The sequence below is a fragment of the Gymnodinialimonas ceratoperidinii genome, assembly GCF_019297855.1.
GTDB lineage: Bacteria > Pseudomonadota > Alphaproteobacteria > Rhodobacterales > Rhodobacteraceae > Gymnodinialimonas > Gymnodinialimonas ceratoperidinii.
In genome coordinates this window covers 1,668,983-1,780,942 of the sequence record NZ_CP079194.1, presented here as the reverse complement: position 1 = coordinate 1,780,942, position 111,960 = coordinate 1,668,983, and the positions used below count along the sequence as shown (strand labels likewise).

At 64.9% G+C, this 111,960-nt stretch carries 107 protein-coding genes, 2 tRNA genes and 1 pseudogene (2 of these 110 only partly in view); 46 read left to right on the top strand and 64 right to left on the bottom strand.

The genetic code is table 11. The features are described from left to right. The 28 genes and pseudogenes from KYE46_RS08700 to KYE46_RS08570 form a co-directional block, all read right to left on the bottom strand. Positions 1-88 carry the start of a chloride channel protein gene (locus KYE46_RS08700; protein ID WP_219005068.1) on the bottom strand. Its footprint begins 1,544 nt before the window's first position, so 88 of the gene's 1,632 nt are visible here — the first part of the coding sequence; its start codon is at positions 86-88; the stop codon falls past the left edge of the window. Between the two features lie 231 nt (positions 89-319). Further along, complete coding sequence (gene recN, locus KYE46_RS08695; protein ID WP_219004929.1) at positions 320-1,969, bottom strand: DNA repair protein RecN; 1,650 nt, start codon at positions 1,967-1,969, stop codon at positions 320-322. Between the two features lie 80 nt (positions 1,970-2,049). Beyond that, entirely contained in the window at positions 2,050-2,958 is a 909-nt protein-coding gene (locus tag KYE46_RS08690; RefSeq protein WP_219004928.1) for an outer membrane protein assembly factor BamD, read from the bottom strand. 137 nt (positions 2,959-3,095) lie between these two features. Beyond that, a complete protein-coding gene (lpxC, locus tag KYE46_RS08685; RefSeq protein WP_219004927.1) occupies positions 3,096-4,013 on the bottom strand; it encodes a UDP-3-O-acyl-N-acetylglucosamine deacetylase in 918 nt (305 codons plus the stop codon). Positions 4,014-4,300: 287 nt separating this feature from the next. Next, positions 4,301-5,956: a cell division protein FtsZ gene (gene ftsZ / locus KYE46_RS08680; RefSeq protein ID WP_219004926.1), complete on the bottom strand. Its 1,656-nt coding sequence runs from the start codon at positions 5,954-5,956 to the stop codon at positions 4,301-4,303. Between the two features lie 192 nt (positions 5,957-6,148). After that, positions 6,149-7,477, bottom strand: coding sequence for a cell division protein FtsA (ftsA, locus tag KYE46_RS08675; protein WP_219004925.1), 1,329 nt, complete (start codon positions 7,475-7,477; stop codon positions 6,149-6,151). Beyond that, complete coding sequence (locus KYE46_RS08670; protein ID WP_219004924.1) at positions 7,474-8,442, bottom strand: cell division protein FtsQ/DivIB; 969 nt, start codon at positions 8,440-8,442, stop codon at positions 7,474-7,476. Before KYE46_RS08670 ends, ftsA begins: the two co-directional genes overlap by 4 nt. Next, positions 8,430-9,380 carry a D-alanine--D-alanine ligase gene (locus KYE46_RS08665; RefSeq protein WP_219004923.1) on the bottom strand — a complete coding sequence of 317 codons (951 nt, stop codon included), beginning with the start codon at positions 9,378-9,380 and terminating at the stop codon, positions 8,430-8,432. Before KYE46_RS08665 ends, KYE46_RS08670 begins: the two co-directional genes overlap by 13 nt. A gap of 109 nt (positions 9,381-9,489) precedes the next feature. Next, positions 9,490-10,419, bottom strand: coding sequence for a UDP-N-acetylmuramate dehydrogenase (gene murB, locus KYE46_RS08660; RefSeq protein ID WP_219004922.1), 930 nt, complete (start codon positions 10,417-10,419; stop codon positions 9,490-9,492). Then, positions 10,416-10,700: a hypothetical protein gene (locus KYE46_RS08655; protein ID WP_219004921.1), complete on the bottom strand. Its 285-nt coding sequence runs from the start codon at positions 10,698-10,700 to the stop codon at positions 10,416-10,418. The genes murB and KYE46_RS08655 overlap by 4 nt, the downstream gene beginning before the upstream one ends. Next, on the bottom strand, positions 10,697-10,966 hold the full coding sequence (locus KYE46_RS08650) for a DUF2484 family protein (protein ID WP_219004920.1): 270 nt from the start codon (positions 10,964-10,966) through the stop codon (positions 10,697-10,699). Before KYE46_RS08650 ends, KYE46_RS08655 begins: the two co-directional genes overlap by 4 nt. After that, entirely contained in the window at positions 10,966-11,208 is a 243-nt protein-coding gene (locus KYE46_RS08645) for a DUF2484 family protein (protein ID WP_219004919.1), read from the bottom strand. Before KYE46_RS08645 ends, KYE46_RS08650 begins: the two co-directional genes overlap by 1 nt. After that, entirely contained in the window at positions 11,205-11,510 is a 306-nt protein-coding gene (locus KYE46_RS08640; RefSeq protein WP_219004918.1) for a hypothetical protein, read from the bottom strand. Before KYE46_RS08640 ends, KYE46_RS08645 begins: the two co-directional genes overlap by 4 nt. After that, positions 11,507-11,845, bottom strand: a complete 339-nt coding sequence (locus tag KYE46_RS08635; protein ID WP_219004917.1) for a hypothetical protein — start codon at positions 11,843-11,845, stop codon at positions 11,507-11,509. Before KYE46_RS08635 ends, KYE46_RS08640 begins: the two co-directional genes overlap by 4 nt. A gap of 31 nt (positions 11,846-11,876) precedes the next feature. Continuing rightward, the gene (gene murC / locus KYE46_RS08630) at positions 11,877-13,301 is read right to left on the bottom strand and encodes a UDP-N-acetylmuramate--L-alanine ligase (protein ID WP_219004916.1); all 1,425 of its coding nucleotides are present in this window, start codon (positions 13,299-13,301) and stop codon (positions 11,877-11,879) included. 3 nt (positions 13,302-13,304) lie between these two features. Continuing rightward, a complete protein-coding gene (locus KYE46_RS08625) occupies positions 13,305-14,408 on the bottom strand; it encodes a UDP-N-acetylglucosamine--N-acetylmuramyl-(pentapeptide) pyrophosphoryl-undecaprenol N-acetylglucosamine transferase (protein ID WP_219004915.1) in 1,104 nt (367 codons plus the stop codon). Between the two features lie 5 nt (positions 14,409-14,413). Next, on the bottom strand, positions 14,414-15,580 hold the full coding sequence (locus KYE46_RS08620; RefSeq protein WP_219004914.1) for a peptidoglycan glycosyltransferase FtsW: 1,167 nt from the start codon (positions 15,578-15,580) through the stop codon (positions 14,414-14,416). Between the two features lie 205 nt (positions 15,581-15,785). After that, positions 15,786-17,180, bottom strand: a complete 1,395-nt coding sequence (gene murD, locus KYE46_RS08615) for a UDP-N-acetylmuramoyl-L-alanine--D-glutamate ligase (protein WP_219004913.1) — start codon at positions 17,178-17,180, stop codon at positions 15,786-15,788. Between the two features lie 156 nt (positions 17,181-17,336). After that, positions 17,337-18,422 (bottom strand): phospho-N-acetylmuramoyl-pentapeptide-transferase, encoded by a 1,086-nt coding sequence (mraY, locus tag KYE46_RS08610; RefSeq protein ID WP_219004912.1) that lies wholly within the window; start codon positions 18,420-18,422, stop codon positions 17,337-17,339. A 12-nt stretch (positions 18,423-18,434) separates the two neighbouring features. After that, complete coding sequence (locus KYE46_RS08605; RefSeq protein WP_219004911.1) at positions 18,435-19,847, bottom strand: UDP-N-acetylmuramoyl-tripeptide--D-alanyl-D-alanine ligase; 1,413 nt, start codon at positions 19,845-19,847, stop codon at positions 18,435-18,437. Between the two features lie 13 nt (positions 19,848-19,860). Continuing rightward, a complete protein-coding gene (locus KYE46_RS08600; RefSeq protein WP_219004910.1) occupies positions 19,861-21,336 on the bottom strand; it encodes a UDP-N-acetylmuramoyl-L-alanyl-D-glutamate--2,6-diaminopimelate ligase in 1,476 nt (491 codons plus the stop codon). Positions 21,337-21,347: 11 nt separating this feature from the next. After that, the gene (locus KYE46_RS08595) at positions 21,348-23,129 is read right to left on the bottom strand and encodes a peptidoglycan D,D-transpeptidase FtsI family protein (protein WP_219004909.1); all 1,782 of its coding nucleotides are present in this window, start codon (positions 23,127-23,129) and stop codon (positions 21,348-21,350) included. Next, positions 23,126-23,485: a cell division protein FtsL gene (ftsL, locus tag KYE46_RS08590; RefSeq protein WP_219004908.1), complete on the bottom strand. Its 360-nt coding sequence runs from the start codon at positions 23,483-23,485 to the stop codon at positions 23,126-23,128. The genes KYE46_RS08595 and ftsL overlap by 4 nt, the downstream gene beginning before the upstream one ends. Before the next feature lie 2 nt (positions 23,486-23,487). Then, entirely contained in the window at positions 23,488-24,468 is a 981-nt protein-coding gene (gene rsmH / locus KYE46_RS08585; RefSeq protein ID WP_219004907.1) for a 16S rRNA (cytosine(1402)-N(4))-methyltransferase RsmH, read from the bottom strand. Then, positions 24,465-24,842 carry a hypothetical protein gene (locus KYE46_RS08580; protein WP_247716960.1) on the bottom strand — a complete coding sequence of 126 codons (378 nt, stop codon included), beginning with the start codon at positions 24,840-24,842 and terminating at the stop codon, positions 24,465-24,467. Before KYE46_RS08580 ends, rsmH begins: the two co-directional genes overlap by 4 nt. 54 nt (positions 24,843-24,896) lie before the next feature. Then, a pseudogene (locus tag KYE46_RS17595) lies at positions 24,897-25,130 on the bottom strand (hypothetical protein); the annotation flags it as partial. Positions 25,131-25,641: 511 nt separating this feature from the next. Next, positions 25,642-26,742 (bottom strand): Mrp/NBP35 family ATP-binding protein, encoded by a 1,101-nt coding sequence (locus KYE46_RS08575; RefSeq protein ID WP_219004905.1) that lies wholly within the window; start codon positions 26,740-26,742, stop codon positions 25,642-25,644. A 57-nt stretch (positions 26,743-26,799) separates the two neighbouring features. Further along, the gene (locus tag KYE46_RS08570) at positions 26,800-28,002 is read right to left on the bottom strand and encodes an MFS transporter (RefSeq protein WP_219004904.1); all 1,203 of its coding nucleotides are present in this window, start codon (positions 28,000-28,002) and stop codon (positions 26,800-26,802) included. Between the two features lie 189 nt (positions 28,003-28,191). Between KYE46_RS08570 and KYE46_RS08565 the strand changes: the two genes are divergently transcribed. Next, positions 28,192-28,413: a DUF1127 domain-containing protein gene (locus KYE46_RS08565; protein ID WP_219004903.1), complete on the top strand. Its 222-nt coding sequence runs from the start codon at positions 28,192-28,194 to the stop codon at positions 28,411-28,413. A gap of 402 nt (positions 28,414-28,815) precedes the next feature. Here KYE46_RS08565 and KYE46_RS08560 read toward each other — a convergent pair whose 3' ends face one another. Next, entirely contained in the window at positions 28,816-29,268 is a 453-nt protein-coding gene (locus KYE46_RS08560; protein ID WP_219004902.1) for an Lrp/AsnC family transcriptional regulator, read from the bottom strand. Positions 29,269-29,340: 72 nt separating this feature from the next. Here KYE46_RS08560 and KYE46_RS08555 point away from each other — a divergent pair, with 72 nt between their 5' ends. Next, the gene (locus KYE46_RS08555) at positions 29,341-29,943 is read left to right on the top strand and encodes a LysE family translocator (RefSeq protein ID WP_219004901.1); all 603 of its coding nucleotides are present in this window, start codon (positions 29,341-29,343) and stop codon (positions 29,941-29,943) included. On the opposite strand, the gene KYE46_RS08550 is transcribed toward KYE46_RS08555, so the two are convergent. Then, entirely contained in the window at positions 29,940-30,521 is a 582-nt protein-coding gene (locus KYE46_RS08550; RefSeq protein ID WP_219004900.1) for a hypothetical protein, read from the bottom strand. The two genes, KYE46_RS08555 and KYE46_RS08550, sit on opposite strands and share 4 nt — an antisense overlap. 138 nt (positions 30,522-30,659) lie before the next feature. After that, entirely contained in the window at positions 30,660-33,158 is a 2,499-nt protein-coding gene (locus KYE46_RS08545) for an ATP-dependent helicase (RefSeq protein ID WP_219004899.1), read from the bottom strand. Between the two features lie 187 nt (positions 33,159-33,345). On the opposite strand from KYE46_RS08545, the gene KYE46_RS08540 reads away from it, so the two are divergent. Together KYE46_RS08540 and KYE46_RS08535 are read left to right on the top strand one after the other, a co-directional pair. Further along, the gene (locus tag KYE46_RS08540) at positions 33,346-34,500 is read left to right on the top strand and encodes an alpha-hydroxy acid oxidase (protein ID WP_219004898.1); all 1,155 of its coding nucleotides are present in this window, start codon (positions 33,346-33,348) and stop codon (positions 34,498-34,500) included. Positions 34,501-34,543: 43 nt separating this feature from the next. Next, positions 34,544-34,924, top strand: a complete 381-nt coding sequence (locus KYE46_RS08535) for a hypothetical protein (protein ID WP_219004897.1) — start codon at positions 34,544-34,546, stop codon at positions 34,922-34,924. A 25-nt stretch (positions 34,925-34,949) separates the two neighbouring features. On the opposite strand, the gene KYE46_RS08530 is transcribed toward KYE46_RS08535, so the two are convergent. Next, positions 34,950-35,390, bottom strand: a complete 441-nt coding sequence (locus tag KYE46_RS08530; RefSeq protein WP_219004896.1) for a BLUF domain-containing protein — start codon at positions 35,388-35,390, stop codon at positions 34,950-34,952. Positions 35,391-35,551: 161 nt separating this feature from the next. Here KYE46_RS08530 and KYE46_RS08525 point away from each other — a divergent pair, with 161 nt between their 5' ends. The 7 genes from KYE46_RS08525 (at position 35,552) to KYE46_RS08495 (ending at position 43,068) form a co-directional block, all read left to right on the top strand. Then, entirely contained in the window at positions 35,552-38,992 is a 3,441-nt protein-coding gene (locus KYE46_RS08525; RefSeq protein ID WP_219004895.1) for a pyruvate carboxylase, read from the top strand. 263 nt (positions 38,993-39,255) lie between these two features. Then, a complete protein-coding gene (locus KYE46_RS08520; protein ID WP_219004894.1) occupies positions 39,256-40,089 on the top strand; it encodes a metallophosphoesterase in 834 nt (277 codons plus the stop codon). 326 nt (positions 40,090-40,415) lie between these two features. Continuing rightward, positions 40,416-40,490, top strand: a tRNA-Gly gene (locus tag KYE46_RS08515). A gap of 170 nt (positions 40,491-40,660) precedes the next feature. After that, on the top strand, positions 40,661-41,077 hold the full coding sequence (locus KYE46_RS08510; RefSeq protein ID WP_219004893.1) for a VOC family protein: 417 nt from the start codon (positions 40,661-40,663) through the stop codon (positions 41,075-41,077). Between the two features lie 120 nt (positions 41,078-41,197). After that, positions 41,198-41,785: an imidazoleglycerol-phosphate dehydratase HisB gene (gene hisB / locus KYE46_RS08505; protein WP_219004892.1), complete on the top strand. Its 588-nt coding sequence runs from the start codon at positions 41,198-41,200 to the stop codon at positions 41,783-41,785. A gap of 53 nt (positions 41,786-41,838) precedes the next feature. Further along, positions 41,839-42,477: an imidazole glycerol phosphate synthase subunit HisH gene (gene hisH, locus KYE46_RS08500; RefSeq protein WP_219004891.1), complete on the top strand. Its 639-nt coding sequence runs from the start codon at positions 41,839-41,841 to the stop codon at positions 42,475-42,477. Between the two features lie 150 nt (positions 42,478-42,627). After that, a complete protein-coding gene (locus KYE46_RS08495; protein WP_219004890.1) occupies positions 42,628-43,068 on the top strand; it encodes a hypothetical protein in 441 nt (146 codons plus the stop codon). A gap of 82 nt (positions 43,069-43,150) precedes the next feature. Here the strand turns inward: KYE46_RS08495 and KYE46_RS08490 are convergent, their stop codons facing one another. Beyond that, positions 43,151-43,540 carry a DUF2147 domain-containing protein gene (locus KYE46_RS08490; protein WP_219004889.1) on the bottom strand — a complete coding sequence of 130 codons (390 nt, stop codon included), beginning with the start codon at positions 43,538-43,540 and terminating at the stop codon, positions 43,151-43,153. Between the two features lie 166 nt (positions 43,541-43,706). Here KYE46_RS08490 and hisA point away from each other — a divergent pair, with 166 nt between their 5' ends. After that, complete coding sequence (hisA, locus tag KYE46_RS08485) at positions 43,707-44,423, top strand: 1-(5-phosphoribosyl)-5-[(5-phosphoribosylamino)methylideneamino]imidazole-4-carboxamide isomerase (RefSeq protein ID WP_219004888.1); 717 nt, start codon at positions 43,707-43,709, stop codon at positions 44,421-44,423. Next, positions 44,420-44,782 (top strand): hypothetical protein, encoded by a 363-nt coding sequence (locus KYE46_RS08480; RefSeq protein WP_219004887.1) that lies wholly within the window; start codon positions 44,420-44,422, stop codon positions 44,780-44,782. The genes hisA and KYE46_RS08480 overlap by 4 nt, the downstream gene beginning before the upstream one ends. A gap of 162 nt (positions 44,783-44,944) precedes the next feature. On the opposite strand, the gene KYE46_RS08475 is transcribed toward KYE46_RS08480, so the two are convergent. After that, a complete protein-coding gene (locus KYE46_RS08475) occupies positions 44,945-45,700 on the bottom strand; it encodes a hypothetical protein (protein ID WP_219004886.1) in 756 nt (251 codons plus the stop codon). 132 nt (positions 45,701-45,832) lie between these two features. Between KYE46_RS08475 and hisF the strand changes: the two genes are divergently transcribed. Then, positions 45,833-46,594, top strand: coding sequence for an imidazole glycerol phosphate synthase subunit HisF (gene hisF / locus KYE46_RS08470; protein WP_219004885.1), 762 nt, complete (start codon positions 45,833-45,835; stop codon positions 46,592-46,594). Then, positions 46,591-46,899, top strand: coding sequence for a phosphoribosyl-ATP diphosphatase (locus KYE46_RS08465; protein ID WP_219004884.1), 309 nt, complete (start codon positions 46,591-46,593; stop codon positions 46,897-46,899). The genes hisF and KYE46_RS08465 overlap by 4 nt, the downstream gene beginning before the upstream one ends. Positions 46,900-46,938: 39 nt before the next feature. Here the strand turns inward: KYE46_RS08465 and KYE46_RS08460 are convergent, their stop codons facing one another. The 3 genes from KYE46_RS08460 to rlmB all read right to left on the bottom strand — a co-directional run bounded on the left by KYE46_RS08460 (position 46,939) and on the right by rlmB (position 48,763). Continuing rightward, positions 46,939-47,409, bottom strand: coding sequence for a CoA-binding protein (locus KYE46_RS08460; protein ID WP_219004883.1), 471 nt, complete (start codon positions 47,407-47,409; stop codon positions 46,939-46,941). Between the two features lie 236 nt (positions 47,410-47,645). Next, a complete protein-coding gene (locus KYE46_RS08455; RefSeq protein WP_219004882.1) occupies positions 47,646-47,969 on the bottom strand; it encodes a hypothetical protein in 324 nt (107 codons plus the stop codon). 11 nt (positions 47,970-47,980) lie between these two features. After that, positions 47,981-48,763, bottom strand: coding sequence for a 23S rRNA (guanosine(2251)-2'-O)-methyltransferase RlmB (rlmB, locus tag KYE46_RS08450; RefSeq protein WP_219004881.1), 783 nt, complete (start codon positions 48,761-48,763; stop codon positions 47,981-47,983). A 131-nt stretch (positions 48,764-48,894) separates the two neighbouring features. Between rlmB and KYE46_RS08445 the strand changes: the two genes are divergently transcribed. Then, positions 48,895-48,978 (top strand) — tRNA-Tyr (locus KYE46_RS08445). A gap of 273 nt (positions 48,979-49,251) precedes the next feature. Here the strand turns inward: KYE46_RS08445 and KYE46_RS08440 are convergent. The 8 genes from KYE46_RS08440 to puuE form a co-directional block, all read right to left on the bottom strand. Then, positions 49,252-52,398 (bottom strand): efflux RND transporter permease subunit, encoded by a 3,147-nt coding sequence (locus KYE46_RS08440; RefSeq protein ID WP_219004880.1) that lies wholly within the window; start codon positions 52,396-52,398, stop codon positions 49,252-49,254. Continuing rightward, positions 52,398-53,636, bottom strand: a complete 1,239-nt coding sequence (locus KYE46_RS08435; RefSeq protein WP_219004879.1) for an efflux RND transporter periplasmic adaptor subunit — start codon at positions 53,634-53,636, stop codon at positions 52,398-52,400. Before KYE46_RS08435 ends, KYE46_RS08440 begins: the two co-directional genes overlap by 1 nt. Positions 53,637-53,640: 4 nt before the next feature. Continuing rightward, the gene (locus KYE46_RS08430; RefSeq protein WP_219004878.1) at positions 53,641-54,135 is read right to left on the bottom strand and encodes a GbsR/MarR family transcriptional regulator; all 495 of its coding nucleotides are present in this window, start codon (positions 54,133-54,135) and stop codon (positions 53,641-53,643) included. A 162-nt stretch (positions 54,136-54,297) separates the two neighbouring features. Next, positions 54,298-55,053 carry a sulfite exporter TauE/SafE family protein gene (locus KYE46_RS08425; protein ID WP_219004877.1) on the bottom strand — a complete coding sequence of 252 codons (756 nt, stop codon included), beginning with the start codon at positions 55,051-55,053 and terminating at the stop codon, positions 54,298-54,300. A gap of 75 nt (positions 55,054-55,128) precedes the next feature. Next, a complete protein-coding gene (locus KYE46_RS08420; RefSeq protein WP_219004876.1) occupies positions 55,129-56,562 on the bottom strand; it encodes a uracil-xanthine permease family protein in 1,434 nt (477 codons plus the stop codon). 34 nt (positions 56,563-56,596) lie between these two features. After that, the gene (locus KYE46_RS08415; protein WP_219004875.1) at positions 56,597-57,091 is read right to left on the bottom strand and encodes an ureidoglycolate lyase; all 495 of its coding nucleotides are present in this window, start codon (positions 57,089-57,091) and stop codon (positions 56,597-56,599) included. Next, complete coding sequence (locus tag KYE46_RS08410; RefSeq protein WP_219004874.1) at positions 57,088-57,912, bottom strand: bifunctional allantoicase/(S)-ureidoglycine aminohydrolase; 825 nt, start codon at positions 57,910-57,912, stop codon at positions 57,088-57,090. The genes KYE46_RS08415 and KYE46_RS08410 overlap by 4 nt, the downstream gene beginning before the upstream one ends. Continuing rightward, positions 57,909-59,327, bottom strand: coding sequence for an allantoinase PuuE (gene puuE, locus KYE46_RS08405; protein WP_219004873.1), 1,419 nt, complete (start codon positions 59,325-59,327; stop codon positions 57,909-57,911). Before puuE ends, KYE46_RS08410 begins: the two co-directional genes overlap by 4 nt. 144 nt (positions 59,328-59,471) lie before the next feature. Here puuE and uraH point away from each other — a divergent pair, with 144 nt between their 5' ends. Continuing rightward, a complete protein-coding gene (gene uraH / locus KYE46_RS08400; protein WP_219004872.1) occupies positions 59,472-59,828 on the top strand; it encodes a hydroxyisourate hydrolase in 357 nt (118 codons plus the stop codon). Between the two features lie 27 nt (positions 59,829-59,855). On the opposite strand, the gene KYE46_RS08395 is transcribed toward uraH, so the two are convergent. Beyond that, positions 59,856-60,758: a LysR family transcriptional regulator gene (locus KYE46_RS08395; RefSeq protein ID WP_219004871.1), complete on the bottom strand. Its 903-nt coding sequence runs from the start codon at positions 60,756-60,758 to the stop codon at positions 59,856-59,858. Positions 60,759-60,882: 124 nt separating this feature from the next. On the opposite strand from KYE46_RS08395, the gene KYE46_RS08390 reads away from it, so the two are divergent. The 3 genes from KYE46_RS08390 (at position 60,883) to KYE46_RS08380 (ending at position 65,803) form a co-directional block, all read left to right on the top strand. Continuing rightward, entirely contained in the window at positions 60,883-62,130 is a 1,248-nt protein-coding gene (locus tag KYE46_RS08390) for a urate hydroxylase PuuD (RefSeq protein WP_219004870.1), read from the top strand. Positions 62,131-62,309: 179 nt separating this feature from the next. Then, positions 62,310-64,718, top strand: coding sequence for a GcvT family protein (locus KYE46_RS08385; protein ID WP_219004869.1), 2,409 nt, complete (start codon positions 62,310-62,312; stop codon positions 64,716-64,718). A gap of 89 nt (positions 64,719-64,807) precedes the next feature. Continuing rightward, positions 64,808-65,803: a hypothetical protein gene (locus KYE46_RS08380; RefSeq protein WP_219004868.1), complete on the top strand. Its 996-nt coding sequence runs from the start codon at positions 64,808-64,810 to the stop codon at positions 65,801-65,803. Positions 65,804-65,897: 94 nt separating this feature from the next. On the opposite strand, the gene clpX is transcribed toward KYE46_RS08380, so the two are convergent. The 3 genes from clpX to KYE46_RS08365 all read right to left on the bottom strand — a co-directional run bounded on the left by clpX (position 65,898) and on the right by KYE46_RS08365 (position 69,218). Then, entirely contained in the window at positions 65,898-67,163 is a 1,266-nt protein-coding gene (gene clpX / locus KYE46_RS08375; protein WP_219004867.1) for an ATP-dependent Clp protease ATP-binding subunit ClpX, read from the bottom strand. Between the two features lie 166 nt (positions 67,164-67,329). Continuing rightward, positions 67,330-67,953 (bottom strand): ATP-dependent Clp protease proteolytic subunit, encoded by a 624-nt coding sequence (locus tag KYE46_RS08370; protein ID WP_219004866.1) that lies wholly within the window; start codon positions 67,951-67,953, stop codon positions 67,330-67,332. Between the two features lie 284 nt (positions 67,954-68,237). Beyond that, positions 68,238-69,218 (bottom strand): NAD(P)H-dependent flavin oxidoreductase, encoded by a 981-nt coding sequence (locus KYE46_RS08365; RefSeq protein WP_219004865.1) that lies wholly within the window; start codon positions 69,216-69,218, stop codon positions 68,238-68,240. A 145-nt stretch (positions 69,219-69,363) separates the two neighbouring features. Here KYE46_RS08365 and KYE46_RS08360 point away from each other — a divergent pair, with 145 nt between their 5' ends. From KYE46_RS08360 to KYE46_RS08315, 10 genes are all read left to right on the top strand, one after another. After that, positions 69,364-69,750, top strand: coding sequence for a SpoIIAA family protein (locus KYE46_RS08360; protein ID WP_219004864.1), 387 nt, complete (start codon positions 69,364-69,366; stop codon positions 69,748-69,750). Between the two features lie 94 nt (positions 69,751-69,844). Continuing rightward, a complete protein-coding gene (xth, locus tag KYE46_RS08355; protein ID WP_219004863.1) occupies positions 69,845-70,627 on the top strand; it encodes an exodeoxyribonuclease III in 783 nt (260 codons plus the stop codon). Between the two features lie 163 nt (positions 70,628-70,790). Beyond that, complete coding sequence (locus KYE46_RS08350; protein WP_219004862.1) at positions 70,791-72,380, top strand: ABC transporter substrate-binding protein; 1,590 nt, start codon at positions 70,791-70,793, stop codon at positions 72,378-72,380. 176 nt (positions 72,381-72,556) lie between these two features. Then, a complete protein-coding gene (locus tag KYE46_RS08345; RefSeq protein WP_219004861.1) occupies positions 72,557-72,994 on the top strand; it encodes a universal stress protein in 438 nt (145 codons plus the stop codon). A gap of 226 nt (positions 72,995-73,220) precedes the next feature. After that, a complete protein-coding gene (locus KYE46_RS08340) occupies positions 73,221-74,771 on the top strand; it encodes an ABC transporter substrate-binding protein (RefSeq protein ID WP_219004860.1) in 1,551 nt (516 codons plus the stop codon). 203 nt (positions 74,772-74,974) lie between these two features. Beyond that, on the top strand, positions 74,975-76,003 hold the full coding sequence (locus KYE46_RS08335; RefSeq protein WP_219004859.1) for an ABC transporter permease: 1,029 nt from the start codon (positions 74,975-74,977) through the stop codon (positions 76,001-76,003). Next, a complete protein-coding gene (locus tag KYE46_RS08330; RefSeq protein WP_219004858.1) occupies positions 76,000-76,965 on the top strand; it encodes an ABC transporter permease in 966 nt (321 codons plus the stop codon). The genes KYE46_RS08335 and KYE46_RS08330 overlap by 4 nt, the downstream gene beginning before the upstream one ends. Next, complete coding sequence (locus KYE46_RS08325; protein WP_219004857.1) at positions 76,965-77,819, top strand: FkbM family methyltransferase; 855 nt, start codon at positions 76,965-76,967, stop codon at positions 77,817-77,819. Before KYE46_RS08330 ends, KYE46_RS08325 begins: the two co-directional genes overlap by 1 nt. Further along, positions 77,819-79,522 carry a dipeptide ABC transporter ATP-binding protein gene (locus tag KYE46_RS08320; RefSeq protein WP_219004856.1) on the top strand — a complete coding sequence of 568 codons (1,704 nt, stop codon included), beginning with the start codon at positions 77,819-77,821 and terminating at the stop codon, positions 79,520-79,522. Before KYE46_RS08325 ends, KYE46_RS08320 begins: the two co-directional genes overlap by 1 nt. A 60-nt stretch (positions 79,523-79,582) precedes the next feature. Beyond that, positions 79,583-80,158 (top strand): peroxidase-related enzyme, encoded by a 576-nt coding sequence (locus KYE46_RS08315; RefSeq protein ID WP_219004855.1) that lies wholly within the window; start codon positions 79,583-79,585, stop codon positions 80,156-80,158. A 10-nt stretch (positions 80,159-80,168) separates the two neighbouring features. Here the strand turns inward: KYE46_RS08315 and KYE46_RS08310 are convergent, their stop codons facing one another. Further along, entirely contained in the window at positions 80,169-81,839 is a 1,671-nt protein-coding gene (locus tag KYE46_RS08310) for a tetratricopeptide repeat protein (RefSeq protein WP_219004854.1), read from the bottom strand. 131 nt (positions 81,840-81,970) lie between these two features. Here KYE46_RS08310 and KYE46_RS08305 point away from each other — a divergent pair, with 131 nt between their 5' ends. The 5 genes from KYE46_RS08305 to KYE46_RS08285 all read left to right on the top strand — a co-directional run bounded on the left by KYE46_RS08305 (position 81,971) and on the right by KYE46_RS08285 (position 87,583). Continuing rightward, complete coding sequence (locus KYE46_RS08305; protein WP_247716958.1) at positions 81,971-83,461, top strand: UbiA family prenyltransferase; 1,491 nt, start codon at positions 81,971-81,973, stop codon at positions 83,459-83,461. Continuing rightward, positions 83,458-83,868 carry a GtrA family protein gene (locus tag KYE46_RS08300; RefSeq protein WP_219004853.1) on the top strand — a complete coding sequence of 137 codons (411 nt, stop codon included), beginning with the start codon at positions 83,458-83,460 and terminating at the stop codon, positions 83,866-83,868. Before KYE46_RS08305 ends, KYE46_RS08300 begins: the two co-directional genes overlap by 4 nt. Continuing rightward, the gene (locus KYE46_RS08295; RefSeq protein ID WP_219004852.1) at positions 83,865-85,163 is read left to right on the top strand and encodes an FAD-binding oxidoreductase; all 1,299 of its coding nucleotides are present in this window, start codon (positions 83,865-83,867) and stop codon (positions 85,161-85,163) included. The genes KYE46_RS08300 and KYE46_RS08295 overlap by 4 nt, the downstream gene beginning before the upstream one ends. Next, entirely contained in the window at positions 85,160-85,894 is a 735-nt protein-coding gene (locus KYE46_RS08290; RefSeq protein ID WP_219004851.1) for an SDR family oxidoreductase, read from the top strand. The genes KYE46_RS08295 and KYE46_RS08290 overlap by 4 nt, the downstream gene beginning before the upstream one ends. Before the next feature lie 228 nt (positions 85,895-86,122). Beyond that, positions 86,123-87,583, top strand: coding sequence for a hypothetical protein (locus KYE46_RS08285; RefSeq protein ID WP_219004850.1), 1,461 nt, complete (start codon positions 86,123-86,125; stop codon positions 87,581-87,583). Positions 87,584-87,645: 62 nt separating this feature from the next. Here the strand turns inward: KYE46_RS08285 and KYE46_RS08280 are convergent, their stop codons facing one another. Next, positions 87,646-88,668 carry a formylglycine-generating enzyme family protein gene (locus KYE46_RS08280; RefSeq protein WP_219004849.1) on the bottom strand — a complete coding sequence of 341 codons (1,023 nt, stop codon included), beginning with the start codon at positions 88,666-88,668 and terminating at the stop codon, positions 87,646-87,648. Positions 88,669-88,671: 3 nt separating this feature from the next. Beyond that, positions 88,672-90,312: a hypothetical protein gene (locus tag KYE46_RS08275; protein ID WP_247716957.1), complete on the bottom strand. Its 1,641-nt coding sequence runs from the start codon at positions 90,310-90,312 to the stop codon at positions 88,672-88,674. A gap of 43 nt (positions 90,313-90,355) precedes the next feature. On the opposite strand from KYE46_RS08275, the gene KYE46_RS17545 reads away from it, so the two are divergent. After that, the gene (locus KYE46_RS17545; RefSeq protein WP_283095218.1) at positions 90,356-90,481 is read left to right on the top strand and encodes a hypothetical protein; all 126 of its coding nucleotides are present in this window, start codon (positions 90,356-90,358) and stop codon (positions 90,479-90,481) included. Between the two features lie 252 nt (positions 90,482-90,733). Beyond that, on the top strand, positions 90,734-91,219 hold the full coding sequence (locus KYE46_RS08270) for a hypothetical protein (protein WP_219004847.1): 486 nt from the start codon (positions 90,734-90,736) through the stop codon (positions 91,217-91,219). Positions 91,220-91,277: 58 nt separating this feature from the next. Here KYE46_RS08270 and KYE46_RS08265 read toward each other — a convergent pair whose 3' ends face one another. Genes KYE46_RS08265 through KYE46_RS08235 form a run of 7 tightly spaced genes read right to left on the bottom strand, consistent with a single transcriptional unit; the run spans position 91,278 to position 96,214 of the window. Continuing rightward, positions 91,278-91,673, bottom strand: a complete 396-nt coding sequence (locus tag KYE46_RS08265) for a hypothetical protein (protein WP_219004846.1) — start codon at positions 91,671-91,673, stop codon at positions 91,278-91,280. Next, on the bottom strand, positions 91,670-92,056 hold the full coding sequence (locus tag KYE46_RS08260) for a response regulator (RefSeq protein WP_219004845.1): 387 nt from the start codon (positions 92,054-92,056) through the stop codon (positions 91,670-91,672). The genes KYE46_RS08265 and KYE46_RS08260 overlap by 4 nt, the downstream gene beginning before the upstream one ends. Further along, entirely contained in the window at positions 92,053-92,919 is an 867-nt protein-coding gene (locus tag KYE46_RS08255; RefSeq protein ID WP_219004844.1) for a CheR family methyltransferase, read from the bottom strand. The genes KYE46_RS08260 and KYE46_RS08255 overlap by 4 nt, the downstream gene beginning before the upstream one ends. After that, on the bottom strand, positions 92,916-93,401 hold the full coding sequence (locus KYE46_RS08250) for a chemotaxis protein CheW (RefSeq protein WP_219004843.1): 486 nt from the start codon (positions 93,399-93,401) through the stop codon (positions 92,916-92,918). Before KYE46_RS08250 ends, KYE46_RS08255 begins: the two co-directional genes overlap by 4 nt. Beyond that, on the bottom strand, positions 93,388-95,550 hold the full coding sequence (locus KYE46_RS08245) for a chemotaxis protein CheA (protein WP_219004842.1): 2,163 nt from the start codon (positions 95,548-95,550) through the stop codon (positions 93,388-93,390). The genes KYE46_RS08250 and KYE46_RS08245 overlap by 14 nt, the downstream gene beginning before the upstream one ends. Further along, entirely contained in the window at positions 95,547-95,927 is a 381-nt protein-coding gene (locus tag KYE46_RS08240) for a response regulator (RefSeq protein WP_219004841.1), read from the bottom strand. Before KYE46_RS08240 ends, KYE46_RS08245 begins: the two co-directional genes overlap by 4 nt. Next, positions 95,924-96,214, bottom strand: a complete 291-nt coding sequence (locus KYE46_RS08235) for an STAS domain-containing protein (protein ID WP_219004840.1) — start codon at positions 96,212-96,214, stop codon at positions 95,924-95,926. Before KYE46_RS08235 ends, KYE46_RS08240 begins: the two co-directional genes overlap by 4 nt. A 502-nt stretch (positions 96,215-96,716) precedes the next feature. Between KYE46_RS08235 and KYE46_RS08230 the strand changes: the two genes are divergently transcribed. The 5 genes from KYE46_RS08230 (at position 96,717) to KYE46_RS08210 (ending at position 104,256) form a co-directional block, all read left to right on the top strand. Next, positions 96,717-97,238 carry a chemotaxis protein CheD gene (locus tag KYE46_RS08230; protein WP_219004839.1) on the top strand — a complete coding sequence of 174 codons (522 nt, stop codon included), beginning with the start codon at positions 96,717-96,719 and terminating at the stop codon, positions 97,236-97,238. Between the two features lie 219 nt (positions 97,239-97,457). Further along, a complete protein-coding gene (gene xsc, locus KYE46_RS08225; protein ID WP_219004838.1) occupies positions 97,458-99,239 on the top strand; it encodes a sulfoacetaldehyde acetyltransferase in 1,782 nt (593 codons plus the stop codon). A 10-nt stretch (positions 99,240-99,249) separates the two neighbouring features. Then, positions 99,250-100,236, top strand: a complete 987-nt coding sequence (gene pta, locus KYE46_RS08220; RefSeq protein WP_247716956.1) for a phosphate acetyltransferase — start codon at positions 99,250-99,252, stop codon at positions 100,234-100,236. Positions 100,237-100,425: 189 nt separating this feature from the next. Continuing rightward, positions 100,426-101,757 carry an omega-aminotransferase AptA gene (gene aptA / locus KYE46_RS08215; RefSeq protein ID WP_219004836.1) on the top strand — a complete coding sequence of 444 codons (1,332 nt, stop codon included), beginning with the start codon at positions 100,426-100,428 and terminating at the stop codon, positions 101,755-101,757. Positions 101,758-101,817: 60 nt separating this feature from the next. Then, the gene (locus tag KYE46_RS08210) at positions 101,818-104,256 is read left to right on the top strand and encodes a GcvT family protein (protein ID WP_219004835.1); all 2,439 of its coding nucleotides are present in this window, start codon (positions 101,818-101,820) and stop codon (positions 104,254-104,256) included. Between the two features lie 113 nt (positions 104,257-104,369). Here the strand turns inward: KYE46_RS08210 and pdxR are convergent, their stop codons facing one another. Continuing rightward, the gene (pdxR, locus tag KYE46_RS08205; RefSeq protein WP_219004834.1) at positions 104,370-105,845 is read right to left on the bottom strand and encodes a MocR-like pyridoxine biosynthesis transcription factor PdxR; all 1,476 of its coding nucleotides are present in this window, start codon (positions 105,843-105,845) and stop codon (positions 104,370-104,372) included. Between the two features lie 128 nt (positions 105,846-105,973). Here pdxR and ltaE point away from each other — a divergent pair, with 128 nt between their 5' ends. Continuing rightward, positions 105,974-107,005: a low-specificity L-threonine aldolase gene (ltaE, locus tag KYE46_RS08200; RefSeq protein WP_219004833.1), complete on the top strand. Its 1,032-nt coding sequence runs from the start codon at positions 105,974-105,976 to the stop codon at positions 107,003-107,005. Here the strand turns inward: ltaE and KYE46_RS08195 are convergent. Beyond that, positions 107,002-107,253: a hypothetical protein gene (locus tag KYE46_RS08195; RefSeq protein WP_219004832.1), complete on the bottom strand. Its 252-nt coding sequence runs from the start codon at positions 107,251-107,253 to the stop codon at positions 107,002-107,004. The two genes, ltaE and KYE46_RS08195, sit on opposite strands and share 4 nt — an antisense overlap. 123 nt (positions 107,254-107,376) lie before the next feature. On the opposite strand from KYE46_RS08195, the gene KYE46_RS08190 reads away from it, so the two are divergent. Beyond that, positions 107,377-108,303, top strand: a complete 927-nt coding sequence (locus tag KYE46_RS08190; RefSeq protein WP_219004831.1) for an aminotransferase class IV — start codon at positions 107,377-107,379, stop codon at positions 108,301-108,303. Here KYE46_RS08190 and KYE46_RS08185 read toward each other — a convergent pair. Then, positions 108,300-109,445, bottom strand: coding sequence for an alpha-D-ribose 1-methylphosphonate 5-triphosphate diphosphatase (locus tag KYE46_RS08185; RefSeq protein WP_219005066.1), 1,146 nt, complete (start codon positions 109,443-109,445; stop codon positions 108,300-108,302). The two genes, KYE46_RS08190 and KYE46_RS08185, sit on opposite strands and share 4 nt — an antisense overlap. 40 nt (positions 109,446-109,485) lie before the next feature. On the opposite strand from KYE46_RS08185, the gene KYE46_RS08180 reads away from it, so the two are divergent. Beyond that, positions 109,486-110,166 (top strand): DUF1045 domain-containing protein, encoded by a 681-nt coding sequence (locus KYE46_RS08180; RefSeq protein WP_219004830.1) that lies wholly within the window; start codon positions 109,486-109,488, stop codon positions 110,164-110,166. On the opposite strand, the gene phnN is transcribed toward KYE46_RS08180, so the two are convergent. Beyond that, positions 110,148-110,723, bottom strand: coding sequence for a phosphonate metabolism protein/1,5-bisphosphokinase (PRPP-forming) PhnN (gene phnN, locus KYE46_RS08175; RefSeq protein ID WP_219004829.1), 576 nt, complete (start codon positions 110,721-110,723; stop codon positions 110,148-110,150). The two genes, KYE46_RS08180 and phnN, sit on opposite strands and share 19 nt — an antisense overlap. 94 nt (positions 110,724-110,817) lie before the next feature. Between phnN and phnF the strand changes: the two genes are divergently transcribed. Further along, positions 110,818-111,537, top strand: coding sequence for a phosphonate metabolism transcriptional regulator PhnF (gene phnF, locus KYE46_RS08170; protein ID WP_219004828.1), 720 nt, complete (start codon positions 110,818-110,820; stop codon positions 111,535-111,537). 26 nt (positions 111,538-111,563) lie between these two features. Here the strand turns inward: phnF and KYE46_RS08165 are convergent, their stop codons facing one another. Further along, positions 111,564-111,960: the 3' portion of a hybrid sensor histidine kinase/response regulator gene (locus KYE46_RS08165; protein WP_219004827.1), read on the bottom strand. It continues 2,015 nt past the right edge of the window; 397 of the gene's 2,412 nt are visible here — the last part of the coding sequence; its start codon lies beyond the right edge, outside the window; the stop codon is at positions 111,564-111,566.

Below are 111,960 nucleotides of genomic sequence, written 5' to 3'. Positions count from 1 at the left end.
CCGCCGCCACGCCGATGAAAAGCGCGATCAGCCAGAATTGGAACTGGCTCGGACCCTTTTCCAACAGCAGCGACCAGATTCCACGCAGCGCGGTGGCCGATTTCTGGGCTTGCTCTTGGATAAAACCGCGCGGGTCAGTAGCCACGGAAACGGCTCGCTTTCTGGCGCGGTCAAAGAAGTTCTGCGGGCAAGGAACGCCGCCGCGCGACCGTGTTCCCTGTAGTCAGGCTCAACGGTAGACGTTGCCCAAAGCTTTGAAAAGCCTGACACCTTGCAATTCAGTGTTTCCCTGTGGGGCCGATGCCACGGGCGGCGCGGCTCAGCCTTTCAGCAAGGCGCGCGCCGCGTCCTTCGCGGCGTCGGTGATCGTGTCACCCGCCACCATGCGCGCCACTTCGTCCACGCGCTCGTCCTGCGACAAGGGGAGAACGCGGCTGTAGGTGATGCCCTCTTCCACCGACTTGGCAACGCGCCAGTGGTGCGCGCCCAAGGCGGCGACCTGCGGCGAATGGGTCACGACAAGCACCTGCCCGCCGGACGCCAGATCGGCAAGGCGTCGGCCCACCGCGTCCGCCGTGGCACCGCCAACGCCGCGGTCGATCTCGTCGAAGATCATCGTCAGCCCGGCCTGATCCGAGGTCAGGCAGACCTTCAAGGCCAGAAGAAAGCGTGAGAGCTCCCCGCCCGAGGCGATCCGGTTCAACGGCCCCGAGGGCGCGCCGGGGTTGGTCGCCACGGTGAAGGTGATCGCGTCGACGCCGTCGGGGCCTGCCGGGGCCTCGGTGCGGCGGGTCTCGAAAACGGCGCGGTCCATCTTCAGGGGTGCGAGTTCTGCCCCCATGGCGCGGTCGAGCGCGCGCGCCGCCTTCTCCCGCGCAGCGGTCAATTCTGCCGCCGCCTCGGCATAGGCTTCGTCCTCCCGGTCGCGGGCGGCCTGCAACTGCTTCAGCTCCGCCTCGCCGCCATCCAATGCCGCCAATCGTGTGCTCAGCGTTTCCGCCAGTCCGGCCAGATCGTCCGCCAGAACGTTGTGCTTCCGGGCCAGACCGCGCAGGGCAAAGAGCCTCTCCTCGGTCATTTCCAGCTCGGCGGGGTCAAATTCCAACCGTTCGGCAAAGCTGGCGACCCCGGCCTGAGCCTCGCCCAATTCCACCAGCGCCCGCTCCAGTGCCGCCATCGGCATCTCGAGCCTTCCTTCCGCGTGTTCCACGACACCGTCGAGCCACCGGCCCGCATCGCTCAGCGCGCCCTCCGCGCCGTTCAGCCCAAGCGCCGAGATCGCCTGCGCCACGTCCGCGCGCATTTTCTCGGCGGCCTGCATGAGGCGGCGCTTTGCGTCCAGCTCGGCCTCCTCCCCCGCTTCCGGCGCCAGCTTGTCCAGCTCGGCCACCGAATGGCGCAGGAACTCTTCCTCGTCGCGCATCTCGGCCAACCGCTTCTCCGCCGCGGCCAGGGCTTTCGCCGCCGCAGACTTCGCGCGCCATGCCGCCGCGACCTTGCCGCGCTGCCCGAGGAGGTCGCCGTATTCGTCCAGCATCGCGCGATGGTTCTTCGGATCGAGCAGCCCCTTGTCGTCCTGCTGGCCGTGCAATTCCACCAGCACGTCCGACAGCGCCCGCAACACCTCTCCGCTCACCCGCCGGTCATTGACCCAGGCGGTCTTGCGGCCCTCGGGCGTATTGATGCGGCGCAGGATCAACTCGTCGGACGCCGGCAACCCGGCATCTTCCAGCACGGCGAAAGCGGGATGCCCCGCCGGCAGATCGAACTCCGCCACCACCTCGCCCTGAGCCGCACCGGCCCGAACCAGATCGGCACGCCCGCGCCAGCCGAGCACGAACCCGAGGCTATCAAGCAGGATCGACTTGCCCGCCCCCGTCTCTCCGGTCAGCACGTTGAGACCGGGCTGAAACGCGAGTTCCAACCGGTCGATAATCAACATGTCGCGGATATCGAGGTGACGCAGCATAGATTGTGTGTTGCTCAAGCAGAGGAAGCGGTCAAGGGGCTACAGTCCGCAGGCGCCGCAGATTGCAGCCCGCCGATGGCTTACAGCCAATCACCCCGGACCGTCTGCTGCCAGACCTCACGCAGCCAGTTCTCTCCGGCGGCTTCCAGAGACAGGCCCTGCCCGGTTAGCTGCCGGTAGGCGTCGTCATAGAAAGGCGAGGACTGGAAGTTGTAGCCGAGGATCGCGCCCGCAGTCTGCGCCTCGTCGGTCAGACCGAGGGCGAGGTAGGCCTCCACCAATCGCAGCAGCGCCTCGGGGGTGTGGGTCGTGGTCTGGAACTCCTCGACCACCACGCGGAAGCGGTTGATCGCCGAGGTATAATGCTCGCGGCGCAGGTAGTAGCGGCCGACCTCCATCTCCTTGCCCGCCAGATGGTCGTAGGCGAGGTCGAAGCGCAGGATCGCATCCTGCGTGTATTCACTGTCGGGATAGCGCTCGATCACCGTGCGCAGGGCCTGCAGGGCCTGATAGGTCACACCCTGATCGCGGCCGACCTGGTCGATCTGGTCGTAGTAGGAGAGCGCGAGAAGATACTGCGCGTAGGCCGCATCTTCGTTGCCCGGATAGAAATCAAGGTAGCGCTGCGCGGCGACGCGGGCCGCCTCGTAATCGCCATCCTCGTGATAGGCGAAGGCCGCCATGATCAGCGCGCGCTCGGCCCATGTCGAATAGGGGTGCAGGCGCTCGACCTCGATGAACAGTTCCGCCGCGTTGTCGGCGCGCCCGTTCTCAAGCTGGAATTCCGCTTGCTGGTAGATCGTCTCTGCGTCGAGTTCTTCCAGCGGCAGGTTCGCGTTGCGTCCGGCGAAGAAGCCGCCGCCGCCGCCACTGAACAACCCGGTACCGAGGAAGCCGTTTCCGCCCCCCAGACCACCGCCGCCGCAGCCCGCCAATACAAGCGTAAGCCCGAGGGCAGCACCGGAAAGTCGAAAGCGGTTGGTTGTCATGCGATTAGCCTCAAACCCAGAGCGTCAGGCCCCATCCCGGACCTCTTCGGCACTGCTCTAGCACATTCCTTTTGCGGGCAAAATCCCTCAACCGACTTGAAGATGATCCGATGCGGGAACGTGATCATGGGGCCACGTCAGGCGACGTAGGCAAGATCTGCCGTCTTCACGCCGACACCCGGAAGAGAAGCCGCCTGATCGAGGCTGCATTCCACCAGACGCACCGCGCCTTCGGTGGCGAAAAGTTTGCGCAGAAGCTGGTTTGTGACCATGTGACCGGCCCGGAAACCGGTGTAGCAGCCGAGGATCGGCGCGCCGGCGAGGGCCAAATCACCCAATGCATCCAGCATCTTGTGGCGCACGGCCTCATCCGCGTGGCGGAAGCCACCGGGGCTGAGCACCGTCTCACCGTCGACGACGACGGCGTTGTCATAGGTGCCGCCAAGCGCGAGACCGGCCTCGTGCATCATCTCGACGTCGGCGCGGCGGCAGAAGGTGCGGCTGTCACACAAATCGCGCACGAAACGGCCGTTCGCGAGATTGGCGATCCGCCGCTGATAGCCGATCGCCTTGTCGGCGAAATCGATCGTGTAATCCATCTCGAGGCCGGCGGAGGGCGAAAGCTCGGCCCATGCCTCCCCGTCCTGCGCGCGGACCGGCTTGAGGATTTCGAGCGCGTGGATCGGCGCGGACTGGCGCTGGATACCGGCATCGAGGATCGCGCGCACGAAAGGCGCGGCAGAACCGTCGAGGATCGGCAGCTCGGGGCCATCAACCTCGATCAGCGCGTTGTGGATGCCAGAGCCGATCAGCGCGGCCATGATGTGTTCGACGGTGGAGATTTCCGTGCCATCCTCGGCGACCAGCTTGGTGCAGAGGCGGCTTTGCGGGACGAGGTCATAGCGGGCGGGGATCATCGCGGCATCGTCGAGGTCGGTGCGGCGGAACCAGATGCCCACGTTCGCGGCCTGCGGCAGGATGCTGACGCGGGTCAGACGGCCGGTGTGCAAACCAATGCCACTGAACGTCGCTTTCTTTCGGAGTGTTGCCTGCATCAGTTCGCCTGCTTTTCTGTCCCGTTTTTTCTCTGCGGCACCCTTGGATTGGACGCTCTGCCAGAACGCGGCCCTTACGCTACAAAGGTTAACGTAAAGTTTCGCTGCATAGGGAAGTAACGGGGGCCGGGGTGCGGAGCAACTCAACCTTTATGACCACCTGCAACAAAGCCTCCAGACGTGGGCGAAAATCTGCCGACGCCCTGTGGAGAACCGTGTAACCCCCTCCGCTGAAACGAAAAAAGACCGGCGCGGGGCCGGTCTTTTCTGTCACAACGTGACCTTGATCAGTTTGCCTGACGGCGCAGGAAGGCGGGAATTTCGATCCGCTCCTGGTCGGGATCGACGACACCGTCGTCTGCCGCGTGGTGCTGCGGCATCGGCGTCGGGGCCGAGGCGCCCATGTTCGGCTGCCGACGCTCGGCCGGAGCCGCGCCTTCTTCCGGGGCGCCTGTCATGCGGTTGATCAGGGAATTGATGCCGAAGCCGCGCTTCTGTCCGTGCTCGTTGGACTGCGGCTGTTGCTGTGCCACCGGAGCGGCCTGCGGCGCACGGGGCGCATCGCGCTGGATGGCCGCGCGAAGGCGGGCCAGGGCCTCAGGGGTGGGCGAGCCGCCAGCGGCGGGTTTCGGCGCGACGTAGCCTTGCTGATCCTCGGCCGCGGTTGCAACCGGCGTAGGCCGTTGCTGCGGGGCGGGCGCAGGTTTGGACGCGGCAGGAGCCGGTGCGGGCTGGTAGGCCGGGGCCGGCACGTCATCCTCAGAAGACACTTCGGGCTCGGCGTTGAACTCGGCGCCCGCATCAAAGCTTTCGAAAAGCGACGGCTCGGGCGCTGCGTCCTCGGCAGGCTCTTCCGCCTGAACAGGCTCGGGCGCAGGCGCCGCTTCCGGTGCAGGCGCCGGCTTGGACGCGGCAACGGCAGAGCCCGTGGCGTAGAACTGACGCGCGGGCATCGGGGCATCTTCCTGACGCTCGGCGGCGTCGATGCCGGTGGCCACGACGCTGACGCGCATCTGGCCTTCCATGTCGGTGTCCAGCGTGGAGCCCACGATGATGTTCGCCTCGGGGTCGACCTCTTCGCGGATGCGGTTGGCCGCTTCGTCCAGCTCGAACAGGGTCAGGTCGTAGCCGCCGGTCACGTTGATCAGCACGCCGCGCGCGCCGCGCAGGCTAATCTCGTCCAGCAGCGGGTTGGCGATCGCCTTCTCGGCGGCTTCCATGGCGCGGTTCTCGCCATCGCTCTCGCCGGTGCCCATCATCGCCTTGCCCATCTCGTTCATCACGGCGCGCACGTCCGCGAAGTCGAGGTTGATCAGGCCCGGACGCACCATCAGGTCGGTGACGCCCTTCACGCCCTGATACAGGACGTCGTCGGCCATGGCGAAGGCCTCGGTGAAGGTGGTCTTCTCGTTGGCGAGGCGGAACAGGTTCTGGTTCGGAATGATGATCAGCGTGTCGACGACCTTCTGCAGCGCCTCGATGCCTTCATCGGCCTGGCGCATGCGCTTGGTGCCTTCGAACTGGAACGGCTTGGTCACGACGCCGACGGTCAGGACGCCCAACTCCCGCGCGGCCTGCGCGATGATCGGGGCCGCGCCGGTGCCGGTGCCGCCGCCCATGCCTGCGGTGATGAAGGCCATGTGGGCGCCGGCGAGGTGATCGACGATCTCCTCGATGCTTTCCTCGGCTGCCGAAGCGCCGACCTGCGGGCGTGCACCTGCGCCGAGGCCTTCGGTCACGCGCTGACCCATCTGGATGCGCGCGTGGGCGGTGGATTGCTGCAGCGCCTGCGCGTCGGTATTCGCGACCACGAATTCGCAGCCATCGAGCTGCTGTTCGATCATGTTGTTAACGGCGTTGCCGCCGGCCCCACCGACACCAAAGACAGTGATACGGGGTTTCAGCTCGGGTTGAGCGTCGGTCATGGTAAGATTCAGAGTCATGGATCTGTCCGCCTGTTCTTGTCCTGGCCCCCGATCTTGTGGTCGGAATTGCCGAAAATGCCTCGTTTATTGGAGGCCAGCGTACCGCCGTTCCCCTGCGTCGTCACGCAGAAAATACGCACTATGCGCGAAATATGGCCCATTTGTGACGAAAAACTCGGCGATTTAGCGTGCATCCCCCATATGCGGGGGTCACCAGTTGTCGCGGAACCATTTGACCGCGCGCCTCACCGACCGCGCAGGAAGCCTGTCGGCGGGCAGATCGAAGTCCCACCACTCGTCCTGCGGGCTGGCCGCAAAGAGCGCGAGCCCCACGCAGGCGGAGAAGGCCGAGCCGTAGGCCGACTGCGGCAACCCCGCGACACGCATCGGTCGCCCAAGCCGCACCTGGTTGCCCAGAATGCGCGAGGCGAGCCCGTCGAGACCGGGGATCTGGCTGCCACCTCCCGTCAGCACGATGCGCTGTGACGGCAGATGCTCGAAGCCTGCCGCGTCCAGCCGGGCGCGCACATCTTCGAGGATTTCTTCCACCCGCGGACGCATGACGCCGATCAGCTCGGCGCGCGAGACCGTACGGCGGTCGTGGTGCCAATCGCCGGTGTCGCTGTCGAGCTCGATGATCTCGCGGTCGTCGAGGCCGGTGGCGATCAGCCCGCCGAACTTGGTCTTGATCCGCTCCGCCATGTCGACGGGGATATGCAGGCCCTGGCTGATGTCGCGGGTAATATGGGCCCCGCCCATCCGCACCGTATCGGCGAAGATCATGTGCTTTTTCATGAAGATCGAAAGGCTCGTCGCCCCGGCACCCAGATCGATGCATGCGGCGCCAAGCTCCTGCTCGTCCTCCACCAGCGAGGACATGGCCGCCACGTAGGGGGCCGATGCCACGCCCGCGAGCTCCAGGTCGCAGCGTTTGACGCAATGCAGCAGGGTCTCGATCGCGTGGCTTTCCACCGTCAGCAGGTGCATGTCGCACGAGAGCCGGTTGCCGACGTGGCCACGCGGATCCGAGAGGCCGGTGCGGTTGTCGAGGGAGAAATTCACCGGCTGCGCGTGGAGCACCTCGCGGTTGCTGCCGATGTCAGGCATGTCGCACATCGCCAGAACGCGGCCGATGTCGTGATCCTCCACCGCGCCGGTTTGCAGATCGACCTCGCCGGTCAGCCCGTAGCTGCGCGGCCGCGCCCCCGAGAGCGAGACGATCACGTGATCGACGCGGGCATTGGCCATCTTCTGGGCCGCCTGCACCGCCGTGCGGATCGCGCGCTCGGTCTCCTGCACCGTGTCGATCTCGCCGAACTTCACCCCGCGCGAGCGCGTCGTGGCCGCGCCAATGACCCGGAACGAGGACTGCCCCGCCATGGCGCCGATGCCGTCGTCCTCGGGCTCGGTGCCGTCGAATTTCAGAACCAGACAGGCCACCTTGAAGGTGCCGATGTCCAGAACGGCAATGACGCCGCGCCGCATGGCTTCGGTTCGTTTGGCCCGCATGGCCCGTTGCGTTTGATAGAGATTTGTCATCCGCGCGTTTCCCCATCGGATCTTTCAGCCGCCAGCGTGCGCATACGCCGGAGCTCGTCCATTGCCTCACCAGTCAACCGCACGGTCAGACGACCGGGGTTGCGTAAATCAACCGCTGTCACGTCGCGCGACAGGATTTCGCCCATGTCATGGAGCGCCAGAACCCGGTCCAGCGCCTCGCGGGCGCCCGCCTCGGGCAGCATGATCCGCGTCTCGTTCGTCAGCACCACGTCCCACCGCCGCTCGCCCATGCGCACAAGGCCATGGACCCGGTCGCCGAGGATCTCGGTGGCGGCCATCAGGTCGAGTGCTTCGGTCACGGCGAGGTTGGCCCCCTCCCCGCCCAGAAGCGGCAGCGGCGTCTCCAGCTCGCGGTTGCCGAAGCCGGCGACGAAATGGCCTTCCTCGTCGATGATGCTCAGCCCCTCGTGGGTCAGCCAGAGCGCGGCGGGCACCCGTTCGTCGATGCGCACCGAGAGGTAGCCGCCGGATTGGATCCGCAGATCGGCGGTGCGGACGGGCGGCAGCGCTTCAAGGCGGCCGCGCAGCTCGTCGAGGTCCAGATCGAAGGAGGAGATCGGCAGGTCCAGCGCCAGCGCCGCGCGGACCTCTTCGGTCACGTCGTCTGAGGCGCCGTCGATGCCAAGCACGTTGACGCGGAACTCGGGGCGGTTCTCGATCTCGCGGCGGATCTCGTAGGCGGCTTCGAACAGACCCGCGATCCGGGCGTCGTCCGACAGGTACCACGCCACGGCCGCGAAGAGCGCGAACAGCGGGATGCCGAGGTGCAGCGCCTTGCGGAAGATCGGCGTCAACCACAGCCGCGTGACACGGTAGCTGAGCTTGGAGGGCGCCGGATCATGGGCCGCTGCGGGCGCGCCCGGCAGGTTGCGACGAGGAATGATCGTGCGCACCGAAGTGCGGCGCAACTGCCGTTCGGGACCGTCTGCCGTTACCTGTCGCATGACGCATCCTCCACCAGCCAGCGGCACAGGGCGCCGAAGCTCATCCCCGTCGCCTGCGCCTGCTCCGGCGTCAGCGACGTGGGCGTCATCCCCGGCTGCGTGTTGACTTCGAGGATGATCAGCCCGTCGAGGCCGCGCGCCTCGTCCCACCGGAAATCGGTGCGGCTGACGCCTCGGCATCCAAGCGCGGTATGGGCGCGCAGGGCCATCTCCATGCAGGCATCCCAGATCTCGGAAGGAATCTCGGCGGGCACCACGTGGCGCGAGCCGCCGGGCTTGTACTTGGCGTCGTAATCGTACCAGCCGTCGGTCAGGATATCGGTCACCGTCAGCGCGCCGGGATCACCGGGACGGTTGCCCAGAACCGACACGGTCAATTCACGACCCGGTGCGAAGGTCTCGACCATCACCTCGTCGGGCATCTCGTCGGAGAGCTGTGGCGGACCGTTTGCGGCCTCGTTCACAAGGTAGACCCCGACCGAGGAGCCCTCGTTGTTGGGCTTCACCACGTAGGGCGCTGCCATCACGTGGGCCGCGCAGACGTCTTCCTTCTTCGCGATCACGCTGTCGACAACCGGCAGACCATGGGCCTTCAACGCCACCTTGGCGCGGGTCTTGTCCATGGCGAGGCTGGAGGCCAGCACGCCGGAATGGGTGTAGGGAAGACGGAGCCATTCGAGCAGGCCCTGAACGCAACCATCCTCACCCCACCGACCGTGGAGCGCGTTGAAGACGACGTCGGGAGCGATCTCGGAGAGCTGCGCGCAAAGCTCCGCCCCGGCGTGGGTCACGCCCGGGTCCACTTCGATCACGTCAAATCCCTCTTCGCGTAACGCCTCGGCGCACCCTTTGCCGGTGCTCAGCGACACCTCGCGTTCCGCAGAGGGGCCACCCATCAAGACGACGACACGAGATGGAAGGCTGCTCAACCCTGCCACCGTTACTGTCCTCACATTGTCCGGCTGATACGTTGCCTGCCGGATCGATTTCCCCCGCACGTTGGCGGAGCCTTGCTTTGTTTTCTAGCGCTACTGGTGCGTGCTGCGCTTATTTATCAACGGGTTCTCCGACCCGCATGATTTCCCACACTAGTTCTATGCCTTGGGTTTGGAAAACCCTTTTTCGCACTTCCTCACCCAATCCTTCGAGATCTGCGGCAGTTGCGCCACCTTTGTTGACCAGAAAGTTGGAATGCATCTCGCTCATTTGCGCGCCGCCGCGGGTCGCGCCGCGCATGCCGGCCTCGTCGATGACCTTCCACGCCTTGAGGTCATGGGTGTCGTCGGCCCGCCCGGTGGAGCTGAAACCCGCCGGGTTGCGGAAGGTCGATCCGGCGGTGAGCGCCTTGGTAGGCTGCGTCGCGTCGCGCTTGGCGAGCTGTTCCTCCATCCGCGCGTGCAGTGCGGCGCTGTCGCCCGACCCGCCGCGCAGGGTGACGGAGAGGATCGTGGCGCCTTCGGGGATGTCGGTCTGGCGGTAGGCGAATTGGATGTCGTCGCGGGTCAGCGTCGTGGCAGTGCCGTCGCGCAGGATCACCTCGGCGCTGACGAAATGATCGGCCACGTAGGAGCCGTAGCAGCCCGCGTTCATCCTCAGCGCGCCGCCGAGCGAGCCCGGAATGGTGCGCAGGAAGGTGAGGTCGATCCCCGCGTCCGCTGCCGCTCGCGCCACGCGGGCATCGAGTGCCGCGGCGCCGGCGGTGACGAGATCGCCATCGACGGTGATGTCCATGAACGGCCGGCCCAGTTTCACCACCACGCCGCGCATGCCGCCGTCGCGCACGATGAGGTTGGAGCCGACGCCCATGGGGAAGACCGGCATGGCGGGATCGAGGGCGGCGAGGAAATCCGCGAGGTCCTCGGCGTCTGCGGGCTGGAACAGCCACTCCGCCGGGCCACCGACACGCAGCCAGGTGAGGCCCGAGAGCTCCTTGCCGGCGGTGAGGCGGCCACGGGGCGTGGGGAGTTGGTCTGTCATTCGGCTTCATCCTCCTTGCGCAGGGCGCGGGCCGTGATCCCGATCAGGCCGGCGGCGACGGCGCAGAATGAAAACGGAAGCGCCACCGAGAACAAGAGGAACACGCCGACGAGTGTCTGGTCCATGTCGTTGCTGTAGACCAGCGGAAGCAGGCCGATGCAGACCGTGACGCAGACGCCCCAGATCCCCCAGAGCATCCAGCGCTTGCCCTTGCGGGCGGTCACGTAGCCGGCCAGCAGACCGGCAATGGCGGAGAAGCCGATAAGCAGCGTGTGGTTCATCCGGTGCGGTCTCCGTCTCCGGTCCCGCCCACGGCGCGGCGGAGGTGGTGGGCGGCGCGCTTCAGGGGCCAGCGCAGGATCGAAGCCCCGGCCGCGAATACAAGGAGGCCCCAGAACGGGCCGGCCTGATAGGTCACCCACCCGAGCAGAGGGATGCCGGTGCCGATCAGGACCCAAGCGGCGGGCCATTGGATGCGGCGCGGGCCCATGGCGGCGACACAGGCCGACAGCGCCCAGATGCAGGCGAGGATCAGGGAGGGGGGCATCAGGTTTCCCTCCGAAGTGCACGCGTGCACATATAGCGTAACGGATTGCGATACATGGATAAAACGGCAAATACGATTATCGCGGCCCAGATCCAGCCGTGGCTGTATCCGACGAATCCGACCAGCGGAAACGCGAGGATCAACAACGCGATGCCGGGGGGAAATTGCATTCGGTAGGGCAGCATCGCGACGATGGCGGAGGCCAGAACCCAGAGGCAGGCGAGGATCAGGGCGAGGCTCATGCAGCAGCCTCCCGTGTGCGGCGTGCGCCTTGGTGGCCGAGAGGTGCGGCGGCGGATGTCAGGGCGGCAAGGGTCGCTGCGCCGAACGTGACGCCAGACGCATCGGGCATCGTGTCGGGTGTCGCAGTTGCGTCGGGGGCTCCGGGGGCCATCATCGGGATGTGAGCCGATAAGCCGACGCGGTTCAGCGCCAGCATCGCGCCGACGACCGTCAGGCCGGCGTGTTTGCCAAAAGTCCGCGCCGCGGCGAAGGCCAGAGCGACGGCGTCAAGCAAGGTAGCGAGGGGTATTTCGCGGCTCATGCGTCTTCCTCCCCTGCCCTGTTGCGCGGACGGAGGCTGCGTCCGATGAGGAGAGCCAGTCCGGCCCAGAGGGTCGCGGGGCCGAGCACGACGAGCGCCCAGATGCTTTCGCCGATTGCCAGACGTTGGGAATAGCCGATGGTCTCGCCGCCGAAGATCTCGGGCTGGATCGGCACATCGGCCGGGCTGCGCGCGCCCACGAGGGTGGCGGCAAGCCAGACGGCCATGGTGAGCAGGATCACCACCCCCGGCGTCAAGCCGTGGCGGGGCACCAGATAGAGGGTCAGCAGACCGGGAACGATGATGATGGCCAAAGCGATGGCCAGCACGCTCATTGGGCCGTCCGATCTATGGCGACGGCGCGGCTCATCCGGCAGCCGCCGCATCATCGAGATCCGCAAGACGCTCTGGCAGGCCATTGGCCCAAGCCGAGATCGTCCCGGCTCCGAGGCAGACGACCATGTCGCCGGGGCGGGCTTGTTCGCGGACCAGACGTTCGAGATCATCCTCGTCCAGAAGCGCGCGGGCGTGGCGGTGGCCGTGGCGGATCATGCCATCGACGAGATCATCGCGCGAGGCACCCTCGATCGGCTCTTCCCCGGCGGCATAGACCTCGGCGATGCCCACGACATCGGCCTCGGAGAAGCAGCCGCAGAAATCCTCGAACAACGAATGCAGGCGCGAGTAACGGTGCGGCTGGTGCACGGCGATGACGCGGCCTTCCGAGGACTGCCGCGCGGCCTTGAGTACCGCGGCGATTTCCACCGGGTGGTGGCCGTAATCGTCGATCACGGTGATGCCGCCGACCTCGCCCACGCGGGTAAAGCGGCGGTTCACGCCCTTGAAGCCGTCGAGCGCTTCACGGATCTCGTCGGCCTTCATGCCGAGATGACGCGCCACGGCCACGGCGGCCAGCGCGTTGGAGACATTGTGATCGCCGGGCATCGGCAGCTTGCAGCCTTCGATCACGATATCCTCGGCCTGCAGGGCAATGTCGAAACAGGCGATGCCCTTCTCGTAATGCAGGTCCACCGCGCGCACGTCCGCCTGCGCGTTGAAGCCGAAGGTCACGACGCGGCGGTCGGTGATCTTGCCCACGAGGGTCTGCACCTCGGGGTGGTCGGTGCAACAGACGGCGAGGCCGTAGAAGGGAATGTTGGAGACGAAATCGAGAAAGCCCTGACGCAGGTTCTCGATCGAGCCCCAGTGCTCCATGTGCTCGGGGTCGATGTTGGTGACTATGGCAATCGTGGCGGGCAAGCGGTTGAACGTACCGTCGCTCTCGTCGGCCTCCACCACCATCCAGTCGCTCTGACCGACCCGCGCGTTGGAGCCGTAGGCGTGGATGATGCCGCCGTTGATCACCGTCGGATCGACGCCGCCGTGATCGAGCAGCGTGGCGACCATGGTGGTGGTCGTCGTCTTGCCGTGGGTGCCGCCGACGGCGATGTTGGAGCGCAGGCGCATCAGCTCGGCCAGCATCTCGGCGCGGCGGACGACGGGAAGACCGCGCGCGCGGGCCTCGTCATATTCGGGGTTGCCGGGCTTGATCGCCGAGGAGATCACGACGACCTGCGCCTCGCCGAGGTTTTCCGGCGCTTGCCCGGTGAAAATCCGCGCGCCGAGCGATTGCAGTCGGTCGGTGATCGGCGTGGACTTGAGGTCCGAACCCTGCACGTCATAGCCGTGGTTCAACAGCACCTCGGCAATACCCGACATGCCAATGCCGCCGATACCAACGAAATGAATGGCACCCAGTTGGGTCGGCATCTTGGTGACGGCAGCGTTCATGGCTTACTCACTCGGTGTGGTGTTGGCCGCGAGGCTCTCGACAAGAGCGACGAGGCGGTCGGTGGCATCGGGCACCGCGACGGAGAGCGCGGCGATGGACATGGCGGTGGCAGCTTCGGGCTGCGTGAGGATCTTCTCGATCTCGGCGGCGAGGCTTTCGGGCGTCAGCTCGGCCTCGGGCATCAGGATGGCAGCGCCGGCTTCGACCGGGCCGCGGGCGTTGGCTGTCTGCTCGTCGCGCACGGCGATGGCGAGCGGCACGTAGATCGCGGGGCGACCGACAACGTTGATATCGGCCACGGATGACGCGCCGGAGCGGCAGATCACCAGCTGCGCCTCGGACAGGCGGCGGGGCATGTCGTGGAGGAAGGTCACAACCTCCACCCGCATGTCGAGCGCGTCATAGGCGGCCTGCACGCGCTCCACATCTTCCTCGCGCGCCTGCTGTGCGATGCGCAGGTGCTGGCGCAGGTGCTCGGGCAGGAGCGCCACGGCCGCGGGCACCACGTCCGAGAGGATGCGCGCGCCCTGGCTGCCGCCGAAGACCAGCAGGCTCATCGGCCAGTCGCCGGGCGGCGTATAGGGGGCGCCGGCGCGCTCGGCAATCGCGGCGCGCACCGGGTTGCCGGTGTGCACATCCTGGGCGCCAAGGGGCACCTCGGTCGGCCATGTGCCGCAGGCCACGTGAGAGACATGCTTGGCGAAGAGCCGGTTGACCCGGCCGAGGACGCCGTTCTGCTCGTGCAGCATCCGCGGCCGCCCGGTGAGCCGCGCAGCGGCCATGGCGGGAATGGTGGGATAGCCGCCGAAGCCCACGACGACATCGGGTTTTTCGCGCATCATTTTCGTGGTGGCCGAGAAGATGCCGCCAAAGATCCGGAACGGCACGGCGAGTTTCGCCAGCAGGCCGCCACGGTTGAAGGTGGCCGAAGAGACCTCGCGGATCTCCACCGCGTGGCTGAAACCGCCCACGTAGCGCGCGCCGCGCGCGTCGGTCGAAAGCGTCACCCGCCAGCCGCGCCGCAGCATCGCCTCGGACAGCGCCTGCGCCGGGAACATGTGCCCGCCGGTGCCGCCTGCCGCGATGATGAGATGGGGTTGAGACATGGGTACTACCGGTGACGTGACAGGAGGTGATCGGCGATATCGCCCTGCGGACGGGTGCGGGTGAATACCAAAAGCATCCCGACCGCAATCCCCGTCGCGATCAGCGAGGAGCCGCCGTAGCTGACGAATGGCAGCGTCATGCCCTTGGCCGGCAGAAGCCGCACCGCGACGCCCATGTTGATGAAGGCCTGCAACGCCAAGAGCGAGACCAGCCCCGTGCCCGCCAGCCGCGCGAAGGGATCACGCTCGCGCATCAGGCGGAAGAAGCTGCGCGTGGCGATTGTGAGGTAGAGCGCGATGATCACGAAGACCAGCACCAGCCCGTATTCCTCGGCCGCCACGGCGATGATGAAATCGGTATGGGCGTCTGGCAGCGTCCACTTGACCGAGCCCTCGCCCAGTCCGGTCCCGAACAACCCACCCTCGCGGATCGCGTCGGTGGCATAGCCCAACTGCGTGTTGGCGCCGACCTCGTCGCTGAGAAAGCCATCGATGCGGCGGCGGAAGTGCTCGGAGGCGGAATAGGCGAACGCCCCGCAGGCGCCGACGCCCGCGATCACGAAGCCCAGAAGCACCATCGGCGCGCCGGCCACGAAATAGATCACCGACCAGGCGAAAATCACCAGCGCCGCCTGCCCGAAGTCCGGCTGCAACGCGAGAAAGCCCACCAGCATCACCGTCACGAAGAACGACACGGCCTTGCCCGGCGGGCCCCCGACCTCTTGGCTCGCCGCCATCATCCAGGCAGTGAAGACCACGAAGACCGGCTTGAGAAACTCCGACGGCTGCAACGAGGCGAAGCCGAGCGAGTACCAACGCGTCGCCCCCATGCCGTAATCGGTGCCGAAAATCGGCAACAACGCCACGGCGAGGATCGCGAAGAAGAACCCGATGACACCCCACCGGCGCACCGCGATGGGAGACATCATCGACACGAGGATGATCACGTTGAGCGCCAGCCCGCCGTAAAACGCCTGCCGGATCACGTAGTGGAAGGGCTCGTGGCCATTGCGCTCCGCCAGCGGCGGCGAGGCCGCGAAGCCCAGAAGGATGCCGATCCCGAAGAGCGCGAAAACGCACCCCAGGGTCACGCGGTCAATCGTGCTCCACCACCGTGGAATAACTGCGTCGCCCGTGTGCACAACGACTGTGCCATGCGCCATTTCCGTCATGGAATGCCTGCCTTGCCCTCAAGCGGACCGAGGTGCCGCCTATCTGCTCATGCCCGGGTTATCCCGGGTCTATCTCGTCAGGATAGCCCGAAAAGCCGGGGCTGGCTAGCGTTAGATGGCGCTGGTTGCACATGATTTGAGCACCCCGCAGGCAGGCCATGCACGTCGGGACACGGCCGCGGAGCGCCCCCTCGTGCGGTCCGTCTCAGCCCTGCAAGGCCTCGACCTGCGCGATGAAATCGGCGCCCCGGGCCTCGAAACTGTCGTATTGGTCAAAGCTGGCCGCTGCAGGCGCCAGAAGCACCGTGTCGCCCGGCTGCGCCTCGGCGCTGGCGCGGGCCACGGCCGTCGCCATGTCGCCACAAATCTCCGAGGGGATGTCGCCCAGATGCAGGGCAAAGGCCTCGGCCTCGCGTCCAATCACATAGGCCTTCAGGACCTCGCCGGCAGCGCCGTGCAAGGGCTCCAGCCCGCCGTCCTTCTCCAGACCGCCACAGATCCAGCGGATCTTCCGGAACGCGTCCAGGGCCTTCACCGCCGCATCCACGTTGGTCGCCTTGCTGTCGTTGACATAGGCCACGCCGCCGATCTCGGCCACTCGCTGCGACCGGTGCGGCAGGCCCGCGAAACTGGCAAACGCCGCCTCGATCGTCCGTGGCGCCAACCCGAGCGCGCGACAGACCGCATAGGCGCAGGCGGCATTCTGATGGTTGTGCGCCCCCGGCAGCCCCGGCACCGGGCGCAGATCGATGGAGGCCGCCTGCCGCCCCTTGCGAAACTCGCTGAGCCAACCCTTGCGGGTGCTGACATCCCACCCCGGCCCGGACAGCTTGCCCGAGCCCACCCGAATCAGCCGCGTATCCTCTGGCCCCTCGACCATCTGGTTGGCGAGATATTGCCCCTCGGCCTCGTCGACGCCGACAATCGCACGCTCCGGGCCGCCCTCGGCAAAAAGCCGGCGCTTGGCGGCGAAATAGCCGCCCATGCCGCCATGGCGATCGAGATGATCGGGCGAGAGATTGGTGAAAACGGCAATGTCAGGCGTCAGCGCACGCGCCAGTTCGGTCTGGTAGGAGGAGAGCTCCAGCACCACCACCTCCCCGTCGATCGGCGGCTCGATGTCCAGCACGCCGCGGCCGATGTTGCCCGCCAGCTGCACCGGCACATTCGCCTCTTCAAGGATATGCGCGATCAGCGCCGAGGTGGTGGACTTCCCGTTCGATCCGGTCACCGCGACGACGCGCGGCGGCGTGTCATGGAACGCCCAGTCCCCCTGCCCGAGAGAGCGGAAAAACAGCCCGATGTCGTTATCCACCGGCACGCCCGCCCCATAGGCCGCGGCAATGGCGCGGTGCGGCGCGGGATAGAGATGCGGGATCCCCGGAGAGGTCACGAGACAGGCCACGTCCTCCAGCCCGTCGCGCACCGGATCATGGAGCGTGAAGCCCTCGGCCTCAGCCCGCGCGCGCCCCGCATCCCCGTCGTCCCAGCACAGCGCCTCGGCGCCGCCCGCGCGCAAGGCCCGCGCCGTCGCCAGTCCGGACCGCCCCAGCCCCAGCACAGCCACGCGCCGTCCCTCGAAACCCATCACCGGGATCATCGCAGCTCCCCCTCTTCATCTTTTCTCAAATACGGAAAATTCCACCCATCCACAGGATGCCGTCGCCCTGACCCTGCCGCAAGGCCGGCCCCGGACGCCAGACGAAACATCGCGTGACGCGCCGCGCGCGTCGCAATTGGCCTGCGGGCCAGGCGCTTAGCGCAGTTTCAGCGTGGCGAGGCCAATCAGCGCGAGGATCAGCGAGATGATCCAGAACCGGATCACGATCTGCGGCTCGGCCCAGCCCTTCTTTTCGAAGTGATGGTGGATCGGCGCCATCAGGAAGACCCGCTTGCCGGTCACCTTGAAGTAGAGCACCTGCACGATGACCGAGACCGCCTCGGCCACGAAGAGACCGCCGACGATCGCCAAAACGATCTCGTGCTTCGTCACCACCGCAATGGCGCCCAGGGCGCCGCCCAGCGCCAGCGAGCCGGTGTCACCCATGAAAACGGCCGCGGGCGGCGCGTTGTACCACAAAAAGCCCAGACCGCCGCCGATCAGGCCGGCGCAGAAGATCAGCAACTCGCCCGTGCCCGGCACGTAATGCACGTCGAGATACTCGGTGAAGTCGACCCGGCCCACGGCATAGGCGATGATGCCCAGCGTCGCCGCCGCGATCATCACCGGCATGATCGCCAGCCCGTCGAGCCCGTCGGTCAGGTTCACCGCATTGGCCGAGCCCACGATCACGATCATCACGAAAGGCAGGTAGAGAAAGCCCATGTTCAAGAGCACGTCCTTGAAGACCGGCAGGGCCAACTGGCCGGAAAGGTCGTCCGGATGGGTCTGCGCGGCGATCAGACCGGCGCCCAACGCGATGGCAAAACCGATGGCCAGACGCAGCTTGCCCGAGACACCGGCCGAGGTGTTGCGGCTGACCTTGGCCCAATCGTCGGCGAAACCGATCAGCCCGAAGGCCACGGTGACACCCAGAACAAGCCAGACATAGGGGTTGTCGAGCCGCGCCCAGAGCAAGGTCGAGAGGCAGACCGCGGCGAGGATCAGCAGGCCGCCCATGGTGGGGGTGCCGGCCTTGGTCTCGCGGTGGCTTTCGGGGCCGTCCTCGCGAATCGGCTGACCGTCCTTGTACTTCCGCCGCAGGGCGTCGATCAGGGGTCGGCCGAAGATGAAGCCGAAGATAAGCGCGGTGAAAAACGCGCCGCCTGCGCGAAAAGTGATGTAGCGGAAGAGGTTGAAGACATCGCCACCGTCCGACAGTTCGCTGAGCCAAAACAACATGTAGCGGTATCCCTAACCTTGATCCCCGAGCGATTGCCCCAGTTTCCGCAGGGCGTCAACCACAACGGAAACCTTGGAGCCCTTGGAACCCTTGACCAGCACCACGTCGCCGGGGCGCAGCCGGCGCGGCAGGGCGTGGCACAATTCGCGCGCCGTGGCCTCGTGGGCGCCGCGCTTGGCGCCGGGCAGCGCGGTATGGAGATGTTCCATCAGCGGGCCGCAGGTGTGGACGACGTCGACGGCCTCCATGCTCGGCAGCTCCGCCACGTCGGCATGCATCGCCTCGGCGCCCTCGCCCAGTTCCAGCATGTCGCCCAGCACCGCGATGCGCCGCCCGCCCCGGGCCGGGGTGATGGCGGCCAGCACCTCGAGCCCCGCCGCCAGCGAGGCCGGGTTGGCGTTGAAGGCGTCGTCGATCAGTTCGATGGCGATATCATCGGTCTGGCTGAGCACGATGCGCTCGCGCTGGCCGCGCCCCTCCACCGGTTGCCAGTGCGACAGCATCATCGCCGCCTGCGTGGGATCCGCCCCCGCCGCCGCGACCGCACAGAGGACGCCCACCGCGTTGCTGGCGTAGTGCCGCCCCGAAACCGAGAGCTTGGCCAGCCGCGCGCCCTCCGCCGTGGCCAGTCGCATGACGGTGCTTTCATCGGAGAGGATCACATCGGTGAGCCGCAGGTCCGCGCCCTCCGCCTCGCCGAAGGTCACAACCTCGGCGGCGTGGGTCCGGGCGGTGTCGATCAGAATGCCTGATGTCTCCACGTCGAGCGGCACGATGGCGACGCCCCCCGGCTCCAGCCCTTCGAAGATCGAGGCCTTCTCGGCGGCGATGCCCTCGATGACGCCGAAGGCCTCAAGATGCGCCGGCGCGATGGTGGTGATCATCGCCACGTGGGGCCGTGCCATGCGGGCGAGCGGCGCGATTTCGCCGGGGTTGCTCATGCCGATCTCGATTACCGCGAAGTCGGTGTCAGCGGGCATCCGCGCCAGCGTCAGGGGCACGCCCCAGTGGTTGTTGTAGGAAGCGACGGCGGCGTGAACCTTGCCCTGCCCGCTCAGCGCCTGCTTCAGCATCTCCTTCGCCGTGGTCTTGCCGACCGAGCCGGTAATCGCGATGACGCGGGCCTCGGTGCGGGCGCGGGCGGCCTGCCCGAGGCGCTCCAGCGCAGGCAAAACCGCGTCCACCAGCAGACATTTCGCGGGATCGACGCCGTCGGGCACATGGCTGACCATGGCGGCGCAAGCGCCGGCCTCCAGCGCCTGGGCGACGAACTCGTGCCCGTCGCGGGCCGCGGCGAGGGCGACGAAGAGATCGCCCGGCGCCAGCGTTCGCGTGTCGATGGAGACGCCCGTGGCCTCCCATGCGCCGGTGGCGGTGCCGCCGGTGGCGCGCGCGGCCTCTTCCGAGGTCCAGAGGCGGCTCATGCGATCCACAAGGTCATATCGCGCCCTCCAAAGCGGCCACGGCAACCGAGGCTTGTTCAACGTCGTCAAAGGGATAGACGACATCGCCCATCTGTTGACCGGTCTCGTGTCCCTTGCCCGCGATAAGCAGCGCGTCGCCCGGCTCCAGCATATCGACCGCGCGCAGGATCGCCTCGGCGCGGTCGGCGACCTCGGTGGCCTCGGGACAGCCCGCCATGACGGCGGCGCGGATCGCGGCGGGATCCTCGGTGCGGGGGTTGTCGTCGGTCACGAAAACCACGTCGGCCCCCTCGCAGGCGGCCTTGCCCATCAGCGGGCGCTTGGAAGTATCGCGGTCGCCCCCTGCCCCGAAGACGACGGCAAGCCGCCCGAGCACATGGGGGCGCAGCGCCTTCAGCGCCACGTCGAGGCTGTCGGGCGTGTGGGAGTAATCCACATAGATCGGCGCGCCGTGGCTGCGGCGGGCGGCCAGTTGCATGCGGCCCCGCACGCCCTGCATCTGCGGCAGGACGGCGAAGACGGCGTCGGGATCCTCGCCGCCCGCGATGACCAGCCCGGCGGCGGTCAGCACGTTCATTGCCTGAAAGGCGCCGATGAGGTTCAGGCGCACCTGTCGCGCCTCGCCCTGCCAGCGGAAGAGCACGTCCTGCCCGGTCTCGTCGATCCGGCGGCCGGTGATCTTCAACGCGGCCTCGGCGTATTGCGCGACGCCCAAAACCTCGATCCCGCGCGCCTCGCAGGCCTCGGCCACGCGGGGGCCGTGGGGGTCATCTAGGTTCACCACGGCCACGCCGTCCTCGGGCAAAAGCCCGGTGAAAAGCCGCAGCTTGGCCTCGAAATAGGCCTCCATCGTGCCGTGGTAATCGAGGTGATCCTGCGTGAGGTTGGTGAAGGCGGCCGCCGCGAGGCGCACGCCGTCCATCCGGCTCTGGTCCAGCCCGTGGGACGAGGCCTCCATCGCCGCGTGGGTCACACCAGCGGCGGCCATGTCGGCCAGAACGGAATGGAGCGTCACCGGCTCGGGCGTTGTGTGGATGCCGGGGGCCTCATAGGCACCTTCGACACCGGTGGTGCCGATGTTGACGGCATTGATCTTCAGCGCTTCCCAGATCTGGCGGGTGAAGCTGGCGACAGAAGTCTTGCCGTTGGTGCCGGTCACCGCGACCATGGTTTCGGGCTGTGCGCCGAAGAACAGCGCGGCGCTGTGGGCGAGCGCCTCGGCCGCGTCTTCCACGACGACCAGCACCGCGTAGGAGGCGGCGAGCTCTTCCGCCGCGATCTCGGCGCCCGCGCGGTCGGTGAGCACCGCGCCCGCGCCCATGCGCAGGGCATATTGGATGAACTCGGCCCCGTGGACCCGCGTGCCGGGGATTGCGGCAAAAAGCGTGCCGGGCTTCACCTTGCGGCTGTCGAGCGCCAGACCGCTCACCACCACATCGTTCCCGCTCATGGGGGTGAGCCCCAGATCGGAAAGTCGTCTTTCAGCCATGCTGCACCTCCTCAGTTCGAGGAGCTGGATAGCTGCAAACCGAGGGGATGTTCAACGCTCGGCCGCAAGCCGAGCAGCGGTGCGGTGCGGCGGATGACCTCGGCGGCGACGGGCACGGCTGTCCAGCCCGCGGTGCGGCGCGGCTGGTTGCCGGAGGGGTCGGAGGCTTCCTGAAGGGTCACGATCAGCACGTATTGCGGATCATGCATCGGGAAGGCGCTGGCGAAGGTGTTGAGGTTGCGGTCCTCGTAGTAGCCGCCGTTGGGACGCGGCAGGTCGGCGGTGCCGGTCTTGCCGCCGACGGCATAGCCCTCGACCTCGCCGAAGCTGGCGGTGCCCTCGGTCACGACCTGACGCAGCATGGCGTTCACGATCTGGCTGGTGGATTCGGAGATGATGCGCGGCCCCTGCGCGGGCGCGTCGCGGCGCAGAAGCGTCGGCTCGATCAGCGTGCCGCCGTTGACCACGGTGGAATAGGCGGCGGCCAGATGCAGCGGCGAGGTGGAGACGCCGTGGCCGTAGCTGATCGTCATCGTGGAGAGCTCACCCCACCGCGAAGGCACCAGCGGGCGGCCCGAGGCGGCCTCGACCAGTTCCACCGGCGTGGGGGTCAGCAGGCCGAGGCTGCGCAGAAAATCCTCTTGCCGCTCGCGGCCAATCGTCTGCGCCATGCGCGCGGTGCCGATGTTGGAGGAATGGATCAGCACGTCGGCGACGCTCTGCTCGGCGCCGTAGTAGGAGAAGTCGCGGATCGAGAAGCCCGCCATGCGCAGCGGCCCGGTGGTGTCGATCATGTCGTAGGGTGAATAGAGATCCAACTCCAGCGCCTGCGCGATGGTGAAGGTCTTGAAAACGCTGCCCAATTCGTAGACGCCCTGCACCGTCCGGTTGAACAGCGGGCTGTCGGCCTGATCGCCTTCCAAGAGCGGCCGGGGCCGCGCGTTGGGGTCGAAATCGGGCAGGCTCGCCATCGAGATGACCTCGCCCGTGTGCACATCCATCAGCACCGCCGAGGCGCCGCGCGCGTTCATCAGCGCCATGCCGCCGGCCAGCACTTCCTCGACCGTGGCCTGCACGGTGAGATCGAGCGAGAGCTGCAGCGGCTCGACCCGGCTCGGGTCGCGCAGTTCGGTGTCGAAATGGGCCTCGATGCCGGCAATGCCGATCACCTCGGCGGCATTGACCGCTTCTTCACCGAAGCTTGCGCCGCCGAGCACGTGCGCGGCGATGGAGCCGTTGGGATAGAGCCGCATCTCGCGCGGGCCGAACAGCAGGCCGGGCTCGCCGAGGTCGTGGACCTGTTGCTCCTGTTCGGGCGAGATGTAGCGGCGCAGCCAGAGGAAGCGCGAGCCGCTGGTGAAGCGACGGTAGAGGTCGTCGGCGTCCATCTCAGGGAAGATCTCGGCCAGCCCCTCGGCGGCATTGCGCGGGTAGATCAGGTCGTGGGGGTGGGCGTAGAGCGCGTTGGTGGCGAAGTTGGTGGCCAGAATGCGCCCGTTGCGGTCGGTGATGTCGGCGCGGGTGTTGAGGATCGTGGGCCCCTGGCTCACGAGGCGCGGCTCGGTCGGGGCCGAGGTCGCCAGCGCGGCCATGCGGGTACCGACGGCGCCGAAGGCCAGCACGAAGCACAGGGCGACAAGCAGGAGGCGCGATTCCGCGCGCACCCGCATCTTGTCGCGCAGGCCTTCGTGGCGCAGGCGCAGGTTCTCGCGCTCCACGTTGTCGGGGTTCTCGCCGCGCGCGCGGGCGTCGAGGATGCGGGTCAGCGGGCGTAGCGGAATGCGCAGGCTCATAGGGGCTCTACCTCTCCATCCCAGATCGGGTTGGACGAATTCTCAAGAATGAAGGCTTCGGCGTCATCCACCGGCGAAGGAAAAGGAATCTGCGCCACGTCGCCGAACTGGTCGGAGGTGAGCGGCAACAGGCCCAGACGGTCGAAGTTGAACCGCGCGAGCTCACGCAGGCGGTCGGGGCGGTTGAGATAGGCCCATTCGGCGCGCAGCACGCCCAGACGCTCGCGTTCGTTGACGATCTGGCGCTGGAGGCGGTTGACCTCTCGGTCGGCCATCTGGGTCTGGATCGTCTGGTGATAGGCCCAATAACCGAGGCCCACGACGATGATGGCGGCGATGAGGGTGGTGAAACGCATGGTCAGAGCCCCTCCAACTGCGGCAGGCCAAGGGTCTTGAGGTCGATTTCCTGCGCGGGGGCGTCGGTGCGCGTGGCGATGCGCAGCTTGGCCGAGCGGGCGCGGGTGTTGCGGGCGATTTCCTCGGCGTCCGGCGCGATCGCCTTGCGCGGCGTCAAAAGGAAACCGGGGGTCTTGGCTGCGGCCTCGGGCTCGTAGCGGGAGCCGCCGCCGCCGGTGCTGGCGCGCTCGGCCATGAACTTCTTCACGATCCGGTCCTCGGAGGAATGGAACGTCACCACAGCGAGCTTGCCGCCGGGCTTAAGCGCGCGTTCGGCGGCCATGAGACCATGGGCGAGCTGGCCGAATTCATCGTTGACAGCGATGCGGATCGCCTGGAACGAACGGGTGGCCGGATGGCTCTGCCCCGGCTTCTTGCGGGGCAGGCATTTCTCAATGATGCCAGCGAGTTGCAGGGTGGAGTTGATGCGCGTCTTGGCCCGCTCCACTACGATCGCCTTGGCAATCCGGCGCGAGGCGCGCTCTTCTCCGTATTGGAACAGGATGTCGGCCAGAAGCTTCTCGGGGGCGTCGTTGACCAAGTCCTCGGCCGAGACGCCGCTCTGCCCCATGCGCATGTCCAGCGGGCCGTCGCGCATGAAGGAGAAGCCGCGTTCGGCAATGTCGAGCTGCATGGAGGAGACGCCGAGATCCAGCGTCACGCCGTCGAGCGGCTCGCCGGCCAATGTGTCGAGGTCGGAGAAGGTCCCCTCCTCCAGTCGCAGACGATCCCCGTAGGACCCGGCCCAATCGGCGGCCATCTCGAAGGCCATGGGGTCGCGGTCCACGCCGATCACCTTGCCCGCGCCTCCCTCAAGCAAGCCACGGGCGTATCCACCAGCGCCGAAGGTTCCGTCCAGCCACACGCCAGAAACCGGCGCGACTTCGCGGAGGATGGCCCCCAACAGAACGGGGATGTGTGGCTGTTCTACTGCGTCGGTCATTCGGCATTGTCTGTTACCGGGGGTGTTTTGGGCGCGTTGGCCAGGGAGACGGGATTGAAGAATTCCTTGCCCTCGGAGAGCTTCGCGAGCATCGCGGCCAGCTTGTCCTTGGACGCCTCGCTGTCGGCGGGCTTGAGGATGTGGAATTTCGTGCCTTTGCCCTGGAAGACCGCCTCGCCGTCCAGTGCCAGCTTGTCGCGCGCGGAGCCGGGCAGGACGAAACGACCGTTGTCGTCGACCTGCACCTCGTCGCAGAGCGAATAATAGAGAATCTCGAGAACTTCGCGCTCTTCCTCGCCCTCGGGCATGGATTGGATGCGCTGATCGAGGTCGTCATAGGCGTCGCCCGACAGACACTCGACATAATCGGTCATGGGGTTGCCGTAGGCGATATAGAGACGCGCGGCGTCACCGGGGGCACAGGCGGCGTCCTGGGCTTGCAGGGTACGACGGAATTTAGCCGGGAGCGAAACCCGGCCCTTCCCATCTACCTTGCACACATTGGTGCCCTGAAACCTCGTGTCCACTAATCTCGCCTCGGTCCTGCGCGGCCACCAGCGGCCGTCACAACTTTTGCCCGTGTTGGGCCGTATTCCGGGCCCGGAAATGGAAACGGCGGACTGAGGAAGCTGCCACTCCTCAATCCGCCGCCCTCGTCCCATTTCTGGGGTGTCCGACTACGCTGACTACCTGGGGGGGATGTCTGCTCGTCTACGCGCCGGATCTCTTTTTTCGACGAATGAGATGCCTGTATGAACCTGCCTATTTTTATTGTTGGTTCGGATCTTTTTGATCCTTTGTGTTGTCTCGCTGTCGATGGAATTCTTGTCCCATGGTACGCCGTCCCATTCAATACCTTTTTATGGAACCTTCTCCCACTTTGCCCGATTCAGCCCCAAACCTACCCCCTCGGTGGTGTCGAAAAGACACAGCCCTCATGGCGGATATTGTGGGCGCACAGCAGCAAATCCCATCATCTTGGGGTGGGGAGCGGTGGGGGGAGGAAGTGGGGGATGGTGGCAAATTTTTCCAGAAACCGGGCCACTCCGGCGCGATCACGGCGGCGTGATCCCGTTTTGTTCTGGAATTGTTGATTCGTCGCGCGACTGCGGGGGTCGGAATCAGGGGAATTGGGAAAAGTATCGGGGGCGCATTCGCCCCCGAGGGAATTGGTCAGGCCATGCCGCCGTCGATAAAGCGCCGCGCGAGGCTGGCATAGGCTTCGGCCATCGGGCTGTCGCCGAGCGCGATGGGGTCGCCGGCATCTCCGGCAATCCGGGTGTCCAGATCGATCGGCAGGGCGCCGAGGAAGGGGATGTCCATCTTCTCGGCCTCGGTGCGCACGCCCCCCTCCCCGAAGATATGCGCCTCGTGGCCGCAGTTGGGGCAATGGTACGTGGCCATGTTCTCGATCAGGCCGAGCACAGGGGTCTTCAGGGAGGAGAACATGTCGAGCGCCTTGCGCGCGTCCAGAAGCGCCACGTCCTGCGGGGTGGAGACGACGATAGCGCCCGTCACCTCGGACTTCTGGCAGAGCGTCATCGCCACATCGCCGGTGCCGGGTGGCAGATCGACGAGCAGCACGTCCAACTCGCCCCACTCCACCTGGGTCAGCATCTGTTGCAGCGCGCCCATCAGCATCGGCCCGCGCCAGACCACGGCCTTCTCGGCGGGCAGCATGAACCCGATGGACATCAGCGTGACGCCGTGGCCCTGCAGCGGGATGATCGTCTTGCCGTCAGGCGAGGCGGGGCGCTTGTTGACGCCCATCATGCGCGGCACCGAGGGGCCGTAGATGTCGGCGTCCAGAAGGCCCACCTTGCGCCCCTGACGCGCCAGTGCCACGGCAAGGTTGGTGGAGACGGTGGATTTGCCCACCCCGCCCTTGCCGGAGCCGATGCCGATGATGCGCTTGACGCCCTTGGGCTTCATCGAGCCTTCCTGCGGCTTCATGTGTCCGCCCACCGACAGCGTCGGAGGCGCGCCCTTGGGACCACCGGGCGCGGCGCCGGGGGCGGAAGGCGCGGCGCTGTGGGCCGTCAGCGCGACAGAGACCTGTCTGACGCCATCCATCTTGCCGATGAACTCCTCCACGCCCGCGCGCAGGCCCGCCATCTGTTGCGCAATCGCGGGCGACGGGGCCTCGATGATGAAGCTGACCTTGCCCTCGTTCACGGTGAGCGCGCGGATCATGTCGCGGCTGACAAGGTCGCCGCCGTCGGGCAGGCCGATCTTCGTCAGGGCTTCAAGGATGGTGTCGCGGGTCAGGGCCATGGGGCGTCCTTTTGCAAATTCTCGTTTCGTCTCGGTGCCCGTGCGGGGGCTTTCCTCTCACATAGGAGGGTTTGTGCGCGCGCGCACCCCCACAATCACCATGCCGAGGGTGCCGAGCGTGCCGGCCACGGCCAGCGCGGGGCCGATGCCGATCAGGTCCGCGGCCGCCCCGATGGCGACGGAGCCAAGCGAGACGGTGCCGAAACCCACCACGACCCAGAAGCTCATCACCCGGCCGCGGAAGGCATCGGGCAGGCCGGTCTGGATCGCCGATTGCAGCGAGACACCGCACCATGTGGAGCTGAGCCCGGTGAGGGCCACGGCCAGCAGGACCAGCGGCCAGCTCGGCGCGAGGCCCATGGCGATCACCGCCCCCTGCCCCGCGAAGGAGGCGACCCAGACGGTGCGCGAGATCCGTGCGCCCACGGCCGACACGCCGCCCGCCTTGAGGAGCGCCGAGGTCAGCGCGCCGACGCCCGCCGCCGCCGTCAGGAAGCCAAGGCCCGCCGCGCCCCGGCCGAAGCCGCCGTCGGCCACCACCGGCAACACCTCGAGCGCGCCCCGTGCGGAGGTGGCAAAGATCATCGTCATCAACAGCGCCTGCCAGATCAGCGGATCGGCCGCCGCATAGCGGACGCCCTCGACCAGATCACTGAGAATCGGGGCTGCGGCGCGCGGCGGCAGGCTGCGGGGGTGCAGCGCGGGCAACACCGCCAGCATCGGCACATAGCACAGTGCCGCGAGCCAGAGCGCCGTGGCCCCGCCCGCCGTGGCGATGACCCACCCCGCAAGCACCGGAGCCACGAGCCGCGCGAGGTTGAAGTTGAGCGCGGTGATAGAGACGACGTGCTGCACCATCTCGGCCGAGACCAGCCGCGGCCCGAGCGACATGCGCACTGGGTGATGGGCCGCCGAAATGAGCCCGATGCTGAGCGCGGCGAGCGACAGGCCCACCGCCCCCACCTCGCTCGCCAGAAGTGCGAGGACCGCGATGATCGCCGCCATCAGCCCGTTGGTCACCAGCGCCGCTTTGCGGATGTCGACACGGTCCGCCATGACCCCGAAGAACGGGCCGAAGAGCAAGGTCGGGAACAGACTGAGTGCCGCGACGAGGCCCACGGCAGAGGCCTGTCCGGTCCTCTCCCACGCCAGCCAGCCCAAGGTGACGCGCTGGATCCAGATGGCCTGCACCGCAAAGAAGACGCCGCCGAAAAACAGGCGAAACTGACGATCCTTGAAGGCACCACCGGCAATCAGCATTCAGTTAACCATACGTAACCAAAGGAAAATGCGCCATGCACGTGCTGCATAGCAGCATTTCGGAAACGTTCATTGTGCAGCCGCAGCATTCGCCTATCTTCAATCTCAACAGAGCGAGACACAGCCAAATCACTTGGGCGACGGAAGGGCAAGAGCCCCCGGAAGCCTACAGAGAAATCGAGGACTACCATGGCCTACATCACAGGCAACCGCACCGCGACCGCAACCTTCGGCCAACGCCTGACCGAACTCCGCGAAGCCGTCGCACAATCCTACGGCAACTGGCGCGTTTACCGCCGCACGCTGAACGAACTCAACCAGCTGTCCAACCGCGAACTGGCTGATCTGGGCATGAACGCCTCCATGATCAAGCGCATCGCGCTGGAAGCGGCTTACGGCGACAACGTCTGAGCCTCCAAGGTCTGGCAATCGCGCCGGACCGATACCAGATACCGGGCCCTATCCTCCCATAGGGCATCCGGGACAGCGGGCCGCAAACGATCCTCCCTCGGATGCGCCCGCACCCTAACAACGGCCCGGAAACGGGTCAGACGTCCGGCCTCTTTCCTCCCATTGGGGTCGCGATAGACGGTGAAGCTCCTCCTCCTCCCTTAGGAGCGGAACCACACGGCAGATCGAGCCTTTCCTCCCATTGGATCGGTCTGAAAACAGCAGCGGAAGTCCTCTCCTCCCTTGGATGGACGCTGCGCCCAGACCTTGCTTGTTCCTCCCAACGAGCGGGTCAGAAATCGGCGGTGATGGTGTCTTCCTCCCAGAACACCATCATCGCCTTTTTTCGTTTGAAGGCCCCCTTCAGGCGCGGGTATCCTTGGGAGATCCCATCACCACGTAGGTCGTGATCGTCGCCACCTGCGGCAGCGCGCCCAGAACATCGGTATGGAATCGCTTGTAGGTGGTCAGATCCGCCACCTCGACGCGCAGCAGATATTCCACGGTGCCGGTGATGTTGTGGCATTCCACCACTTCCGCAGCCCGCGCCACGGCGGCCTCGAACGCCTCCTGCGCGCCCTTGGTGTGGAGGTTCAGACCTACGGTCATATAGGCGACAAAGCCGATGCCCATGGCAGCGGGGTCAAGCACGGCGCGGTAGCCCGAGATCACGCCCTGCGCCTCCAGCGCCTGAACCCGGCGCAGGCTGGCAGAGGGCGACAGCGACACGCGCTCGGCCAGGTCGAGGTTCGATATCCGGCCGTCGCGGCTCAACTCGCGCAATATCTGGCGATCTTTATCGTCGATCTTCGGCATTTGTTGCGCAGTATTGCCGCCAGCACCGAATTTAGCAATTTCATTCCGAAGTTTCCTCCGTAAGATTGCGCAATGACTTATGAAATCCTCACCGGCCTTGTGCTTTTCGCCTTCGCCTCCTCGATCACGCCGGGACCTAACAACATCATGCTGATGGCCTCGGGCGTGAACTTCGGGCTGCGGCGCACGGTGCCGCATATGTTGGGCGTATCGCTCGGCCACGGGGCGATGACGGTGCTTCTGGGCCTTGGGCTGGTGCAGGTCTTCGTGCTGATTCCATGGCTCCGCACGGTGCTGACGGTGATCTCGGTCGCCTATCTGCTGTGGCTGGCGTGGAAAGTGGCCAATGCGGCCCCGCCCGCCCACGCGAAGGAGGACGCGCGCCCCCTCACCTTCTTGCAGGCGGCGGGGTTCCAATGGGTCAACCCCAAGGCCGTCTACATGTCGATCTACGCCCAGACGACCTATGCGCCGGAAGGCACCGGATGGTCCGGCGCGGTGCTTGTGGGCGTCGTCTTCGCGCTGGTGAACCTGCCCTCCGTCGCCACCTGGGCCTGGGGCGGCACGCAGGTGCGGCGCTGGCTGGCCGCGCCGGGGCGGCTTCGGGTGTTCAACTGGACGATGGCGGCGCTGCTGGTGCTGTCGCTCTACCCCATCATCCTCGGCGAGGGTTAATTCGGCCGGATCGCCACGCCGCTGGCAAAGCGCGGCACCAGTGCGATCGGGTCCTGCTCTGCATCCCAGACACCGTCGCGGAAGACATGCTGCAAGAGCCGATTCGCGTTCTCCGGATCCGCGCTGTACTGGAAACAGAACTCGCGCGGCGAGGTCTCGCGCAGTTCCTCGCGGCGGGCGGGGAGCATCTCATCGGGGAGCGCCGTGAAACCGTCGAGATCGAAAGGAAAGCGATAGCCCTCGGCCTCCCACATCGCTTGCAGGCCCTGATCCTCGTAGGGAATGCACAGCGCGTCGCCGCGCCAGTCGATGCGGTAGCGGGCCACTTCCATCGGGTTGTCCCAGGTCGCGGAGGCGGTGACCAGAACCACGTGATCGGCGTTTTGCTCCACGTAGATCTCGGCCCAGGCGCAGGAGGTGCGGGCATCGGGGAAGTAGCAGAAGGCCGAGGCATCCATATGGGCGGTGATTTCAGCGCGGGTCAGGAAGTCCTGCGACGCCTCTTGGGCCTGCCCGCCGGAGCTGAGGCCAACCGACAGGGCGCACAGTGTCAGAGCCGATAGAAAACGCGGCAACATGTTGAACTCCTTCACGTCTTGCGGGCGTGTTCACGGGCCCGCGCGCAGGCGCGGCGGGCTCGGATCACGGGTCGGATCGGAGCCTAGTGGGCCGGGGGCCACAGGTCGAGAGGGGGAAATCCGCCCCCTCGCGGGGCTCTAGAACGGAACGTCGCCGTCATCCTGCCCGCTCTCCTGCCCCGCCGCGACAAGGAAGCGGCCGACAACGTGCTTGCTGCCCGCCTTCTCGAACTCGATCCCGAGCTTGTCGCCTTCGACCGAGACAACGGCGCCGTAGCCGAATTTTTGGTGAAAGACCCGGTCGCCGATGGAAAAGGCGCTGATCGCCTCGGCGTCGATGGTCATCGCCTTCGCCTCGGTCGGCTGGCGGGTGCCATATTGGCCCTGCCGCGCCTGCAGGCGCTTCCAGCCCGGCGAGTTGTAGACGTCAGCCCGCGCCGCTTTCTCGTGCAGGTTGGAGCCCGCCATATCCCGCTCGACCGGGCTGGCGCTGGCGCCCATGCCGCGCATCTGACCGCCCATGCCGCCCTGATGCCCGTAAAGGCCCGGCGGGGTGAGCACTTCGACATGATCCTCGGGCAATTCGTCGATGAAGCGCGACGGCATCTGGCTTTGCCATTGCCCGTAGACACGGCGGTTGCCGGCGAAAGAGATGGTGCAGACCTTCTCGGCGCGGGTGATGCCCACGTAGGCGAGGCGGCGTTCCTCCTCCAGCCCGCTCTGGCCGCTTTCGTCCATCGAGCGTTGCGAGGGAAAGAGGCCATCTTCCCACCCCGGAAGGAAAACGGCAGGAAACTCCAGACCCTTGGCGGCGTGGAGCGTCATCAGGGTGACCTTGGGTTCCTGATCGTCCTGCTCGTTGTCCATGATCAGGCTGACATGTTCGAGAAACCCTTGCAGGTTTTCGAAGTTTTCCAAGGCCTTGACCAGTTCCTTGAGGTTTTCCAGCCGGCCCGGCCCTTCGGGCGTCTTGTCGTTCTGCCAATGGGCGGTATAGCCGCTTTCGTCGAGGATGATCTCGGCCAGTTCCACGTGGCTCATGCCGAGCTGGCCGCCGACGGGCTCGACTTCCTCGTCGATCAGGTCATCCACCGGACCCACGGCGCGCAGTCCGCCGTTGAGATGCCCGCGCCAGCGCGCGAGGCCGTCGACCAACGTGCGCAGCTCGCGCCCGCCCTTGCCGCCGATGGCCTGCGTCTCGACGCAGAGCCGCGCGCCTTCCAGCAGGCTGACGCCGTTGCTGCGCGCCATGCGCTGGATTGTCTGCTGTGCCTTGTCGCCGAGGCCGCGCTTGGGGGTGTTGACGATCCGCTCGAAGGCGAGGTCGTCGTCGGGGCTGACCACGACGCGGAAATAGGCCATGGCATCGCGGATCTCCATCCGCTCGTAGAAGCGCGGGCCGCCGATGACACGGTAGGGCAGACCGATGGTGAGGAAGCGGTCCTCGAAGGCGCGCATCTGGTGGCTGGCGCGCACGAGGATGGCGATGTCGTTGGGGCCGATCGGGTCCATGCCGCGGGTGCCGTGGCCCATGGCCTCGATCTCCTCGCCGACCCAGCGGGCCTCCTCATCGCCGTCCCAATGGCCGATCAGGCGGACCTTCTCGCCGTCCTCGCCGTCGGTCCAAAGGGTCTTGCCGAGCCGCCCGCGGTTGCCCGCAATGACGCCCGACGCGGCGGCAAGGATGTGGCCGGTGGAGCGGTAGTTCTGCTCAAGCCGGACGACATGGGCGCCGGGAAAATCCTTCTCGAAGCGCAGGATGTTGCCCACTTCGGCGCCGCGCCAGCCGTAGATCGACTGGTCATCGTCGCCGACGCAGCAGATGTTCTTGTGCCCCGCCGCCAGCAGCCGCAGCCAGAGGTATTGGGCGACGTTGGTATCCTGGTACTCGTCCACGAGGATGTAGCGGAACCAGCGCTGGTATTGCTGCAGCAGATCCTCGTTCTCCTGAAAGATGCGGATGACGTGGAGCAGCAGGTCGCCGAAGTCGCAGGCGTTCAGCTCCTTCAGGCGGGTTTGATACTGGCCGTAGAGCTTCACGCCCTGGTTGTTGAAGGCGCCATGATCGGCAGAGGGTACCTGTTCGGGCGTCAAGGCGCGGTTCTTCCAGCCGTCGATCAGCGACCCCAACCCGCGCGCCGGCCAGCGCTTGTCGTCGATGCCTTCGGCCACGATCAGCTGCTTGAGCAGGCGATTCTGGTCGTCCATGTCGAGGATGGTGAAGTTGGATTTCAGCCCCACCAGTTCTGCATGACGGCGCAGGAGCTTGACGCAGATGGCGTGGAAGGTGCCGAGCCAGGGCATCCCCTCGGCCGGTTGCCCGAGCAGTGCGCCGACGCGGGTCTTCATCTCGCGCGCGGCCTTGTTGGTGAAGGTCACGGCGAGGATCTCGTTCGGGCGCGCGGTGCCGGTGGCCATCAGATGCGCGATCCGGGCGGTGAGCGCGCGGGTCTTGCCGGTACCGGCGCCCGCGAGCATCAGGACCGGGCCGTCGAGTTGTCGGACGGCGGCCTCCTGCGCCGGGTTCAGCCCTTCCATATAGGGGGCCGCGCCCTGCGGCGCCGTGGCCATGGCGCGGGCGGCAAGGGAAGAGGTGGCGGCGGCCTCGAAGGCGTCGGAATCGTCGAATTGGGTCATGGGGGCGAAGATAGTTCGGGACGCGCGGGAGGGGAAGGTTTGTTCGCAGATTGTTCCATTTGCGCGATATGTGGGTGGCCGGAGTGAGGGGCCAGCCCCTCACGCTCGCCGCCGTATTTGCGAAAAGATGAAGGCGGCGCGGTGAAAAGCGGTTGAGCTTGCGGGGGTTGCGGGGTTCTTTGTGGCCATGGTTCTACAATCGAAATACCCCGCCCTCAGCGATCTCAAGGCGCGTGCCCGACGGCGCATTCCGCATTTCGTCTGGGAGTATCTGGATTCCGGAACCGGGAGGGAAGAGGGCGCGGCGCGCAATCGGTCGGCTCTCGATGCGGTGCTGTTTCGGCCCGCGGCGCTTTTGGGCGAGATCGCGCCTTCGCTGCAGTGTTCGTTTCTCGGGCGCGACTATCCGGCGCCTTTCGGCATTGCGCCCCTTGGCATGTCGGGGCTGATCTGGCCGGGCGCCGAGCATATCCTGAGCGCTTTCGCTGCGCAGGCGGGCATTCCCTATTGCGTCTCGACCGTGGCGACGGTGGTGCCGGAGGATCTGGCGGGGACGATCGGTGAGCAGGGGTGGTTCCAGATGTATCCGCCGAAGTCCAAAGAGGTGCGTGATGACATGCTGCGCCGGGCGCGGGAGGCGGGGTTCCACACGCTGGTGTTGACGGTCGACGTGCCGGCCGCATCGCGGCGCGAGCGGCAAACGCGGGGCGGATTGGTGCAGCCGCCGCGCCTCACGCCGCGGCTGATGGCGCAGGTCGCGCGCTGTCCCGAGTGGTCGCTAGGCATCGCCTCGCGCGGCATGCCGCGGATGCGCCTGATGGACAGCTATGCCGAGGGGCTCGCCAAGGGGCCCCTGCCCTCCACCGCCCACGTGGGCTACCTGCTGCGCGCCGCGCCGGATTGGGACTACGTGGCCGCGTTGCGCGAGGCGTGGGATGGGCCGCTGATCCTCAAAGGGGTCTGCGAGCCCGAGGTCGCAGCGCGTGCGGGGACCGAGGGCGTCGATGCGATCTGGGTCTCGACCCACGCGGGGCGGCAGTTCGATGGGGCGCCGGGGGCCGCACGTGTCCTGCCCGAGGTGCGCGGGGCCACCGACTTGCCGATCATATTCGACAGCGGCGTGGAAAGCGGGCTCGACGTGATGCGCGCGCTGGCGCTCGGGGCGGACTTCGTGATGATGGGGCGGGCGTGGCACTATGCGCTCGGCGCCCTGGGCCGCGCGGGGCCCGGCCATTGGATGGAGGTCCTGACCCAGGACCTGGCGAGCAACATGGCGCAGATCGGCGCGCGGCGTCTGGACGATCTGAGCGGTCGGTTAATGGGCGATACACCAGAAACGTAAATAGGGGCTTAATCTCAAAGGTTAATGTTCCTACAACGTTCCCATGACCGAAGCTCAGGCCATTGCGATTCTCTGTGCCATGTTGGGTGGCGAGGCGGAACGGCGGGTGGATTACACCATCCACGCCGTGGCGACCCATGTGCGGGTCGATTGCCTGACCGAGACCCATGCGATCGAGATCGGCCTCGATCACACGCGCTCTTCCTACGACAGCCTCCACCAAGCGACGTTCAATGCCATGCAGACGGACCGCGCGCCGATGGTGATCCTGATCGACACAGACAATTACGAATCGCAATACGAGTACCAGATCGAGACGGTCGCCCGCGCCCATGGCGTTGATTATGCCGTCTGGGACGAGCATTACCTGATCCGCTGGCAGATGACGGCGCCGTTCCGGGCCTATCTGGAGCAGCACCGGTAACCGCTGCCTGTCGCCCCGAGCCGCGCTAACCGGTCGCCCGGGCGGGTAATTCCGCGAGCCCTGCGAGAAACGACCGGACTTGCTGGCGCACTTGTGGGTCGCGGCCTCGCCATCGGCTGTTGGAGGGGATGAGATCCTGCAGCGCCACCGCGCCCGCATAGGGCGTTTCCTCCGCACTCGCGCAGGCGCAGCACAGGCGCCAACTGGCGAAGGCGCGCTGCTTGCTGGCGCCGTGGTGCACGATGTTGAGCCCGACGTGGCGCGGGTCGATCGCGATGCGCGCCATCAGCGTCGACAAAACGGCCTCCTCCCCCTCCAGCACTTGAAAGAAGCGACGGTCGTGGAAGACCAGCAGGCCGGACACGGCGAGCTTGAGGTTGTTTCGCCGCGATACAGCATTGATCGCGGTCAACGTCTCCCTCCCGAAGCGGGAACTGGCGCGGCTGGTGAAGGTGACCCGGTACATTATCGCGCGTCTCGTGTGCTCATGGGCACGGAGCCTAGCCCGCAATTATTGACAAATCGTAACCGAAACACCCGATAGCGTCACAGGAGTGTCACCTTGCGGTTGCTTTCCCCGCCGCTCTCGCCATAGGTTTTGCTGCAACTGCGAAGGGGCATGGAAAAATGGCTGAATTCAAGAAAATCCTGATCGCCAACCGGGGCGAGATTGCGATCCGCGTGATGCGCGCGGCCAACGAGTTGGGCAAGCGCACCGTTGCCGTCTATGCCGAAGAGGACAAGCTTTCGCTGCACCGCTTCAAGGCGGACGAGGCCTACAAGATCGGCGAGGGGCTCGGCCCTGTCGCGGCCTACCTCAGCATCGAGGATATCATCCGTGTCGCCAAGCAATGCGGGGCGGACGCGATCCATCCGGGCTACGGCCTGCTGTCGGAAAACCCTGAGTTCGTAGATGCTTGCACCGAAGCGGGCATCGCGTTCATCGGCCCCCGCGCCGAGACCATGCGCGCCCTTGGCGACAAGGCCAGCGCGCGGCAGGTGGCGATCGAGGCCGGCGTACCGGTGATCCCCGCGACGGACGTTCTGGGCGACGACATGGCCGAGATCAAGAAGCAGGCGGCCGAAGTGGGCTACCCGCTGATGCTCAAGGCCTCCTGGGGCGGCGGCGGGCGCGGCATGCGTCCCATCGCGTCGGAGGAGGAGCTGGAGGAGAAGGTGCTGGAAGGCCGCCGCGAGGCCGAGGCCGCCTTCGGCAATGGCGAGGGTTATCTGGAAAAGATGATCATCCGTGCCCGCCACGTCGAGGTGCAGATCCTCGGCGACCAGCACGGCAATATCTACCACCTCTACGAGCGCGATTGCTCGGTTCAGCGTCGCAACCAGAAAGTGGTCGAGCGCGCCCCTGCCCCTTACCTCACCGACATGCAGCGCAATGAAATCTGCCTTCTGGGCAAAAAGATCTGCGAGCATGTGAACTACGAATGCGCGGGCACCGTCGAATTCCTCATGGATATGGACACCGGCGCTTTCTACTTCATCGAGGTGAACCCCCGCGTGCAGGTCGAGCATACCGTGACCGAAGAGGTCACCGGCATCGACATCGTGCGCGCCCAGATCCTGATTGCCGAGGGCAAGATGCTGGCGGGCGCGACGGGTGTCGCCTCGCAATATGACGTGAAGCTCGACGGCCACGCGGTGCAATGCCGGGTGACGACCGAGGATCCGACGAACAACTTCATCCCCGATTACGGCCGCATCACTACCTACCGCTCGGCCACGGGCATGGGCATCCGGCTGGACGGCGGCACCGCTTACGCGGGCGCGGTCATCACGCGTTACTACGACAGCCTGTTGACCAAGGTCACCGCCTGGGCGCCGACGCCGGACGCCGCCATCGCGCGGATGGACCGGGCCCTGCGCGAGTTTCGTATTCGCGGCGTGTCGACGAACATCGCCTTCGTCGAGAACCTGCTGAAGCACCCGACGTTCCTGAACTACCAGTATCACACCAAATTCATCGACGAGACGCCGGAGCTCTTCGACTTCCGCCCCCGCCGCGACCGTGCCTCGCGGCTGCTGCGCTACGTGGCCGATATCACCGTCAATGGTCACCCCGAGACCCAGGGCCGCCCGAAACCGGCAGCGGATCTCAAGCCTGCACGCGCGCCGCGCGTGCCGGTCGAGCCGCCCGCCGCGGGCACCCGCACGATGCTGGACGCCGAGGGGCCGGAGGCCGTGGCGCGCTGGATGAAGGATCAGAAGCAGCTTCTGATCACCGACACCACGATGCGCGACGGACACCAGTCGCTGCTGGCAACCCGGATGCGCTCGAACGACATGATCAAGGTGGCGCCGGCCTATGCCCATAATCTGCCGCAGCTCTTCTCGGTCGAATGTTGGGGCGGCGCGACCTTCGACGTGGCCTACCGCTTCCTGCAGGAATGCCCATGGCAGCGCCTGCGCGACATCCGCAAGGCCATGCCCAACATCATGACGCAGATGTTGCTGCGCGCCTCCAACGGGGTGGGCTACACCAACTATCCCGACAACGTGGTGCAGGGCTTCGTGAAGCAGGCCGCCGAAAGCGGCGTCGACGTCTTCCGCGTCTTCGACAGCCTGAACTGGGTCGAGAACATGCGCGTGGCGATGGACGCCGTGGGCGAGAGCGGCAAGATCGTGGAGGGCACGATCTGCTACACCGGCAATATCCTCGATCCCGAGCGGGCCAAGTATGACGTGAAATACTACGTCGAGATGGCGCGCGAGCTGGAGAAGGCCGGCGCCCATGTGCTCGGCCTCAAGGACATGGCCGGCCTGCTGCGCCCCGAGGCGGCCAAGGTGCTGATCCCGGCGCTGAAGGACGCGGTCGATCTGCCGATCCACTTCCACACCCACGACACCGCCGGCATTGCCGCGGGCACGATCCTCGCGGCCTCCGAGCATGGCGTGGATGCCGTCGACTGCGCGATGGACGCGCTCTCGGGCAATACCTCGCAGGCGACGCTTGGCACCATCGTGGAGAGCCTGCGCTTCACCGAGCGCGACACCGGTCTCGACATCGGCGCGATCCGCGAGATCTCCCGCTACTGGGAGGCCGTTCGCGCCCAATACACGGCGTTCGAGAGCGGCATGCAGGCGCCCGCTTCCGAGGTTTACCTGCACGAGATGCCCGGCGGCCAGTTCACCAATCTCAAGGCGCAGGCGCGCTCGATGGGGCTGGAGGATCGCTGGCACGAGGTGGCGCAGATGTATGCCGACGTGAACCAGATGTTCGGCGATATCGTGAAGGTAACGCCCTCCTCCAAGGTGGTGGGCGACATGGCGCTGATGATGGTCAGCCAAGGGCTGACCCGCGAAGAGGTCGAGGATCCTGCCGTCGATGTCTCCTTCCCCGACAGCGTCATCGGCATGTTGCGCGGCGATCTGGGCCAGCCGCCCAACGGCTTCCCCAAGGGAATCGTCAAGAAGGCGTTGAAGGGCGAGAAGCCGAGCACAGAGCGCCCCGGCAAGCGTCTGGAACCGGTCGACATCGAGGCCGCCCGCGCCGAGCTGTCCGCCAAGCTCGACGTCGAGATCGATGACGAGGATCTCAACGGCTACCTGATGTACCCCAAGGTCTTCACCGATTACGCCACCCGCCACGCCGAATACGGCCCGGTCCGCACCCTGCCGACGAAGACCTTCTTCTACGGCATGGACCAGGGCGAAGAGATCGAGGCCGAGATCGATCCCGGCGTGACCTTGGTGATCCGCCTCGTCGCCGTGGGCGAGACCAATGACGAGGGCGAGGTGCGGGTGTTCTTCGAACTCAACGGCCAGCCCCGGACGGTCCGCGTCCCCAACCGCCTGTCCTCTGCTGCCACGGCGAAACGCCCGAAGGCCGAGTTGGGCAACCCGAACCATATCGGCGCCCCGATGCCCGGCGTGGTGGCCAGCGTCGGCGTACAGGCCAGCCAGAAGGTCGCCGAAGGTACGCTCCTGCTGACCATCGAAGCGATGAAGATGGAGACCGGCATCCACGCCGACCGCGACGCCGTGGTCAAAGCGGTCCACGTGACCCCGGGTGGCCAGATCGACGCCAAGGACCTGCTGGTGGAACTCGAATAACCCACCGCCCCAATCGCGAACCTCGTACCGGCGCCGCAGATCCCCTCTGCGGCGCCGTCGCGTTTCAAACCATTAACGCACGCGCCCTGCCTCCCCTCGCATCACGCGCGCCCCTGCAAAATCTCAAGCACCCCGCTCCCCCTTCATCTTGGCCAATACAACTCATTCCATCACCCGCCGCGAGCGCCCGCGCCCGAGGTCACCCGCCCCGCGATCGACGGGTTTTTCTTGCCCAAGCCGCGCCCATCCGCCACGCTCACGACATGGAGGATCACTTCGACAAGGCGCTGATCTTTACCGATTTGCACATCACGCCGCCGGGCGAGACCATCATCGGCCTTGATCCCCTCGCGCGGTTTGCCGAGGGGCTGGCCCATGCCCTCGCGCGCCATCCTGATGCGCAACACATCATCCTGCTCGGCGATCTCGCCCACTCCGGCGATCCCGCCGCCTACGCGCGGCTAGTGCCGTTGCTGGCCGATTGTCCGATCCCGGTCACCGTGACGATGGGCAACCACGACCTGCGCGCGCCGCTGCGCGCCGCCTTGCCCGGCAGTTTCAACGCCGAGGGTTTTGCGCAGCACGCGCGTGATCTCGGGCCGTTGCGGCTCCTTGTGCTCGACACCCATGATTACGAGGATCGCGCGCCCCTGGAACAGGACGGTTGGCTGTGCGAAGCTCGGCTGGCCTGGCTGGACGCTGAACTGACAAGGGCGGCGGAGGACGGCAAGGATGTGGTCGTCTTCGCCCACCATCCGCCCTGCCCCGTGGGGTTCTGGGCGATGGATGCGATCGGGCTCGCCAACTCCGAGGCTCTGCTCAGCCGCCTCCACGCCGCCCCCCACGTCCGTCATCTGGTCTGCGGCCACATTCACCGCACGATCCACGCCAGCGCCGCCAATCCTGCCGGCGGTGCGCTGCCGGTGACGATCCTGAAAAGTCCCTGCCACCAGATCCCGATGATCCTTGGTCAAAGCACCTTCGCCGACAGCGTCGACGAGCCCGGCGCCTATGGCATCCTTCTGGCGCTGCGGAACACTGTCGTTGTTCATTCCGAAGATTTCGCGCTCTCGGACGGGTCGGTTCAGACCTATTGAGCGGGCACCGCGGCCGTCGCGTATCTGTCATGCGGCGGGAGGGGGCTCTGCCCCCACGGGACTTTCCCTTTGAGAAAGTCCCTCCCCCGGAGTTGTATGGGCCAAGATGAAGGGAGCGGGCGCGTATCTGTGCGGGGTCGCGCGGGGCGGGCTATGGGAGGCGGGCGCGGCAAATTGGGGGTTTGCAGTTTAAGTTTCTACTGCTGCGTCGACGTAATCCTACTTTGGTCACGGCCTTCGGGAGGGATTGTCGAAAATAATGGCGCGTTGGTGGAAAATTCTCTCTTGCACCCCCCGGGAACTATTTGTAGAGAACGCCTCACAGAGCGGGCGTAGCTCAGGGGTAGAGCATAACCTTGCCAAGGTTAGGGTCGGGCGTTCGAATCGCCTCGCCCGCTCCAATTTAAGCCACTCCTACCCCAGTGGTTTTCGATAGGGTCGCCCTCGGGCGGCCCTTCGTCGTTTCAGGGCTGATGTATGCGGCGCCGAATGACCGGAGCGCGCGACAGGGCCAATTTCTCCTGCTAGCCTTCGCGATGTTTACCTCGCCGCGCCCGCTTGGAGCTTGCCCATGATCGCCTATGTCACTGTCGGTGCCGATGACCTCGCCCTTGCGAAGCGCTTCTACACGGCGTTTCTGCCGCAACTGGGGTATGATCTTTCCGAGAGCCTTGAGGGGTTGAGCTTCGCTTTACCGTTCGATCCTGGGCAAGACCTCCGCCTGCCGGATTTTTACGTCAAACCCACCTTCGATGGCCGCCCTGCCTCTGCCGGGAACGGGGCCATGGTCGCTTTCGAGGCGCGCGATCAGGTGCAGGTGCGCGCGCTCCATGGCGCCGCTCTGGCCGCTGGTGGTAGCGATGAGGGGAAGCCGGGTTTTCGCGCCGCCTATGGCCCGCGCTTCTACGTCGCCTATCTGCGCGACCCGCAGGGCAACAAGATCGCCCTTTTCTCCAGCAACCCCGAGGATCCACAGCGCCCGGACTAGGCGCGGATGGCCCGGCCCGCGCCGCGCCACATCCCTGCCCCACTCCGCCCTTCCCCCCGCCGCACCGGGCCCCTATACACTGCCTCCAACACGAATGGCCGCGTCGACAGGAGAGGCCCCATGCGCACCGCCCAGATCAACCGCAAGACCGCCGAGACCGAGATCTCTGTCGAGATCACCCTCGATGGCACCGGCACCTATGACAATCAGACCGGGGTGGGCTTCTTCGACCACATGCTCGATCAGTTGGCGCGCCACGCGCTGATCGACATGAAGGTGCGCTGCGACGGCGATCTGCACATCGACGACCACCACTCGGTGGAGGACGTGGGCATCGCGCTCGGTCAGGCGTTGAGCGAGGCCATGGGCGACAAACGCGGCATCCGGCGCTACGGCGAATGCGTGCTGCCGATGGATGACGCCCGCGTGGCCTGCGCGCTGGACCTCTCGGGGCGGCCCTTCCTCGTCTGGGAGGTTGCGATGCCGACCCAGAAGATCGGCACGTTCGACACCGAGTTGGTGCGCGAGTTCTTCCAAGCCCTTGCCACCCACGGCGGCATCACCTTGCACATCACGCAGGCGGCGGGTTTCAACAGCCACCACATCGCCGAGGCCGCCTTCAAGGCCGTCGCCCGCGCGCTGCGCGACGCGCTGGAGGTAGACCCGCGCAAGGCCGATGCGATCCCTTCGACCAAGGGCAGCCTCTGAGCTTTGCTTCACAAGCCCCTGACAACACTCGATAACCTACGGGAAGATACCCCATGACGACGGTCCTGATCGATTACGACGCGGGCAACCTGCACTCGGCCGAAAAGGCGTTCCAGCGCATGGCGGTCGAGACCGGCGCCGGGGCGCTCGTCGTGTCCTCCGACCCCGATGTGGTGGCCAAAGCCGACCGGATCGTGTTGCCCGGTGACGGCGCCTTCCCCGCCTGCCGCCGCGGTCTGGCCCAGTTCGACGGTCTGGAGGAGGCACTGCTAGAAGCGGTCGAGCGGCGCGGTCGACCCTTCCTCGGGATCTGCGTCGGCATGCAGATGATGACCTCCTGGGGCCGCGAATACGAGGATGTGGCGGGCTTCGGCTGGATTCCCGGTGAGGTGACCGAGATCACCCCTGCCGACACGGCTCTGAAGGTGCCGCACATGGGGTGGAACGACCTCGTGATTGACCGCCCGCACCCGGTGCTTGACGGTGTAAGTACCGGCGACCACGCCTATTTCGTCCACTCCTATGCCATGCAACCCGCTGATAACGCGCATCTTCTGGCCCATGTGGATTACGGCGGACAGGTCACCGCCATCGTCGGGCGCGACACGATGGTGGGCATGCAGTTCCATCCTGAGAAGAGCCAGTCTTCCGGCCTTCGGATGATCGCCAACTTCCTGAATTGGCGCCCCTGAGAGGCCCCGCGCGCCTGTCCAATCGGACAGGTCATTTGCGGCACGCGGCCCGAGGTTTTTCCGCTGCTCCGGCCGATTGCCTCATGCACGCTCGCTCCGCGTGTCCTAGACTTCACAGACCCGTGAACCCAATCCTCAGGAGCATTTACCTTGATCCGTTTTCTCTTCGCCGCCCTGGCCCTCATCGGCCTGTCGGCCTGTACGCCCACCACCACCGTCGTCTACCCCGAGAACTACACCGCGGCGAATTGCTTTACCGGCACCTATGCCTTTGATCTAGAACTCGAAGTTCCGCCGGCCTATGGGCAGGTCCTCGCGCTGACGCAACATGCGCGGGACCGCGACGGCATCCGCACCGTCTGCCGCCTGGTGCCCGGCGCGAACCCGACACCCTTTGGCCAGGGCTACCCGATCTACTCGGGCGAAGTGGATGGCGGCCGCGACGGGCTCTGCGTATCGGCGCGGACATCGAGCGGCGGTCACATCCTGTCTTGCGCGCCCACCTCGCAGGTGCGCCGCGCGATGAACGCACCCGCCGGCACCCGCGCCTCGACGATCCGCCTGTCGCAATGGCAGGCCTACGGCGGCTAGGCGGGCTGGCCTCCATTTGCTCGGCAAAAACGAAAAAGGGCGGCCCCGAGGGACCGCCCTTTCTAATGCCAAGAGCCGCGCCTTACTGCACCCGCGTCCAGTTCTGACGCGCGCAGATCAACCCGCCCGCAACGCAGCCGCGCAGGGTGATCGCATTGCCGTTCACCGCCATGCGGCCGATGTAGACGCGGTTGTTGGAGGGCCGCCAGACCGAGCCCTCGTAGGTACCATCGCCGTTCGGCACCATGTCGATGACGATCTGCCGCCCGATGTTCTCGGACTGGTATTCGCCGCTGGAATTGAACGTGCGCGTGATCGTCCCGCAGACCGCGCCGCCGCAGGGTCCGAGCGTGACAAAGGCGTATGCGCCGTCGTCGACTTCCGTCTGCCAGACACCGTGGGCCGCATCCGCCAGCGCCGCACCTGCCATGCCGATCGTCGCGATACACGCGGCGAGAATGGTTTTCTTCATGTGATGATCCTCCCAAATCCTGATGCCCGGATCGTGCTCAGCGCGCGCGGCTCTGGCAAGCGTGACGTGACGGCGGCTTGCCCTTGCCTTGACGCCGAAGTTGAGAGAAGAACCGCCTCGTACAGACACTGCGTGCTGCCACCCGCGTTGCAAAGGAGCGCCACAGATGATTCTCTACCCTGCGATTGATCTCAAGGATGGCAATGCCGTGCGCCTTCTGCGCGGTGAGATGTCCGAGGCCACCGTCTTCAACACCGACCCCGCCGCACAGGCCCTCGCGTTCGAGCAGGCAGGCTGCCAATGGCTGCACCTTGTCGACCTGAACGGCGCCTTCGCGGGGGAGCCGGTGAACGGCGCTGCGGTGGAAGCGATCCTGAAGGCCACGTCGGTGCCGGCGCAACTGGGCGGCGGCATCCGCGACATGGCCACTATCGAGACCTGGCTGGAGAAGGGCATCGCCCGCGTGATCCTCGGCACCGCGGCCGTGGAAGATCCCGATCTTGTGCGCGAGGCCGCCCGCAGCTTCCCCGGCAAGATCGCCGTGGGCATCGATGCGCGCAAGGGCCGGGTCGCCACCAAGGGGTGGGCGGAAGAGACCGACGTCATGGTCACCGATCTTGCGAAAGCCTTCGAGGATGCCGGCGTGGCCGCGATCATCTACACCGATATCGACCGCGACGGCGCCATGGGCGGCCCGAACATCCAGGCCACGGCCGAACTGGCCCGCGCCACCTCGATCCCCGTCATCGCCAGCGGCGGCGTCTCCTCGATGCTGGACCTCGTCTCGCTCAAGGAGACCGGGGTGATCGCCGGCGCAATCTCGGGCCGCGCGCTCTACGATGGCGCGCTCGACCTGCGCGACGCGCTCGCCGCCCTCGCATGAGCGAGACCGTCGTCGGCACACTCGTTGTCCTCGGCACGCTCTATCTGGTCTGCGGGCTGTTCCTGCTCTGGGCGTGGTTCAGCGTCGATTACCGCCTGGCCCGCCTTCTGCGGTGGGGCGCGATCACCCCGGCCCTCTGGCTCACCCTGTGCTTCGCCGTGATGCTCTTTCTCGGCGAAAGTTGCACGGGCAATTGGCTCTACGGCTTCATCGACTGCCCATGGATCGATCCCGACACGGCGGATTGGCTCATCAGCCTGGGCTTTCTCAACTTCGCCTTCGCCACCCTCTACGCCCTCGGCCTCTTCCTCGTGGCCCTGGTGTCAGAGATCATCCTCCGCAGACGCCGCCGCCGCTAGCCGCGCGAGCGCGGGCCGATCCCATCCCCGGCACCGCGCATAAACAAACGCCACGGCCGCGGCCTCTCCCACCGCTCCCCCTTCATCTTGGCCAATACAACTCATCCTACCCTCGCCCCGAAAAGCAGCGCCTGCGGCTCCCCCTCGCCGTCCGCATACCCCCTATTCCCCTTGGATGTCCGTCAGCTCCTTCCGGCGACGCTCCCGCTCGGCGCGCAGGTTCATCTCCTCATGGAATATCCGCTTCAACTCCGCCTCCACCGCCGCGACGCGGACTGCCTTGCTGCCGGGCTTGGCGGGCTTGATCACCTCGCGCTTGCGGGTCTGGCGGGCCCACCGCTGTTCCTTCGGGATCTTCATCCGGAGCCCGTCGATGCATTCGTGGGTCGGCGTGACCTCGATGTCGAGGTAGGCCGGCAGCAACAGGAACACCCGGTAGCGGAGCAACGTCTGATCCCGCTCGTGAACTTCGAAAGGCTTGCGCAGCACCGTCACGCGAATATCGAGGCAGTATTTCGGCTTCAGTGGCGCGATCAGCACGTCGATATCGAAAGCCGCGTAGTGCACGCCGTACTTTTGCTGCAGGGCGGCGTCCAGCGCGAGCGGGCTGTCGAAGCCAGTATCCAGAACGAACTGGTCCCGCACGGCCTCGCTGCGCGCGCGCAGTTCGTCGTCCGTCAGCTTCGGCTTTTCCAGGGGCCAGTTCATCCCGTGAAAGAAGATGCCGGTCTCGGCCCGCAGGCTTTTCCGATAAGGGTCCGGGTCGCGTCCGCCCACGCAATCCCAGGTCATCTTCCGCCGCACGTGCTGCGCGGCGAGCCCCGCCTCCAGCCTGCGGTCCGTCATCCCATGTCTGCGTTCAAAATCCGCGTCGTGAGCCAAAAGACGCACCTTCAGATCGCCGATTTCGTCGTCCATGTCCCTGCCCCTCCCTGCATCCTGACGTCCGCAGCATACACGAAATCGGGCATTTCACCGAAACCCGCGCTCCGGTTTGCAAATCCCCCGGGCCTTGCCTAAGACGAGCCCCAGACAACCGGACAAGATCCCATGCTCAAAACCCGCATCATTCCCTGCCTCGACGTCGCCGAGGGCCGCACCGTCAAGGGCGTCAATTTCGTCGACCTGATCGACGCGGGCGATCCGGTGGAGCAGGCCCGCGCCTATGACGCGGCCGGTGCGGACGAACTCTGTTTCCTCGACATCAAGGCCACCCACGAGAACCGCGGCACGATGTATGATCTGGCCACCCGCACGGCCGAGCAATGCTTCATGCCGCTCACCGTCGGGGGCGGCGTGCGCACCGTCGACGACGTGCGCAACCTGCTGCTGGCAGGTGCCGACAAGGTCAGCTTCAACTCCGCCGCCGTGGCCGATCCCACCTGCGTGGCGCGGGCGGCGGACAAATTCGGCTCGCAATGCATCGTCGTGGCGATCGACGCCAAGACCGTGGCGCCGGGCAAATGGGAGATCTTCACCCACGGCGGCCGCAAACCCACCGGCATCGACGCCGTGGATTTCGCGCGCACCGTCGTGGCCCACGGCGCCGGAGAGATCCTGCTGACCTCGATGGACCGCGACGGCACCAAGGCGGGCTTCAATCTGCCCCTGACCCGCGCGGTCTCGGACGCTGTGCCGGTGCCGGTCATCGCCTCGGGCGGGGTCGGCACGCTCGATCACCTTGTCGAGGGCGTGACCGAGGGCGGCGCCTCCGCCGTTCTGGCCGCCTCGATCTTCCATTTCGGCACCTACACCATCGCCGAGGCCAAGGCCCACATGGCCGCGGCCGGCATCCCCGTGAGGCTCCCATGACCCCGTTGCAACAGCTTTCCGACACGATCGAGGCCCGCAAGGGTGCCGATCCCGAGACCTCATGGACGGCGAGGCTCCTCTCCAAGGGGCCCGAGAAATGTGCCGAGAAATTCGGGGAAGAGGCAGTGGAGGCGATCATCGAGGCGGTGAAGGGCGACCGAGAAAAGCTCACCGCCGAGGCCGCCGATGCGCTCTATCACCTGTTGGTCATGTGTGCCGCCCGTGACGTGAGCCTTGCGGACATCGAGGCAGAGCTTTCGCGCCGCCATGGCACCTCGGGCCTCGACGAGAAGGCCAGCCGCTGATCCCGCGATAAGCGCGCACGGCGAGGGCTACCGCCGCTCTCACAGCTTCGAGCTGATGATTCCGGTGTTGAACCCGCCCATCCGCAACTCTCCGAACAGCCGCTGATACTCGATCTTCGGGCAGCGATCCTGGATCACGGTCAGCCCCGCCGCCTCGGCCTTGGCAGCGGCCTCCGCGTGGGTCACGCCGATCTGCATCCAGATCACCTTGGGCGGCACATCCAGCGCCAGCGCTTCATCAACGATATCAGGCACATGCTCGGGGCGGCGGAAGATATCCACCACGTCCACCGGCCCCGCCCCGGCGAGGTCAGAGACGACCGTTTCACCGAACAACTCCTTGCCGGCGTGCACCGGGTTCACCGGAACGACCCGAAAGCCCTTCAGCTTCAGGTAGCGCGCCACGTAGTGGCTCGGGCGCACCGGGTTGGGCGAGACGCCTACGCAGGCGAAGCTGCGGGACTCGCGCAGCACCTGGCGCAAAAGATCATCGGAGGGTGTCACCGTCATGCCCCAAGCCTATCAGCAAAAAAAGACGCCCGCATCGGAATTTGACCGGCGGGCGTAGTTTCGGAACGAGGGACAGAGATGGGCGCGCAGGGTTCCGTCCCGCGCCGCCTGTCATTGCATATGGGGTGGTTTCGGCTGTCTTCCAGCACCTGCACAAAAATGTGAACGGATGCGGCGATGCTTCCACTTTGCTTTCACGCGCGCCCTCGCTCATCGAAAGAATCGCCTACCGCGCGTCAGTCAAAGATATCCTCGATCACGTCGAACGCTTCTTCCAGCGCCTTCTGCCACAGGGGCTTGCGGCGCTTCTTCCGCTTCTTCTGCGCCTTCTGGGGCCGCTGCGGCGCGCGGTCATCCGGGCGATGACCATGGGGCGCCACCCGCTCGGGCGAGCGTTTGACCTGCGCCCCCCGCGCCTCGGGCGGCTTCAGCCATTTCATCTCGTGCAAGGGCGCACCACAGGCCCCGCAGGCCAGCTCATGGCCATCCCGCGCCGTGGGCCGCAGCATCTGCCGCCGCCCGCAATAGCAGCAGGTCGCAATCTTGGTGGCGTGTGGCATCCTTGACCCCGTTAACTGTTTGTCAGGGCATATAGGGCCACGGCGGCAGCATTGGAGACGTTCAGCGACCCGAAGTCGCGGGCGAAGGGGACTTTTGCCAATTCATCGCACAGCCCGCGGGTCCGCTCGCGCAGCCCCGGCCCTTCGGCGCCCAGAACCAGCGCGATGTGGCTCTCACGGTGATGGCGGGCGACCTCGTCGATCGGCGCGGCGCCCTCCTCGGCCAGACCCACCATCCAGAAGCCGTCCGCCTTCAGCGCCTCCATCGCATCGCCGAGGTTGCCGACGCGCGCATAGGGCATCCGTTCCAACGCGCCCGAGGCGGTCTTGGCCAGCGCCCCGGTCTCCGGCGCAGAATGCCGCGCCGGGGCAATCACCGCCGTGGCCCCGAAGACCTCGGCCGAGCGCAGGATCGCGCCCACGTTATGCGGATCGCTCACCCGGTCGAGCATTACCACGACCGAGCGCGCCGCCCCGTCGCCGCGTGCCAAGGCGCGCCAATCGCCCCAATCGAGAGGTTTGACCTCCACCGCCGCGCCCTGGTGGACCGAGCCTTCGTCAAGCGGCACCGGAAACTTGCGCGGGTCGGCGATCTCGGGCTCGATCCCGCGCGCAGCTATCGCCTCGGAAAGCTTGCCCTGCGCGTTCAACAAGGTCACCAGCCGCAGCACTTGCCGGTCAGGGTTGGCCAGCGCATCACGCACCGCGTGCAGGCCGAACAACCAGATGGTTTCCGCTGCCGCCGCGCGCTTTCCGCGCTCCTTGTCGATCACCCAGGTTGGTTTCTTGGCCATGATACCCTCAGCCTTTTTCAGATGTTCACCTTGTTGCGCAGCACTTCCCCGAAGCGCAAGGCGCATTCCCGCTTGACCCCCCCGCCTGTGGTCGATATTCCGCGCTCACGCCGGAGAAATCCGGCCCCGGTGGGCGACAGGCCGCAAGGTGTGGCAGGGGACTGTAACTCCCTCGAGGCGACTCACGCCTGGTTCGATTCCAGGGTCGCCCACCATTCATTCCATACAATTAAAATGACGTGATCTACGCCCCTTCGGGCCACCATGCCGGCGGCATCGGGTCTGCAGACAACGGCCAATCCTCAACGGTTACAACCGCCGGCCCCGCGCGCCGCGCAATCAGAAACCGCGCCCGCACCTCACCCCACGCGCACCGGACGCGGCCACCCACGCCGCTCCCCCTTCATCTTGGCAAGTACAACTCTCCGCCGACATCCGCGGGGCGCTACCGCAGCGGCTCCAATCACCCCGAACCAACGAAAATCAGCTCACGCCCGCACAGCCTCCCCCGCAACCGGAACCTCACCTCCCGCGGGCCGATCCCGATCCGCTCGCTTCTCGCCCAGCATCAGCATCGCCGGGGTCACCACGAGGGTCAGGACCGTTGCGATGATCAGCCCGCCTGCGATGGCGCTGGAGAGTTCGGTCCACCACTGGGTCGAGGGCGCGCCGTAGACGATCTCTCGGGTGAAGAAGTTGATGTTCAGCCCGATCACCATCGGCATCAGCCCGAGCGCCGTGGTGATCGAGGTCAGGAGCACCGGTCGCAGACGCTGTGCGCCGGTGCGCAGGGCGGCTTCCAGCGGCGATTGACCGGCGCGTTTGAGGTCATTGTAGGTGTCGATCAGCACAATGTTGTTGTTCACCACGATGCCCGCCAGCGCGATCACCCCGATGCCGCCCATGACGACGCCGAAGGGGCGGCCGGTGATCATCAGGCCCAGAAGGACGCCCGCGATGGAGAAGATGATCGCGCTCATCACGATCAGGCTCTGGTAGAAATTGTTGAATTGGGTGACGAGGATCACGAACATCAGGAAGATGGCCGCGATGAAGGCGCCGACGAGGAAGGTCATCGCCTCGGCCTGGTCCTCGGCCTCGCCGCCGAAGGTATAGTCGACACCTGCCGGCAGCCCGCCGGCCTCCAGCGCGGCGGTCAGGGCGATCACCTGGTCGTTGACCAGCACGCCGGGCGCCACGTTCGCCTCGATCGTCACCACGCGTCGCTCGTCGATCCGGCGGATCGTGCCGACGCGCTCGGTCGGGGCGAAGGTCACGAAGTTCGAGATCGGCACGAGGCCCGAGGCGGTCGGCACCTGCAGGTTGCCAAGCTCGGAGAGGGACCGCTCCTCGTAAGGGAAGCGCACCCGGATATCGAGCGAGCCGTCGGCGTCGTCGGGGCGGTAGTCCGCGACCTCGATGCCGCGGGTGAGAAGTTGCAGGGCCTGCCCCAGAAGGCTCACGTCCGCGCCGTAGCGCGCGGCTTCGGCGCGGTTGACGATAACGGCGACCTCCACACCCGGCAGAGGGCGCGTGTCGGTGACATCGGTGAAGCCCCCGATCTCGGACATGATCTCGCGGACCATGACGACCGCGTCGGCTTGCGCGTCGGGGGACCGGGCGCGGATCTGCAGGTTGATCGGCTTGCCCGCCGCAGGGCCACCGGTCTCGGTCTGGACCTGCACGTCGATGCCGGGGATGTCGGCGACGGCGGCGCGGATCTCGACGCCGATTTCCTCGGCGGTCCGGCGGCGGTCCCAGTCGATCAGCTCGAGCTGGATCGTGCCGATGGTTTCCTCGTCCCCCTGCCCCGCGCTCATGGTGGAGCGGGCGTAGACGCTGGCGACCTCGTCGAAGTCGAGCATCCGGTCCTCGACCATGCGCACCAGCGCGTCGCGTTGGTAGATCGAGAAGTTGTCGCGGGCGCGGACCTGCACCTGCATGACCTCCGGCTCGACCGAGGGGAAGAAGTTGATGCCGTTGCCGAATTGTCCGTAGAGCCCGAAGCTGCCCAGAAGCATCGCGACGGTGAGCACGAGGGTCGCCACAGGGCGCAGGATCGCCCATTGCAGCACCCTTACATAGACCCCGGTCAACCCGCCGATGTCGCGCGGATCGCCGCTTTCGGCGGCCTGCATCGCGGCTTTTGCCTTCGCGGTCTGGGGTTGCTTCTTGCCGATGATGCCGCCCACCACGGGGATGAAGACCAGCGCCATGAAAAGCGAGGCGAAGAGCGTCAGGATCACCGTCGTGGGCAGGAATTTCATGAATTCGCCGACCATGCCGGACCAGAAGAGCAGCGGGAAGAACACGCTCAGTGTCGTGGCGGTGGAGGCGATGATCGGCCAGGTCATGCGCTTGGCGGCAAAGGCATAGGCCTCCTTCGGGCTCGCGCCCTCCTGCAATTGCCGGTCGGCCAGCTCTGTGGTGACGATGGCCCCGTCCACCAGCATGCCGACCACGAGGATCAGCGAGAAGAGCACCACGATGTTCATCGTGTAACCCATCGCCCAAAGCGCCGTGACACCGGCAAGGAAGGCACCGGGGATCGCCAGACCCACGAGGATCGCGGAGCGGAAACCGAGCGCGTAGACGATGACGATCATCACCAGTGCTACGGCGGCGATGACATTGGCCTCAAGATCGCTCAGCAAATCTTCGACCTGCTCGGACTGGTCGTTGAGGTAGGTGATCTCGACGCTCTCGGGCCAGTCGACCTGCATCGCCTCGACCAGCGCGCGGACCTCGTCGACGGTCTCGATGATGTTCGCGCCCGAGCGCTTGGTGATCTCCAGCGCCAGCGCCGGCTGGCCGTCGATCCGCGCAAAGCCGGTGGGATCGTCGAAGGTGCGGCGCACCGTCGCCACATCGCCGAAGGTCACCACGGTGCCGTCGCGGACCAGCACGGGCATATTCATCACGTCCCGTGGATCCTCGATCAGGCCCGGCACGGTCAGCACGATGCGCCCGGCCCCGGTCTCGATGGCACCCGCCGCGATCAGGCGGTTGTTGCGGGTGATCTGGCCGATCAGCTCGTCAAACGAGAGGTCATAGGTCTGGAACACGGTCGGATCGATCAGCACCTCCAGAAATTCGGTACGCTGGCCGCCGATGTCGACCTCCAGCACGCCGGGAAGGCCCTCGATCTGTTCCTGCAGGTCCTCCGCCAGCGCGTTGAGCGTGCGCTCGGGCACCGGGCCGGACAGGATCGCGGTGATGATCGGGAAAAGCGCCGTGTTGATCTCGGTTACGGTGATATCATAGGCGTCGTCGGGCAGCTCGCTCTGCACGCGGTCCACGGCGATGCGGATATCGCTGAGCGCTTCATCGTTGTCGCCGCCGGGCTGAAATTCCAACTGGATACTGGCGGAGCCTTCGGCGGCGAACGACTCCATCGAATCGAGCCCGGTGAGGCCGGCGAACTCCTGTTCCATCGGCTCGATCAGCAGGCGTTCGGCGTCGGTCGGGCTGATCCCGTCAAGGCCGGTGTGCACGTAGAACAGCGGCAACGGCACCTCGGGGTTGGCCTCTTTCGGGATCGCCACATAGGCGAAGGCGCCGACGGCGAGCATCATGACAAGCGCCATGACGACAACGCGCGAGCGCGAGAAGGCGGCGTCGATCAGCGCGTTCATCAGGAGGCCTCCTGCACGCTCGGCCGGACGGTCTCACCATCGTTCACGTAGCCCTGCCCCACGGTGATCACGTCGATCTGTTCCGGCAGGCCGGTCACCCAGATGCCGTCGATTTCCGAGCGCACGATTTCGATCGGGTAGAACTGCACGATGTTTTCGGCATCGACCGTCTTGATACCCAACTGCCCCTCGGGCGAGAGCGAAACGATGGAGGGCGAGAGGAAATGCGCGGTGATCTGGGCGGTGGGGATCGTGACTTCGGCCGAGATCCCGGCCGCGATGGCGCCGTCGGCATTGGGCAGTGTCACCTCGGCCAGAAAGGTGCGGGTGGATTGCACGGCCGAGGTGCCGACGAAGGACACGGTGGCCTCGCGGGTTTCGCCGGTGATGAACGTCACCTGCGCGGGCTGGCCGCTTTCCAGCCGGCTGAGCGCCTGTTGCGGTACCTGAAAAGAGACGGTGAGCGGCGAGTTGTCGACGATGCGCCCGACCTCGGCCCCGGCTTGCACGAATTCTCCGGCGTCGATGCCGAGCCCCTCGATCCGGCCATCGAAGGGTGCCACGATCAAGAGGTTCTCGCGCGCTTCCTCGGCGGCGCTGAGCTGCGCTTCGGCCTGCGCAAAGGCAGAGCGCGCGGTCTGCACCCGGTCCTGGGTGGCAACGCCACGTTCCAGCAGCGTCTCGGCGTTCTCAAGATCGCGCTGCGTGCGGGTGACTTCCTGCTGCGCGCGGGTCAGCTCGGCCTCCACCCGCTCGCTCCCGATGCGCGCGAGGGGGTCACCCTCGCTGACATAATCACCCATGCTGACCATCAGCTCGGCGATATCGCCCGAAGCCTCAGCGCGGATCATCGTGTCGCGGTCCGGAAGGGCCTGACCCTCGGCGTTGAAATAGAGCGTGACGGGCTGCGCGGTAGAGCGTTCGACAGCCACGGCGACGGGCAGCGGCTCGGACACCGCGTCGATTTCCGTCTCGGCTTCCTCGGAAGGGATGATGAAGCCGCTGCCCATCCATCCCACCAGCGCCAACGTCAGCAGGGACGCGATCCAGATCGACCGGGAGGAGCCTTTGTCGGTGTCAAAGCGCAGAGCTGCCGGGTTCTGCGGCGCATCGGCCGGAGCGGCCTCGGGTGCGGCGTCGGGTGCGCGCGTCTCGGCCTGCGGTGTCGCGTCTGGCGCGTCTTGCGGCGATGCGGCCTCGGTGTCGGCGGCGGAGCTTGTCTCGGCGGGTTTGGTCATCAGTCTATTCCTCGGAAACAGCGCCGCGCGGGGCGTCTTCTTGAATGTGGTCGAGGGCGGAGCCGAGGCTCTGGTCCAGAACGGCGTAGAGACCCGCAAAGGCATCGATGCGGGACTTGATATCATCTTTTTCGGGCGGCAGGCGGCGGGCGCTTGCAAGAACATCGTCGCGGGCCTGACGCACCCTCTCCCGCGTGCGTTTGAGCATGTTTTCACAGGGCCTTGCCGCGAGCCGGAAGAAATCCTGTCGCTCGCCGGGCTTGGAGACGCGTTTCAGGATGCCCCAGGTCTCCAGCAACCGCACGCTGGAACTGACGCTGGCCCGGCTGACCTGCAACTGCGCGGCCAGATCCCCGAAGGAGACGGTTTCGTTATCGAAGATGAACAGCCCAAACATGCGCCCTGCTGTCTTTGGCAGGCCATCGTCCTGGGCGATCAGGCCCACTTTCTCGATGAACTCGGACCGAACCGTATCGATCTCGGAAGTCTCTGTCGCCATGCTCTCTCCACTGCGCCTGCGTCGGCCTTCTCGACGATTTTGGCGCCCCTGTAAACTTCGTTCAGTTAAAACTGAACAGAAGGAACGCAACGTCAGGTCAGGCAGATAGGTGCTGTGGCGATAATTGCCAGAGCATGGCCGCTAATCAGGTGGATCGGGCGTTCAGAGGCCCGAGATGAAACGCCAGAAGAAGATCGCGCTCATGCCGAAGCCGATCAGGCCGATGAGTGCGCGCACCGCAGCTTTCGGCAGGCGCCGGGCGAGCGGGGCGCCGGCGTAGCCTCCGACGGTCGCGGCCACCATCATGATGATCGCATAGGGCCATGTGACCAGACCCGCGAGCGCGAAAATGCCCACGGAAATCAGAGAGATCACGAAGCTGAGCCCGTTCTTCAGGCCGTTCATCTGATGGATCTCGTTCATCCCCCAAAGCGCAAACAACGCCAGCAGGACGATCCCGAGGCCGCCGTTGAAATAGCCGCCGTAGACCGCCACGGCGAAGAGGCCCAAGGCGCCTTCAGAGGCGACACCGCGCGCGCGTGCGGCGGCGAATGCGCGGATGTTCTCGCCATAGAGAAAGGCCAGCGTCGAAGCGAGGAGCAGGAAGGGCACGACGGCCGAAAAGGCCTCGTTGGAGGAGACAAGCAGCAGGCCCGAGCCCACCGCTGCCCCGGCCAGCGCGATGGCGCACAGCCGCGCCATGCGCTTGCGATCAAAGGCGGCCAGTTCCTCTCGAAACCCGAATGCCCCTGCGAGATAGCCCGGAAACACCGCCACCGCGCTGGTGGCATTGGCGGCCACGGGCGGCACGCCGACCATGACCAGCGCCGGGAACGTCAGGAAGGTCCCGCCGCCCGCAATGGTGTTGAGCACGCCTGCCCCGAACGCGGCGGCAACAAGGATCAGAATATCGAACATGGGAAGCTGCCTAGCCGAAAAGAAACAGCCCCGCCAGTGACGGCGGGGCTGCATTTGTCGATTTGGGGCAAGGCGTTACTCGCCGGGGATGCTGCCGCTCCCGTGGCCTGCCATGCCGCCCGAGACTTCCTCGGTCGATTCCGCGGCGAGCTCCTCCGGCAGGACGAGGTTCAGCACGATGGCGATCAACGCGGCCGGCAGGAGGCCCGACGTCATCAGGATGCGCAGGGTATCGGGCAGGTATTGCACGGCACCCGGCTCCAGCTGCAGGCCAAGGCCCACCGAAAGCGAGATCGCGAAGATCACCATGTTGCGGCGATTCCAGTTCACGTCCGACAGCATCGAGATGCCAGCGGCCACGACCATGCCGAACATGACGATGACACCGCCGCCCAGAACCTCGATCGGGATGGTGCGGATCACCGCGCCGACCTTGGGCACGAGGCCGCAGAGGATCAGGAACAGCGCGCCGATCGTCACAACGTGGCGGCTCATCACGCCGGTCATGGCGATCAGGCCCACGTTCTGGCTGAACGAGGTGTTGGGGAAGCCGCCGAAGATGCCAGCGATGGCAGTGCCGACACCATCGGCATAGGTCGCGCCGGTGATCTCCTTGTCGGTGGCCTCGCGGCCCGCCCCGCCCTTGGTGATCCCCGAGACGTCGCCCACGGTTTCAACCGCCGAGACGAAGGCCATCAGGCAGAAGCCGACAATGGCGGCAAAGCTGAAGGCGAACCCGTATTTGAACGGCTCGGGCAGAGCGAAGACGGCGGCGCGGTCCCAGCTGGTGCCGATGCCCTCGAAGGTGACCATGCCCATGGCCAGCGCGAAGATGTAGCCCACGATGATGCCGATCACGACGGCCGAGACCGACAGCATGCCGCGCGCGAAGAACTTGAGCCCGAGGGTCACGAGGACCACGACCAGTGCGGCGGACCAGTTCAGCAGGCTGCCGTATTCCGGCGTCCCGATGGCGGGCACGCCGCCCGCGGCGTACTGGATGCCGACCTTGACCAGCGCCAGACCGATCATGGTCACGACCAGCCCGGTCACCAGCGGCGGCAGGGCAAAGCGGATCTTGCCGATGAAGGTGGCCAGAAAGGCGTGGAACAGGCCGCCGATGATGACGCCGCCGAAGAGCGCGGGCAGCGCCTCGACCCCCTGCCCCGCGACGAGCGGGATCATGATCGGGATGAAGGCGAAGGACGTCCCCTGCACGATCGGCAGACGCGCGCCCACGGGACCGAGCCCGATGGTCTGGAACAGCGTCGCGATGCCGGCAAAGAGCATCGACATCTGGATCAGGTAGGTCATGTCCGGGAAGCCGTTGGCGCCCGCATCCGAGCCGAAGCCGAAGCCCGCAGCGCCCGCGATGATGATCGCCGGCGTGACGTTCGAAACGAACATCGCCAGCACGTGCTGGATACCCAGTGGAATGGCGCGATGCAGCGCCGGCGTGTAGTTCGGATCGCGGAGTTGCTCCGGTGTCCCTATCGAATTGTCAGCCATTGTGGTTCCCTCCCGGTTGACTGTCTTAACTGTCCTAGCTGTCTCTTATGATTTGCAGCGGCTCCTCCAACCGATGCTCCTCAAGGTTCTGACCCGGGTTGTCCCCGGTGCCAATTCTGTCGATGACCGCGAACATCCCGCTCCCCGAAAGGGGCGAGAGGACGCCGTGCCACGTATTGCGTGCGATGTTCACCGCGACGTCGTTTCGGGCCGTGAAGGCCTGCGCCGCGCCGGGCTTGCCGCCCGCGTCAGGGGCGACGATCACCAGAAGCTCCGCATCCGACATCGGGATGAAGCACTGCGAGCCCAGCGGATGCCGCTCCAGCAGATCGCAGCTATAAGGCAATTGCCGCAGCTTGCTCTGGAACAGGCTCAGGCCGGGGCGGCCCTCGATGATGTCGATCTCGGCGAGGTCGTTGAACCGCTGGCACATGCCTTCATTGATCGTGATCGGCGCGTCCGTCAGGGCGATGACCTGACCGAAGGGCGCGAAGGCCTCGGCGGTGATGGGGCGCGCGACGAGGGTCACAGGTCCATCCTCGGGTGCCGGTTCACGTCCTTGTAGAGAAGGTACCGGAACCGCCCCGGCCCGCCCGCGTAGCAGGCCTGCGGGCAGAAGGCGCGCAGCCACATGAAATCACCGGCCTCGACCTCGACCCAGTCGGCGTTGAGCCGGTAAACGGCCTTGCCTTCCAGCACGTAGAGCCCGTGTTCCATCACGTGGGTTTCGGCGAAGGGAATGCAGCCGCCGGGCTCGAAGGTCACGATGGTGACATGCATGTCGTGGCGCAGATCGGCGGGATCGACGAAGCGCGTGGTGGCCCAGGCGCCGTTGGTGTCGGGCATGACGTTCGGCGCGATGTCGGCCTCGTTCAGGAACAGCGGATCGGGACGGTCGAGCCCTTCGACATCCTCGTAACGCTTGCGGATCCAATGGAACGAGGCAGGGGCCGAGCCGGTGTTGCGCAGGCTCCAGCGTTCGCCGGCGGGCAGATAGGCATAGCCGCCCTCGGAGAGGGTATGGGTCGCGCCGTCGAGGGTCACCTCGACGCTGCCCTCGGTGACAAAGAGCACGCTCTGCACCCGGTGATCGGGCTCGGGCGTGTCGCTGCCGCCGCCGGGGGCGACTTCCATGATGTATTGCGAGAAGGTCTCGGCAAAACCGGTCAGCGGCCGCGCGAGGATCCACGCCCGCGTCTTGTCCCAGAACGGAAAGGCCGAGGTGACGATATCCATCATCGTACCGCGCGGGATGACGGCGTATGCGTCGGTGAAGACGGCGCGGTCGGTCATCACCTGCGTCTGGGGCGGATGGCCGCCGTGGGGGGCGAAGTAGCTGCGATCACTCATGAAAACATGTCCTTCAGGCGATGAAGCGCGATCCGTTCGACCTGGTGGCAGGCCTCGGCAAACTCGACGTCACGGCTATGGGTCAGGCGTTGGTTAAAGGCGTTAAGGATTGACGCCTTGTCGTGATCGCGCACGGCGATGATGAAGGGAAAGCCAAACTTCGCGACATAGAGCGCGTTCAATTCGGTGAAGGTCTCGCGCTCGGCGTCGGTCAGCTCATCCAGTCCCGCGCCTGCCTGCTCGGCGGTGGATTCCGCGGTCAGCCGCTTGGCCTGCGCCAGCTTGCCGGCGAGATCGGGGTGCGCGGTCAGCACGCCCAGGCGCTCCTCCTCGGAAGCGGTACGGAACTTCCGCGCAAGGGCCGAATGGACGCCCACGGCGCTGTCGTGGGCGGGGCCGAGTTCCAGCCCATGGGCGCGCTCGGCGATCCAGGGGGAATGCTCGAATACGCCGCCGAAGGTGTCGACGAAGGTCTGCTTGTCCATCCGCGAGGGCACCAGCTTGGGCGCGACGTAAGGATGCTCGGCCATCCAATGCTCGGCGATGTCGATGCGGCGCGCGACCCAGACGTCATCGTGAGAGGCCACGTAATCAAGGAACCGCTGCAGGCCCGCGGCGCGTCCGGGACGGCCGATAAGGCGGCAATGCAGGCCGACGCTCATCATCTTGGGCGTGCCCGCCTGCCCCTCGGCATAGAGCGTGTCGAAGGCATCCTTGAGGTAGGTGAAGAAATGCTCGCCGGTGTTGAAGCCTTGGGGCGTGGCGAACCGCATGTCATTGGCGTCGAGCGTGTAGGGGATGACCAGCTGCGGGCGCTCTGCCACGTCGGTCCAATAGGGCAGATCGTCGGAATAATCGTCCGAGACGTAATCGAAGCTGCCATCCTCGGCGACGAGGCGCACGGTGTTTTCCGAGCAGCGCCCGGTGTACCAGCCGCGCGGGGCGGCGCCGGTCACTTCGGTGTGCAGCGCCTTGGCGGCTTCCAGATCGGCGCGTTCGCGCTCGGGGTCCATGTCCTTGTATTCGATCCACTTCAGCCCGTGGCTCGCGATCTCCCACTGGGCGTCCTGCATCGCGGCAACCTGCTCTGGCGAACGGGCCAGCGCGGTGGCCACGCCATAGACCGTCACGGGCATCTTGGCGGCGGTGAACATGCGGTGGAGCCGCCAGAAACCGGCGCGCGCGCCGTATTCGTAGATCGATTCCATGTTCCAGTGGCGCTGGCCGGGCCAGGCTGCGGCACCTACGATTTCGGACAGAAACGCTTCGGAGGCGGCGTCACCGTGGAGGATGTTGTTCTCGCCACCCTCCTCATAATTAACCACAAATTGCACGGCGATCTTCGCCCCGTTGGGCCAGTTCGCCTGCGGCGGCGTTGCGCCATATCCAATCATGTCACGGCAATAACGATCCAAAGTGTCCCTCCTTCGCCTATCTTCGCATAAACCTTGCGTAAGCCTGGGTCTTTCAAGAAATTCTTGAAAGTGTTTCGGTATACAGGTCATTTCCTTGTAAACGCGCTTCCCGCACACTCTTATCGGACGAAGAAGGAGCATCCCATGACCGGCTATCTGACCACCCATGTCCTCGACACCGCGCGCGGTTGCCCGGCGGCGGGTCTGGCGATCACCCTTTACGCGATTGACGGCGACACGCGCCGCAAGCTGGCCGAGGTTACCACCAACGACGACGGCCGGACCGACAGCCCGATCCTGCCTGCGGAAGAATTCGCGACGGGCACCTATGAGCTGGTGTTTCGGGCGGGCGACTACCTGCGAGCGACGGGTCAGGACGGGGATGCGCCGCTCTTTCTGGACGAGATCCCGATCCGCTTCGGCATGTCCGACGCCGCCGCGCATTACCACGTGCCGCTCCTGCTCAGCCCGTTCAGCTACAGCACCTATCGCGGCAGTTAACGCCGTTAACCTTCCGCGCGACGCAGCTCAGCTGAGCGCCGCGCGCAGCTTCTCCGACATGAATTCCATGAAGAACCGGGACTTCGGATCCTGGTTCTTCTTGTGCGGATAGAGCATCGCCAACTGCGCATTCGGCGGCGGCGAGAGCGGGCAGACCCGCACCAGAGCGCCGCTATCGAGGTAGTTCTGAACCTCGAACTGCGGCTTGTTGACGATCCCCCGCCCCTCCAAAGCCCAATTGGTCAGCACGTCACCATCATCGCAGGCGAAGGGCCCGGTGACATCGAACCGCTGGATTCCGTCGGATGTGTCGAGCGACCAGCGAAACTCGGTCGATCCGGGAAAGCGCAGCAGCAGGCAATCGTGATCTTGCTGGATGAGATCCGCCCCCTCCTGCGGCGCACCTTTGCGGGCGATATACTCAGGTGCCGCGCAAAGGACGCGTGGCAGCGTCGCGATCGGCTTCATCATTAGCCCGGAATCGGGCGGATTGCCTATCACGAAAGCCACGTCCAGCCCCTCTCCGGTCAGGTCCAGCGCCCGGTCCGACAGACGCAGACGGGTGTGAACCTCGGGGTATTTGTCGCGAAACAGCGCGATGTTTGGCGCGATCAGCCGCCGCCCGATTCCGAGCGGCGCGGAGACGAAGATCGATCCACGCGGGTTGTGGGTGATCTCGTGCACCGCAGCTTCCGCTTCGTCCAATGCCTCCAGCACCTTCAGAGCCTTCGGATAGAAGATGCGCCCCTGCTCCGTCGGTTGGATCGATCGCGTGGTGCGGGTGAACAGACGGATGCCGAGGGATTTCTCCAACTCACCGATGCGCGAGGAGGCCACCGCAGCCGAGACCTGCAGATCGCGGGCGGCGGCAGACATGTTCTCCAGCTCGTAGACCCGGATAAACATGCGGATATTGTTGATATTGGCCATGATCCCATGGCTAGCACGGGCTGGACGGATTATCAGGATTAATTTGAAGCTGATCGGGATAATAAGGAATTATCAGTCAGTGTCGCCGTCGTGTAGCGTGGCGGGCAAAGGAGAGGCTTGAACCATGTATGATCTCGCTGTTTTCACCGATTGGGCGGCCTTCGCGGTGCGCTGGCTGCACGTCATCACGGCAATGGCCTGGATCGGCGCCTCGTTCTATTTCATCGCGCTCGACCTGATGCTGCGCGAAACCCCCGACATGCCCGAAGGCGCCACCGGGGAAGAATGGGAAGTCCATGGCGGCGGCTTCTACAACACGGTGAAATACAACGTCGCCCCGGCGCGCCTCCCCGAGCATCTGACATGGCACAAATGGCAGAGCTATTGGACATGGCTGTCGGGTGCAGCGCTTCTGGCGATCGTCTATTGGGGCGGCGCAGAGATGTTCCTGATCGATTACGACAAGCTGGAGCTTTCGGCTTTCCAGGCGATCCTGATCTCGGCGGGTTCGCTCACAATTGGCTGGATTCTCTACGATTTCCTCTGCAAGAGCCCGCTCGGCAACCATCCGACGGCGCTCATGGGGCTGCTTTTCGTGATCCTTATCGCCATGGCTTGGGGCTATGATCAGGTCTTCACCGGACGCGCCGCGTTGCTGCATCTGGGCGCGTTCACCGCCACGATCATGACGGCGAATGTCTTCCTGATCATCATGCCGAACCAGCGCATCGTGGTGAAGGATCTGCAGGAGGGGCGCGCCCCCGATGCGAAGTACGGCAAGATCGCCAAGCTGCGTTCCACCCACAACAATTACCTGACCCTGCCGGTCATTTTCCTGATGCTGTCGAACCACTATCCATTGGCGTTCGCGACGGAATATGCCTGGATCATCGCCTCTCTCGTGTTCCTTCTGGGCGTGCTGATCCGGCACTATTTCAACTCGATGCACGCGGGCAAGGGCCGGCCGCATTGGACCTGGGGCGTATCGGCGGTGATCTTCGTGATCATCATGTGGCTGTCCTCGATCCCGATGAACCAGGATTACGACTTCGAGGCCGAGGTGGTCGTGCCGGAGCCCGTGCAATATGTCGTCGACAACCCGCACTTCGAGGAGGTCCGCAATATCGTCATGGGCCGTTGTTCCATGTGTCACGGGGTGGAGCCTGTCTGGGATGGCATCCGATGGGCGCCGCGCGGTTTGCGGTTGGACGACGACGCCCAGATCGCACTGAACGCGCGGATGATCTACCTGCACGCGGGCCGAAGCCGCGCCATGCCCCCCGGCAATGTGACCGGCATGACAGCCGAGGAGCGGGCCGAGATCGTCGAGTGGTATCAATCCCTTGACCGGGATGTTGCCGCGTTGGACTGAGGATTTCTCAGCGGAAACGCTTCGGTGGCCTGTGAGGCGCTGACACACAGATTGACTCGATTATGCACGACGCATGTCGCTGGCCCCTCTCTGACGCCCAAGTTCCTGCATCTGTCGTGCATAGACCAGAATCCACGTAGCCCCTCCCCCAATCTTGCGAAAAGAGAGGGAGAGCCACCATGAGAACCCATGCCCAGGCCGTCGTCATCGGCGGCGGCGTCGTCGGATGCTCGATCCTTTATCACCTGGCCAAGGCGGGTTGGACCGATGTCGTCCTTCTTGAGCGGGACGAGTTGACCTCTGGCTCCACCTGGCACGCGGCGGCCAACATCCACGGGTTGCACGACAGCACGAATATCTCTCGGCTGCAGCATTACACGATGAACCTTTACAAAGAGTTAGAGGAGGAAACCGGCCAATCCTGTGGCGTGTTCCAGCCGGGCTCCCTCTATCTTGCGCAGACCGAAGACCGCGAGCACCAGCTGCGCCTGCAGGAGGCGAAGGCGCGGCGCTACGGGATGAACTTCCACGAGGTCAGTCGCGACGAGGCCGAGCGCCTGCATCCGCTGGTCGATTACGACGGCATCCGCTGCATCATGTTCGAGCCCGATGGCGGCAACGTCGACCCCTCTGGCGTGACCAACGCCTACGCCCTCGGCGCGCGACAGAGAGGCGCCGAGATCATCCGCTTCTGCCCTGTCATCGGCACCGAACAACAGCCCGACGGCAGCTGGATCGTGCGCACCGAAAAGGGCGACATCCGCACGCCCTGGGTGGTGAACGCCGCCGGTCTCTGGGCGCGGGAAGTTGCGGCGATGGCGGGAGTGGAATTGCCGCTGATCCCGACGGAACACCAGTATTTCGTAACCGAGACAATCGCTGAAATTGCCGCGCGGGACAGCCGCCTGCCCTCGGTCGCGGACCGTGACGGCGAGTATTACCTGCGTCAGGAGGGTCAGGGCCTGCTGGTCGGCGCCTATGAGAAAGGCATGCGTTTCTGGGCCGAGGATGGCACGCCGCAAGGCTTCGGCCACGAGCTCTTCGCTGATGATCTGGAGCGGATCGAGCCCAACATGATGCGTGCGATCGACCGCGTGCCGGCGGTCGGCATGGCGGGGATCAAGCGGGTCATCAACGGGCCGATGATCTGGAGCCCCGATGCCAGCGCCCTTTTCGGCCCCGTGCCCGAGCTGAGCGGCTATTTTTGCTGCTGCGGGATCATCCCCGGCTTCTCGCAAAACGGTGGACTGGGCAGGCTCGCGGCGGAATGGATGGTCGAGGGCGAACCGTCGCTCGACCTCTTCGGATGGGACCTCGCACGCTACGGCCATTGGGCAGGCAAGGCGTTCACCAAGGCGCGGGTGGAGGATCAATACGCCCACCGTTTCAAGATCCACTTTCCCGGCGAAGAACGCGCCGCGGGGCGCCCGGTCCGCCAGAGGCCGGTCTACGACATGCAGGCCGAATTGGGCGCCAAGTTCGGGTTGAACTACGGATGGGAACACCCTGCTTTCTTTGACAAATCTGTCGAAGACAGCGCCGGGTTTGCAAGACAGCCGTGGTGGGAATCCGTGGGGCGCGAGGCGCGCTTGGTGCGGGAGAAAGCGGGCATCATCGACATCTCGAATTTCGCCAAGTATCGCGTCGCGGGTCCCGGCGCGGAGGCATGGCTCAACGCGCTTTTCGCCAACCGGATGCCCCGCGAAATTGGCCGGTCCTGCCTCACGCCCCTGATCGGCAAGCGGGGCGGCGTGGCGGGCGATTTCACCGTCACCAAACTCGGACAAGACGAGTTCTGGGTGCTCGGCGGCGGTGCGGCGGAACGCTACCACCTGCGGTTTTTCCGGCAGATCCCCCTGCCCGCAGGCACAACCTTCGAGAGCCTCACCGAGGAAACCTGCGGCTTCAACGTCGCAGGCCCCTTGGCGCGCAAGCTCCTGTCGCGGCTCACGAATGCCGACCTCTCCAATGGTGCCTTCCCGTTCTTCCGCTCGGCCCGGATAACCGTCGGCGGGGTCGAATGCGTGGCGATCCGGGTGTCATTCACCGGTGACCTCGGGTGGGAGTTGCACTGCGCAGAACGGGACCAGATCGCGCTTTATACCGCTCTGCTCGAGGCGGGCGCGGAGTTTAGGGCTGGCCCAGTTGGCAGCCGGGCCCTGATGTCGTTGCGGTTGGAGAAGGGCTATGGCTCTTGGGGTCGAGACTACTCGCCGGAGTATTGGCCGCAGGAGTCGGGGCTCGACGGCCTGATCAAGCGCGACAAAGATTTCCTCAATAAGGACAATTGGTTGAAGATCGCGGACGCGGCCCCGCGCGAGAGCATGGTTCTTCTCAGCGTCGATGCGAGCATCGCCGACGCCTCGGGCGCGGAACCGGTGTTCCTGCCCGACGGCACTCCGATCGGTCAGGTGTCCTCGGGCGGATACGGCTACTCGGTCGGTCAATCCCTCGCGTTGGCCTACATCAAAGCGGGCAGCGCCGCGCCGGGTGACGCGGTTCAGGTGGCAATTCTGGGCCGGCCCCACACGGCCCGCATCTTGCCCGCCCCACCTTTCGACCCGGAGGGGCGGCGCCTGCGGCAATAGGATGACGTGGCGCCACTAACCCCGTGACCTGCGGAGGCTTTTCCCGCTATACTCGGGCAAAACAATTGGCCGAGCAGCGGGACAGATGCATGGCGCGCAAAGCGACCCCCTTCAACGTGATGACCGTGGGCCAGAACGGCCGTTTGCAATACGAAGCCGTGCTCTTCGCGGCGTCTTTCCGCGCGGCGAACCCTGAGTTTCCGGGCAAGCTATACGTTGCCGAGCCGCAACCGGGACCGCGGTGGTCGAAAGACCCCCGCATGGCGGATAATGCTGTCCGCAACGCACTGGCGGAGCTTGGCGCGGAGATCATCCCGTTCGAAAACAAGCACTTCGGAGAGGCCTATCCCTACGGCAACAAGATCGAAGCGCTCAAGGCCTTGCCGAAAGGTGAGCCCTTCGTCTTCTTCGATACCGACACGCTGATTACCGGCGACCTCATGGAGGTGCCCTTCGACTTCACGAGGCCGAGCGCCTCGCGCCGGGTCGAAGGGACCTGGCCGAAGATCGAGCTTTACGGCCCCGGCTACACGGCGACGTGGAAGTCGCTCTACGACATGTTCGGGCTCGATTTCGCGTCGTCGCTGGATACCTCGCACCCCGATGAATACTGGCGCCGCTACCTCTATTTCAACGCCGGATTCTTCTACTATTCCTGCCCGCACGCGTTCGGCGAACGCTTTACCGAATACGCCGTGCGTATCCGCGATGAGGGGCCGCCGGAGCTGGTGTGCCAGACCCTTGATCCGTGGCTCGACCAGATCGCATTGCCCCTTGTCATTCATTCCTTCGGAGGCGGTCGCGAGGCGCTCGAACCGGGATGGCTCGATGGGAAAACGTCTTGTCATTACAGGGTCTTGCCGCTGCTTTATGCGCGAGAGAGCCAGCACGTCGTTGACACGCTGGAGGCGGTCGCAGCGCCTAACAAGATCAAGAAGGTGCTCAAGCCTTACGAGCCGATGCGTCGGATGATCTTCCAAGGCAAAGGCGACAAGGCGCGCGCGTTGTTCGACCGTGAGAACCTGCCGCGGCGCGAGCAGCAGATCCGGAACACCCTCAAACGCGAGAAGCTTTGGCTGCGTTAACGGGGCCTATGCGCCGCAATCCAACGGATGACCACATGAAAAATCCCGGCTCCTGCGTCAGGAGCCGGGATCATTTCGTCGCGAGTTGAATGGCTTAGCCTGCGGAAGCGGGCTCTTCCTTCTTGCGCTCGGCGTAGATCATCAGAGGTTGCGTATCGGAGGTTACAGCCTCCTCGTTAACCACGACCTCTTCGACGCCTTCAGCACCCGGCATCTCGAACATCGTGTCGAGCAGAATGTCTTCCATGATCGACCGCAGGCCACGTGCGCCGGTTTTACGGGCGATGGCGCGCTTGGCGATGGCCTTCATGGCGTCGTCGGTGAAGGTCAGCTTCACGTCTTCCAACTCGAACAGACGCTGGTATTGCTTGACCAGCGCGTTCTTCGGGCCGGTCAGGATGGTGACGAGCGCATCCTCGTCCAGGTCTTCCAGCGTCGCGATCACGGGCAGACGGCCGACGAATTCGGGGATCAGGCCGAATTTCAGCAGATCTTCCGGCTCGAGATCTTTGAAGTATTCGCCAACGGACTTCGCCTCGGGATCGCGCACATCGGCGCCGAAGCCCATGGCGGACCCCTTGCCGCGCTGCGCGATAATCTTGTCGAGGCCGGCAAAGGCGCCACCGCAGATGAACAGGATGTTCGTGGTGTCGACCTGCAGGAATTCCTGCTGCGGATGCTTGCGCCCGCCTTGCGGCGGCACGGAGGCGACGGTGCCTTCCATGATCTTCAGAAGTGCCTGCTGCACCCCCTCGCCCGAGACGTCACGGGTGATGGACGGGTTGTCGGACTTGCGGGTGATCTTGTCGACTTCGTCGATATAGACGATGCCGCGCTGGGCGCGTTCGACGTTGTATTCGGAGGCCTGCAACAGCTTGAGGATGATGTTTTCCACATCCTCGCCGACATAGCCGGCTTCGGTCAGCGTCGTCGCATCAGCCATGGTGAAGGGCACATCGAGGATCCGCGCCAGCGTCTGCGCCAGCAGGGTCTTGCCGCAACCGGTCGGGCCGATCAGCATGATGTTGGATTTCGCCAGTTCGATGTCCGACTTGTCGGAGTGATTCAGGCGCTTGTAGTGATTGTGCACCGCGACCGAGAGGACCCGCTTGGCGTGGGCCTGACCGATCACGTAATCGTCCAGCACGCCGCAGATCTCCAGCGGAGTCGGCACGCCGTCGTCGCTTTTCAGCCCGGCGCTCTTGGTCTCTTCCCGGATGATGTCCATGCACAGCTCAACGCATTCATCGCAGATGAATACCGTGGGGCCCGCAATCAGCTTGCGCACCTCGTGCTGGCTTTTCCCACAGAACGAGCAATAAAGCGTGTTCTTGGAATCGTTGCCGGAATTACTTGCCATATCATCCACCTTACGCGGGCCCTCACGCGGCGAGAGGGCCGCAAACACCAGTCATATTACCGGATTTTCACCAAACCTAGAACAGGCATGCCCCGGTCACAATCGCAAATTCCCAAGACCTTTCGCGGCGCCCCGATTAGCGGGCCGCCGCGCATCAGGTCCGGGCTCAGTCAGCGTCTCCGCCGCGCTTCTCGACGATCTCGTCGACATGGCCCCATTTGAGGGCCTCTTCCGGGGTCATCCATGTGTCACGGTCCAAGGCGCGCTGGATCGTGTCATAGTCTTGCCCAGTATGCTTAACATACAGTTTATAGAGCCGCTCCCGCGTGGCTTCGATCGATTTGGCGCTGATCAGGATGTCAGACGCCGTACCGCGCGCGCCGCCGGAAGGCTGATGCACGAGGAACTCGGCGTTCGGCAAGGCGTAACGCATGCCCTTCTCACCACCCACGGCGATGACCGAGCCCATCGACGCTGCCATGCCGCAGACCAGGGTCGAAACCTTGGGCCGGATATACTGCATCGTGTCGTAGATGCTCATCCCCGCCACGACGGAGCCGCCGGGGGAGTTGATGTACATGGAGATTTCCTTGGAGGGATTCTCCGCCTCGAGGTGCAGGAGCTGCGCGACGATCAGGCTCGACATGCCGTCATGCACGGGGCCGTTCACGAAGATGATCCGCTCCTTCAGAAGGCGCGAGAAAATGTCGTAGGCGCGCTCACCCCGGCTGGTCTGTTCAACCACCATGGGGACGAGGTTATTTTCAAAGTAGTCTACCGGATCGTGCATCTCGCCTGCCTTATCAGAATATCTGTACCGTCGGAGTCTATGTCTCGCTCTGGGGCGCTGCAAGGGCACCATCCATCGAATTCGCGCCGCTTGGCCAATCCTTTGGTCATACGAGCGGGAGTGGTGCTACGGCACGCCGAGGGTCGCGACCTGATCCCGCAGGCTGTGGGATCAAGACGGTTCGGTTGAAGATGTTGCAAATCAGCAAGCAAACTGGGGATAACACCGCGTGCGTTTGTGTTCAGACGTTGCAAATAGTCTGGAACCCGGTTCCCCGTCGCACCTCAGCTACAGAGAGCGCTCCGTGCCTCGCGGTACTCTCGGTCCAGTTTATCCACAAGCGCGCGGGCGGGGCCGACTGACTTCACGGCACCGATCCCTTGGCCGGCGCCCCAAACCTGACTCCAGGCTTTTGGCTTCGAGCTGCCTTCGGCAAAGCTCATCGACTTTGCGTCCGCGGATTCCAGCGCATCGGGGTCCATTCCGGCGGCGGCGATCGAGGGCTTGAGGTAGTTGCCCGAGATGCCGGTGAACAAGGAGGAGAGGACGATATCCTCGGCCCCCGAATCCGCGATCATCTGTTTGTAGGCCGGCATGGCGTTTGCCTCGTTCGTCGCGATGAAGGGCGAGCCGATGTAGGCCAGATCCGCGCCCATCGCTTGCGCGGCCAGCACTGCGCCGCCGGTGGCGATGGAGCCCGACAACAACAGGGGTCCGTCGAACCACTCGCGGATTTCCTGCACCAGCGCGAAAGGCGATTGCGGCCCCGCGTGCCCCCCTGCCCCGGCAGCCACGGCGATGAGGCCATCGGCCCCCTTCGAGATCGCCTTCTTTGCGAACGTATTATTAATGATATCGTGCAACGCTATGCCGCCACAGGAATGCGCCGCATCGTTCACCTCTTCCCGCGCCCCGAGGGAGGTGATCCAGATCGGCACGTTCCAGCGGGCGCAGATTTCGAGGTCGCGCTCCAGCCGTGTGTTCGACCGATGCACGATCTGGTTGACCGCATAGGGCGCGGCCGGCTTGTCGGGGTTTGCCTGGTTCCAGGCGTCGAGGGCTTCGGTGATCTGCTTCAGCCATGCCTCAAGCGCGATCGGGTCTCCGTCCTTCTCCCGCGCGTTGAGCGCTGGAAACGATCCGACGATGCCCGCGCAGCACTGCGCGATCACCAGTTCGGGGTTTGACACGATAAACAGGGGGCTGCCCACGACTGGCAGACGCAACCCCTTAAAAACGCTTGGCAATTCTCTTTTATTTGGCATGTGGGCCTCCCTCGCGCCGACGCTAGCGCGGTGCTTTGGGATGGGCAAGAAGAACGCTCCGTCACAACATCTGCGTTGATCAGGATCAATGCGCGCTGCGCCGCGTTGTGGCATAGTAAACCTGTCCAACGCAAAGGAGACCACGATGACCGAAGCGCATTTCAATGTAGAGCGGACCGGCCCCAATTCCTTGCGGATCACGATGGCGGGCGCGCTGGACGCCGTGGCGATGGAGGCCGGGTTGCAGGCGCTCACGCTGGAGATGGACGGCATGGCGCACGGCGATCTGATGATGGTCGATCAGGGCGCGGCCTGGCCAAGCCTCGGCGCGATCGGGGTGGAGCTGCGCCACTGGCCGCAACTGATGCACATGGTCCAGCAGATCGACCGCGTGGCCTTTGTTAGCCACAACCAGTTCTTCCGCTCGGCGGCAATGGTGGAATCGGCCCTGATCCCCGGTCTGGAGATCCGAAACTTCAGCGACGAAGCCAGCGCGGCGGCATGGCTGGCGGAAGAGCGGGCCGAGGACTGAGGGCCGCAAAGCTCCGCTTGGCAAGCGCGCGGCAAAGGGGCAAAACGGGCGGACGCGGCCTCCTCCGGCGGCGCCCAAGCAAGGAACTCGGCCGATGCGGATCGCAACATTCAATATCAACGGCGTGAAAGCGCGCATCAACGCGCTGACCGACTGGCTGGATGAGGCAAAACCCGACGTGGCCCTGTTGCAGGAGATCAAATCCGTCGATGAGGGCTTCCCCCGAGAGTTGTTCGAGGACCGAGGCTACACGGTCGAGACCCACGGCCAGAAGGGCTTCAACGGGGTCGCGATCCTTTCGCGCCTGCCCCTCGAGGATGTGCGCCGCGGGCTGCCGGGCGATGACAGCGACGAACAGGCGCGCTGGATCGAGGCGACGGTGATCGGGGATAGCGAGGCAGTGCGGGTCTGCGGTCTGTATCTGCCGAACGGAAACCCGGTGCCGGGGCCGAAATACGACTACAAGCTGGCGTGGATGGCACGCATGCACATCCATGCCGAGATGCTGCTGGCCAGCGAGATGCCGGTGGTGATGGCCGGCGATTACAACATCATCCCGCAAGACGAAGACGCCGCCCGCCCGGAGGCTTGGCGCGAAGATGCGCTGGCCCGCCCCGAGAGCCGCGCGGCCTTCCGGCGGCTGTTGAACCTCGGCTTCACGGAAGCGTTTCGCGCCTGCAATCAGGCGCCGGGCATGTATTCGTTCTGGGATTATCAGGCCGGTGCTTGGAACCGGAATGATGGCATCCGGATCGATCACCACCTTCTGAGCGCCGAGGCTGCCGATCTTCTGCAAGATTGCTGGATCGAGAAGGAAGTCCGGGGACGTGAGAAGCCGTCGGACCATGTTCCCGTCTGGATCGAGCTGGCCGCCTGAGGGCTGCGGTCCGTCGCCAGCAATCGCCCGCCACGTTAACCTTGCGCCAGCCGGTCACGCCCGTGTCGTTCTTGAACTGGACAATACGCGTGCGACGCCAATAGTCTCCTTTCGACGGCAACGACCGTCAGCTAATACAAGATAACCAACCGGGAGACCCCTTATGACCCATCGAATGTTCGCGCTTGGCGCGGCGTTGCTGGCGACGACTGCCATCACGGCCACGTCGCTTTCGGCTGAAACCCTGCGCTGGACGCGTGCCTCCGAGGCGCTGACACTGGACCCGCACAGCCAGAACGAAGGGCCGACCACGACCCTGATGCACCAGATCTACGACCCGCTGATCGTCCGCAACATGGCCGGTGAGATGGAGCCCGCCCTGGCCACCTCATGGGAGCCGAGCGAAGAGAACCCTAACGTCTGGGTGTTCCAGATCCGCGAAGGCGTGACCTTCCACGGCGGCGAAACTTTTGATGCCTCCGACGTGGTCTTCAGCCTGAACCGCGCCATGCAGGAGACCTCGAACTTCAAGGAACTGCTCTCGGGCGTGGTCGATGTTCGCGCGACCGGCGATTACACCGTCGAGATTGAAACCGAGGGTCCGAACCCGCTCCTGCCCAACAACCTCACCAACATCATGATGATGGACGAGGGTTGGTCGGTCGAGAACGGCGCCGAGAACGTGCAGGATTACGCCGCCGGCGAAGACACCTTCGCGGCGCGCAACGTCAACGGCACCGGCGCCTTCGTGCTGGAGAGCCGTGAGGCGGATGTTGAAACCGTCCTGAGCCAGAACCCCGAGTACTGGGGCATGGACATGTTCCCGATGGACGTGACCGAGATCATCTTCACCCCGATCCAGAACCCCGCCACGCGTCTTGCCGCCTTCCTCGGTGGCGAAGTGGACTTCGTGCAGGACGTGCCGGTGCAGGATCTGGAGCGCGTGGAAGCGGCAGACGGCATCGGCCTTGGCACCGGACCGCAGAACCGGGTCATCTTCTTCGGCATGAACGTCGGCGCCGATGATCTGGAGCGGGACGATGTGGAGGGCGCCAACCCCCTCGCCGATCCGCGTGTGCGTCAGGCGATGGACATCGCGATCAACCGCGAGGCGATCCAGCAGGTCGTGATGCGTGGCCAGTCGGCACCCGCGGGCGTGATTTCGCCTCCGCCGGTACACGGCTGGACCGAAGAACTGGACGCATATCCCGCCTATGACGTGGAAGCGGCGCAGGCCCTGATGGACGAGGCCGGCTATTCCGATGGCTTCTCGATCCAGCTCGATTGCCCGAACGATCGCTATGTCAACGACGAGTCGATCTGTCAGGCGACGGTGGGCATGCTCGCCCAGATCGGCATCTCGGTGAACCTCTCCGCCCTGCCCCGCGCGCAGCATTTCCCGCTGATCGCCAACGGCGAAACCGACTTCTACATGCTCGGTTGGGGCGTGCCGACCTATGACGCGGAGTATATCTTCAACTTCCTCTACCACACCCGCACGGACGAGCGTGGCAGCTGGAACGGAACCGGTTTCTCGGATCCCGCGATGGATGAGATGATCGTTTCCCTGTCGTCGGAGACCGATCTCGAAGCGCGCGACGCGACCATCGCCGGCCTGTTCGAGATGGCGGAAGAGCAGTTGATCTACCTGCCGATCCACAACCAGGTCCTGAACTGGGGCATCTCGGACGCGTGGTCCACGCTCGTGGATGCCGACGATCAGGTGAAGTTCAAATATTTCGAACTGAACTGAACCTGAAGGTTAACACCGTTAACCTGCTGAAATCTCAGAGCCTGTCCGGAGTTGCCTCCGGACAGGCTTTTTCCTGCCGGAGCCTGCGGCGGTTGATCAGGATCAATGCAGAAGCGCGATGCTTCTGGCAGGGTCACAGGCACGAACCCGCGTGACCCATTGAAAGGACTGCCCCCATGTTCACTTCCATCGTCGTCGCGATTGACGGCTCGGACGCCGCCAACAACGCGCTTGAAACCGCTTGTGGACTCGCCAAGACCTTCGGGGCCGAGCTGCATCTGATCCATTCGCCACAGGTCGAGACGACCTCGGTCGCCGTGGGTTACACGGTTGTCGACCTGCCGATCACGCCCGAACAGATCAAGGCGGCCGGCCAGGCGGTCATCGATGCCGCGACCACGAAAATCTCCGAGGCGGGCCTGACCGTATCCAGCACGACCATTGGTGATGACGATCCTGCCGATGACGTTCTCAATACCGCGAAGCTCAATGATGCCGATCTGATCGTCATGGGACGGCGCGGTCTTGGGTCCGTGGCCAGCCTGTTCCTCGGCTCGGTCAGCCAGAAAGTCTCACGCGGGGCGGAGTGTTCCTGCCTGACGGTGCACAGCTAACCTCCGCGCAACTTCAGGAGATGGCGCCTCTGGTATCATCGCTCAGAGTCTGCAAACGCAGGCGCTTGGCGCGCGCCTCGGCCGGCCGCGCCGCACTTTAGACTTGCGAAGTTTCACAACTTCGTGATCCTCTCGCCCCTCGCGCTGGAAATGACAATACGCCACCCTGTCGACCGATAAGCGCCCCTACGGCGCAGATACAACCTACCTCTGGGGAGAGACATTCATGAACCGCCTTCTCACCGCGAGCGTCCTTGCGCTTGCCACCGCCATTCCGGCGCAGGCCGAGACCTTCCGCTGGTCTGCCACCACAGACCCGCAGACGATGGACCCCCACGCGGTATCCTCTGCCCCGGTTCTGGGTTTTCTCAACAACGTTTACGAAGGCCTCGTGCGTCGCGGCCGTGACATGTCGATCGAGGCTGCGCTGGCTGAATCGTGGGAGCCCCTGCCCGACGGCGCAGGCTGGCGCTTCAACCTGCGTGAAGGCGTGACCTTCCACGACGGCGCGGCGTTCAACGCCGATGACGTGCTGTTCAGCTACGAGCGCGCAAGCTCCGAGGACAGCGATGTTTCCAGCTGGTTCGCCACGGTGTCCGGCGTCGAGGTCGTGGACGATTACACCGTCGACATCCTCACCACGTCGCCGCAGCCGATTTTCCCGGACTCCATCGCCAACTGGATGATGATGGACAGCGATTGGGCCGCGGCCAACGATGCCGAACGGCCGGCGCGCGACTCCGAGAACTACGCCACCCGCCACGTCAACGGCACCGCGGCATTCATGCTGCAATCGCGCCAGCCGGATCTGGAGACGGTCCTCGTGCCCTTCGACGGCTGGTGGGGCGAGGTCGAGCACAATGTGACCGAAGCCATCTTCACCCCGATCCAGAACTCCGCCACGGCCGTTGCGGCCCTGCTCGCCGGTGACATCGACCTGATCGACCCGGTGCCGGTGCAGGACGCCGACCGTGTGAATGCCGCCGATGGCGTCCACGTGCTGTCGGGGATCGAAGCGCGGGTCATCATGCTCGGCTACGGTCACGATCACGAGACGCTGCTCAACGGAGAGCCGAACATCTTCTCCGACGTGCGCGTGCGTCAGGCGGTGGCCCATGCGATCAACGTGCCGGCGATCCTTCAGACGATCATGGGCGGCAACGCGGAAGCGGCAAGCCAGCTTGTCTCGCCCGCGATGCGCGGCTTCTCCGAGGCCAACGCGGCGCGCCCCGTCTACGATCAGGACATCGCGCGTTCCCTCATTGCCGAAGCGGGCGCCGAGGGCGCGACGTTCAACCTGTCCTGCCCCAACGACCGTTACCTGAACGACGAGGCCGTCTGTCAGGCCGTGGTCGCGATGCTGGCGCAGGTCGGCCTGAACGCGCAGCTGGAGACGATGCCGGTGTCGAACTACTGGCCCGAGCTGCGTGCCGACAATTTCGACATGTATCTTCTGGGATGGTCGCCCGGCACCTTCGACGCCGAGCACCCGCTGCGTTTCCTTGTCCACACCAACAACGAGCGTCTGGGCACCTGGAACTTTGGGGGCTACTCCAACCCGCGCATCGACGAGCTGTTGCCCCTTATCCAGTCCGAGATCGACCCTGACGCCCGTCAGGCGATGCTGGACGAGGCCGCAGCGATCGTTCAGCGCGACGCGGTCTACAACACGATGTACGTGCAGCCCCTCCTCTGGGGTGTCGCCGACGGCATCGAACTGACGCAACGTCCCGACAACTTCTTCATCCTGCGTTGGGTGCAGGTGGGCGTCGAGTGACGATCTGATCTTCGCTCCGGGGGCAGCTCACTGCCGCCCCCGGAACCTGAAAGATCAGGAGATTTTGACCTGTTTCTCCCCGCCAAGGTCGCGTCCCGTGACGCGCTGCATGCCCCCGTGTGGCCCGGGTCGACCGACACCTCCCCACCCCGGTGTCACGCTCGTGGCTTGACCCATCATTTGTGACAGCGCAGAACCGTTAGATGCTTAGTTTCATCCTAAAACGCATCGCCCAATCGCTCCTCGTCCTGCTGGTCGTGGGACTTGTGGCCTTCGCGATGTTCCGTTTCGTGGGCGACCCTGTCGACACGATGTTGGGCCAAGAACGTACCGTCGAAGACATCGAGCGATTGCGCGAGGTTCTGGGGCTGAACAAACCCTTCTTCCTGCAATACTGGGATTTCCTCGTGCGTGCCGTGCAGGGCGACTTCGGCATCTCCTACCGCCAGGGCCGCCCGGTGGCCGAGATCATCCTCGAGCGCCTGCCCGCGACGCTGGAGCTGGCGCTTGTGTCAGGCGTCATCGCGCTCAGCCTCGGGATCGTTCTGGGCATCTTCACCGCGATCCGGCGTGACGGGTTCTGGGCCAACTTCATCATGAGCGCGAGCCTGATCGGTGTTTCGCTGCCGACCTTCCTGATCGGCGTGCTGCTGATCTACGCCTTCGGCGTCGGCCTCGACATCCGCATCCCCTTCACCGACGTGACCTTCAACACCGGCGGCATGCCGATCTTCGGGCGCGGTGACACGCGCGAGGTCTTCGGATGGGTCGGCGGCTGGAACTCCGGCCTTGCCACCTGGGACGGATTGCAGAGCATCGTGCTGCCGGCGATCACGCTTGGCCTCTACCAGATGACGTTGATCATGCGGCTGGTGCGCGCCGAGATGCTGGAGGTGCTGCGCGCCGACTACATCCGCTTCGCTCGCGCCCGTGGCCTAAGCACCCGCGCGATCAACTTCCGCCATGCCCTGAAGAACACCATGGTCCCGGTGATCACTGTGACCGGCCTGCAACTTGGCGCGATCATCGCCTTCGCGATCATCACCGAGACGGTGTTCCAGTGGCCCGGCGTGGGCCTCCTCTTCATCAATGCGATCCAGTTCGTCGATATCCCCGTGATGGCCGCCTACCTCATGCTGATCTCGGTCATGTTCGTGGGCATCAACCTGATCGTGGATCTTCTCTACGTGGCGATCGACCCGCGCCTGCGCGTGGATGGGAAAACGACATGAGCGACACCCCCGAGACCCCGACCCCCGCCGTTCCTGCCGCCCGCGCCACCTCGCGCCTCTACCGCGCGTGGGACAGTGACGTGGGCTACGCCTTCCGGCACTCGCCCGTCGCGCTGATCTCGGCGGGCGTCACGTTGGTGCTGATCCTTGCCGCCGTCTTCGCACCCTGGATTGCGCCGCACGACCCTTTCAACCCGGCCACGCTGAACCTGATGAACGGGCTGACGCCGCCGGGCACGCCCTCGCCGTTTACCGGCGACAGCTTCGTGATGGGCACTGACGACCAGGGCCGCGACGTCTTCTCGACGATCCTCTACGGGTTGCGGATTTCGCTTTTCGTGGGCTTCGCCGCCGTGTCCTTCGCGCTGGTGCTCGGCGTCACCCTCGGGCTGATCGCGGGCTACGTAGGCGGCTGGACCGAGACGATCATCATGCGGATTGCCGATATCCAGCTGACCTTCCCCTCGATCCTCGTGGCTCTACTGATCTCGGGCATCGCCAAAGGCGTGACACCCATCGAGTACCGAGACGAGATGGCGTTGCTGGTGCTGATCTTCGCCATCGGCCTGTCGGACTGGGTGCAATTCGCCCGCGTCGTGCGCGGCGCAACGCTGGTGGAGCGCAACAAGGAATACGTCCAGGCGGCGCGGCTGATCGGGCGGTCCTCCTTCGTCATCATGGCGCGCCACATCCTGCCCAACGTCCTGTCGCCCGTACTGGTCATCGCGACCATCTCGCTGGCGCTGGCGATCATCGCCGAGGCGACGCTGTCTTTCCTGGGTGTCGGCGCGCCGCCGACCGAGCCCTCCCTCGGCACGCTGATCCGCATCGGGCAGACGTTCCTCTTCTCCGGCAAATGGTGGATCCTCGTCTTCCCCGCCGCCACCCTCCTCATCCTCGCCCTTGCCGTGAACCTCCTCGGTGACTGGCTGCGGGATGCCATCAACCCGAGGCTGCGCTGATGACTCTTATACCGACAAGTGTCCGACTCAGTGTAGCTCGTAAAATTACGCGGCGGATGTTGAAGGGGCCGCTCTCGCGTTCGTCCGATCTTTACCGAAAAGGCAAAGGGTTCTTTCCTGGAGGCCCGGATTCCATAACTTACATTCCTGAGAACGACTTGGTGCTTTTGAAGCAAAACGAAATTGAATTGTTTGTCGCAAGACCTTCACGGTTACGGTACCAGCTAGCGGGTCTTCAGAAACGAAGACGAAATCTTCTCGACGAATATCTAGTGCCTGAAGGGCTCATTCGGCCAAACGACTACGTGATCGACATTGGAGCAAATATCGGCGAATTCAGTCTGGCTATGGCCGCAATGGGAGCAAGTGTTACTTCATTCGAACCTGATCCAACGGAGTTTCGAGCACTTCTGGCTAATGCTGATGGGCACCCAACGATTGTTCCAAGAAACGTGGCGCTATGGAACGATGACGCCAAGCTAACATTCTTTGATGCAAACGACACCGGTGATTCAAGTTTGTTTGACCCTGGACGAGCAACGCAGACACTCGAAGTTCCAGCGCGTCGTCTCGACACGCTTGCCGCTGAAGGAATAGAGTCAAGCTCAGTCCGTTTAATAAAGCTAGAAGCGGAAGGTGCCGAACCTGAGATAATTGATGGTGCTGTACATACGTTGCGACGGACTGACTACGTCACTGTCGATATGGGCCCTGAACGTGGTCTCTCCCAAGCGAACACTGTCGCCGAAGTTGTTCGCAAGCTTACTCGAATTGGATTTGAGCTCACGTCGTTTTCCACAAAGCGTACCGTCGGACTATTCGAGAATATCCGGCGAACGAAGGAATTAGGTTAATGTCCCTGCTGGAAATCGAAAACCTCACTGTCGAGTTCCCCACACGCCGGGCGCTGTTCACCGCCGTGAAGAATGCGCATTTGAGCGTGGAGCCGGGGGAAATCCACGGGCTGGTGGGCGAATCCGGGGCGGGCAAGTCCACGATTGGTGCCGCCGTCATGGGGCTTCTGGACCGTCCGGGGCGGATCGCGGGCGGTATCATCCGCTACAAGGGCGAAGAGATCTCGGGCCTTGATACCGGGGCCATGCGGGCGCTTCGGGGCAAGAAGATCTCGATGATCTTTCAGGATCCGCTGACCTCTCTCAACCCGCTTTTCACCGTGCGCCAGCAGCTGGTCGAGACGATTGTCGAGCATCTGGACGTGACGATGGATGAAGCCAACGCCCGCGCCCGCGCCTTGATCGACCGGGTCGGCATTCCGGATGCAAAAGCGCGGCTGGATCAATATCCTCACCAGTTTTCCGGCGGGATGCGGCAGCGGGTCGTGATTGCGCTGGCGCTCTGCTCCGAGCCGGATGTCATCATTGCGGACGAGCCGACGACCGCGCTCGATGTGTCGATCCAGGCGCAGATCCTCGAGCTGATCAAGGAGCTGGCGCGCGAGCGGCAGGTGGGCGTGATCCTGATCACCCACGACATGGGCGTGATCGCGGACACCACCGACAAGGTGACGGTCATGTACATGGGCGAAGTGGTGGAGAGCGGGACGACCGAACAGGTGCTCGGCCAGCCGTCCCATCCCTACACGAAATCGCTGATCGCCGCCGTGCCGCGCCCGAACGTGAAGCTCGATCGCTTCCCGCTGATCTCCTATGGCGGGCGGGTGATGGAGTTCGCCATCGAAGATCTGAAGCGCAATTGGCCGGTGGTGCAGACCGACCGCTCGCGCTCCCTGATCCAGGCCGATGCCATCACCAAGCGCTTCGTGCAGACGCGCGCGATCCTGCCGCGCAACCGCAAGATGTTCACCGCCGTGGACCGCGCGACGTTCGACATCAAGGAGGGCGAGGTCTTCGGCTTGGTGGGCGAATCCGGCTCGGGCAAATCCACCATCGCGCGGATGATCGCGGGGCTCTACAACGTCGATGGCGGCGAAGTCTCCTTCGATGGCAAGCCGGTATCGAACCAGCCGGGCGGCGTGCCGGATTGGTACCGCAAGCAGATCCAGATGATTTTCCAGGACCCCTATTCATCGCTCAACCCGCGTATGCGCGTCGACGAGATCATCGCCGAACCCGCCCGCCACCACGGCCTCCTGACGGGCGCGGCGCTCAAGAACCGCGTGGCAGAACTTCTGGACCGCGTGGGCCTCGGAGCGGCTGCCGGCCTGAAGTACCCGCACGAGTTTTCGGGCGGCCAGCGTCAGCGCATCTCCATCGCCCGCGCATTGGCGACACAGCCGCGCTTCTTGATCTGTGACGAGCCGACTTCGGCGCTCGATGTCTCGATCCAGGCGCAAATTCTTAACATCCTTAAGGATTTGCAGGAGCATCTGGGCTTGACCATGTTGTTCATCTCCCACGACCTGCCGGTGGTGCGCCAGATGTGCGACCGGGTCGGCGTGTTGAAAAACGGGGAGCTGGTCGAGGTGGGTGAGACAGAGTCGCTCTTCGCCAATCCGCAACACCCCTATACGCAACAGCTCCTCTCTCTCATGCCGCGTCTGGACGTGCTGTCGGACGAGGGGCTTTCCGTGGCGTGAGGCGAAATGCCTCCCACGACCGCGAGACACGAACAACAGCCGCTTCCACCGGAGGATTCCATGCCGCAGCCCGATCACGTTTCCATATACGACCTGCCTGACGTCGAAAGCCTCGACGAGGACACCAAGCGCTACTTCGAAGTGTGTCAGGAGAAACTGGGAATGGTGCCGAACGTGCTGCGCACCTTCTCGTTCAATCAGGAAAAGCTGCGCGCCTTCGGCCAGTATTACAACACGCTGATGCTTGGCGAGAGCCGGTTGAGCAAGCTGGAGCGCGAGATGGTGGCCGTCGTCGTCTCATCCGCCAACCGGTGTTTCTATTGCCTCGTGGCCCACGGTCAGGCTGTTCGCAAGCTGTCCGGCGACCCGCATCTGGGCGAGATGCTGGTGATGAACTACCGCGTGGCCGAATTGCCCGAGCGACAGAAGGCGATGCTCGATTTCGCGTGGAAACTGACCACGGCGCCTTGGGAAGTCGCGGGCGAGGAACGCGCGAAGCTGGAAGAGGCGGGGCTGACGCAGGACGAGATCTTCGACCTCTCCGACGTGATCGGCTTCTTCAACATGTCCAACCGTTTCGCGATCGCATCGGACATGATGCCGAACCCCGAATATCACGCCATGGATCGCGCCTGATCCGGGCGGCTCACTCGCTCAAGGCGCGGGCGGCCCGGCGGGTGCCCGGGCCGATATCGCCGTCGATCCGCATGGTGTAGAGCCCGCGTTCGGCGAGGATGGTCTGAAAGGCCATCGCCGTTTCGCGCTCCCATGGGGGTGTCTGGCCGTTGATCGTGCCGCGCAATTCGGTGATGTCGACCTCGCCGGTTTCCAAGGCCGCAATGTAGTCCGCGGCCGCGCGTTCAGGGTCCGCGGCCCGTCCGATGCCTTGTTCATAGAGGAAACCGCGGGCGGCAATACCCGCCGGGTCGCCCGTCGCTGCAAGTTCTTCGACCCATCCGCCGCGCAGGAAATCGCTGGCCGGCACGCCGTCGGCACCGTCGGAATAGAGCGCGATGAGTTGTTGCATCGCCTCGACGTCTCCATCGCTGGCAAGCGTCACCAGCAAGGGCACGGCGCGGGGTGGGTTGGGGATCCCGAGCGCATCATCGGAGCGCCCCGGCACGCCTTCACCGCGCAGGTATGTCTGCGCAAGGTTGCGTTGCGCGAAGGGGTAGCCCGCGTCGGCGGCCTGCTCTATCAGGCGGAGCATCTCGCCCGCGTCAGCCTCCACGCCGCGCCCGAGGCGATACATGAACGCCAGGGTGGCAAGACCTGCGGGATCGCCCAGATCGGCGGCCTGGCGGTAATAGGCGACCGCCTGTTCAGGGTCCTCGCGCACGGGGCGGAGGCCGAAATTGTGGTAGTCACCAAGCCGTGTCATCGCCGCTGCGACGCCGGCTTCTGCGGCGCTTTCATAAAGGGGCACGGCGCGGCGGTGGCGGCCCGAGGCCTGCGCGGCGGTGGCCAGATGGAACAAAGGCGCGCCCTCTTCCGGCAAGGCCTGCGCCGCGGCGCGGCAGGCGGGCAAGGCGCGGCGGAGCGCGTCCAGGGCGGCGCGCTGATCTTCCTCCGTCTCGTAATTCTCGGCAGAGGGCGGACCGGCGGTTTCAACGCATTCGGTCAGTGCTGCCTGAGCGGCCGCAGCAGCGGCAGCCTCGGCGGCCGCGCGCGCCGCACTTTCGGCGGCCAGAACCTCGAAGGCCGAGGCGGCCTCTTCAACGGCTGCGGCGCGGGCTGCACTGGCGGCGGCTTCCGCCTCGGCAATCCGACGCGCTTCGCTTTCCGCGGCCAGAGCCTCAAACGCCGTGGCTGCGGCTTCCACTGCTGCGGCGCGCTCGGCCTCGGCCGCAGCCTCTGCCTCCGCAATCCGGCGGGCCTCGCTCTCGGCGGCCAAAGTCTCGAAAGCCGTCGCTGCGGCTTCCACCGCGGCGGCGCGTTCAGCCTCGGCGGCAGCTTCCGCTTCAGCGATCCGGCGCGCTTCGCTTTCCGCGGCCAATGCCTCGAAGGCTGTCGTCGCCGCGCTGACGGCCTCGGCACGGGCGGCCGCTGCCTCGGCCTCTGCAGCAGCGCGTTCCGCCTCTACTCGTTCGGCACTCTCAGCCGCGAGGGCTTCAAAGGCGCCCATGGCGTCTTCCACGGCGCCGGCGCGCGCTTCGGCCTGCTCTTCTTCCGAGGGCGCCCGCAGGGCCAAGAGGGCGGCAATCGCCTCGTCCGCAGCCACCTGCGCCGCGTCATTTTCCTGGGCCAAAGCGCCCCCGGCATGGAGGGCCAAGACGGAGATCAAACAGATCGGGAGGATGGCGGAGGGCAGCGGCATTTCTGGCAATCCTTGAGCAAAATCAATCCTTGAAACGATAGCCAGCACATGTGCCCCTGTCGACACCTTCACATGGCAAGCAAGGAAATCCGTAAGCGGCCATCACGCCGGAAAAAGCGCTGGCCTTGGCCATGACGCTGAGGCAACCTTCGCGCAAGATGCAAGGGACGAAGCCACTGTCACAATCCGCAAAGCCATCCGAGACGTCGCAGAAACCGGCCGTGCTGGTCGTCGATCTGGACGGCACGTTGCTGCGCTCGGACATGTTGTACGAGTGTTTCTGGTCCGCCTTGGGCCGCGACGGCTGGTCGACCGTGCGGGCCGTCCCGAAGCTGCGCGAGGGCCGCGCGGCCTTGAAGCGCGCGCTGGTCGACATCTCGGACGTCGACGTGCGCACCCTGCCCTACGATCGCGAGGTCGTGGCGCGGATCGAGGCGTGGCGCGCGGGCGGCGGCAAGGCCGTGCTGGCCACGGCGAGCGATCAGAAACTGGGCGAGAAGATCGCCGCACACCTTGGCATTTTTGACGAGGTGCATGGCTCCGATGGCACCCGCAACCTGAAAGGTGCCGAGAAAGCCGCCTTCCTTGAGGCGCAGTATCCCGACGGCTTCACCTACATGGGCGACAGCGCGGCAGATTTGGCCGTCTGGAGAAGCGCCAGCCACGCGATCAGCGTCGGCGCCGGCCGGCGGGTCGTGGCAGCCCTCGACAGCGGCGAGACCTCGGCAGAGCACTTGACCCGTGACGCGCCCCCCCGCGCCTTGTTGCGGGCAATGCGGCCGCAGCAATGGCTGAAGAACCTGCTGGTGGCCGTCCCGCTGATCGCCGACCCCGGCATCGGCCCCGGAGCGATCCTGCCAATGATCGGCGCGTTCATCGCGTTGAGTTTCGCGGCCTCTGCCGGGTACCTGATCAACGACCTGCTGGACCTTGGCGACGATCGCAGCCACCCCCGAAAACGCGACAGGCCCTTCGCGGCCGGCACGCTGTCGCCCCAGTTCGGCACCTTGGCAATCCCGGTCCTGCTGGCGATCTCTGCGCTCATTTCCTTGCTCGTTTCACCGGCATTGCTTGGCGCCGTCGCGCTCTATTTCGTCGCGACCGTCGCCTATTCGGTCAAGTTCAAGCAACACACGCTGGTCGATATCTGCCTGCTCGCGTTTCTGTTTACCCTGCGGATCATTGCGGGCGGCATCGCCATCGGCTCGATCCTCTCGGTCTGGATCCTCGCCTTCTCGATGTTCATCTTCTACGCCCTCGCCGCCGTGAAGCGGTTGGCGGAGCTGACCGACACCGAGACCGCCACGCGGATGACCTCGCGCCGCGGATATATCGCCGAGGATCGGCGGATCGTCAGCCAGATGGCGATTGCCTCGGGCTACCTCGCCGTTCTGGTGCTGGCGCTCTACGTCGATGATCCGTTGACGCAGGAGAAATTCGGCTCGCCATGGTTGCTGTGGGGGGTGTGCCCTCTGCTGATTTTCTGGATCAGCCGCATGGTCTTGAAGGCAGATCGCGGCTTGATGCACGACGATCCGATGATTTTCGCGGTGACCAATGCGGCTTCCCGTTGGGTGATCATCTTCTGCGGCTTGCTCGTGCTCGGCGCGGTGGTGCTATGAACCGCCGGACGCTGGTGATCCGTTACGTGGCTTTCGCGGTGGTAGCTGTCGTGGTCAATCTCGCCGTCCAGCGTCTGGTGCTTATGGGCGGCGATACGGCCCTGTGGTTCACGGTGGCCTTGGGGGCCGGAACACTGGCGGGGCTGGTCGTAAAATACGTCCTCGACAAGCGCTGGATCTTCCATGACGAGACACGCGGCGCCGCAGCGCGGGGCCGACAGTTCGGCCTCTATTCCCTCATGGGTGTCGCCACCACGGTCATCTTCTGGGTGACCGAGACCGCGTTCTTCATGGTTTGGGGGACCGATTTCGCCCGCGAGTTGGGGGCGCTGATCGGCCTCTCGATCGGCTATGTCACCAAGTACCAGCTCGACCGCCGATTTGTGTTCGAGGGGGCGCAGACATGACCGAGCTCAGCGGTTGGGGTCTGTTCCCGCAGATCGATTGCCGCGTGGTCCGGGCGCGATGCGAGGATGACGTGCGCAAGGCGGTGCTTGCCGCGCCCCTGATCGCGCGCGGCAATGGTCGCGCCTATGGCGATGCGGCGCTGAACCCCGGCCAGACGCTCGACATGACCGGCATGGACCGGATGCTCTCGTTCAAAGACGGCATGCTCGTCGCCGAGGCAGGTGTGCTTCTGGCCGACATCATCCACGCTTTCCTGCCGCGCGGCTGGTTTCCGTTGGTCACGCCCGGCACGAAGATGGTCAGCCTTGGCGGTGCGATTGCCGCGGACGTGCACGGCAAGAACCACCATGTCGACGGGTCGTTTCGATCCTGTGTCGATTGGGTCGAGCTAATGGGCATGGACGGAGAGGTGAGCCGGGTCGCGCCGGGCGACGAGCTGTTTGAATGGACCCTCGGCGGCATGGGGCTGACCGGAGTGATCCTGCGGGCCCAGATCAGGCTGCGGCCGGTCGAAAGCTCCTGGATCGTGCAGGACAGCAAAGCGTTAACGTCGTTAACCGAAACCATCGACGCCTTCGAAGCCGCGATGGATGCGCCCTATTCGGTCGCCTGGATCGACTGCACCGACGGGCCGCAGCACGGCCATTCCATCCTCCTCCTCGGGCGACACGCCCGCTCGGAGGACCTTCCCGCAGATCGGCCGAAGTTCAACCTGCAGCGCAGGGGCAAGATCCCCGTCCCTTTCGGCATGCCCTTGCTCTTCAAGGGGCGCGCGCTGCAACTCATCAACAGTGCCTATTGGCGGCTGAAGGCTCGACGTGCGGGACGTGCACTGGTCGACTGGGACAGCTACTTCTATCCGCTCGACGGTTTGGCGAACTGGAACAAGCTCTACGGTCGCAACGGGTTCATCCAGTTTCAATGCGTCCTGCCGCGTGACATGGCCCCCGATGGGCTGGCCAAGCTGATGGCGGCGATCGCGGAATCGAAACAAGGGTCGGTCCTTTCGGTCCTCAAACGTTTCGGGCCGCAAACGAGCCATTTTTCCTTCCCAATGGCCGGATACACGCTGGCCATGGACTTCCCGGCAAACGAACGGAGCCTCGCGCTTATGGAACAACTCGACAAGATAACCTTGGCCCACGGCGGCCGCTTCTACCTCGCGAAAGACGCGCGCATGGCGCAGGCGGTGGCGAAAGCCGATCCGCGCGCCGAAACCTTCGCCGCCATGCGAAAGGAGACCGGCCTCGCCGCACGCTTCGCCTCCGTCCAATCCGAGAGGTTGGGCCTATGAGCGGGCCGGTCCTCATCCTCGGCGCGGCATCCGACATCGCCCGCGCCGTCGCCCGATCTTTCGGCGAGGCCGGGCATCCGATTCAGCTGGCCGCCCGAAACGCCGAGCGGCTCGAGGATGACGCCCGCGACCTCGCGACTCGCTACGGCGTGGAGGTGACGACTCACGAGTTCGACGCCCTCGAAACTGATTCTCATGCGGGCTTCGTGGCGGGTCTGCCCGCCCTTCCCGAGGTCGCGATCTGCGCTGTGGGCGCGATGGGCACCCAGACCAAGAGCGAGGCCGATCCCCAAGCCGCGATCCAGATCATGCGCGCCAATTACGAGGGCCCGGCGAGCGTTCTGGCGCATCTTGCCAACGCCATGGAAGCGCGCGGTTCGGGCACGCTGGTGGGGATCTCATCTGTCGCCGGAGATCGCGGTCGCGCATCCAACTACGTCTATGGTTCAGCGAAAGCCGGTTTCACGGCGTTTCTGTCAGGCCTCAGAAATCGGCTGTCGAAACAAGGGGTTCATGTGGTCACCGTGCTGCCCGGTTTCGTCAAGACCGCGATGCTGGAGGGGATCGAGACCCCTGCCCCGCTGACCGCCGAGCCCGAGGAAGTGGGCGCCGCGATCCTGAAAGCGGTGCGCAGAAAGACCAACGTGATCTACACCCGACCGGTCTGGCGCGCGGTCATGGCGGTGATCCGAAACATCCCCGAACCGGTCTTCAAAAAGACCTCGATCTAGGCGCGGCCGCTGGCAAGATTCCGCGCAAAAATCAAGAGTCCGATGCGTTCCGAGGAGGCGTTGTTGCGATATTAACACTTCCAGCTTAGGGCTGACCCAATCGAAGGGACATTTGCGCTGCCGAATGGTGGCGTTTTAGTAGATGGGCAGTGCCTTACCATGAACGTGAAATCTCTCGCGCGTGTATTTGCGCGAACGAAACCAGTGACCGCCGCGTCTGGCGAAATGATGCTGGAGCGCCCTAACGGCGTGTTGGCCATTGTTCTGGCCTCGACAGTCATAACCTCCGTTTGCGCCTACGTTGTGGTGTCCAACGCGATGGTCGCGCAGCGCTACGTCTCCGACGCGGAACAGGTTGTCACGCTGGAGCCGGGCGCGCCCGCGCTGCGACGCCGCTACCCCGAGGTCGAAGCGTTCGACACCTCGGTCTCCTTCACGATCGACAACGCGCCCGCGGTGACCCGCAATGCGCCGCAGTTGCCCCCGGCGACCCAGGTGGCGCTTGCCCCGGCTGACGTCGCAGAGCCTTATACCGTCGTGGAAGGCCGCCCGCCGGTCATGCCGCAACCACGCCCCGGCGTCGTGACGGTGCCCCCGATCGTGGAGATCGTCACGATGGCCCGCAACCTTGACCGCGCCCGCGCCCTCGCGTTCCCGCGCCCGATGGAGCGTCCCGGAAGCACCACGACCCCTGCCTGGCCGGATCAGGATACCGGCCCGCAGACGTCGATCCTGCTGGCCGCCTCCAGCCCCCGCCCGAGCCTGCGTCCTGCGGGTCTGGTGACCCGCGTCGCGGCACAGCCGGACCGGCTTGGCATCGAAGTTGCCCGCGCCGAGGCGCCTGACACCCTTGGCGGTGTCGGTGAAAGCCCGCGCGGTGGCCTTTTTGCGGGCAACAGTGGGGAATGTACCGCCCGCATGGCCCGCGCAATCCCGCGCCGTCCGGGCTCTGCCGCAGGCGGCTCGGCCGTCATGGCCAGCGCAGGCAACGGCTCCGGTTCGGGCCGTGACAACCGCATGGTGCAAGAGGCTCTGGCAGGCAACGTGCCAAGCCACATCCGTGACCTGCAACCGGTGACATTCAATGGCAACGTCGGCGGACGGACCGTTGAAGTGACGATCTGCGTCACGCCCGATTATCTCGCCATTGGTTCCGACAACGACCATGTGCGCGTCCCCATGGGACTGCCCGCCGCGCTGCGCGTCGCCGATGCCTTCGACATGATGCTGCCCACGACCACCATGGTCGACGCGATCTATCAGCAAGCCGACGTCCGCGTTGCGCCCTCGCCGATGACGCCGGGCTCCGCCATGTCGTCGACCAACTACTTCCTGCAGCACGATGAGACCATTGACGGTCAATTCGCCAGCGCTGGCGCGCGTGACGGGATGCTGGTCGCCGGTCACAAGAAGGACCTCGTGATCGCCAACCGCCTGTCCCGCAACCCGGGCCGCGTCGCGATCTATGGCTGGCACCGCACCAACGGCCGCGCGATCCAGCCGCTCTCGACCGTGCACGGGGAATATTACGCGGATTACTCCCACGGTATCCGCCTCGTCAGCCGGACCGCCTTCGTAGATGGGCGAGCCGTTGACCTGAGGGATCTTCTGACAGACGACCGCTACGCCGGGTTCCTGAACGGCGATGGCACGCTGACGGGCGCGACCGTACGTCTCGCCTCGCTCTAAGCTGTCGGGAAGACAAGAAAAAAGGCGCGCCGGACCGGGCGCGCCTTTTGCTGTTTCAGGCCTCAGCGAACGTCGCGGAAGCAGCGAAACCCGAGGTGGTAGTTGCGATGGCTTCCCTCCGACATCACCCGCGTCCCATGCCAGAACGGAGCCCGCCAGCGAGCCCAATGCTCGTGGGCGCGGATCGTGTCCCAGATGAACCAGGAGCCTTTCATCTCGGTCACACCCAAGGTGGTCGACCCGGCCGAGGCCATCTGATCCTCGGCCAGCGGAAGGTTCATGTGTTCGGCGGCGTTGCCATCGATGTCGTAGACACCAAGCGGCGACTGGCAGGCCGGGAAGCTTCCGGCCGGATAGGTATTGGAGCCACAGCCCTGAAAGCTGCCGCCGTTGCACGAGGCCGTCTTGAACGAGCCTGTCGCGCAAACGCCCGACTGCCATGCCCCGATCGAATAAGTGCCGCGGGTGCTGGCGTAGTGATTGTTGTGCCAGTTGCGGATCGTGTTGACGGCCGCCGAAAGGCCCATGCCGCGCACCATGTCGAAGGGGTAGTCCGGCGGCAGAAGCTGACCTGCGGCCGCACCCTCCCACTCATGGGCGTCACCGATGCGGCCGCCTTCCGCCGCGCAAAGCTGCGCGGCCTCGTTCGCGCGCACCCAAACGACCGGGTAAACCATCGGGATGTTGGGGTATTCGAACATATCCGCACAGGTCGTCGCGTCGCGAGGGCTCTGGGTTTCGGGGTCGTAGAGCGGGACCATGTAGGGGCCGCCGCAAATCCGCTCGAACTCGCGGTTACGGTAGCTGGCTTGCACCTGCTCCACCGTGCCGCCGATCCGCGCGGCGGCTTCTTCCGGAGACAGCGGATGGCGCGTGACCGCAGGGTTGCCCTGCCCCATCCAGCCGTTCGGTGAGTTTGCGAAAATGGTGCGAACGCGGTTGATCTCGGCATTCGATAGACCGCGGATTTCCTGCAACTGCTGGAACAACACCTCGTTTCGTTCTGCCAGAGATTGCGCGTTGGCGCCTGTCGCAGCCAGAACACTCGCGGCAACGGCCGCTTTCACAAAGGTAGCTAATCGCATCAATCATTGCCTCCGCAGCAGGTAAAAGAAATCGCGGTTGTCCGGAGCCGAGATGAACCGCGGCACGCGGCCGTTGTCCGGATCCACTTCCGCCATGCCGGAAACGAGGTGTTGGACATCAATTTCGCCCTCGCCGTCTTCGTCATGCACATAGAGCGCCATGTAGGTGTGCTCTTGACTATTCATGTCCAACAGCATGGCGTAATCGCACTGGTAGGCTTGAAACGTCCGCGCCATTGCCGAGGGCGTAGCCGTTGAAAAATAAGCATAAATCAGGAACTGACGTCCTTCGACCGTGCGCATGCACGCCCCTCCCCGCAAGGTGCGCAGGGTGGCATCCGCATCGCCAGACCAGTTACCACCGCCCCAGGAGGTGACCCGCGAACCCGGCACGCCGTTCTCGACAATGGCGACACCGTTCTGCCGCGCGAAGACCAGATCGGGCAGCATTGCGGTGTCCTCCTCCGTCCAGGTCCGCATGTCGACCTCGCCGTCCTGGGTCAGATACATCGTCGCGAGATTTGGCCAGAGACGCGAGAGAAGCACGCCGTTCTGCATGAAACCGTAGTGGTGGCCGTAGTTGAATGTCGCGTAATCACCGAACCGCCACGCGCCGTGATCGCGCTTGAAACCTCCGGTAAAAGTCGCCGCCACACGGTCCACAAAGGAAGGGTTCAACATACCCGTGCGCACCAGTGGCGCGGACGTGTCGAACCCGTCAGGGCCGCGCCCCTGCCCATGCCGGTTCTGCGGGCGCGAGGACCATTCGATGCCGGGGTGGTCCGTACCAAGCTCATACCCAATGTCGAACCGCGCCATGTCGAACGCCACGAGGTAGACGTCGGCCCGCCGCTCGATGCTGTCGAGCCCATTTGCGCCGCCGCTCTGCATCACCTCCCGCGCGATCATGCCCGGTTGCATGACAGACGCGTAGATGCCCGGGCTCTCCTCGACCTCGTACCACGCGCCCGCGGTCATCGCGCCCGCGTCGGTGCCAGCCAATTCGAAGCCCATGTAGGGGCGCATGTTCGGCGCATTGTCCAACAGCGCGGTGCCGAGAAGCTCGACCCCGTCGATTTCCTCGACCTCGTCCTCGCCCTCGGACGAGACCATGAAGGCATCCTCGAAAAACGCGCCCTTGATGAGGTTCACGATGGATTCGCCGAAGATGACATTCTCGCGCAAGAATTCCGCCACGGCCTCACGGGTTGTCCGGTTGCCGGTGACGGGGTTTCGCACAAACAGGCTCCAGTCGCAGACCGGCGCATAGGGCAGTGAACTGGCCTGTGCCTCCTCCAATTCACCGTCAGCCCAAGGCGCGCAGGCGAAGCTATCCCCCTCGCCCTCGATCAACAGCGCGGGGCCGTCTTCGTCGATGAGGGAGATTTCCCACGTTTCCGGGTCACCATTTTCGAAATGCACGAAGCGCGAGCGTCCGCCGGCGGGGGTCGTTTCCAGCACAAACCACGAATTCACATGCGGGTTGAGCGAGGTCAGCGTGTATGTCGTGCCGTCCGCGTCAGAGAGGGTCTGACGATTGCGGAACGGCTGCATTGCGAAGACAGAGCCGGGCACATTCGAGCCGAGTTCCGCCAACTGCGCATTGATCACGGCCTGATCCGGCACATTGATGCCCTGCGCCATCGTCGGCGAGGTTGATAGGACTGCAATCGCAGCAGGAAGACCTATGAAGAAGCCGGAAAAAACAGAAAATCGTGGCAGCAAGTTGAGCTCCATTAAATTAAATGCGGCCTGCGCGAAGGCGACCGTGCTGAATTCGTCGTTTCCCAAGGAAAGCTTGCAGCAAACCTGAGAGTGACGCAACGACGCGTCAGTTGATACGGGCCATAGTGTGACCTTAAAACTTTGGTCGATCGTGCTGAATTACCGATGGCTCTCTTCGGACCACGGAGGAGGCAGGGGCTTATCCGCCTGTTTTACGAGAGAGCGGATTCGAGGGTCCAATTGCGCATCCGATGGAATAGCCTGTCGGAAGTGATTGAGATTACAGAGCTTTGGCGTAACTCTATTTTAGCACGCGAACGATAACGAAGAGGGAATCAGGATGGCTGGCGAACCGATTGAACGGTCTGAGGCAACGATTGCAGCTCATCGGACGAAGGATGAGGCGCGGCAGATAGGAACTGCGTCGGGTCTGGCGTCAGCGGCGGACAGTAAAACCCTTTCGGAAGAAAGCTTGGACGCGAAGGTGCGCGCCGCGCTGCGGGCTGAAAACATCGCTGATGCACGCACCCTCGTCGCTAATGCCGAGGCGATATTGAGCACCCACAGGGAATCGACGTCTGCGGGTCTGACCGCTCCCGAGGTCGCAGCCGCAAAGGCACGGATCGCGATGGCCATTGGCGACGGCGCGGCCGCTCGTGCTATACTCCTGCTCGCGATCGAAAGGCATCCCGAGGCCGAAGCGTTGCGCTCGCTTATGACGGAAGTCATGCTTGCGGACGGACGCGCGACCGACGTGCGGCCGGTCTTGCGGCACTTGAAAGGTGACGCAGTCAAAGCGGCGAAGGAGCGTCCTGAGGCGGATTAACCCCGTCAGGGTCCGATCTGATGATTACCTTGTGACGCTTCGGATTGGTGCCGTTGGATTAGAATTCTTCAAAAAAAGTCTGTGCTGAGCAAGAAACTGACGCAGGCTCGATGCCGCACTTCTGAATGGTTGAGACCGGGCGCAGACAAGCCTTGCGAACCCGCTCTATGGAAATACCAGTGGCAAGCGATGCAATCGTCAGCGACGGACTCTCTGTCGTGCGAACCTCTGACGCCGCTGCAGCCGTGATCTGGCTCAGCGCCAGCAAGGATTGGCGCAAAGCATCGATGCTCTGCAGTTCGCGCGACGGTGCGCAGCCGTAATCGGTTACGGCAGTCTGTTTGCTCAGTGCCTCATCCAGACAAAGCGCAATGCGGGCCAGTCGATCCGTCTCAGAGGAAAGGTTCGTGAACAGATCGGCGACGGAGATTGCTGCAGGATCAGCTTCCGTCATAGAGGCCCCACGACACGTTCAATGCAGGCCTTGAGTGCCGTCGGAGAGAAAGGCTTCTTCAGGAAATTGTTCATTCCCAACTGCTTACCTTTGTCGATAATCGCATTGTCGGTCGTCCCGGTTATCAGGATAAACCCTGTCTTTTCCGTCCTTTGGTTGCTGCGCAGGGAGTGCAGGAGGTGCAGACCGTCCATGCCGGGCATGTTGTAGTCAGAGATGACCATATGCACCGGGGAGACGGAGAGCTTCTGCAACGCCTCTTGCCCATCGCCACAATGGTCAATGGAAGCGATTCCCATCCACTCCAGCGCTTGAATAATGAGCCCCCTGCTGGTCGACATATCGTCGACCACGAGAACCCGAAGCATGTCTTTCGTGCTCATGGCGCGTTCCCTCGGCTGACTAGCTGATAATGCGTGGTTCCGACCGGCTTGAAGTACGCGCACGCCGCGCCTGTGATCCGCTCGGAATGTCCGATCATGAGGTGCCCGCCCTCATGCAGCGCGTTCGCGAACCGAGGCCAGAGGTGCTGCTGCGTTTGCGCCGCGAAGTAGATCACCACGTTGCGACAGAAGATAACGTCGAACTTTCCATTCATCGGCCAGGGTTTTTGCAGGTTCAAACAGGCGAATTTCACGATGGACTTCACGTCAGGATTGACCTGGAACGCGCCGGCTTCCGTCGGTGTCGTGTACTTTTGGATCAGAGGATCTGCCAGCAACTCGTGTTCATCGAAGCGGTACAGACCGCGCTTGGCAGCCTCTATGACATTCCTATCGATGTCGGTCGCCAGAATGCGGATGTCCATCGACCTGGCCTCTGGACAGAGGTCGAGGAGGATCATGGCGAGGGAATAGGCCTCTTCGCCGGAAGAGCATCCTGCAGACCAGATGCGCACTCTCTCTCCCGCACGCGCTTTATTGATGAGATCCGGAAGGATATCCTGCCGCAGTCTCTCAAGATGGTGAGGTTCCCTGAAGAAGCGGGTGACATTGGTTGTCAACAAAAGCAGCATCTCATTGAGCTCAACCGCGCCGTCCGGGCCTGCCAGAAGGTCACAATAAGCATCGAAATCAGGCAGATCGAGCGCTCGCAAACGTCGCGACAACCGCGAAACGACCAATTCTCGCTTCACCGCCGTGAGGACAATCCCCGTCTCCTCCTGCAATGCCGTTGCAAGATACGAGAAGGCGAGATCGCTGATCTCGTTCTGACGCCTGTCCGCTTCCGGTTGCAGAAGTGTCATGCGGCGTGCTGCCCGTCGGAGGGCAAGACGCGGTGAAGATCGAGGCGCCGGATCATCCGATCATCCACCAGTACAACGCCGGAAATGAACGCCTTGACCTGATCTGACACCATCTCGGGCACGGAATGCATGGCGCTATCCGGCACCGCGAGAATGTCTGACACGACGTCGGCCAGAAGTCCGATCGTTTGCCCCGCTACCACCGTGATTATGATGACGTGACGCGCGCTCGGCTCGGTCGGACCAAACCCCAGCCTGTCGGCTAGATCGACCACCGGCACCACTGAACCGCGCAGATTGATGACCCCCTTCACGTAGCTCTGCGCATGGGGAAGTGTCGTTGTTTCCGTCCAGCCGCGGATCTCTCGCACCGACATGATATCGAAGCAGAAGTCCTGACCCGCCACCCGGAAGGCAACAACTTCCGTGCTGAGGGCGTCCGCAGGTCTGGACGGCTTTTCGGGGGCGTCAACTTGCGTCATAAAACTCTCTTTCAGCGTGGTCAGATGGAGCGGAGGAGGTGAGACTTGACGGCGCAGGGGCGATCCCGCCCGCGATACCTTCAGGGTCGACGATCAGGGCTATTCGTCCATCACCGAGGATCGTCGCCGCGGCGGCGCCGGGCACGGGAGCGTAATTCGTCTCGAGGCTCTTGATCACGACTTGTCGCTGGTCCTGCAGCCGATCGACGACGAGAGCGCAGCGACGCCCAGTCTCGGTCTCGATCACCAGAAGGACATGGTTCTCGAGATCGGTCGGCGCCCCCCGAAAACCGAACATGGCGCCGAGGTCCGCCAGGGGAACCAACCGGTCCCGGATCGACAACACCCGGCTACCTGATCCGATCGTGTGGATGAGCGTCGCACTCGAGTGCAGGGTCTCTTGTATGGCCGTGATCGGAACGACCATCGTCTGTCCCGCGACCTCCACCACCATGCCTTCCAAGACCGCAAGCGTAAGGGGCAGACTGATTGAGAACACCGTCCCTTTGCCGAGTTCGGATGATATCGCCAGCCGACCGCCGAGTGACGAAATCTCACTGCGGACGACATCGAGCCCAACACCACGCCCTGATAGCTCCGACACTTCGTCCTTGAGCGAGAAGCCCGGCATGAAAAGCAGAGCATCAATTTCCGGTGGGGTCAGTGAAGCACTCAGTGACACCAGGCCGCGTTCTTCAGCGATCTGTCGCACCTTCTTTCGATCAATGCCTCCCCCGTCATCGGAAATCTCGATGATCACGCGACCGGAACGGTGGGCTGCGGAAAGGGTCAACGTTCCTTCCGCGGGCTTGCCTGCTGCAAGCCGGTCTTCGACCGATTCCAGCCCGTGATCCACCGCGTTGCGCACCATATGATTGAGCGGATCGACGAGACGCTCCAATACGGTCTTGTCGACCTCTGCCCCTTCCCCCTTCATGATGAGGCGCACCCGCTTGCCGGTCGTGGTGCTGGCATCGCGGATGGTTCTGGCCATGCGTTGAAACAGAGGTTTAACGGGCTGCGCGCGGATTGCCATCACTCCTTCCTGGATCTCACCGGCGAGCTGTTTGAGACCTTCGATTTCCTGCAGGACGTCATCACCGGTCGCGAGGTCCAGTGTGCCGACGGCTTGGGAGAGCATCGCCTCCTTGATCACGAGTTCCCCCACGAGGTTGATCAGCTTGTCGACACGCTCGAAGTCCACCCGGATCGTTTGCGGTGGAGGCGCTCCCTTCGGGACTGGTGTCGTGGCTGAAGGTTCGCCCGCAGGCGGCTTATCTTGCCGCAATCTATCCGCGTCGCTAGCGTCATGGGTCGCGGAGCTATCCGGCACATTCCCCTTGATCGGTAGAGCCCTTTCGTCCCTCGCTTCACGTTCGAATGGCGAGATGGTGAGACGGGCGCAGTCGGACACGAAATCAAAGACATCCTGCACCACGTCCTCGGAGGTGTCTGTCGTTAGGCCAATGGTCCAATTGATGCTCGAGGCCGTCGGATCCAGGCGCGAGAGGACCGGAACCTCGTCGAGATTGGCGCGTACGTCTGCCGTTCCGAGACGGTCCAGGGCTCGGAAAAGGTGGGCTGGTTCGTTGCCGCTGGTAAACAGCTCCGGCTCGGGCGCGAAATCTATGCGGAAGCCGGTGTTCGAGGTCGCATCGCCTGGCGAACCTGAGACCGGCAGTGGTCCGAGGCACCCGACATCCAGCGTCAGAGGCTCGAAATCATCAGTGTCGTCATCTTCGCCGCTAGCGGGTGTTTGTTGTCCGATGATCTCGTCCAGCTGCTCCGTGAGGGCCTTCCCGTCACTCGCGCCCATATCGCTTCCGGTGCGGGCGCTCGTCACCAGGTCGGAGAGGTGATCGCCACAACGCTGGCAGAGGTCCAACAGCGGATCCGTGGCCTCGAGCAGACCTGACCGGACACGGTCCAGTGCCGTTTCGAAATGATGCGCGAATGAGACGAGCGCATCCAGACCGAACGCGCCGGCGCCGCCCTTGATCGAATGCACCGCGCGAAAAATGACATGGATTGTTTCCGCATCATCGTTTCCGTCGATCATCACCCCGAAGCCATCGTGCATGGCCTCCAGCAATTCCTCGCATTCTTCGAAGAACGAGGCGCGGAATTCGTCGGTAGCTCCGACCGTCATGCTCGTCCTTTCGTGTCTGCAACGCGTTCGATCGCCCACACCAACTTCTCATCGTCGAAAGGTTTCACGATCCAGCCGGTCGCGCCCGCAGATCGCGCTCGCGCACGTAATTCGGGAGCGGATTCAGTCGTCAGGACAAGGATCGGCACGACACGGTCGCGCGTCATTTTTCGCGCGGCTTCGATAAATCCGAAACCGTCGAGATTAGGCATGTTGATGTCGGTGATGACGACGTCGGGATCGCTGTTTTCAAAACGGTCCAGCCCGTCATTGCCATCTTCGGCGAGATCGACGGTGTAGCCGACCCTGCCCAAAGCCGAACTCAACAAGCTGCGCATGGTTCGGGAGTCGTCGATGGCGAGGATCGAAAGGCTCATGCGGTGGCCTCCCCATCCGACGCTGCGCCGAAGGAGGCTAGAGGGATCCCCAGTCCCTTCGCTGCCGTGGCCATGGCGTCGCTGATCGGTGCGGTCTGAAAGCTCTGCTCATCCTCGTCCCATTGCAACTTGGCCGATATGAGCACTTGGAGAAGAAGCGTACCGGCGGAGGCGACAGCGCCTCCATCGATGAGGATCGGCGCACCGCGATGGGTCAGCAATTCTTGTGCAATGCGAGGTGCCGCGCTGCTATCCAGGTGCCCCTCCAGCTTGTACGTCGCCGCCATCATCTCGATCCTTTGTGCCGCACGACGCACGTCTTTACCGGAGAGGTTGCAGACGGAAATGCCGTGTCATCCTAGCGTGATGCGAGACAGGGGTAGCGGCCCCACTATGAAAGCTACGTTAACGCGGCGGAGAAATTCGCGAGGAAGTTGAGATACCTCCGCCCGGTCGCAAATTTCCAACCGCTCCACAGACTTCCTTAACGATTTGCCCGTTACGTTGAGGGACACGCCCTGCGTTCACGCCGGAGGGCGCAGGAAACGTCACGGGGTAAGATCAGGTGTTCTCGGAGTCGGCTCATCAACGGCGCAACAAGGTTTGTGGGGATGACCCGGTGGCGCGGGTTCCTTGCAAAGGTCGCGGATCTGGTACAGCGCGCGGCACGGGTAGCCGTGTCATTGCGCAATCCAAGTGGAGTTCGCCGGCATTCGGCGCTTTAGCAGTGACAGCAATACTAAGGCATGCCGATTTTGAAACCCCTCGGTCCGAGAGGAGGGTTGAAGGATGATCAATGTCTCCGACCCCCGAGTGGTCCACGTTCTACAGGGTCAGGTCGTGGCGACAGCTGCGCCGAGCCAGATTCTCACCACGATACTTGGCTCCTGTATCTCTGCCTGCATGCGTGATCCGGTGTTGCGACTGGGCGGCATGAACCATTTCCTGTTGCCGGGCGACGATCCACGAAAGAGCAACAGCATTCGCTACGGTGCGCGCAGTATGGAGGAGTTGATCAATGCACTGCTGCGCAAGGGCGCGGCCAGAGATCGTTTGGAAGTCTGGCTCTTTGGCGGCGCCGACCTGCTGCGCATGGGAACGGGCGTGGGTGAGGCCAATTGCGCCTTCGCGACTGCGTTCGTTGAGACAGAAGGCTTCTCTCTGCGCGGCACGGATCTGGGAGGGTCGCGTGGCAGGCGCGTGCGTTTCTGCCCTTACACGGGTGAGATTTCCATCCGACTGATGCAAACTGCCCCGGTGGAGAGGCGTGTTGCGCCTCGCATGTCTTGTCCGGACGTCGAGCTCTTTTAGCGTTTTCCTTTGAACGTCCCCGCCTGAGCCCCTATTCCCTTGCATCGAAGCGCCTGCCTTCGCGGAATCGGTCACAGCCGGAAGCCACCTCTGGCACCTTGTGATTTAGCCTGTGGCTCTACCCGTCAGGGAAATTGGCCCTACCGATTTTGAGACTGCTAGGCTCATTAAGGACGCAATCGCGGACCCACGGGGGAGTCCGCTCTTGGGAGATTCGCCATGAAAATGACCACCGAAGAAGCCTTCGTCAAAACGCTCCAGATGCATGGCATCGACAACGCCTTCGGCATCATCGGCTCCGCCATGATGCCCATCTCCGACATCTTCCCGGATGCCGGCATCACCTTCTGGGACTGCGCCCACGAGACCTCTGGCGGCATGATGGCCGACGGCTACACGCGCGCGACCGGCAAGATGTCGATGATGATCGCGCAGAACGGTCCCGGCATCACCAACTTCGTGACCGCCGTGAAGACCGCCTACTGGAACCACACCCCGATCCTGCTGGTCACGCCGCAAGCGGCCAACAAGACCATCGGCCAGGGCGGTTTCCAGGAAATGGAGCAGATGAACCTCTTCGCCGACTGCGTGGCGTATCAGGAAGAAGTCCGCGATCCGTCCCGCATCGCCGAGACGCTGAACCGCGTGATCATGCAGGCGAAGCGCGCCTCCGCACCGGCGCAGATCAACATTCCGCGCGACTTCTGGACCCAAGTCATCGACATCGATCTGCCCACGATCGTTGACTTCGAACTGCCCCAGGGCGGCGACGAGGCGGTGGAAAAGGCAGCCGAGCTGCTCTCAAACGCCAAGTTCCCCGTGATCCTCAACGGCGCTGGCGCGATCCTGTCGGCAGGCGGCATCGAAGCCTCCCGCGTGCTGGCCGAGCGTCTCGATGCGCCGGTCTGCGTGGGCTACCAGCACAACGACGCCTTCCCCGGCAACCACCCGCTCTACGCCGGCCCGCTTGGCTATAACGGGTCGAAAGCGGGGATGGAGCTGATCTCCAAGGCCGACGTCGTGCTCTGCCTCGGCACACGGCTCAACCCCTTCTCCACCCTGCCCGGCTACGGCATCGATTACTGGCCGACCGAGGCGAAGATCATCCAAGTCGACCTGAACCCCGACCGCATCGGTCTGACCAAGAAGGTCACCGTGGGCATCGTGGGCGACGCGGCGAAGGTTGCGCGCGGCATCACCGAGAAACTCGCTGACAGCGCGGGCGACACCGACCGTGAGGCGCGCAAGGCAACGATTGCACAGACCAAGTCTTCCTGGGCGCAGGAGCTGACCTCGATGAATGAGGAGCAGGACGATCCCGGCACCGATTGGAACGTGCGTGCGCGCAAGGCCAAGCCCGACTGGATGTCGCCCCGCATGGCGTGGCGTGCCATTCAGGCCGCGCTTCCGACCAACGCGATCATCTCGTCGGACATCGGCAACAATTGCGCCATCGGCAACGCCTATCCGTCCTTCGATGACAGCCGCAAGTACCTGGCACCGGGTCTTTTCGGGCCCTGCGGCTACGGCCTGCCGTCCATCGTGGGCGCCAAGATCGGCCAGCCTGACACACCCGTCGTGGGCTTCGCCGGTGACGGCGCCTTCGGCATCTCGGTCAACGAGCTGACCGCGATCGGCCGCGGTGAATGGCCCGCGATCACGCAGATCGTCTTCCGCAACTACCAGTGGGGCGCGGAGAAGCGGAACTCCACGCTTTGGTTCGACGACAACTTCGTGGGCACCGAGCTGGACGAGGATGTCTCCTACGCCGGCATCGCCAAGGCCTGCGGCCTGAAGGGCGTCGTTGCGCGCACGCAGGAAGAGCTGACGGATGCATTGGACCAGGCGATCAAGGACCAGATGGAGAACGGCGTGACCACGCTGATCGAGGCGATGATCAACCAGGAACTGGGCGATCCCTTCCGTCGCGACGCAATGAAGAAGCCGGTCAAGGTCGCGGGCATCTCCAAGGACGATATGCGTCCTCAGAACGTCGGCTGAATTGGCCATGGTGGCGAGTGATCCCCTGGCCGCCATTGCCGCCCGCGCGGCGGCAGACAAGAAGCACATCGTGCTGAGCGAAGGCAGTGATCCGCGCGTGCAAGAGGCCGCGCGGGTCGCCGCAGACCGGGGCCTGGCCCGGATCACCCTCGTCGGGCCTGCCGATCTGGCGGGCAGGATGGGACCGGATATCGAGGTTCAGGACCCCGAGACCTCGGATCATTTCGCAGCTTTCGTGACGGCCTTTCACGCCTTGCGCGCCCATAAGGGCGTGAGCGAAGAGCAGGCCGCACGCTTCGTGGCGCAACCCCTTGTTTTCGCGGCAATGATGGTCCGTGAAGGCTTGGCGGACGGCACCGTTGGCGGGGCGGTTCACACGACCTCGGACACGGTGCGCGCGGCGCTTCAGGTCATCGGCAAGGCGAAGGGCGCGGCTCTGGTGTCCAGCTTCTTCCTCATGGCCCTGCCCGAGGCCCACGCCATGGGCGCGCGTGGGATGATTTTCTCGGACTGCGGCCTCGTGATCGACCCGACCTCGGAAGAGCTTGCCGCCATCGCACAACAGGCTGCGGCATCGGCGAAAACGCTGCTCGACGTGGACCCGAAGGTCGCCATGCTGTCATTTTCGACGAAGGGCAGCGCCAAGCATCCCGCGGTGGACAAGGTGGCGGAGGCGACGCGACTGGTGCAAGAGGCAGCCCCCGATCTCGCCATCGACGGGGAATTGCAATTCGACGCCGCCGTGGTGCCATCGGTTGGCGCCTCGAAGGCCGAAGGATCCACGGTTGCGGGCCACGCCAACGTGCTGATTTTCCCCAACCTCGATGCCGGCAACATTGGCTACAAGATTGCGCAGCGCATGGGCGGGGTCACGGCGATCGGCCCGGTCCTGCAAGGATTGGCGAAGCCCGCCAACGATCTGTCGCGCGGCTGCACGGCCGATGACATCGTGCAGATCATCGCCGTCACCGCCGTGCAAGCGCAGGCTCTGGCCTGATCCCTTAACAGCATTGACCAATTGCGCCGAGAGCCCTCGGGCCTCGCGTCCATTGGCGATTCACACCCGCGTCCCGCGCCTTGGTGGCCTTAAGCAAGGTCGCTTCTGGCCCTACTCTGACGTAGCGTTCAGAGCGAATTTCGCGCATCGTATTCATGTCCCGCGGGACGGTTTTGGGGAGGGTCCACCATGGCCTATGATGCAACGAACTCGCTTGAAGCGCACTGGATGCCGTTCTCGGATAACCGTGGCTTCAAGGAAGACCCGCGCCTCGTCGTGCGCGCGGAAGGCGTCCATCTTTACGACCATCGCGGCGGCCAGCTGCTGGACGGCTCCTCGGGCCTGTTCTGCTCGCCTGCCGGGCATTGCCATCCGAAGATCGCCGAGGCGGTCTCCAAGCAGATGACGGAATACACTTACGTCATGCCCTTCCAGGCGGGTCACCCCGGCTCCTTCGCGCTGGCCGAGAAAATCAGCCGGATGCTGCCTGAGAAGATGAACCACGTCTTCTTCACCAACTCCGGCTCCGAATCCGTCGATACCGCGATGAAGATCGTCATGGCTTACTGGAACGCGCGCGGCGAAACGCGCCCCCGGTTCGTCAGTCGCGAGCGCGCCTATCACGGCGTGAACATCGGTGGCGTCTCGCTTTCCGGCATGGTCAAGAACCGCGACATCTTCCACGCCACGGTGCCCGGCGTGATGATGCTGCGCCACACCTATGACCCCTCCGAGAAGTTCATCCCCGGCGGCCATTCCGAGCACAACGGCGAAGAGCTCGCCAACGATCTCGAGCGCATGGCCCAGACCTATGGCGGCGGCAACATCGCGGCCGTTTTCGTGGAGCCCGTGGCAGGCTCCACCGGCGCGCTGCCGCCCCCCAAGGGCTACCTCGAGCGTCTGCGCAAGATCTGCGATGATTACGGTATCCTGCTGGTCTTCGACGAGGTCATCACCGGCTTCGGCCGCCTCGGCACCGCTTTCGCCGCGCAGCGCTACGGTGTGGAGCCGGACATCATCACGATGGCCAAGGCGCTCACCAACGGCTCGATCCCCATGGGCGCCGTCGCCTGCCGCGATGACATCTACGAAACCGTCGTGGGCAGCAGCAAGCGCGGCCTGACCGAGTTCTTCCATGGCTACACCTACTCGGGCCACCCCGCCGCCTGCGCCGCGGGCAACGCGATGATGGACATCCTCGAGGAGGAAGATCTAATCACCCGCGCCGCGGATTTGATCCCCTACTTCGAGAGCGCCCTGATGGACGGCCTGAAGGATCACGAGATGATCAAGGACATCCGCGTGGCGGGCCTGATGGCCGGCGTCGAGGTCCACCCCGAGGGTGGGCCGGGCATGCGCGGCACCGAGCTGCAGAAGCGGATGTTCTGGGACGGCCTCTCGGTCAAGTTCACCGGCGACAACGCGATCATCGCGCCGCAGTTCATCGCAACCCGCGAGAATGTCGATGAAATCGTCGACCGCTTCCGCAAAACGCTCGACCATATGCAGGCCAACGGCTAGCGTTCGGGGCGGGCCGCAACGTCGGCCCGCCCAAACTCCCCTCTGACCGGGTTTCCTCACATGTCCAAAGTCCCCTCCCACGCGCGCGTCGTCATCGTCGGCGGCGGCGTCGCCGGCTGTTCTGTCGCCTATCACCTGACCAAGCTCGGCTGGACCGACGTGGTGCTGCTTGAGCGCAAGCGCCTGACCTCGGGCACCACCTGGCACGCGGCGGGGCTGATCGCGCAGCTGCGCGCCACCAAGAACATGACCCGGCTCGCCAAGTATTCGCAGGAGCTCTACGGCAACCTCGAGGCCGAAACGGGCGTGGCCACCGGCTTCCGCCGCTGCGGCTCGATAACCATGGCGCTGACGGAACACCGCGCCGAGGAGATCCGCCGCCAGGCCTCAATGGCGCGCAGCTTCGGCGTCGAGGTGGAGGAGATCGACGCCGCCGAGGTCAACCGCCGCTACCCCCACGTGAATACCGAGGGCATGACCGCCGCCGTCTGGCTGCCCCTCGACGGTCAGGGCGACCCGGCGAACATCGCGCTCGCCATGGCCAAGGGCGCGCGCATGGGCGGCGCCACGGTGCTGGAAGGCGTGAAGGTCACCGGCGTCGATACCGAGGGCGGCAAGGTCAACGGCGTCGATTGGGAGATGGACGGCGACAGCGGCACCATCCGGGCCGAGATGATCGTCAACTGCGCCGGCATGTGGGCGCGCGATTTCGGCCAGCTGGCCGGCGTGAACGTGCCGCTGCAGGCCTGCGAGCACTTCTACATCGTCACCGAGAACATCCCCGATCTGGCGCAGCTTCCCGTCCTGCGGGTGCCGGACGAATGCGCCTACTACAAGGAAGACGCTGGCAAGATGCTCCTCGGCGCCTTCGAGCCGGTCTCCAAGCCCTGGGGCCCGATCCCCGAGGATTTCGAGTTCGACCAGCTCCCCGAGGATTTTGATCACTTCGAACCGATTCTCGAGAACGCCTGCGAGCGGATGCCGATGCTGGCCGAGGCGGGCATCCACACCTTCTTCAACGGGCCCGAGTCCTTCACCCCCGACGATGCCTACCACATGGGCCCTGCTCCCGAGGTCGACGGCTACTGGGTCTGCGCGGGCTTCAACTCCATCGGCATCCAGTCCGCCGGTGGCGCCGGGTGGGCGCTGGCCGAATGGATGGAGCACGGCATTCCCCCCTTCGATGTGGGCGAAGTCGACATCCGCCGGATGCAACCCTTCCAGCGCAACCGCCGCTACCTGCGCGAACGCGCCTCCGAAACCCTCGGCCTGCTCTACGCCGACCATTATCCCTACCGCCAGAAGGCCACCGCGCGGGGCGTGCGCCGCTCACCGCTGCACGAACACCTCAAGGCGCAAGGTGCCGTCTTCGGCGAATTGGCCGGTTGGGAACGCGCCAACTGGTTCGCCAACGAAGGCCAGGCACGGGAATACGTCTACGACTGGAAGGGCCAGAACTGGTTCGAGAACCAGGCCCAGGAACACCGCGCCGTGCGCGAGGCGGTCGGCATGTACGACATGTCCTCCTTCGGCAAGATCCGCGTCGACGGCCCCGACGCAGAGGCCTTCCTCGACCGTATCGCCGGCGGCGACATGGCCGTGCCGGTCGGCAAGATCGTCTACACCCAGTTCCTCAATGCCCGCGGCGGGATCGAGGCCGACGTGACCATCACCCGCATGGCGCACGACAGCTACCTTATCGTCACCCCCGCCGCGACGCTGATCCGCGACATGGCCTGGCTCAAGATGCACCGCCGCGACGAGATGGTGGTGATCTCCGACGTCACCGCCGCCGAGGCTGTCATCGCCGTCATGGGCCCCAACTCCCGCGCGCTCCTGCAATCGGTCAGCCCCCACGACTGGTCGAACGAGGCCTTCCCCTTCGGCACCGCGCAAGAGATCGAGATCGGACTCGGCACCGCCCGCGCCCACCGCGTGACCTACGTGGGCGAATTGGGGTGGGAGATCTACGTCTCCGCCGATCAGGCCGCCCATGTCTTCGAGACGCTCCACGCCGCCGGTGCCGACCACGGCCTGCGGCTTTGCGGCATGCACATGATGGACAGCGCCCGCATCGAGAAGGCCTTCCGCCACTTCGGCCATGATATCACCGGAGAAGACCACGTCGTTGAAGCAGGCCTCGGCTTTGCCGTCGCCAAGACCAAGTCCCACTTCATCGGCGCTGACGCGGTGGCCAAAAAGCGCGAGGAGGGTCTGCAAATGCGCCTCGTCCAGTTCAAACTGACCGACCCCGAGCCGATGCTTTTCCACGCCGAGCCGATCATCCGTGACGGAGAGGTCGTCAGCTACATCACCTCCGGCAATTACGGCCACACCCTCGGCGGCGCCATCGGCATGGGCTATGTCCCCTGCCCCGGCGAAACCCCGGCCGAGATGCTCGCCTCCACTTACGAGATCGAGGTCGCCGGCACCCGCGTCAGGGCCGAGGCCTCGACCCGGCCCATGTACGACCCGAAGTCCGAACGCGCCCGCGCCTGAGCGCTACCCGCTCCCTTCATCTTGGCCGATACAACTCTGGGGGGAACGTCTTTCCCCAGAGGGGAGAGGCGTGGGGGGCTAGCCCCCCTCGGCGCCATCGCAGTAAGCGCCGCTCATGAAATCTCGCGGATCGTCTCAGCGATCAGCCCGACGCCCTCGGAAATGAGCGCCGTCTCGACGGTCGCAAAACCCAGACGGACCCGGTTTTTCGGCGCGTCCTCGCGCGCATAGAACGCCGAACCCGGCTCGATCAGCACGCTCTTCTCGCGCAACGCCCCGGCCAGCGCGTCGGCATCCAGCCCTTCGGGACCCAGAAGCCAGAGCGTCGTCCCACCGGTCGCGCGGCTGAGCGCAGGCGTCAGCCCATGATCGGCGAGCGCGGCGCGCAAGACCTCGTTGCGCCGCGCCATGCGCGTGCGCATCCGGCGCGAATGGCTGTTGTAGTGCCCCTCTGACAGAAAATAGGCCACGGTGCGCTGTGTCAGCCCCGGCGGATGACGCTCCGACAGCGTCCGCACCGCGCGGGCGTGTTCCACCACGCGGGCATCGGCGGTCAGGTAGCCCAGGCGCAGCCCCGGAAAGATCGATTTCGAGAAGCTGCCGATATAGATCACCCGTCCGCGCTGATCGAGGGAACGGAGCGCGGGCAAGGCAGGCGAGTCGTAGCTCATCTCGTAATCATAATCGTCCTCGATCACGACGAAATCTTCCGCCTCCGCGCGCTCCAGCAACGCCCTCCGCCGCGCCATCGACATGGTGGCGCCCGTAGGCGCCTGGTGCGACGGCGTCGCGAAGACGGCGCGCACGCCCTGCGGGATCTGGTCGACGATCATGCCGTCGCGGTCGACGGGCACGGGATGGATCGTCAGGCCCTGCTGTCGCAGGAGATTGCGCAACTCCGGATAGCCGGGGTCTTCCATCGCGACATCGCCGCCCTGCCCGGCGAAGAGGATCTGCACGGTCAGCCAAAGCGCATTCTGAGCGCCCGCCGTGACCAGCACCTCGTCCATCGTTGCGGCTACACCGCGCCCTGACACCGACCGCCGCACGATTTGTTCTACAAGAAAGGGGTCGTCGCGATCGCTTGCATCATAGGCAATCTGCTCAAAATGCCGCTTGCCAAGCCCCCGCCGCACGCAATCCCGCCAATCGTCCACCGGGAAGCGCGCGATGTCGGGCTCTCCGAAGATGAAGGGGTATTTGTAGCTCCGCCAATCGGCGGGCGTGGCCTGTTTGCCCAGCGCCGGCGGAATGTCCCCGAGCCGGTCCGACCAGTCGAGCCTTGCGCTCTCGTCAATCCGGTCCGGCAGGCTGACTTCCATCCGCGTAGGCGCGTCATTGGCCACGAAAAACCCCGAGCGCGGCATCGAGACGATGTAGCCGGTCGAGAGCAGGCTGTCGTAGGCCAGGCTGACGGTTATGCGACTGATTCCAAGATGTTGCGCCAAGGCGCGCGTTGCCGGAAGCCGGTCGCCGGGCGAGAACCTCCGATCCCAGATCGCCCGCGTGATGGCGTCTTTCAGGCGGGTCTGCAGGCCCACGTTGGGATCGTCCGACAGGAAGATGTGATACTCGGAGATGATGGCCATAGGGACTCTCGAAAATGATAGGGCCAGAATGGTTGTTTCTGTGCGGAACAACAAGGCCAACCGTCGCGCCGGGGTTGCCAATCGTCCACGCGCATGATGCTTTGCCCCGACCGCGAAGGAGCCGCCAGATGTCTCATTACACCGCTATCGCCGCCCCGACCGGGCCCATTCTTGCCGATCTGCGCTCGGACACCGTGACACAGCCGTGCAGCGGCATGCGCGACGCCATGGCGCGCGCGGAGGTGGGCGATGATGTCTATGGCGACGATCCAAATGTGAACCGCCTCGAAGCCACCCTGGCCGAGCGTCTGGGCAAGGAAGCCGCGCTCTTCGCGCCCTCGGGCACGCAGTCCAACCTTCTGGCGATGCTGGCCCATTGCGGCCGCGGCGAAGAGGTCATCGCGGGCGAGGCGTACCACGTGATCCGCTACGAGGCGGCCGGCGCCTCGGTTCTGGGGGGCGTCGCGCTCCACGCGCTGCCCGTGGCCGAGGATGGCGCCCTGGAGGCCGATGACATCACGGCCGCGATCAAGGAGGATGACAGCCACCACCCGATCAGCCGCCTTCTGTCGCTGGAGAATACCCATTACGGCCGTGCCGTGCCGCTGCCCCGCATGCAGGCGACCGTTGAGGCGGGTCGCGCGGGCGGGTTGAGCCTCCACCTTGACGGCGCGCGGTTCTTCAACGCGATCACCGCGCTCGGCTGTTCCGAGACCGACCTCGCCGGTCCGTTCGACACGGTTTCGATCTGTCTTTCCAAGGGGCTCGGCGCGCCGGTGGGCTCGGTTCTCGTCGGACCGGCCGACCTGATCGCCCGCGCTCGTCGGATGCGGAAGATGCTCGGCGGCGGCATGCGGCAGGCGGGAGTCCTCGCGGCTGCAGGCCTCTATGCGCTGGAGCATAACGCGCCCCGGCTGGCCGAAGATCACGCCCGCGCCGAAGCGCTCGCGGCACATCTGCGCGGGCTTGGCCTCGGTGACGTCACCCAGGCGACCAACATGGTGTTCCTCACACCGCGCGACGGTCTCGACCTCGGGTCCCTGGCCGACCACGGTCTCCGCGTCTCGGCCCCTGAACCCGCCATGCGCCTGGTCATGCACCGCGATATCGACGACGCGGGCTTCACCGCCCTGAAGGAGGCTTTTGCCGCGATTGCCTAAGGCGCGGGCGGGGGGCCACTGCCCATCATCAGGCTGGCAAGGTAGGGCACCGACAGGCCAAGCGCGACAATGGCGCCGATCAGGATCACCCACCGCAGGCCCGACATGACCCGGTGCAGGATTTGCTCCACCGCGAACCACGTGAAAAGCCCGAGGCCGAAGCCCACGGTACCCGGCAAGTCATGTACGGACGAGCCGACCTGCACGATCCAGTCGGTGAGGGTTTGTACGAGCGAGGCAAAATCCATGGCGCGCTGTCTCCTTTGACCGGCAGATGTGCCCGAGACCTGAACGGAGTGCCAGACGCGATTGGTTAACGTGACAAAAGCGCAGGCATTCGCCACAAGGAAGCGACAATAGAGAGGCCCCCGATGAACGACACGCTCACCACCCACGACGCGCTGGAAGACCCGCGCAACGCCGATATCAAGATATACGTGAACGGCGAGATCGTTCACCGCGACGAGGCCAAGGTCTCGGTCTACGACAGCGGTTTCATGCTAGGCGACGGCATGTGGGAAGGGCTGCGGCTCTACGACGGGGTCTGGAGTTTCTTCGACGAGCACATGGATCGCTTCTTCGGCAGCTGCAAGGCCGTCTCGCTCGACGTCGGCATGGACCGCGCGGGAATCTTCGAGGCGCTGGAGGCGACCCGGAAGGCCAACGACATGCACACCGACGTGCACTGCCGCCTGATGCTGACGCGCGGGGTCAAGGTGAAGCCCTTCCAGCATCCGTCGCTGTCGCGATCGGGTCCCACGCTGGTGATCATCTGCGAGCATTCCAAGCCCGTCGACCGCCTGCACGACCGCGGCATCCGGCTGGCCACCGTGCCGCAGGTGCGCGGGCTGCCGATGAGCCAGGATGCCAAGTACAACAGCCACTCCAAGCTGAACTGCGTCATTGCCTGCCTGCAGGCCGAACAGGCCGGCGCCGATGAGGGGCTGATGCTTGACCCCCATGGCTTCGTGAACACCACCAACGCCTGCAACTTCTTCATCGTGCGCAAGGGCGAGGTTTGGACCTCCACCGGCGACTATTGCATGAACGGCGTGACGCGGCAGAAGGTCATCGACATCTGCCGGGCCGAGGGCATTCCGGTGTTCGAGAAGAACTACTCGCTCTACGAGGCGGTCTCGGCGGACGAGGCCTTCCTCACCGGCACTTTCGGCGCGCAGACCCCGGTGGCGGAGATCGACGGCAAGCCGATTGGCAATGGCGAGCGCCCTGTCACCGCGCGCATCCAGTCCGCCTACAAGGCGCTGATCGCGCAGCATGTCGCCGAGAAGAGCGCCTAGGCGACGCGCTGCCCGGCGGACCAGACCCCTTGGACCGAGGGCACGCCCTCGTGGGTGCTGAAGCGGATCACGTCGGCGCGCAACCCCTCGGCCAAGGCGCCGCGATCGGTCAACCCGACGGCGCGCGCGGGCGTTGCCGTCACCGTTTCCATGGCGCGGGGGAGGTCTTCCCAGATCTCGCCCAGCCGTACGGCTGAAAAGAGCAGCGCCGAAGGCACGTAGTCCGACGACAGGATGTCGAGCAGCCCGTCGCGCGCAAGCTCCAACGCCGAGACGTTTCCCGAGTGCGACGCGCCGCGGATCAGGTTCGGCGCGCCCATCATCACCGCGATCCCGGCGTCGCGACAGGCTTGAGCGGCGGCGCGGGTCGTGGGGAATTCGGCCAGCGCCACGCCATGCGCCTTGGAGCGCGCCACGTGATCCGGCGTCGTGTCGTCGTGGCTCGCCAAGGCTGCCTTAAATCTTGCCGCGGCTTCGACCGCCGCCGCCTCGTGCGGGGCGCGGACCTCTTCTCCCAAGGCCATGCGGGTGCGCACATGGGTGTCGAAGGTCTCCTGATCCAACCCATGCTTGCCGCGCATGTAGGTTTCATATTGCTTGAGGTCCGCGAACTGCCGCTGACCCGGAGTGTGATCCATCAGGGAGACGATGCCGACGCGGTCATCCTCGCCGAACTCGTCCAGCTCCTCGATCAGCGTGTGAGAACAAATCTCGGCGCGCAGATGCAGGTGATGGCTGATCTTCAACGCGCCACGGGCTCGCGCGGCCAGCATCTCGTCCGCCAGATCGCGCGCGTAGCGGACCCAGGACGCGTCCCCCTGCGCCTTCAGGGAGCCCGCGCGGATCGCGTCGAACACGGTCGTGATCCCGCAGGCGGCCAGCTCTGCGTCATGGGCGCTGAGCGCCGCCGCATAGGGCCAATGGACCTTGGGCCGGGGGCGAATGTGACGCTCCAGATTGTCCGTATGCAGTTCCACCAGACCCGGCGCGACGTAATCGCCGCCGCAGTCGATGGCGCGCGCGGGCACCTCCGTGCCCTCACCGATCTCGGCAATTTCTCCTTGCTCGAGGGTGATGCGGCCCGTCATCTCGCCGTCCGGCAGGATGAGCCGGGCATTGGCAAGGGTGACAGGCTCGGGCATCAGGGGAGAGCGATCAGGCATGGGCACCTCGGAGAGAGAAATGGACGGGTTCAAACGATACGGGCTGTACGTGGTGCCCGAAGGCGCGCTGTACGCGGCAGGCGCGGCCTTGTTGGGATGGGACAGCGCTGCAGGCGCACCCTTGGAGCAGCCCGCGATTGCCGGGCTGCCCGAAAGCGCCGAGACGCTGACGGCGACGCCCCGGAAGTATGGCTTCCACGGCACGATCAAGCCGCCTTTCGCCCTCGCGGAGGGCTCGGATGCGGCAGGGCTGTCTGACGCCGCGCGGGCCTTCTGCGCCGGCCGCGCGCCCGTGAATATTCCTCGGCTTGAGGTTCGGCGAATGGGCGGCTTCGTGGCACTGGTGCCCGCCGCGCCATCGACGGAATTGTCGGACCTTGCAGGGGCCGCCGTGGCCGCGCTGGACCCGTTCCGCGCGCCGCCCTCGGCAAGCGAGTTGGCGCGACGGCGCAAGGCCGGCCTGACCGAAACGCAGGAGGCTTTGTTGCAAAAGTGGGGCTACCCTTTCGTGATGGAGGCCTTCCGCTTTCACATGACCCTCACCGGGCGTACGCCCCATGCCGACGCCGTTCGTGACGCACTTACGCAATACCTTGCACCGACGGTGCCCCAGCCGTTCGTGATCGACAGCCTCGCTCTCATGGGTGAGGACGACAAAGGGTTCTTTCACCTTCTCCATCGTTATCCCCTCTCCGGATAAAGGGCTGCCAAGGCGTCGGAGACGCTCGCCTGCAGCGTCCCCGAGTTGTCGATCTCGATGATGGGTAGCCCCTTGGGCAACGGCGGCGCGGACCGCGACAGGCGGCGGGCAAGGGCCGCACCTTGTTCTCTTCCACGCGCGTTGAGCCGTTTCGCGAGGATCTCCGGGGCTGCGGTGACATGCAGAACGACGAGGGTCTCGAACCTCTCCCCGGCTTCCGTCAGCGCCCCGCGCGACAGGTTCGCAAGCACGTCCTGCCCGCCCGCGATCAAGGATTGGACCGAGGCCGGAATGCCGTAGCGCAGGCCATGCGCCGACCAGTGCAAGATGAAGTCACCGCGTTCAGCGCGCCTTGCGAAGGTCGCGTCGGAGACTGCCTCGTAGGGTTCATCCTCTGCATCTCCCTCTTGCGCTGGCCGTGTGATCGTCCGGTGCACGCGGTGCAGGTCCGGTCGCGCCGCACAGAGGCCCGCCATCACGCTATCCTTCCCCGCGCCGGAGGGACCGACCACGGCGATGAACCGGCCTTGATGTTGCGAGGTAGACGGGATCGACATCTTGCGGAGTTGTCCATTTTTATATACAACTATACAAATACCTACCGCGCTGCTGCGTGGATATGCAAGCCCCTCTTCAAACAGGAACCGGGTTATGGGCCGCGCCGCGCTTTGGAATGCCATCCACGATACGCTCGCCGAGGAGATCGCCCGCGGCCACTACGCCCCCGGCGACCGCTTGCCGACCGAGGCGCAATTGGCGGACCGCTTCGGCGTCAACCGACATACGGTCCGTCGCGCCCTTGCGGCATTGGCCGAGGACGACATCGTCTTCTCGCGACGCGGCGCCGGCGTTTTCGTGCGCCATGTGCCGACCCCCTACCCCATCGGACGGCGGACGCGGTTCCATCAGAACCTGCTCGCGGCCAACCGCGTGCCCGAGAAGCGCGTCCTGCATCTGGAGACCCGCAGCGCCAATGCGCAAGAGGCGCAAGCGTTGCAGCTTGGCGACGGCGCGTTGGTCCATGTCTATGAGGGTCTGAGCCTCTCGGACGGATTGCCGCTTGCGACTTTCCGCTCCGTCTTCCCGGCAGAGCGGTTTCCGGATTTGCTGAGCACGCTGCGGGACACGCGCTCGGTCACCCAAAGCTTCGCAGCAGAGGGCATCACGGATTACACCCGCGCCCGGACCGAGGTCACCGCAGAGACAGCGACCAGAACGCAGGCCACGCTGCTGGAGATCCGCGCAGGCGACCCGATACTGAAAACCACCGGGACGAACGTCGATGCCGAGGGCGCCCCGATCGAGGTCGGAAGTTCATGGTTCGCGGCAGACCGCGTGGTTCTCACCGTCTCGGACGCGCCCTCAGCCTGAGCCGGGCGCTTTCGCCTTGCAGAGCGTTACGCGCGGCCCAGTCTTTGCGCGAAAGCCTGCTCCAGCGCCCGTTGGTCGTAGGGTTTGGTGAGACAGGTCAGCGAGCCCTGCAGCCCGGAATCCTCGAGCCGTTCGTTCAGGTCCGAGCCGGAGGCGATGATCACAGAGATCTCCGGATGCGACTCCAGCACACGGTGCACCAGATCCATCCCGTCGCCATCGGGCAGGCCAAGATCCGTCAGCAGGACTTGCACGGGCTCTCGGCTCAGCAAATCTGACGCCTCCGCGATCGTGCCGGCTTCCAACGCCTCGTAGCCCAGATCAGACAGCATATCCGCCGTCGCCATCCGGATCAGGAAATCATCCTCCAGCAGCAGCACGCGCAACTTCCCGGCAGCACCATTCGCGCCCTTGGCCGCGTCG

Excerpts from the sequence above, each read along its gene's own strand:
- recN (WP_219004929.1), bottom strand. The coding sequence starts at position 1,969 with ATGCTGCGTCACCTCGATATCCGCGACATGTTGATTATCGACCGGTTG.
- KYE46_RS08690 (WP_219004928.1), bottom strand. The coding sequence starts at position 2,958 with ATGACAACCAACCGCTTTCGACTTTCCGGTGCTGCCCTCGGGCTTACG.
- lpxC (WP_219004927.1), bottom strand. The coding sequence starts at position 4,013 with ATGCAGGCAACACTCCGAAAGAAAGCGACGTTCAGTGGCATTGGTTTG.
- ftsZ (WP_219004926.1), bottom strand. The coding sequence starts at position 5,956 with ATGACTCTGAATCTTACCATGACCGACGCTCAACCCGAGCTGAAACCC.
- ftsA (WP_219004925.1), bottom strand. The coding sequence starts at position 7,477 with ATGACAAATCTCTATCAAACGCAACGGGCCATGCGGGCCAAACGAACC.
- KYE46_RS08670 (WP_219004924.1), bottom strand. The coding sequence starts at position 8,442 with ATGCGACAGGTAACGGCAGACGGTCCCGAACGGCAGTTGCGCCGCACT.
- murB (WP_219004922.1), bottom strand. The coding sequence starts at position 10,419 with ATGACAGACCAACTCCCCACGCCCCGTGGCCGCCTCACCGCCGGCAAG.
- KYE46_RS08655 (WP_219004921.1), bottom strand. The coding sequence starts at position 10,700 with ATGAACCACACGCTGCTTATCGGCTTCTCCGCCATTGCCGGTCTGCTG.
- KYE46_RS08650 (WP_219004920.1), bottom strand. The coding sequence starts at position 10,966 with ATGCCCCCCTCCCTGATCCTCGCCTGCATCTGGGCGCTGTCGGCCTGT.
- KYE46_RS08645 (WP_219004919.1), bottom strand. The coding sequence starts at position 11,208 with ATGAGCCTCGCCCTGATCCTCGCCTGCCTCTGGGTTCTGGCCTCCGCC.
- KYE46_RS08640 (WP_219004918.1), bottom strand. The coding sequence starts at position 11,510 with ATGAGCCGCGAAATACCCCTCGCTACCTTGCTTGACGCCGTCGCTCTG.
- KYE46_RS08635 (WP_219004917.1), bottom strand. The coding sequence starts at position 11,845 with ATGAGCGTGCTGGCCATCGCTTTGGCCATCATCATCGTTCCCGGTCTG.
- murC (WP_219004916.1), bottom strand. The coding sequence starts at position 13,301 with ATGAACGCTGCCGTCACCAAGATGCCGACCCAACTGGGTGCCATTCAT.
- KYE46_RS08625 (WP_219004915.1), bottom strand. The coding sequence starts at position 14,408 with ATGTCTCAACCCCATCTCATCATCGCGGCAGGCGGCACCGGCGGGCAC.
- KYE46_RS08620 (WP_219004914.1), bottom strand. The coding sequence starts at position 15,580 with ATGACGGAAATGGCGCATGGCACAGTCGTTGTGCACACGGGCGACGCA.
- murD (WP_219004913.1), bottom strand. The coding sequence starts at position 17,180 with ATGATCCCGGTGATGGGTTTCGAGGGACGGCGCGTGGCTGTGCTGGGG.
- mraY (WP_219004912.1), bottom strand. The coding sequence starts at position 18,422 with ATGTTGTTTTGGCTCAGCGAACTGTCGGACGGTGGCGATGTCTTCAAC.
- KYE46_RS08605 (WP_219004911.1), bottom strand. The coding sequence starts at position 19,847 with ATGAGCCGCCTCTGGACCTCGGAAGAGGCCGCGCGCGCCACCGGCGGC.
- KYE46_RS08600 (WP_219004910.1), bottom strand. The coding sequence starts at position 21,336 with ATGGCTGAAAGACGACTTTCCGATCTGGGGCTCACCCCCATGAGCGGG.
- KYE46_RS08595 (WP_219004909.1), bottom strand. The coding sequence starts at position 23,129 with ATGAGCCTGCGCATTCCGCTACGCCCGCTGACCCGCATCCTCGACGCC.
- ftsL (WP_219004908.1), bottom strand. The coding sequence starts at position 23,485 with ATGCGTTTCACCACCCTCATCGCCGCCATCATCGTCGTGGGCCTCGGT.
- rsmH (WP_219004907.1), bottom strand. The coding sequence starts at position 24,468 with ATGACCGACGCAGTAGAACAGCCACACATCCCCGTTCTGTTGGGGGCC.
- KYE46_RS08580 (WP_247716960.1), bottom strand. The coding sequence starts at position 24,842 with ATGACCGATTATGTCGAGTGTCTGTCGGGCGACGCCTATGACGACCTC.
- KYE46_RS08575 (WP_219004905.1), bottom strand. The coding sequence starts at position 26,742 with ATGGCCCTGACCCGCGACACCATCCTTGAAGCCCTGACGAAGATCGGC.
- KYE46_RS08570 (WP_219004904.1), bottom strand. The coding sequence starts at position 28,002 with ATGCTGATTGCCGGTGGTGCCTTCAAGGATCGTCAGTTTCGCCTGTTT.
- KYE46_RS08565 (WP_219004903.1), top strand. The coding sequence starts at position 28,192 with ATGGCCTACATCACAGGCAACCGCACCGCGACCGCAACCTTCGGCCAA.
- KYE46_RS08560 (WP_219004902.1), bottom strand. The coding sequence starts at position 29,268 with ATGCCGAAGATCGACGATAAAGATCGCCAGATATTGCGCGAGTTGAGC.
- KYE46_RS08555 (WP_219004901.1), top strand. The coding sequence starts at position 29,341 with ATGACTTATGAAATCCTCACCGGCCTTGTGCTTTTCGCCTTCGCCTCC.
- KYE46_RS08550 (WP_219004900.1), bottom strand. The coding sequence starts at position 30,521 with ATGTTGCCGCGTTTTCTATCGGCTCTGACACTGTGCGCCCTGTCGGTT.
- KYE46_RS08545 (WP_219004899.1), bottom strand. The coding sequence starts at position 33,158 with ATGACCCAATTCGACGATTCCGACGCCTTCGAGGCCGCCGCCACCTCT.
- KYE46_RS08540 (WP_219004898.1), top strand. The coding sequence starts at position 33,346 with ATGGTTCTACAATCGAAATACCCCGCCCTCAGCGATCTCAAGGCGCGT.
- KYE46_RS08535 (WP_219004897.1), top strand. The coding sequence starts at position 34,544 with ATGACCGAAGCTCAGGCCATTGCGATTCTCTGTGCCATGTTGGGTGGC.
- KYE46_RS08530 (WP_219004896.1), bottom strand. The coding sequence starts at position 35,390 with ATGTACCGGGTCACCTTCACCAGCCGCGCCAGTTCCCGCTTCGGGAGG.
- KYE46_RS08525 (WP_219004895.1), top strand. The coding sequence starts at position 35,552 with ATGGCTGAATTCAAGAAAATCCTGATCGCCAACCGGGGCGAGATTGCG.
- KYE46_RS08520 (WP_219004894.1), top strand. The coding sequence starts at position 39,256 with ATGGAGGATCACTTCGACAAGGCGCTGATCTTTACCGATTTGCACATC.
- KYE46_RS08510 (WP_219004893.1), top strand. The coding sequence starts at position 40,661 with ATGATCGCCTATGTCACTGTCGGTGCCGATGACCTCGCCCTTGCGAAG.
- hisB (WP_219004892.1), top strand. The coding sequence starts at position 41,198 with ATGCGCACCGCCCAGATCAACCGCAAGACCGCCGAGACCGAGATCTCT.
- hisH (WP_219004891.1), top strand. The coding sequence starts at position 41,839 with ATGACGACGGTCCTGATCGATTACGACGCGGGCAACCTGCACTCGGCC.
- KYE46_RS08490 (WP_219004889.1), bottom strand. The coding sequence starts at position 43,540 with ATGAAGAAAACCATTCTCGCCGCGTGTATCGCGACGATCGGCATGGCA.
- hisA (WP_219004888.1), top strand. The coding sequence starts at position 43,707 with ATGATTCTCTACCCTGCGATTGATCTCAAGGATGGCAATGCCGTGCGC.
- KYE46_RS08480 (WP_219004887.1), top strand. The coding sequence starts at position 44,420 with ATGAGCGAGACCGTCGTCGGCACACTCGTTGTCCTCGGCACGCTCTAT.
- KYE46_RS08475 (WP_219004886.1), bottom strand. The coding sequence starts at position 45,700 with ATGGACGACGAAATCGGCGATCTGAAGGTGCGTCTTTTGGCTCACGAC.
- hisF (WP_219004885.1), top strand. The coding sequence starts at position 45,833 with ATGCTCAAAACCCGCATCATTCCCTGCCTCGACGTCGCCGAGGGCCGC.
- KYE46_RS08465 (WP_219004884.1), top strand. The coding sequence starts at position 46,591 with ATGACCCCGTTGCAACAGCTTTCCGACACGATCGAGGCCCGCAAGGGT.
- KYE46_RS08460 (WP_219004883.1), bottom strand. The coding sequence starts at position 47,409 with ATGACGGTGACACCCTCCGATGATCTTTTGCGCCAGGTGCTGCGCGAG.
- KYE46_RS08455 (WP_219004882.1), bottom strand. The coding sequence starts at position 47,969 with ATGCCACACGCCACCAAGATTGCGACCTGCTGCTATTGCGGGCGGCGG.
- rlmB (WP_219004881.1), bottom strand. The coding sequence starts at position 48,763 with ATGGCCAAGAAACCAACCTGGGTGATCGACAAGGAGCGCGGAAAGCGC.
- KYE46_RS08440 (WP_219004880.1), bottom strand. The coding sequence starts at position 52,398 with ATGAACGCGCTGATCGACGCCGCCTTCTCGCGCTCGCGCGTTGTCGTC.
- KYE46_RS08435 (WP_219004879.1), bottom strand. The coding sequence starts at position 53,636 with ATGACCAAACCCGCCGAGACAAGCTCCGCCGCCGACACCGAGGCCGCA.
- KYE46_RS08430 (WP_219004878.1), bottom strand. The coding sequence starts at position 54,135 with ATGGCGACAGAGACTTCCGAGATCGATACGGTTCGGTCCGAGTTCATC.
- KYE46_RS08425 (WP_219004877.1), bottom strand. The coding sequence starts at position 55,053 with ATGTTCGATATTCTGATCCTTGTTGCCGCCGCGTTCGGGGCAGGCGTG.
- KYE46_RS08420 (WP_219004876.1), bottom strand. The coding sequence starts at position 56,562 with ATGGCTGACAATTCGATAGGGACACCGGAGCAACTCCGCGATCCGAAC.
- KYE46_RS08410 (WP_219004874.1), bottom strand. The coding sequence starts at position 57,912 with ATGAGTGATCGCAGCTACTTCGCCCCCCACGGCGGCCATCCGCCCCAG.
- uraH (WP_219004872.1), top strand. The coding sequence starts at position 59,472 with ATGACCGGCTATCTGACCACCCATGTCCTCGACACCGCGCGCGGTTGC.
- KYE46_RS08395 (WP_219004871.1), bottom strand. The coding sequence starts at position 60,758 with ATGGCCAATATCAACAATATCCGCATGTTTATCCGGGTCTACGAGCTG.
- KYE46_RS08390 (WP_219004870.1), top strand. The coding sequence starts at position 60,883 with ATGTATGATCTCGCTGTTTTCACCGATTGGGCGGCCTTCGCGGTGCGC.
- KYE46_RS08385 (WP_219004869.1), top strand. The coding sequence starts at position 62,310 with ATGAGAACCCATGCCCAGGCCGTCGTCATCGGCGGCGGCGTCGTCGGA.
- KYE46_RS08380 (WP_219004868.1), top strand. The coding sequence starts at position 64,808 with ATGGCGCGCAAAGCGACCCCCTTCAACGTGATGACCGTGGGCCAGAAC.
- clpX (WP_219004867.1), bottom strand. The coding sequence starts at position 67,163 with ATGGCAAGTAATTCCGGCAACGATTCCAAGAACACGCTTTATTGCTCG.
- KYE46_RS08370 (WP_219004866.1), bottom strand. The coding sequence starts at position 67,953 with ATGCACGATCCGGTAGACTACTTTGAAAATAACCTCGTCCCCATGGTG.
- KYE46_RS08365 (WP_219004865.1), bottom strand. The coding sequence starts at position 69,218 with ATGCCAAATAAAAGAGAATTGCCAAGCGTTTTTAAGGGGTTGCGTCTG.
- KYE46_RS08360 (WP_219004864.1), top strand. The coding sequence starts at position 69,364 with ATGACCGAAGCGCATTTCAATGTAGAGCGGACCGGCCCCAATTCCTTG.
- xth (WP_219004863.1), top strand. The coding sequence starts at position 69,845 with ATGCGGATCGCAACATTCAATATCAACGGCGTGAAAGCGCGCATCAAC.
- KYE46_RS08350 (WP_219004862.1), top strand. The coding sequence starts at position 70,791 with ATGACCCATCGAATGTTCGCGCTTGGCGCGGCGTTGCTGGCGACGACT.
- KYE46_RS08345 (WP_219004861.1), top strand. The coding sequence starts at position 72,557 with ATGTTCACTTCCATCGTCGTCGCGATTGACGGCTCGGACGCCGCCAAC.
- KYE46_RS08340 (WP_219004860.1), top strand. The coding sequence starts at position 73,221 with ATGAACCGCCTTCTCACCGCGAGCGTCCTTGCGCTTGCCACCGCCATT.
- KYE46_RS08335 (WP_219004859.1), top strand. The coding sequence starts at position 74,975 with ATGCTTAGTTTCATCCTAAAACGCATCGCCCAATCGCTCCTCGTCCTG.
- KYE46_RS08330 (WP_219004858.1), top strand. The coding sequence starts at position 76,000 with ATGAGCGACACCCCCGAGACCCCGACCCCCGCCGTTCCTGCCGCCCGC.
- KYE46_RS08325 (WP_219004857.1), top strand. The coding sequence starts at position 76,965 with ATGACTCTTATACCGACAAGTGTCCGACTCAGTGTAGCTCGTAAAATT.
- KYE46_RS08320 (WP_219004856.1), top strand. The coding sequence starts at position 77,819 with ATGTCCCTGCTGGAAATCGAAAACCTCACTGTCGAGTTCCCCACACGC.
- KYE46_RS08315 (WP_219004855.1), top strand. The coding sequence starts at position 79,583 with ATGCCGCAGCCCGATCACGTTTCCATATACGACCTGCCTGACGTCGAA.
- KYE46_RS08310 (WP_219004854.1), bottom strand. The coding sequence starts at position 81,839 with ATGCCGCTGCCCTCCGCCATCCTCCCGATCTGTTTGATCTCCGTCTTG.
- KYE46_RS08305 (WP_247716958.1), top strand. The coding sequence starts at position 81,971 with ATGACGCTGAGGCAACCTTCGCGCAAGATGCAAGGGACGAAGCCACTG.
- KYE46_RS08300 (WP_219004853.1), top strand. The coding sequence starts at position 83,458 with ATGAACCGCCGGACGCTGGTGATCCGTTACGTGGCTTTCGCGGTGGTA.
- KYE46_RS08295 (WP_219004852.1), top strand. The coding sequence starts at position 83,865 with ATGACCGAGCTCAGCGGTTGGGGTCTGTTCCCGCAGATCGATTGCCGC.
- KYE46_RS08290 (WP_219004851.1), top strand. The coding sequence starts at position 85,160 with ATGAGCGGGCCGGTCCTCATCCTCGGCGCGGCATCCGACATCGCCCGC.
- KYE46_RS08285 (WP_219004850.1), top strand. The coding sequence starts at position 86,123 with ATGCTGGAGCGCCCTAACGGCGTGTTGGCCATTGTTCTGGCCTCGACA.
- KYE46_RS08280 (WP_219004849.1), bottom strand. The coding sequence starts at position 88,668 with ATGCGATTAGCTACCTTTGTGAAAGCGGCCGTTGCCGCGAGTGTTCTG.
- KYE46_RS08275 (WP_247716957.1), bottom strand. The coding sequence starts at position 90,312 with ATGGCGCAGGGCATCAATGTGCCGGATCAGGCCGTGATCAATGCGCAG.
- KYE46_RS17545 (WP_283095218.1), top strand. The coding sequence starts at position 90,356 with ATGAAGAAGCCGGAAAAAACAGAAAATCGTGGCAGCAAGTTGAGCTCC.
- KYE46_RS08270 (WP_219004847.1), top strand. The coding sequence starts at position 90,734 with ATGGCTGGCGAACCGATTGAACGGTCTGAGGCAACGATTGCAGCTCAT.
- KYE46_RS08265 (WP_219004846.1), bottom strand. The coding sequence starts at position 91,673 with ATGACGGAAGCTGATCCTGCAGCAATCTCCGTCGCCGATCTGTTCACG.
- KYE46_RS08260 (WP_219004845.1), bottom strand. The coding sequence starts at position 92,056 with ATGAGCACGAAAGACATGCTTCGGGTTCTCGTGGTCGACGATATGTCG.
- KYE46_RS08255 (WP_219004844.1), bottom strand. The coding sequence starts at position 92,919 with ATGACACTTCTGCAACCGGAAGCGGACAGGCGTCAGAACGAGATCAGC.
- KYE46_RS08250 (WP_219004843.1), bottom strand. The coding sequence starts at position 93,401 with ATGACGCAAGTTGACGCCCCCGAAAAGCCGTCCAGACCTGCGGACGCC.
- KYE46_RS08245 (WP_219004842.1), bottom strand. The coding sequence starts at position 95,550 with ATGACGGTCGGAGCTACCGACGAATTCCGCGCCTCGTTCTTCGAAGAA.
- KYE46_RS08240 (WP_219004841.1), bottom strand. The coding sequence starts at position 95,927 with ATGAGCCTTTCGATCCTCGCCATCGACGACTCCCGAACCATGCGCAGC.
- KYE46_RS08235 (WP_219004840.1), bottom strand. The coding sequence starts at position 96,214 with ATGGCGGCGACGTACAAGCTGGAGGGGCACCTGGATAGCAGCGCGGCA.
- KYE46_RS08230 (WP_219004839.1), top strand. The coding sequence starts at position 96,717 with ATGATCAATGTCTCCGACCCCCGAGTGGTCCACGTTCTACAGGGTCAG.
- xsc (WP_219004838.1), top strand. The coding sequence starts at position 97,458 with ATGAAAATGACCACCGAAGAAGCCTTCGTCAAAACGCTCCAGATGCAT.
- aptA (WP_219004836.1), top strand. The coding sequence starts at position 100,426 with ATGGCCTATGATGCAACGAACTCGCTTGAAGCGCACTGGATGCCGTTC.
- KYE46_RS08210 (WP_219004835.1), top strand. The coding sequence starts at position 101,818 with ATGTCCAAAGTCCCCTCCCACGCGCGCGTCGTCATCGTCGGCGGCGGC.
- pdxR (WP_219004834.1), bottom strand. The coding sequence starts at position 105,845 with ATGGCCATCATCTCCGAGTATCACATCTTCCTGTCGGACGATCCCAAC.
- ltaE (WP_219004833.1), top strand. The coding sequence starts at position 105,974 with ATGTCTCATTACACCGCTATCGCCGCCCCGACCGGGCCCATTCTTGCC.
- KYE46_RS08195 (WP_219004832.1), bottom strand. The coding sequence starts at position 107,253 with ATGGATTTTGCCTCGCTCGTACAAACCCTCACCGACTGGATCGTGCAG.
- KYE46_RS08190 (WP_219004831.1), top strand. The coding sequence starts at position 107,377 with ATGAACGACACGCTCACCACCCACGACGCGCTGGAAGACCCGCGCAAC.
- KYE46_RS08185 (WP_219005066.1), bottom strand. The coding sequence starts at position 109,445 with ATGCCCGAGCCTGTCACCCTTGCCAATGCCCGGCTCATCCTGCCGGAC.
- KYE46_RS08180 (WP_219004830.1), top strand. The coding sequence starts at position 109,486 with ATGGACGGGTTCAAACGATACGGGCTGTACGTGGTGCCCGAAGGCGCG.
- phnN (WP_219004829.1), bottom strand. The coding sequence starts at position 110,723 with ATGTCGATCCCGTCTACCTCGCAACATCAAGGCCGGTTCATCGCCGTG.
- phnF (WP_219004828.1), top strand. The coding sequence starts at position 110,818 with ATGGGCCGCGCCGCGCTTTGGAATGCCATCCACGATACGCTCGCCGAG.